Source organism: Hymenobacter terrenus (assembly GCF_000972495.1).
GTDB classification, from domain to species: Bacteria; Bacteroidota; Bacteroidia; order Cytophagales; family Hymenobacteraceae; genus Hymenobacter; species Hymenobacter terrenus.
The window spans coordinates 1-111309 of record NZ_LATM01000006.1 but is presented as its reverse complement, the minus strand read 5'-3'; the positions used below and the strand labels follow the sequence as shown (position 1 = coordinate 111309).

The window sequence follows — 111309 nt, the reverse complement described above, 5'->3', positions numbered from 1 at the left end:
AGGACGCCTTGCAGCACTTGGAGCGCGTAGCCGCCCCCGCCGACCGCAAACAGCCCCTGCATCACCTCGCGCTCCAGCTCATGGACCGCGAAAACTAACCCTCCGTGTTCAATCCCATTCTCATCCTCATCGGCCTCACCGTCGCCATCTCCGCCTACGCCTGGTCCAACGACCAGCTCATGGAATCCTGGATACTCCGGCCCTACTACATGGCCCGCGACCGGAGCCAGTTGTACCGCTTCCTCACGTCCGGTTTTCTGCACGCCGATTGGGGCCACCTGCTCTTCAACATGATTGCCTTTTATTCCTTCGGAGGCCTCGTGCTCGACGTGCTGTGCAACGGTACCGGCGCGCCCGGCCTCGATGGTTTCGACGCCACCGGCGGCATCTGGCGCTTCCTGCTGCTGTACCTGGGCGGCATCATCGTGTCCGACATTCCCACTTATTTCCGGCACCGCGACGACCGCAACTACGGCAGCCTGGGCGCCTCGGGCGGCGTGGCGTCGGTGCTGTTCGCCGGCGTCATCTTTGCCCCACTCAATAAAATCTACCTGATGTTTATCCCCGTGGGCATCCCCGGTTTCATCTTCGGTTTCCTGTACCTGCTCTATTCTTACTACCAGGGCCGCCGACGGGGCGATAACATCAACCACGACGCCCATTTCTACGGCGCGCTCTACGGTGTGGTCGTCACGCTGGTTTTCATGCCAGCCGCCGCATTAGAATTCGTGCGGCAAATAAGCTCGTTCCTGCAATCATTTGTTTGATAAATAGCAGTTTATGCGTTGCAAATAGGTCCGGTATATCTATTTAGGGGAGTGTACGTAAGAGGAAACCAAGTTTATCTTTCACTTGCCTCCCTCATTATGCATCCTCTTCGTCATGTTGCTTCCCGGCTGCCTCTCGCGGCGCTGTTACCTCCTTTGATGCTCCTGGCTTCGTCGTGTAGGCGCTACAAAAGCAACGGTAGCCTTTCTTTCATCGGGGTTCTTTACCTCATTCTAGCCATCGCCGCCGTCATCAGCCTATTGAAACAAGACTGGGACATCACTAAAAAACTCATCTGGGGCGTCGTCATTTGGGTCTTCCCCGTGGCCGGTTCCATCATCTACTTCTTGTTCTCCGGGCGCAAATAGCCTCACTCACCAAATCGCGACCAACAGAAAGCCCCGACCAAAATTTGGTCGGGGCTTTCTGTTGGTAATTGGAAATGGCCTTGCTTAGCCGTGGCCGTGGGTGGCGTACGGCTACTCGAGCAGGCGCTTCTTTTCCAGCCGTGCCACGCCGCGCAGTAGCTCGCCGCTGTTCGTGATTTGTGTCATCTGCCAGTGGTCGCCCAGGCGGCGCATCTTCACTTCTATCACCATCGTGGTGTCGTATCTCGGCTGGGTAACCTCAAGCCCTACGAAAGCGTTGTCGCCCTCCTCCCGGGTGTACTTGACGCCTTTAAACTCGCTGTCATGGCTCACGACTTTATTGGCCAGCCCAGTCAGGGAAACGTTCACCAGCCGCTTGGGGGCCGCCGCTGCCGCTGCTTCCAGTGAGCCCGTTTCTACATAGCGCTGCACTTCCTGATGCGCCGCTTTGGCCAAGGTTGGCTTCAGCAGGCGCATGGCCCCGCCCATCAATAGGCTGCCGCCCGGCATGAGGGAAGTAAGTATCGAGCCCTGCTGTGTCACATCATCTACCAGGTGGGTCGTTACGCTATTCACATCAACATACTTTTCGAAGGTGGCCATATCGTGTGCCTGCACGGCGGCGGCAGCCGAGACCAGCGCTCCGCTCGGCCCGTGTTTCAGACTCCGATAGTAGTAGTATCCCCCAGCTCCCAGCGCTAGCAGCAGTACAAACAATAATAATTTCTTCATGAGGTCGTAGGCAATTATGATGAGCCGCAAAAATACCCAAACCCACGGCGATAGAAGCAGGCGAAACCCATTCAGGCTAGCAATGCCAGTCAGTGGGTAGTGGATTTCCCCAAGCGAATACGCAGCGCCCCTTTTCCTCTGAAATCCTCTTCGACTCACCCCCACAGCCACCATGCCATTAATGCGGAAATGCACGGCGCCCTCGCTTGTCTTGCACTGTTTCCCGCGCTGTTCATGCACCAAAGGCAGGCGCTGTTATTTCTGCCGAAAGCCAAGCACTCACCATAGCTGCCTGCTCACACCTTCCAGCAAACCGACTCCTGCGCGGCGCTTCAGCCTCTATCAAATGCCACGCGCATTCATATTATAGAAAGTGTGACCATGCTCGCTTAACAAGCCTCCATAGCATGCCCATGAGCCTCCACCAACTACACGACGGCTCGCACCTGCCGAGCCGTCAATAAGCAACTTCTACTAACTGCATGGAGGGAGTAATCCTGACGAAGAGCCGTCTTCGTTCCGCCATCCTTGGTGCGGTACTGCCTGCCCTACGCCAGACTGTGGTACTCCGACCAAAGTATTCTTCATTTCACTGTAGCGTTTGTACTCAATGCGACACAGCAAAGAAGCTCACTGCTTGATGTCCTAGCATTACATCATGTTACAAATCAATGCTGTTACACACAAATGATACAGTTGTTTCGTGTAAATTGATACACTGTGTGTTCTTGTAACACCCACCTGATACGCATTACAATGTAAATTATTGCCTACACAAATTTGTTTAGGTTGAACATTTGTGACATATTTGCATCAGCGTTACGGAACACACTACATATGCCACATCAAGGCGAAATCCTGCAAGAAGCTATCAAAAACAGTGGTATTTCCATTACGCGCATCGTGGAAGAGTTGGGTGTTACACGTCCAACCATCTATCGTAAATTCAAGGAAGAGACCATTGATTACAACTTCGTAAAAAAAATAGGAGACATTATTAACCACGATTTCTCGAACGATTTTACAGCTTTACAACAATCGTCTCTTTCGTTTGTAACACATTCGGTAAAAACATCTGTTACAAATAGTGTTGCACCCCGTGTAACATCAACTCAAAGCATTGATTCTGATGCATCGAAGCAACTTTTAATACTCCAGGCGAAGTACATAGCGCTTCTAGAGGCCTACAATGAGCTTCTGCTAAAAGTGTATGGCCCGAAGTAACAAAAATGTTCCACGTGAAACATTTTTGTTCTGAGAGCCGACAGGGTGGCCTGTGTAACACTGCCCTATAAATGCAGGCAAGATGAGGATGAGGCGTAAGACAGACCTTGTGTGCTGCTGACAGAAGAGCCGAATAAGGCAATCAGAAAGTCGGCGAGAAGGAGAGTTGTCAGTCAAGCCAAGCTAGGACCTGTCTGCAAAGGCACGTTTCCCAAGTGCCGTGATGCATTATGCAGCGGGAGTAGTGCCTATTAACAGCCGGAAGAAGGGCGGAATTCGGGGAATAGAAAATACACCAGCAACCACAGGCCAAGCCAGCGATTAATTAAAACCATGTATCGCCTAGTGCCAAGGAAAGGTTCGGACCAAGGCTCCTGCGCAAAAGAAGCTGTAATGGAGTAGGGTAGGATCGAGCCACCAGAATTGCTGGTCAGCGTTGCTTTGAAATGATGACTTTTTGAATTCTGTTGAAGAGTTCAGCTCTCAAATGAATGGCTCAGTAGACGCCCTGAATAGCGAGTAAGTCTTCAACGTTCCGATAGCAGCGTAGCATTGCCGCACACAGACGGCCGCAGAGAGCAGCACGTGAGGAGCCCGGATATCGGTCGAGCTTAGCTAAAGGAAGATGACTTCCTTGATTACCGTTTCGCCAACCTCAGTATTGATGAGTTCGGCCACGCGAGTCTTGGCCATTAATAGCTCGTGCTTGAGTGGGGCAGAGGTGAGGCGAACAAAGAGCCGACCCTTGTTAACGTAGACTTCCTGGGTTTTCAGTGCCACTGCCTTTCCCATCACCCGCTCCCAACTCGATACTACTGTCACCTCATTGAGCTTGCCCTGGAGACGGTAGGCCCGCACCAAGGCCTCGAGGCCTTCTTTAAGAGAGATGTCACCGGAGCGAGAAGAGGGCTTTTTCATGGTATAAGCACACCAGAAAGAGAGGCCGAACCAGCCTCAGATTCTGGGCTACAAAGGTAGCGCTTGCTGGTATTTAAACGGGTGCCACGGTGCCGTCCTGCACCCGGAACCGAAGGATGGGAATGGAGACCCGCGCCAGTGCCTGATCGGTACGCTCAAGGTTAGTGTCGGTCAGGAATACTTGGCCGAAGGTCTCGTCGGCTACCAACTCCAACAAGCGGGCAATGCGTTTGTCATCGAGGCGGTCGAAGATGTCATCGAGGAGAAGTAGAGGCTTGTGCTGCTGCTTGGCGGCCAGCATTTCAAACTGTGCCAGTTTTAGGGCGATAGCGAAGGACTTCTGCTGGCCTTGTGATGCGTGACTTTTGACGGGTTGCTCATCCATTAAAAACACGAAGTCGTCGCGGTGCGAGCCCGTGGTGGTGCGTTGCAATACGAAGTCCCGGCGCTCATTGCTTCTCAGCAGTTGGGCAAAGTCGACGCCCAGCAGTTGGCTCTTATAGGTGAGCGTGACTAATTCCCGGCCATCGGCAAGCTGCCGGTAGTGACGCTGGAAGATGGGTACGTATTCGGCCAGGAAAGCCTCCCGCAAGGTTGTGAGCTGTTGCCCGATGGGCGCGAGTTGTTCATCAAGAGCGAGCAAGTAGTCACGGTCGAAGCCATGGGGGGTTGAGCGCTCGGTGCCTTGCTTCAGCACAGCGTTGCGCTGGCGTAGTAAAGCGTTGTAGGAAATGAGTAGCTCTAAAAACTCATGGTCGAGTTGGGCCATCAGGCTATCAAAATACTTGCGCCGGTCTTCACTGCCCTGGCGGATGAGGTCGGTATCGTAGGGAGAAATAAGGACGGCGGGATAGCGGCCAATATGGTCGGCCATCCGCTCGTAGGGCTGTTTGTTGTGGGTGAGTGTCTTTTTCTGACCCAAGCGCAAGCTAACTTGGATGGTTTCTGGTCCAGAAATTAAATCAGCTGAGAAAACCCCTTTAACTACAAAGAAATCAGCTCCTTGCTTAATACAAAGAGCGTCGGAAGAGCTTATCGCACTCTTTGTCAGCGATAAGTAGTGAATCGCATCCAGCAGATTAGTTTTGCCGCTGCCATTATCACCAATAAAACAGTTGAGGCCGGGAGATAAGCGGAGGGCAGCGTCGTCGTAATTCTTAAAAAAAAGAAGCTGGAGCGAGTCAAGGGTCATAAGGTATCGGTATTGCCAGCAGTTTTATGTAATTTCGCCCTCCCAACGCGAAAAACCTCAACGTGCTATGGCGGATACGAAAGTAAAAGCGGCTTCTAAAAAAACGACAGCATCTAATGGTGCCACTGCCGCCATTAAAGGAAAAGGCAAAGCCGCAACTACTGGCGGGCAGCCCGACCCTGTGCTGCCTGGCACCGACGCGCCCACCATGGCAGCTTCTGGTACCGATGTATCGAAGCGGGCTGAAGCCCCCTCAAATTTCCCCAAGGAGACTTACCTGCGCTGGTATGAGCAAATGCAGCTCATGCGCAAGTTTGAGGACAAGGCTGGCCAGCTATACGGCCAGCAAAAGATTAAAGGTTTCTGTCACCTCTACATCGGCCAGGAGGCTTGCGTAGCAGGGGCAGTATCAGCGCTGGAAGTCGGCGATAAATACATCACCGCTTATCGCGACCACGCCCACCCACTGGCTCTCGGCACCTCGCCCAATGCAGTGATGGCCGAACTATACGCAAAGGCTACTGGCTGCTCAAAAGGCAAGGGCGGTTCGATGCACATGTTTGATAAGTCAGTTGGCTTCATGGGTGGCCACGGCATCGTGGGTGGCCAGGTGCCTATGGGTGCTGGCATTGCCTTTGCCGAGAAATACAACAAGACCGGGAATCTGTGCATTTGCTATATGGGCGACGGCGCGGTGCGCCAGGGTGCCCTGCACGAAGCCTTCAACATGGCCATGCTGTGGAAGCTGCCAGTCATCTTCGTGATTGAAAACAACGGCTACGCCATGGGCACGTCAGTGGCCCGCACCTCGAACGTAACAGACCTCTATAAAATAGGTCTGAGCTACGACATGCCGTCGGAGCCAGTGAACGGCATGCGCGTGGAAGATGTTCATGAAGCTGTGGCCCGCGCCGCCGAGCGTGCTCGCAAAGGCGATGGCCCTACGCTGCTCGAATTCAAAACCTACCGCTACAAGGGCCACTCCATGAGCGACCCGGCTAAGTACCGTACCAAAGAAGAACTGGAAGACTACCGCCACCGCGATGCCATCGAGGGAGTGCGGCACACCATCCTTAGCAACAACATGGCCACGGAAGCAGACCTCGAAGCCATCGATGAGAAGATTAAAGCTCAGGTGAACGAGTCCGTGGAATTTGCCGAAACCTCGCCTTTCCCTACGCCTGATGAGCTATACAAGGACGTGTACGTGCAGGCTGATTATCCCTACATCCACGACTAACTGAAAATGGTCTCGGGCCCTTCGGCCTGCTTGCCGGCTCTGTTATTGAAATACTCTCTGTAATGTCGAAGATACCCTACACTGGCAAGAGCCAGCAGGCCCGCCAGGGGCAAGTTACCCAGAACGTGCCGGCCGACCCTTTGGCACCTGCCGAAAATTTGCCGCCCGAAAACCCGTTGCTGGAAGACCCGGATGCCCTCGCGGCCCGTTTGGCAGAGTCGGAGGATTTCGTGCGCAACAACCGCAACCTGCTACTGGGCATCCTGGCCGCCGTGGTGCTGGCGGTGGTAGGGGGCTTTGGCTTCTACACTTGGCGCAACCAGCAGGACACGAAAGCCCAGGCCAGTATGTTCCGCGCCGTGAACCACTGGGAAGCTGACTCGCTGAACAAGGCCGTAAAAGGTGATGGCAAAGCACCCGGCCTGACCACCGTAGCCAATGAGTATGGCAACACCAAAGCCGGTAACCTCGCCAACTTCTACGCCGGTGTGGCGGCGCTAAAGCAAGGGAAATACAAAGAAGCCCTCGACTACCTCGAAGATTTCAGCTCGGACGACTACCTCGTGCAAAGCCGCGCCTACGCGCTGATGGGTGACGCGCAGCTGGAACTCAACAAACACAAGGAAGCCGCCGACCTTTATGCCAAAGCCGCCGACCACAACGCCAATGAGTACTTTTCGCCCGGTTATCTGATGAAGGAAGCCACGGCTCGTGAATTGGCTAATGATACCGAAGGCGCCGTGAAAGCGTACGACCGCATCATCAACGAATACCCCGCAGCCCAGGAAGTAGCGGAAGCCCGCCAGTTCAAAGCCAAGCTGGAGAAATAAGAAAGAACTTATTGAACTGACTGCCGAAGTCAGTTTCACATACTTTGATTGCGCTTCCTCATTCTTGGGGGAGCGCAATTTTTTTAACTTCAAAGAGCAGAACCCTGCTCCGGCTTTTTAGTTGTTCATCGACAAAAGCGCAACGACCCCGGGCTGCACCTCAAGCAATCCGTGAAATTCAAAAATCGACCAAATCCACGCTATGGCTACTTCCCTGCAAAACCTGAGTGAATACGATCCCTCTACTTTCATTGATATCAGCGCAAAACGTTTCGGACTCGTGGTGGCCGAATGGAACCGCGAGATAACCGACGTGCTCAGCGCCGGTGCCTACGACACCTTGCTGAAGCACGGGGCCTCCGCCGAGAATATCTTCCGCAACACCGTGCCGGGCAGCTTTGAGCTTACCCTCGGGGCCCAGTTTCTGGCGCAGCACGATGAGATGGACGCCGTGATTTGCCTCGGAGTCGTTATTCAGGGCGAGACCAAACATGACGACTATATCTGCCACGCCGTGGCACAGGGCATTACCCAAGTAGGACTAAAGTTCAACAAGCCGGTAATTTTTGGGCTCGTTACCACCAATACCCTGGAGCAGGCTTGGGACCGGGCCGGCGGCAAGCACGGCAATAAGGGCGTGGAAGCTGCTGTGGCGGCTATCCAAATGCTGGGGTTTTAGCAAACCAAGGAAAAGCGGCGCTTAGGCCGTAACTTTGCACCCGCAAAAACAAGCGTGCAACGGCTTTAAATAGAGGTGGTGAAAGCTTTTGAATGCGGCCAAACCATCTAGTAGGCCGTGGCGTTGCCTGTTCGCTGTTCCGTGGCAATTTCTTAATACTGCTCCGCAGTCCTTTTTTACCCAATCAATGAACGAAGACAACATTCGCTATTCCCGGGAGGACTTGAATGAGTTTGACCAGATTATTCAGGAGAAACTGACGGCGGCCCGCAAGGAGTTGTCCTTCATTAAGGAGACCCTGAACCGCAGCAACGACACGGGAACTGACAACACGGCTTCATCGGCCAAGGTGCTGGAAGACGGTGCCGATACGGCTGAGAAGGAAAGCATGAACCAGTTGGCCTCCCGCCAGATGAAGTTTATTCAGCAGCTCGAAAACGCCCAGGTCCGCATCAAAAACGGCACCTATGGAGTGTGTATCGGCACGGGCAAGCTGATTCCGAAGGAACGCCTGCGCGCCGTGCCCCACACGCAGCATTCGATTGAGGCCAAAATGGCGCGGCGCGACTAGTCTGCGCATTGGCCCGAGGCCCGAACCTGCGGGCCGGCGCTGTGGCGGCCGGCTAGCAGGTTCGGGCTTTTGCTTTTAACTTGAGTGACTAATTTCTGCTCTCGCGCGCTTTGATCCGGCGGGAGCTAGTGTTTAATAATCAATAATCAGAATTTCATCGTACCGTAGCGATACGGCACATTACTTTTCTCCCCATGGGCAAGAAACATTTTTCAGAAGATAAGGCGGACCGTCGCGGCGGCCGTAATGCGGGCGGCCCAGGCGGCTTCGGCAGTGGCAAGAACGAGCGGCCGGGTACTGGTGGGGCCGCTGGTCGGGACCGGGGAGGATACGCCACCCGACCCGGAAATGGCCGGCCGGCTACGAATGGTGCTTTCGGGCGGCCGGCCACCAATGGGGCGTTCGGCGGGGAGCGCAGCTTTGGTGATGGCGAAAAGCGCCCTTACGGCACTGGTGCTGGCAATCGTGAAGGTGGCAGCGGCTTTGGCAACAAAGGGTTTGGTAATAAGGGCTTCGGCAATAAAGAATACGGCCAGCGCGACCAGGGCAGTTTCCGTCCCGGCGCTGACCGGGGCGACCGGCCCCGCGTAGGCAAGGAGCAGCGTACCGGCACGAGCTACGGCCGTAGTGCCGAGCGCCCGGAGCGAGGTGAACGCGGCGGTTTCGGCAACGACCGGGGCGAACAGCGTGACCCGGCTTCGACCAATAGCCGGCCCATCCGTCCATATCAGCCCAAAGAGAACTGGAGTGGGCAGCCTTACCGCCGCGAAGGTGAGAAAGCCGTGCCCCGCGGCCTGCCCGGTGAACGTAACCGCAAGTTTCAAAAGCAAAACCCCTACGAGCAGAACGAGGGCAGCGCATCTCGCAACAGCGGCGGTAGCTTTGGACGCAGCACGCCTCGCGAGCCGCAAGATTTCCAGCGCGGCGAAGAGCGTGGGCCCAACCGGCCCATTCGGTCGGCGCGGCCGTTTGAGGCAAATCCGCCACAGCCGCGGGAAGAGCGCGGCGAACGGCGCGACTTCGGGACGGAGCGGGAGCGGCCCGGCGACGCCGAGCGCCGCGGCGATGAAGCGGCATTTGGTCGAAAGTTCACCCCCGGCGCTTTTGGCAAGCGTGAGGATACCACCCATGCGGGCCGGTTTGGTGGCGCGGGTCGCAGTACCGGCGAGCGGCCTGGCAGCTACGAGAAGCGCGGTCCAAGTGAGCGCTGGGCACCCGCGCCCGGCAGCTTCGCCGAGCGCCGCGAGGCGCTGAAAGCTCAGGAGCGCAGCGTGCGCCGCTCGGGTACTGGCTACGGCAGCGCCGTGGACAAGCCTCGTCCGGCGCGCCCCGTGGTGCAGGAAAACCGCGCCGACAAGCCCCGCTACGGCGAGCGCCCCGGCGAGGCTCCCGACTACAAAAACCTCAAGCACTACGAAAACGACAAAAATCGCGGCAACAAGCGTCGGCGCGAAGAAGACGATGATTTTGGCACCGACGAGCTGCGCCTGAACCGTTACATCGCCAATGCGGGCATCTGCTCGCGCCGCGAGGCGGATGCGCTGATTGCCGCCGGCGAAATCCGGGTGAACGGTGAGGTAGTGACGGAGATGGGCTACAAAGTGCAGCCCACCGACACGGTGCAGTATGGCAAAACCAACCTCAATCGTGAGAAGTCGGTGTACGTGCTACTGAACAAGCCCAAGGATTTTATCACCACGACGGAGGACCCTGAAGGCCGTCGCACGGTGATGGACTTGGTGGCCAGTGCTTCGAAGGAGCGGATTTTTCCCGTGGGCCGGCTTGACCGGAATACCACCGGCCTGCTGCTGTTCACCAACGATGGCGAAGTGGCCCAGAAGCTGTCGCACCCCTCGCACAAGAACAAGAAAATCTACCAGGTTGAGCTAAGCCGGCCGCTGGCTGAGGACGACCTGCGCAAGATTGCAGAAGGCGTGGAGCTGGAAGACGGCAAAGCGGTAGTGGATGATGTGGCCGTTGTGGCCGGCAACCCGCACTTCGTGGGCATCGAAATCCACATTGGCCGGAACCGCATTGTGCGCCGCATCTTCGAGCACCTCAGCTACGAAGTGGTGGCCCTGGACCGCGTGCAGTACGCCGGGCTTACCAAGAAGGACCTGCCCCGTGGCAAGTGGCGCTTCCTGACTGAGCAAGAGGTCATTCGACTGAAGTATTTTCTATAAAAAGAGAGACGTAAAGCAGCAAGGACAGAGAATCGGCTTACAGCAGTCGCTCTCAGTTCCTGCTGCTTCACGCCTTATGGCTGCTTTAATAGAACATGCGTACGCTCGCCCTCGACATTGGGAATACGGCGGTGAAGGCGGGTTGCTTTGATGGCTCGGCTTTGCGGGAAATGGCAGCTGGCCTTACGGCGGTACAGGTGCAGGCAGTGGTGCGGCGCTGGGCGCCGGAGCACGTCGTTGTAGCGTCAGTAGCGGGGGATGCGGCCCTACAGGCCGAAGAGTTGCGAGAACTAGTGCCGGGCGAAATCCTGACATTTGCTCCTGCCAATACCGCCATTCCCTTACGCAATGCCTACGCCACGCCGCACACCTTGGGGGCCGACCGGCTGGCGGCGGCAGTAGGAGCGGCCGGGCTACGGCCAGGGCAGCACACGCTTATTGTAGATGCGGGTACGGCGTTGAAATGTGACCTAGTGACGGCCGACGGCACATACCATGGTGGCAGCATTGGGCCGGGACTGCACATGCGGCTGCGGGCGCTGCACACCTTCACGGGACGGCTGCCGCTGCTAGACCTGCCGGCCCCCGATGCAACGATTTCGCTCACGGGTGACTCCACTACGGGAAGCCTGCTGAGTGGCGTAGTGAACGGCACGGTGGCCGAAATCATGGGCTTTATTGCTCAGTATCAGGGGCACTATCCTGGCCTGGGCGTGTTACTCACGGGGGGCAATGCTGCTTTTCTAGCGGCCCGGCTCCCGGCTCGTATCTTTGTTGTGCCTGAGCTAGTGCTGCTCGGCCTAAATCGGATTTTAGTTTATCATGTTGACGAATAAAGAGATGACGCGTCTGGTGTTGGCGGGCATGGCAGTGTTAATGGCGGGGACCGCACAGGCACAGGGACTAGGTAACTCGCCATACTCGCGCAAAGGGTTGGGCGAATTCAACCCGAATACCGGCGGCGTACGCCAGATGGGCATGGGTGGAGTAGGGTTAGCGGCTCCTAATGCTGTTAACGTGAATGAACTAAACCCGGCTTTGCTTTACTACACAGGGCGTACCACGTTTGAAGCGGGCTACAACGGCCAGTACAAAACCATAAAAAACGCGACGGCTTCCAACAACAGTGGCAGTGCTACCCTTGGGTACTTTGCGCTATCGGTACCCTTGAGCACAAAATGGGGGGCAGCCATTGGCCTGAAGCCGCTCAGCTCTGTGGAATATGAATCGAATACGATTCAGAAAGTGAATAGTCCGTCGGCTGAGGCTAATGTACTAACTCAGCTTCGCGGCACTGGTGGTATATCAGAGGCCTACTTTGGGCAGGGCGTTCGGATCACGAAGGCGTTTACATTAGGATTTACGGCTTCCTACGTCTTTGGCGTAATCGACGAAACAGCAGGTACGAGTGTGCAAATCGTGAACAGTACCGAGCGGTTTATTAACTCTGTGGACCTCACACATACTCGCTATTCAGGCTTTGCCTTCCGGGCAGGCGCTCACTACCGGCAAAAAGTGGGCAAGGACTTGAACTTGAACCTGGGGGGAGTGTATAGCTTTGGGCACGACCTAAACGGCCAGCGCACGCAAACGAAAGAGCAGACGTACACTGATGACGGTACTCCCGCCGGCCCCTCGACGCCGATTAGTGATATCCGGGGCAGTACTTATGTGCCCAACCTCATACAGGGAGGCATCAGCCTCGACAACGACAAAAACTGGAGCGCCAACCTTGATGTGTCGCAACAGGAGTGGTCAAAATTCAACAGCTTCGGTACCGCAGACGCGCAACTGAGCAACACACTACGGGCTGGCTTGGGCGGCGAGCTCACACCAGACCCGACTTCCATCGACCATTATTTCAAGCGCGTAACTTACCGCGCCGGCCTGAATGTGGCCCAGATGCCGTATCAGCCGGGAGGCAAAACACTGTACGACCGGTCCGTGAGCTGGGGCTTTGCTTTCCCGCTGCCTACGGCCACACCACTAGAGGCCACTACCTTTAGCTTGGCCTTTACGTATGGTATACGTGGCAATACTGACATCCTCAATGCTGACCTTAAAACCAGCAACGTGCAGGAAAGCTACATCCGGGGCCAGTTAGGAATTACGCTTAACAACCGTTGGTTTATCAAGCGGCGTTTGCAGTAAGGCTAATCCGGTTGGTGGCATTTCATTCTTAAAGACCTCAACACCTTGGACGGACTCAGGCACGTAGCGAGAAGCGGTTCATTACTCGCCCTACTGGCTCTGGCTGGCTGTGAGAAACAAAAGGTCGCCGGGCCTCGGCTGGTTTATACCGGGCCGTTGATGGAGACGACTAACGTGCTGACGCTGGTCAGTGACTCGGCCAAGCTCAAGTTTCAGCTCACGGCACCATTAGAGCAGCAGTTTGAAAATGGTGACTTCATCTACCCCAAAGGTGTGATGGTCACATTTTATTCGGCTGATGGAAAGAAGACGGTTGTAAATACGCTGACAGCCAAATACGGCAAGTCAGATAAGGCCAAAAACCTCTACATCATGCGCGGCGATGTGCGGGTGGTAAACGTGCCGCAGGAACAGCGCCTGAATACCGAGGAGCTGTTCTTCGACAAGAACAAACAACTGATTTACACCGATTCGGCCATGTTTGTGAAGGTTACCACGCCCACGGAGTACCTCACCGGCTACGGGCTAACAGCTAACCAGGACTTTTCACGGTATAAGATTACCAGCCCTAGGGGAATTTTTGCGGCTCCGTCAACTACCCCAGTGCCCTAAAGCCGTTGTTCGGAAGGGTAGGAGTGATATCCGGTTAAGCTTGTGAGCTGCCCGCAGGCCGCAGTAAGCTGAGTCATTAGCTTGCATCTATTCCTTCTTCGAAAGAGAGATTTCAACAAGGCTGACTGACGTATTTCCTAACGCTACTCCCCATGACTTTCGACAAATCCCTGTTGCGTACTGTCCTTTTCGCCGTGGGCGTGGTGGCGCTGGTCATTGGTGTTTATCAGACGGTTCTGTTCAACGACTTAGCTGCTAACTATTGGATTTTCATGGTGTCGATGCTCTGCTGGATGCCCTTGCTGTACTGGCGGCAGCAGGAGCGAGTGGCAGCAAAAATTGCTGAGCAGGAAGCCAAACTGGCCCAGCAGGCGCGGGCAAAAACTCCGGCCAAATCAGCCAAAAAGCGCCGGTAGGGGAGGGCTGGCGGGCCAAGCTGCGGTTGAGCTTGCACGGGAGAGAAGACTGGGGAAGGAAGTTTAAGTAGCCAGTCGGAGACTTAAAATACGGTAAAGCTTTGAATACCGGCCAAATTCTGGTTATTTTGCGCCTCTTTTGACCACGCGCAACTTGTTGTCAGTTGCCGGTTGTTAGTTGTCGGATTGTTCTGAACTGCTGCTACCTATAAACTGACAATCCACAAACCAGCAACTGACAACTAACAACCTATAATGGCTTTAATTAACACGATTCGGGAAAAATCAGGCGTGGCAGTCGGCCTTGTGGCGGTCGGCATGCTGCTCTTTATTGTGGGCGGCGACCTGGTAGGGGGCAAAAACCGGCTCTTCAACCGCAACGACCAAGTACTGGGCGAAGTTGCCGGCGAGAAAGTAGAGCTGAACGACTACAACGCCGCGCTGGAGCAAGCCAAGCAGGCCTTTACGGCCCAACAGCAGCGCCAGCCCGACGATCAGGCTCTCGGCTACCTGCGCGACCAAGCGTGGAACCAGACCATCTACCGTATGGCCTTCAAGCCGGAGTGGGACAAATTGGGCCTGACCGTGTCGGACGACGAATTGGTGGACATGGTGCAGGGCGACAACATCAACCCCGGCATCAAGCAGGCCTTCACCGACAAGGCCACTGGCCAATTCGACAAAGCGCGGCTGATTGAGTACCTGAAAAACCTTGACAAGCTGCCTCCCGAAAACCAGGCCGCCTGGCACAATTTTGAAGCCAACCTGCCCGCCGAGCGCCTCGCCAATAAGTACAACGCCCTGCTTAAAAACTCGGTCTATGTAACTACGGCCGAAGCCAAGCGCTTCGACACATTCCAGAACAGCAAGGCTTCGGTAAAATACCTGTTTGTGCCCTACGGCAGCATTTCGGATTCGGTCGTGAAAGTGACCGACGCGCAATTACAAGCCTATCTCGACAAAAATAAGAGCCGCTACAAGGTGGAAGACGGCCGCTCGGTGGAGTACATCAGCGTGCCCGTGGTGGCTTCGAAAGAGGACAGCGCTGCGGTAAAAACGTCGATAGCGGAGTTGGCTACCCAATTCGCCTCAGCTCCGGTTGATTCGCTGTTCGTATCGGCCAATTCTGAGCAGCCCTATAATAAGGCCTTCCGCACTCCGGCCGACCTACCTGAGGAGTTGCGCAAGCAGCTGCCCCTGACACAGGGCAAAGTCTATGGACCGTACGCCGAAGCCGGCACCTACTCGCTGTACAAGGTGACGGGCACTGGCACGGGCAAGGAATCGGCCGCTCGCGCCAGCCACATTCTCATCAAAGCTGACGGCACCACGCCCGAAGCCAAAGCCGCCGCGAAAGCCAAGGCCCAGGACATCCTGAACAAAATCAAAGGTGGCGCTGACTTTGCCGCTTTGGCCCGGCAGTTCGGCACCGACGGCACCAAAGACCAAGGGGGCGACCTTGGCTGGTTCGGCCAGGGCCGCATGGTACCCGAGTTTGAAAAGGCTGTTTTTGGAGCGAAGGCTCCTGGCCTCTTGCCCAATGTGGTAGAAACTTCGTTCGGTTACCACGTCATTAAAATCACGGCCGCTCCCACCAAGCAAACGTATCAGGTATCGGAAGTGAAGAAGAACATCGCGCCCAGCGACGCCACCCGCGAAGCTGCCTACGCCAAGGCCCAGCAGTTGAAGGGTGAGGCCACCGATTTGGAAAGCTTCCGCAAGCTGACGACCAAAGACAAGACGCTGGTGAGGCAGGAAGCCAAAAACCTGGACCGCGGCGCTCGCAGCGTTAACAACCTGCAAAACGCTCGCGAACTGGTGCGTTGGGCCTTCGGCTTCAACCCGGACGGCTCCGAAACCAAAGTAGGCGACATCTCGGACGTGTACGAGATGGGTGACCAATACGTAGTGGCGGCCCTCACCGACGAGCGTGCCAAAGGCACGGCCACCGTAGAAAACCTGAGACCGGAGCTGTCGGCTCTGGTTCGCAACGAGGAGAAGGCCAAGCAAATCATTGCCAAGCTGCCCAAAGCCGGCACGCTGGAAGACATGGCGGCCAAGTACGGCTCCACCGCTCAAGTAGGCACGGCCGATGGCATCGTGTTGGGCCAGGGCAGCATTCCTAACATCGGGTTCGAGCCAATAGCTGTGGGCAAAGCCTTTGCCTTGAAACCCGGCCAGAAGTCGGGTGCCATTCAGGGCGAGCAGGGCGTGCTGGTGATAGAAGCCGTGAACGTAGCTACCCCGCCCGCCACCAACCCCAACCTAAAAGCTGTGCAGCAGCAGTTGGCGCAACAGCGCAGCCAGCAGCAGGATGGCAAGATTTACGAAGCCATCAAGGCCCACGCCAACGTGAAAGACAACCGCACGAAGTTTTTCTAAGGCTTCAACCCGCAAGTTTAAAAAGGGCCGTACCTTCGGGAGCGGCCCTTTTTCGTTTTTAGAGTCTTTGTAAAGCTTTGGCTAAGCATAATGCCTTCGTGCTCGACTGCCTAGCTTTGAACGAAGCCCGCAAGCTCCGGCGTTTAAGCGCTGAAACCTTGCCGGGCGGCGCTGGCCGCCGCTTTCCGAAACGATAATTGAACCTATGCGTCCGCATTCTTTCCTCGTAGCTGCTACTTTACTACTGGCCATTCCGGTCCAGGCGCAACCCCAGAAACCGTGGGCCCCAGTGAGCGGCACGGCGTTGGCCCAGGACTACGCCCGCCGGGGCGAGCACGAAAAAGTGGTGTTCCTATTCGAGAAGCTGTCTGTTGAGGAGCAGACCAGCCTGGCCGTATTTCCGGTGTACCTAACCTCTCTGCAAGTCTTAAAGCGACACAAGGACGCCGAGAAGCTGGCCAAGAAGGCCGTCAAGCTGCACCCGGAAGATGCTACTATGGGCGTGACACTGGGCAGTGTGTATGCAGCCTCTGGCGACGCCCCGGCTGCTGAAAAGCAGTGGCAGAAGGTAGTCAATCAGCTGGCCCCAGCGCAGGTGCAGCCAGTGGCGGCCGAATTTAGCCGCCGTGAGCTGCCGAAATGGGCCGAGCGTGCATACCTGCGCGGCCGGGCGCTGGCCAAAAACGATACTGAGTACGCGCCGCAGCTCATTCAGCTATATACTCAAAATCAGAATCAACCCCAGGTGTTGGTTGAAACACTGCGGCTGGTAGGGCAGGATGAAAAGCATCTGCCCTTCGTACGGAACATGTTGCAAAATGACCTGCACGAAGAAAAAGACTTTGATGCTCTAGAAAAATTGCTGCTCACCGCCACTCAGGACCACCCGGACCAAACAGCTTACAGCGAGCTGTTGCTGTGGCTGCAAATGCAGCGGCATGATTTCAGTGGGGCTCTGGTGCAGGCCCGGGCCCTGGACCGGCGGGGCCGGAGCGAAGGCAGCCGGGTGATGCTGTTGTCGGCCATCGCGCAGCAGAACAAAGACTACGAAAGCGCCATCGACGGCTACGCCTACGTGGCAAAAGAATACCGCGGCAGCTCCAATGGCAATGTGGCCCGGCAGCGACTGCTTCAGGCTCGGGAGGCGCAGGTGCGTGATACCTACCCAGTGGACGTGACCAAAGTGCGCGCCTTAGTGGGTGACTACGAGCAACTGCTAGCCGAGCTGGGCCGTACGCCCGATACGGCACCCGTGCTCCGCAACCTGGCTAACCTGTATGCCTTTCAACTGAATGACCGGCCCAAGGCCATGAGCCTGCTTCAGGAAGTGATTGACATGCCCCGCGCCAGCGAGGAAGTGGTAGATGAAGCCAAGGTGACCCAGGGCGACCTGTACCTGCTAAAAGGCGAGCCGTGGGAAGCCAGCTTACTCTACTCCCAAGTCGAGAAATCGCACAAAGACTCGCCGCTGGGCTACGAGGCCAAGTTACGCAACGCCCGGCTCAGCTACTACGCCGGGGATTTCAAGCTGGCCCAAAGCCACCTCGACATTCTAAAAGAGGCCACTACCCGCGAAATTGCTAACGACGCCATGCAGCTTTCGCTATTAATCCAGGACAACACCGTGGAAGACACGTTGGGCCTTGGCTTGCGGGCTTACGCAGCCGTGGAGCAGTTGGTGTTTCAGAACAAGCTGAGAGAGGCCATCACGGGCCTGGATGCGCTGCTGGAGAAATTTCCTGGCCACTCGCTCGCTGACGATACGTACTACCTCAAGGCCCAATTACTGCGGCGCACGGGCGACTTTCCCGGCGCCATTGCTACGCTTGAACGCATTACCGCCAATCCCAAATATGACGTGCTGAGCGACGACGCGCTGTTTTTGCTGGCCCGCATTCAGGAAGAAGATGTGAAGGACAAGGTGAAAGCCCAGGAACTATACAACCAGGCGATAACTAAATACCCCGGCAGCATCTACGTGGCCGAAGCCAGGAAGCGCTTTCGAAAACTACGTGGCGACGGTGTACAGTAGGATGAAGCCTTTGCTTCGTCGCGTCCGCGCCGCAAACAAAAAATGAGGTAAACCTTTTATTGATGGTGTCGACTTGGTCAACACCATTAGCGCTACTATCTCATGGTTGCTGATGCGGTGGGTTGTGCGGTGCCGGTCGTTCAATGTGGCGAAGCGAAGGTTTCGCCCTACTACCCAAAAAAGACAAACATCAGCGCCAGTGCTAGAATAAATACCACGTACATGAGCCCATCAGAGAGGATGTATTGGCGGTATCTGCGGTAGAATTCTCGTAACTTACTCATGGCATGCGGCCCTACGGGAACCGTGGTCCAAAGATAGGCTTGCGGGTGTGGGGAGGGGTTTGGTCGTACTTTTGGGGCCTTTTCTATTACGTATCCAATGTCTATATCCGCGAGTAAGCGCTGGAATTATATCCCCGGAGCAGACCCCCATAAGGCTCACAGCCTAACCGAGGCTTTATTCATTGTTCCTGAAGTAGCTGCCCTGCTGGTGCAGCGCGGTATCGATACGCCCGAGGCTGCCGCTGCCTTCTTCCACCCGGATTTGCGACAGCTGCCTAATCCGCTGCTGATGCGCGACATGGACCGCGCCGTAACTCGCCTTGCCCGTGCCCTTCATGATAGGGAAAAGGTGCTGATACTAGGTGACTATGATGTAGACGGCATTACTTCCGTGGCTACGGTGATGAGCTACCTTACGCCGCTGTTCGGCGTTGAGCGGCTCCGTGACTACATTCCCGACCGCTATACCGAGGGCTACGGCATCTCCGAAAAAGCCATTGACACGGCGGCTGATAATGGCTTCCAGCTCATCATTGCCCTCGACTGTGGTATTAAAGCCGTGGAGCAGGTGGCCTACGCCACCAGCCGGGGGGTTGACTTTATCATCTGTGACCATCACTTGCCTGGCGATGAGCTACCGGCTGCCGTAGCCGTGCTCGACCCCAAGCGCCCCGACTGCCAGTACCCCTACAAAGACCTGTCGGGCTGCGGCGTAGGCTTCAAGCTAATGCAGGCGCTGGGCGAACATTTGGACTTGCCTCAGGCGCCTCTGCACGACTTGCTGGACTTGGTAACGGTGAGCATTGCCGCTGATGTTGTACCCATTACTGGCGAAAACCGGATTCTGGCGGCCCACGGCCTGCGGCGTTTCAATGAAGATGCCCATCTGCTGCGACCTGGCTTGGCGGCTCTGCGCGAACTGGCTACCCTGCGCGAGGGAGCCTTGGGTATCAGTAGCCTGATATTTGGTTTCGCGCCACGCATTAATGCGGCCGGCCGTATGGGTGACGCCCGCCGCGCTGTGGCCATGTTACTGGCTCCCGACCAGCAGGAAGCTCGCTACACCGCCGAAGTGGTAGACCAAATGAACCAGCAACGTCGCGGTTCGGACCAGCACACCACGCAGGAAGCCCTGGATATGATTGCGGGCAGCCCCACGCTGCAAAACGCTCACGCTACGGTGCTCTACAAGGCCGATTGGCATCAGGGCGTGCTCGGTATCGTGGCTTCGCGTTGCCTCGACCAGTATTACCGGCCTACCGTCATCCTCACCCAGCGTGATGGCAAGGCCACTGGCTCGGCCCGCTCGGTGGCAGGGTTTGACGTGCATGAGGCACTAGAGGCTTGCGCCCCGCTACTTGACCAGTTTGGGGGCCACCGTGCCGCTGCCGGGCTCACCCTGAAAGTAGAAAACGTGCCCGCTTTCCAGCGCCGTTTCGAGGAGGTGGTGGCTGGCACCCTCACCACCGAACACTTGGTGCGGCCAGTGGAAGTGGCCGCTCTGATTCCGCTCAAGCGCATCACCGAGGACTTTTTTGCCGAGTTGCGCCGTATGGAGCCCTTTGGGCCCGGCAACCCCAACCCCGTGTTTGCCTCACAGCAACTGGTGGCCGTACCTCACAGTGCCCGCGTGGTGGGCCAAGGTCATCTCAAGCTCCGCCTAGCCTCGGCCGATATTCAGGGCCCCGCGGTGGATGCCATTGGGTTTGGTTTAGCCGAATATTTGCCGGAAATTGAGCAAGGGCAGCCCTTTAGTGCCTGTTACACAGTGGAAATGAATGAGTACCGCGGTCAGCGCAGCGTGCAGCTCCGCCTGCTGGATGTGCGCTGGGAGTAGGAGCCATGTGGCGTAGTGGTTTGTGCCAATACCAATTTGGCGGAACATGAACTCAGGACCGGAGGTATGACCTAGCCGGAACTGCTATTTCGTGTTCCGCCAAATTGCGAATAGGGTTCTTCGCTCGGCTAGCGGCTTATTACTCTGCCGCTGGGCGGGGCCCAAAGAAGTAGCTCTTGCTTCTTTTCTCCTTGCTGGTTGGAGCAGGGTAGGAGACGCGCATCACGTAATCGCCACGCACTAAGAGCCACTTAGCGGAAGGCGTCACGAAATCTGTGTATTGGGTTAAGGCAAGCCAAATGAGCCGATGACCCTCGTAGCGCTCTTTGAGGACTTTGCGGCCTTTGGCATCATAATACTGTACCTTCTCCAACTCGATGCCGTAGCGGCGCTTGACGACTTGCCGTTTGACCAAAAACAGTACGCTCGGAGCATTGTCGAAAATGGCCTTGTTAGGGCTGCCCGTGTAGCTGCGTACTCGCCGGTGCAGCCCGCCAAACGTACCTCGCGTCGCTTTGAAGTAGGTCAGTCGAGTGTCGGCCAAGGCGCGAACGTTGGCGGCTAGGTGCATCAGCGAATCGTAAGCGGCGTTGTAGCGAGCTGTTTGGGAAGACGTTTCGGGGCCGGAACCAGCAGAGGTGGCCACTTGCACTTGGCCCGGAGCTTGGGTTGTGGATGGCGCCTGAGCGGATGCGCCGCTACCCAGCAGTATCAGCCCCAACAGTCCGGTAGAGGGGAAAAGTAGTTTCATTAACATATGTGGCTATGAAAAAGCGCTGCAAGATAGCGGCCGGCCAGCTACAATTGGTGGCTCACGCGCCACACCCACCAGAGCAGCGGCAGTTGCAGGGGCAGCCGCCCCCAGGCCACCCAGCCCGGAATGCCTAATTGCTCATGAACCAGGGCCATGTAGACGTTGGCTGGAAAGACGGCTACCAGCAGTGCTAATAAGCCCCAGCCGGCGAAGTGCCGGGTGCGCCGCAGTAGCAGGCACAAACCGCCTAATATTTCAAATACTCCGCTTATGTATACCAGGGCCAATGGTTGCGGCAGTTGGGGAGGCATGATGGTCAAGTATGTGGCTGGGTGCACGAAATGCCAGATGCCGGCCAGTACAAATAGCAAAGCCAGCGCATAGCGGCTGAGAAGGCGAATAGTCATGCCAGTCGGTTGAAGGTGGGTCAAAGAACGAGGCTCTACTACCTAAACCGCTGCTCCAACTGTCGCTGCCGAATAGAGGCAGCGTATAACGGCTTTTCCTACCTGCTCACAAAAGAAGGATTGAGTAAAGCTTCGTCAATAAATCACGCAGCAAAAAATTACCGTGCTATACGAGACTTGGCCTTAAAACAAAACGCCCCGGACCATAAAGTCCGAGGCGTCTGGAAGGAAAAGGGCAGAAGCTCGGCCCTTATTTCACTAGCTTCAGCTGTTGCGAGCCACGGGCGGTGCTCAAGCGCAGCACGTACACGCCACTAGGTAGGTCCTCCGTGTCCAACTCGGCTTGTTGGTCGCTGGGGCGCAGTGTTAGCGTCTGGCTGCGTACCGAGCGGCCGAGGGCGTCGAACAGCTGCAAGGACGCCGGACTGGTGGGGGCGGCGGCTACCGTCACCAGCAGGCGCGGGCCAAAGGGCACGGGCTGGGCGCCGAACCACGCCGGGCCAGCCTGATTCCGGGCTGCCGTCACCACCCGCTCAGCTACGCTAACATTGGCTAGATAGAGGTTGTTGCCGTAGTCGTTCAGGCCTGCGAAGCGCAGCAGGATTGTTTGAGGCTGCCCGGGCGTGCCGGATACCAAAAAGGAGCTGAGGTCCACACTTTCCTGGCGCCACTGGGTAGCAGTGGTGGGCGCAAAGGCCGCGGGGCTGAACCCCGGCACCGTGGCCAGAGCCGTTCCGCGCTTCAGGTAGCCGGTAGGGCGAAACGTAGCTCCGCAGTCAGTGGAAATATCCACGCGTAGCCCGTCCTGAATCGCCGCGCTGTAGGCTTGGTGCGCTACAGCAAATGTCAGTTCTGGGCGAGTGCTACCGGCCAGATTTAGCGTTGGGGTTACGAGATAGTTCTCAGCGCCGCGCGTGGGATTTTCGTAGTTACTAACTATCGGCAGCCGCTGGGGAACGTTATCAGGCCCCATCACTAGGGGTGTGCTCAACTGCCAGGTAAACTGGGAACTAGGATTGGTCACCCGCCAGCCGGAAGGCGGAAACGAGGCCGCCGCGGCACGAAAATTCTCACTAAATGCTAGTGGCAAGCCATTAGTGACGGTAATAAGATTGGTGCGGGTAGCCGTGGCTGGCCCGTAGCTGTTCGTTGCCGTTAGGGTCACTGAGTACGTGCCGAGGTTGGCAAATTGTAGTTGCGGGTTTTTCGATGCCGCCGTGGTGCCGCCCACAAACGTGACGCCCGCGCTCGGGCTCACGCTCCATTGCCAGGTAGTGGGGTACGACTGGCTACTGTCGCTCAGCTGCACGATGCCGCCGGGGCACGCTGTACCGAAGCCTGGCGCAAAGGCCACTTGCGGCGGACCAGGACAGTCGCGGTCGCCCTGCGGCTGGTAGATGGCCCTTGTGCGACGTGACAATAAGCCTCCCGCCCCACGGGCACGCACCGCAAACCAGTACGCCGAGCCCGAACCCATGCCTGATAACACGACAAATGGCGTGGTCACAGTGGTGAGCGAGTCCATATACTGCGTGCCCAGCTTGTACACTGTGTAGCTGGTGGCTCCTGCCGCGGGCGTCCAGGTCAGCTTGCTCTCGGGCCCGCAACGATACTCCGAGCGGAAGTCAGTGGGCAGCGGAGCGATGGTAAACGCCGCCGGCGATTGGCTGCTGGCCGCGCCGCGCGTCACACGCACCCTTACTTGCCCCGAAGTCACGCCGGCGGGTACTACCCAGTCGGTGCTACGGGCTGTGCCGGGCAGGTTGGTAGCAATAGGTTGGTACGTGGTGCCATTATCGGTCGAATACTCTACCTCAAACGGTACCGAGCTGTCGGCGGCATCCCAGCGCAATACTTCAGTTTCGCCGGGCACGAAGCCTTCACCACCCAGCGGGTAAGTCAGCTCCACACCTTCATCAATGTAACTATAGGTAAGCCAGAAACCTTGGCGACCCTGGGGCACGTCCCGGCCGCTTACGGTAAAGCTGTAACCGCTAGGGGCGTTGGGAGTGTCAATAGTAATCTGCTCGGTGTTGTTGATGCTGTCGCGGCCGCGCACGGCCGCGGTATTCAGTTGAGCCACAGTGGGGCGGTGGTCCAGTATCCAAGGCTGAATGGGTGTGGGCGAAGTACCCGTACCCAGCGCCGTGCCCACCAAGTCGAGGTTGTTTACCAGAGCAGGGCGGGCATTGACTGCACCCTCGTAGTCGCTCCAGTGCAGCAGCACCCGCAGCTGGTGCTTGCCCGCGGCGGCCGGCACCGTGAAGGTGCGCGTTTCGCCCTGCGCGAGGGTGTCGCGGAAGTAGGTGCTGCCTTCTAGCACCCGCACGGCCCGCAGGGCGTTGATGCGCCCATAACCGAAACGGAAATCAGGGCCGGGGTTGCCTAGGTCTTCAGCTGTATTCATGAGCACAGCCTTGAGCAACGCACCGGGCGCTTCGGCTCCTGCGTTGAGGCTGCGGTAGGCGCCCACCAATTGAGCCGTCACGCCGACCACGCCGGGGCAGGCCATGCTCGTGCCCGAGATAGTGGCGTAGACGTTGCCGCCGTAAGTTGAGGTCACGTTGGTACCCACGGCGCAGACTTCAGGCTTAAGGCGGCCGTCATTAGCCGGACCGCGACTGCTGCTGCTGGCCAATGCATCGCGGTAGTCCACGTTGCCCACAGTCAACACATTTTTACCCATTTTATGGCCGCCCGTGATGTTACCCCAGCCCGCGCCCGCGCCATAGTTGAAGTTGGCCGTGCCCGAGTTGCCGGAGGAGAACACATGAACCAGAAAGGGCAGCTGTCGCATTTGCTGATCGACGCTGCGTGTGAAGCTGGTGTAGCCTGCGTTATTGCCGTCGCCGTAGCTGGAGTTCGTCACCCGCACGCGGCGGGCGGCGTTGGTGTAATTAGCCGGCGCCTGGTTGAGATTGTTGGGGTAGCTCTGGTAGAAGTTGAACGCGCCTGGGGCCTGCCCGCGGTTCCGCGGGTCCAGGTTACCGGCTCCCATAATGATGCCGGCCACATGGTCCCCGTGGTTGCCTAAGCTGGCAGAGGCGGTACTCACGTCCACGCGACCCTGAAAGTCAATGTGCGGACCAATGGCGCCATCGTCGCCGTGGCCCACGGTCACGCCGGCACCGATGTAGTGGCGGCCAGCGCCATAGTCGGTGGCCAGGGCGTTGGCACGATGGTCGGTGCGCCCCCGGAAGTTCTCCGGCTCGCCGGGCGGCGACACTGCTTCCACAGTGCTTGCCCAAGGCAGTTCCGTCAGGCGGCCCACGGCGGTTACGGGTAGCAGCACCCGGAGTTGATGGGCGAATTCATCGTGGCTTACCAGCCGGAAGTCGGCAGCTTGCAGGGCGGCCGCAGCAGTGGCTGGCGCCAAGGCCGGGTAATAGGTCAACACCACCTCTACTTGGTTGCTGGGGCGGCGGGCGTGTTCGGGCACACGGCCATGGGCCAGTTCCCCAGCTAGCTTCCACCGGCCAGGCATGGGTGCCATGCTGCGTAGGCCTATGCCCACCAATGCGCTGTGTGTCAGATCCGCGGGCAGGCTGGCAGTGTAGGCATTCAGCGGTAAGTAATCGAAGAGTAGCACACCGGCGCGGCGCAGTTGAGCTTTTTGTGCCTCAGTGGGTAGGTGCTCAAACTGCAGTACTCGGTAGACGCGGCCTTGCCAGGCATCAGCGGGGGCAGTAGCTGGCTCGCGGAGCCACGCAGCGCCGTTAGCAGGAAGTGTCACGTCGCCCACCGCTAGGCGTAGGGCATAAGGTTCGGCAGCGGGTAGCACCGGCTGGGCCCGGGTGCCGAAGGCTGACAAGCCCAGGGCAGCAACAAGTAACAGGGTGTAGGGTTTACACATAGAAGTGTGGAAATAAAGTTGGGAACCAAGCCCAAAAGATACGCATTTCTACACTTCACACGGCAACTGCGCGGCAGGAATACGCTGCGGTGCACCTTGCCGGCCCCGCGCCAGGGGTGTACTTTTGTGTTATTATTAAAATTTTCCCACCCAGTCTATGCAAACCGCCACTTCCACCAATATTTATCAGCTGACCGAAGAGCAGCTAGCCGTGCGCGATGCTGCCCGTGAATTTGCCCAGAGCGAACTATGGGCCGGCGTTATTGAGCGCGATGAGCACCAAAAGTTTCCCGCGGCGCAAATCAAGAAGATGGGCGAGCTGGGTTTTATGGGTATGATGGTGAGCCCCGAATACGGCGGCAGCGGTCTCGACACTGTGAGCTACGTACTGGCCATGGAGGAAATTTCCAAGGTCGATGCTTCGTGCTCGGTTATCATGTCGGTGAATAATTCGCTGGTCTGCTGGGGGCTGGAAAAGTATGGTACTGAAGAACAGAAGCAGAAATATCTGCCCCGTCTGTGCTCGGGCGAAATCATCGGCGCCTTCGCGCTGAGCGAGCCCGAAGCCGGATCTGACGCCACCAGCCAGCGTACCACTGCCGAAGACAAAGGCGACTATTATTTGCTGAACGGCACCAAAAACTGGATTACCAACGGGACCACCGCCTCGGTGTACCTCGTTATCGCCCAAACCAACCCAGAATTGAAGTCGCGCGGCATCAATGTGTTGATTGTCGACAAAGACACGCCCGGCTTCACCCAGGGTCCAAAGGAGAATAAGCTCGGCATCCGCGGCTCCGACACTTGCTCGCTGATGTTTACCGACGTGAAGGTGCCCAAAGAAAACCGCATCGGCGACGATGGCTTCGGCTTCAAGTTCGCCATGCAGGTGCTCGCTGGCGGTCGCATTGGTATTGCGGCGCAGGCATTGGGTATTGCTTCGGGCTCGCTGGAGCTTAGCCTCAAATATGCCAAGGAGCGTAAGGCGTTCGGCGTAGAAATTGCTAAGCATCAGGCTATTCAATTCAAACTGGCCGATATGGCTACTAACGTCGACGCTGCTCGGTTACTCTGCCTGCAAGCTGCCGCCGACAAAGACAATCACGTCGATTATGCCAAGTCTGGCGCCATGGCCAAGCTCTTTGCCTCGAAGGTGGCGATGGACGCTTCGGCGGAAGCGGTGCAGATTCACGGCGGCTATGGTTTTGTGAAGGAATACCATGTCGAACGCTTATATCGTGATGCTAAAATCACTCAGATTTATGAGGGGACTTCTGAAATTCAGAAAATTGTGATTTCGCGGGAAATCCTTAAATAGAAGGGAATTGCCTAAAATTCAGATTCATTGCACAAAACCCAGCCATTATTTGGCTGGGTTTTTAGTTTTTGTGAATTTCAATATGTTATATTGCATTGCGGTAGCCACTCACTTTCCCAAACCGCACCCTTCATAGCCCGTCTGGGTCACCCAAATTATGGAAGATTACAATAAAGTCATCGAGTCATTGGGGGTTCGCTACATCAAAGCGAAGAACCTGATACTACACCAACCCTTCACCGTCCGCAACTCCTACGACGTTGGCAACAATCTCATCTTGCTCCACAAGGGGCGCCTCACTTTCGGAGATGAGGAGACTGTTGTAGAAGAAGGAGAAATGCTCTTCATCCCCGGTGGCCGGCCTACCCGCGTGAGCTACGGAGAAGACCAGAAGAATCGCGTTATTACCAACGACGACCTAATTTCCAACAAGGATAAGTTCTTCACTTCGAACGACAACCTTGACCTGATTGGCGAGGCCAACGAAAGCCACAGCTTTGTGAGCTTCGAGGCCAAGGTGTTCGATTCGGTGAACTTCTTCGCCTCGCTCGACGTGCCGGCCTTCCTCATCAGCGGGCAGTCGAAGCTAGCCAATCTGGTGATTAAGGTGGTTGAAGAGAGCATTCAGGACCTGCCTGGCCGTGAGCGTCTTATCAATATCTATACCGAAAATATCGTGGTGGAAGTGGTGCGCTACGTGCTGCGCAACAACATGTTTGTAGAGCAGCTGGCTACCAACAGCACCTACTTCAAAGACCCGCGCCTGATTGACCTGTTCAACTACATTAAGGAGAACTTGGGCGGCGACCTCAGTAACAAGGTGCTGAGCGGCGTGGCCAACGTGAGCGAGGACTACGTGGGCCAGTACTTCAAGATGCTAACCAATATTAACCCGCAGGATTACATTGAGTACCAGCGGATGGAGCGCGCCGTGTTCCTGCTGCGTACCACCAAGAAAAGCATCCGCGACATCGGCAAAGAAGTAGGCTATAAAGACACCGCATATTTCTGCCGTCGTTTCAAGATGATGTTTGGCATCCCAGCCGGCAAGATGCGCCGCCGCGAGTCGGCGATGAATATCTAATTTTAAGAGTGCGGAGTGGCTATAAATAAGTCATTTCTACCCAATGATTAACAGAAAAGCCCCGCTTCGGACCGAAGCGGGGCTTTTCTGTTAATCATTGGTAACGCAGCCAGCTGGTTACTCAATGTTGCGGAAGCTGCTGTCGGAAGTGCGGCTGCCATAGTCGCCGGACGAAGACGAGGAGCCGCCGAAGCCGCTGCCCGAATTGTTATTAGCAGAGGAACTGCCGCCTAAGCCAGCGTTACTAGCGCTGCTATTGCCAGCGCCGTAGCTGCTGCCGCTGGCATAGCTCCCCGAAGCACCATAGGCACCACTGTTGCCGTAGGCCGAGCCGCTGTTGCCATAGGCGGAACCGCTATCGGAACGGCTGCTGCCTACGCTGGTGCGACGCGATGGGGCATCGGGCGACTGGTAGCCGTAGCCGGAACGGCTGTAGCGGCTGCTGCTCTGGCGGCTGTATTGCGACTCTGATTTGCCGGACTTGCCTTTGCGCAGGGCCAGCCAGCCCAGCCCAACGGCTAAAAGGGCTCCGCCCACTACTTTCTGGGTCGTGCTCAAATCGCCAACTCGGGTTGCAGCGCGCGAGCCCCACTGCTTCACGTTTTGGGGCAATTGATTTACGCTATTGAGTACGCCTGTGTCTTCAACCCATTTTTTGCTGCTATTAAGGACCGAATCGAGGAGCTTATTGCCCAGTTGACCTTCGCCTTGGTTATCTCCTTGGTTGTCGTTTTGTTGGTTGGTCTGGTCGTTGGCTTGCGTATCAGCGGCTCCAGTAGCGCCTTGGGCCCCAGCACCACCCCGAGCCTGGCCAGCGGCCGAACCCGATTTGCGGGAGTTGCCGGAAACCGTGGCATCATTACCGAGGCCCGTGCTACCCGTGGTAGTACCGGCATTTTGTACGCGGACGTCGTCGCCGGGCATAGGAGTACCCAATTGGTTTTCTTGATTATTCATGATAAGAGAGAGGAAGAATGAATGTGGAAAAGGAGAGTAAATAGATTCGTGGCCCACAGGCTACGGAGGCTTTTATTCGTAAGTAACCCAGCATTAGTTGCACTAATTAGCAATATTTTATACCTAAGCAATAGGCTGACCGCACTGAGTTAACGAGTAAAGCTCGTTGCTTCCTCTCCCAAAATTCTTTCTCTCATGTTTCAAGCTCCTGGTTTATCAAATCCTAATCACAAACGCCGCTTACGATATAATTTAGTAGCGAAGGCAAATCCTGCCCGGCATTGAGCCCACCAGCAGTTATGCTCTCGGAGCCTGCGCGGCTAACTAGGGCCTGCGGGCGTGCCGGGGCAAGGGCACCAGCACGTGGTCGGGGTTGGCGAGCACCACCCGGCGAGCTTCTTCACGGGCCTCGACTTCATACTTATTATAGTAGTAGCCCACGCGGGCCGACTCAACCAGATATTTCCACAGAAAGGGCAACAGGCCGTGCTCTCGATACTGGCGCAGGTGCACTTGTTCGTGAGCTACCCACTCGGCATCCGCGAGAAAGTCCTCGCGAGAGGTGCCACTAAGGTGTACGGTTTTGCCAATGACCATGGCAACACGCTGGCTACCAAGTACCATTCGGGCAATGCGGGCCAAGGGCGAGCGAGTCCAGGTTCGGATATTTTGCATACGGGACGAATATAGCACTATTTCGAAAGCATTGCCACGAGTGCTGTCGAAGTATGGTTGCAAGCAATAACACTATTTTTTGTAGATCAATTTATAATATATGAACAAAATTTGGCTTTTTTTAAGCAAAAGTGATGAGGTTATCAAATGTTTAATCTAGCTTTACCCATCGACCCTTTTTACAACCGATATAAATTACCGGATACAGTCTCTTTTTCTCACCTTTTCACTCGGCTTCGCAAAGCCTTGCCTATCGCCTAAGAAATTTACTAGCCCGGCTCTTTTTTCCTTCTAGGAACCCGGATTTTGCCCCAACACCTAACGACGGACAATGAAACACACCATTCTGTATTGCCTCGCCGCTGGCTCGCTAGCCCTCTCATTCTTCTTCGAACGCTCGCCCGATGCTTCGGCGACGGTCCGTGCCACTGCGGCACCGGCCGTGGCCGAAGCATCGCTGTTTCCGGACATGACGATGAATGAGCCTACTTCGGAATTTCTGAAAGCCGGTACTCCTGCCAATACACCGCCCGCCGGTACGCCTGTGGAAAAACCCGGGGCGCCCACGGCGGCCGAACTGGCTGCCTCTCGCGACTCGCTCACCTATCATTACTATGCCCAGACCTTGGGCTTACGCCTGGCCTTTGATGAAAACAAGGACCTACTGCGCACAGTAACTGACTGGATAGGCACGCCTTACCGCTACGGCAATAATTCGCGCCACGGCACCGACTGCTCAGGCTTCGTGACCCGTGTATTCCACGAAGTCTACGGCATCACCCTGAAGCGCTCCTCGCGCTCAATGTTCACCGCAACCAAGCACGTAGCCAAGGCCGAGATGAAAACCGGCGACTTGGTATTTTTCCGCCGGGGCCGGGGGCCGATCTACCACGTTGGTATCTATCTGAAAGATGGTAAGTTCGCGCACTCAGCTTGTAACGGTGGCGTAATGGTCAGCTCTTTGAAACAGCCCTATTACCACCGCAACTTTTACGCTGCGGGCCGTGTGCAGGCTGCGGAGGAAGCCACGGCAGCAGTAGAATAGACCTGCCAACTCGCATTAATTGACGCAAAAGCGCCCGTCCCGATAAGTGGCCGGGCGCTTTCTTGTTTTCTGAGCGCCATAGCTGCAAAAAGTTAAACAACCCAGATTCGGCGTAGCCGGGTAACTGTAATAGGTTGGTAAAAACAGGGCAGCGTAGGGTTACAGCCACGTAGCGGAAGCAGTCAGTTCTAGTATTTCTGCTACTGCTAAGCTGCTATTCTCCAACTTAAATTAAATAAGTGACTCAACATGCCCTGCTGCCGAGCACTTACTGCTGTAAGGCATGATAAGTGCGCTGCATGTCTCAGGATTAGCAGCGTTTGAATAGTACTAAACATCAGGTAATAAGTACTGATAGGTTCGACTGGTCAGTAGAGGAATAGCCGAGCTTGACGTGAAGTAATTTGTGCTGATGTGAGAAAAAAGGTAGCCCGGTCGTCAACTTTTGCGTACAGTCTTTTCCGAGGCCGAGCCTTCATTTTCTTTTACCTCCTCCTTTCAATACCTTCTTTATGGAAGCCAAAATCGAACAACAACTCGAAAACATACTACCCGAAGACCTCGCTCGTACCTTTGAGAGTGCCTACCACGTGTTTCAAGGGCAGCACGAGCATATGGACGACCTCCTCAAACATGGCGGCGTGCTGCTGCGCAAGGCTGCTCAGCGCTTCTCACCCACCCAGATGGTATTGGGCATTGCCGCGCTGGCAGCGGTAGCCGTGGTGCTCATCAACCGCGCCGGCGACGACGACCACGAAGGCGAAGCTCATGATGTGAGCAATCGGCAAGGCAAGCCTGAGCTCGGAGACAAAGACCAGAACAAAGACAAAAAATAAGCGAGAATTGAGTTAATAAAAAAGCGGCGGCTTCCTGAGAAGCCGCCGCTTTTTTGCGTGCAAGGGTTTCGGCTCAACGAATGTCGACTACTACTGGCACGGCCAGGCGCACAGCTACCGGTCGGCCGTTCTGGCGGCCAGGCTCGAAGCGCGGCAGGCGCAGGGTCGCCGCTAACACGGCCTCATCCATGGGGCCGCTGATGCTTTGGAGCATAACCGGGCGGGTCACGCGGCCGTCGGGCTCTACTACGAAGCTAACCTGGCCGTTGCCATTAGTTGCGAACTCTGGGTAACGAATCAGCTCTTGCAGCGCCGATTGCAGGGCCTTTGGACCGGTGCGGCCGGGCAAGCTGGGCATTTGCTCTACTTGACTATATACTTGGTTTTCAGGTACCGGGGGTGCCGTGCCGGCGGGTGGCGCTGGTGGCTGAAACCACACGTTGATAGCCTGATACATGGCTACGGGTTGGTCGTCGTAGCCGAGGGCAGGCTGCCAATGCGGCATATTCCGCACTAGGCGAAGGGCTTCCTCGTCGCAGCTGGTGCAGAGCGAGGTGAGGACTTCACTGGCGCCCACCCGGCCATCAGGTTTCAGCACAAAGCGGACGGTGACGCGACCCTGCAAGTCTCGCTGCCGGACTTCGGCGGGCGTCACTCGGTTCTTTTGCAGGTACTGCTCCAGGGCGGCGTCGCCGCCGGGAAACTGTGCCGGCCGGGCCACTTCGGTGGCTGCGAAAACGTGGCGGGGCGACAGGAACATCACCGGGATGGTGAGTAGTACTGCTGCGGGCTGGCCGTTGTAGCGGCCGGGCACGAGGCGTGGCATGCGCTGTACGGCGGCCAGCGCGGCAGCGTCGCAGGCAGGGCTAAGGCTCTGCGTTACGGTAGCTTGGCGCGCTACGCCGCTCACCCCAATCACCACGCGCACGAAAACGCGACCTTCTACGCGGCCCTCGCGCACTTCAACGGGCAACTGCACCTGCTTCTGGATAGCCTTCAATAAGGCTAGGTTGCCGCCGCCCTTGGGGAGGGCAGGCATTTGCTCCACGTAGCTGTATACCTGAGAGGTATCGGCGGAGTACTGGACGTAATACTGAGCTGCGACGGGATGAGCGGCTAGGGCCAAAAGCGGAAAAAAGAGCAGTTGGAAAAGCTGCTTGAAAGACGGGCAATGGGCCATATACGGTGACTCGATAATGCGGGGGGCCATGCCGCAAATTTACCGAAGCTTCCGGTTGCTAGAGGGATTTTGGAATCACTGCACAAGTTGTTCGTTGGCCCCTCTTCACGCTATGGGAGAGGGGACCGCTCCATAGGTCACGTGATGTTCCGCAGCCGCGCTAGCTGGGGGGCTCTCGGGGCAGGGAAGTATAGCACGTTGACCAAATTTCAGTAGCGGAATAAAATAGTGTCCTTGGGGTGATAGAGAACAGAATTAATCCTGGCTTACTTGCAGAAAAATTCCTTTACATAATTTGACTTATTAAACCGAGTCTTGGAATAAGGGTGGGTTTTGGCTGCTCTCCAGGTCTCGGCCGGCGTGGTACTTTTCCGGTTTGGATCCTCTTCCAAAGGGGCAGATTTACACGGTAAGCCCTACGCCTGGCAAGCCCTCACCTCGCGCTCCTACGGCTCCGACCACCGCCACCCGTTGCCTGCTGCTTGATAGGGCGGCGCGCGCCTACCTTTGTTAAAAAGCGTTAGGAAATTCATTTAGTGTTGTGCGCCCGCCGATGAATTACTGTTTCCATGACCCGCTCACCGAGGCCAACTTGGTGCTGAACGTCGGGGAGCCGCACTTGGAGCATAGTTTCTTCGCTGAAACGCGCAAGGCGGTGCTTACCGTGGTGTGGAACCGCGGGCCGGACCAGTATATCTGGCTCGACGGTGAACCGCAGCTTTTCCCGGCCGGCTGCTTCGCGCCGCTCACCATGAACCAAACCTTTCGGTTCGAGCGGGCGCGGGACGTGGTGAGCTGGCAGTTCGACAAGCCCCTGTACTGCATCGAGGACAACGACCGCGAGGTGTCGTGCGTCGGGTTTCTATTCTGGGGTCAGCGCGGCTTCCTGACCATCGCGGCCGACGCGGCCCAAAGTGAGGCCGTCGACTTACTGCTGCGGCTCTTCGTCAGCGAGTTCGAGGCCCGCGACCCCATCCAGGGCGAGATGCTGCGGGCCTTGCTCAAACGCTTGCTGCTGACCCTGAACCGCCTGGCGAAGGCGCAGAACCTGCACGCGGGCTTTCAGGATGCCGACCTCGACATCGTGCGGCGATTCAACGTGCTGGTGGAGAAAAACTTTCGTCGGCTGCACCAGGTGCAGGATTACGCCGAGCTGCTGCACAAGTCGCCCAAAACGCTGGCTAACCTCTTCGGGCAGTACAATAACCAAACCCCGCTGGCCGTCATCCATGCCCGGGTGGTGCTTGAAGCCAAGCGCCTGCTGCTCTACACCGATTCCTCGGTAAAAGAAATTGCCTACCAACTGGGCTTCGAGGATGTGTCGCACTTCAGCCGCTTATTTAAGAAAAGCCTGGGCCTGACCCCCGGCGAGCTGCGGGCTGCGCCCGCCCGGCACCTGCCCGGCTTCGGGCCGGCTTAAAGCCTGTGTCGGGAAAAATTGGCCGATAGTGGGGAAGAATCATCATTTCGGGGAGGGGGAGACGCCGGCCAACTTTGTGCCGTTAACTCGCCCTCGTTCCGCCATGCGCCCGCTCCCCCGCCCACCACTCCACTCGCTTTTCTCTAACCCGTGCTGCTCGCCCCAGCCCTGCTGGGAGGCGGCACCCTCCGCCATTACCTAACCGACCAACTCCATGAAATTAGTCGCCCGCCAACCCGCCCCCGATTTTAACGCGCAGGACGCCTACGGCAAGCCCGTGAGCCTGGCCGCGCTGCGCGGCCAGAAAGTCTGGCTCGCGTTTTACCGCACCGCCGGCTGCCCCGTGTGCAACGTGCGCTTTCACGAAGTAGAAAAAGAAAGTGCTTACCTCAAAAGCAAAGGCGTGGTGGCGCTGGCCGTGTACATGAGCCAAGCCCCGAACCTGCGCAAGTACCTGGCCGACCAGCCCGTGTACCCCACTGTGCTACCCGACCCGGAAGGCAGGCTATATAAGCTCTACGACACCGAAAGCTCGGTGGGCAAGCTCATGAGCGGCCTGCTCTTTCACGGGGGCCTGGGCCAAATGAACAAGGGCAAGAAGCTGCCCTTCAACGGGGCCACCGACGTCGGACCGAAAACGCTCATCGGGGCCGAGTTCCTGATTGACGAAGCGGGCCAGGTGGCGACGGCCTACTACGGCAAATACTCCGGTGACTTTTTGCCCCTGGCCGACGTGAAGGCGTTCGCGGCCCGTTAAGTCTCTTTTCACTGTTTCGTTAACTCTTGGAAACTCATGAAAAAATTGCTGTTGCTGCTTGCCTTCGCCATGCCCGCGCAGTTGCGGGCGCAAACCACCCGCTTCAACGTGGAAATCGACCCTTCCACTTACATCTTCAAAGGCTACTCGGGTAACCTGAGTTACCAGTTAAACGAGCGCTGGTTAATCGGGGCAGCCACGTTCTCGCTGGAATTTCCCAACGTGCTGGTCAAACTGGCGATTGACCCCGGCCCTGGCTCCACCACACTCAAGCTCAAGTCAGGCTACACGGCCTTTCTGCACCGCTCCTTGTCGGCTGACCGCTCGGCGTTTTTCGTCGGCCTGCAAACCGGTGTCTCGAACTTCAAGCTTTCTGATGACCGGGTAGCCGGGCAGACGCGCAAGTACACGGCGGGCCTGTTTATACCGCGCTTCGGCTACAAATACTACGTGGGTCAGTCTAATTTTTACCTCATGCCCTGGGCTGGCCTCACCTACGTGTATGTAGACGATAAAACGCAGCGTCTGGGCGGGCTGTCCTACGACGTGAAGCCCCTGCTGCCGTTCGGGGCCGTGCACCTGGGCTACTCGTTCTAGCCGCCGGCAAACAGCTACCGGGGGCCGCTGCCGCGTCCTGCCACCGGCGACGGTTCCCCTCATCGTTTCGGTTTTTTTCAAATCACCATTTCCTCTTCCACCCTTGCTGCATGAAACTCGCCAAAAAAATTCTCACCGTGCTCTTCGGCGTTATGATGATGGGGGCCGGGGTCGTGCATTTTACGAGCCCCGCGGCCTACGTGCCAATGGTGCCCAATTTTCTGCCTCAGAGCGCCGTTGTTTTCGCTTCCGGCGTAGTGGAAATCGTCGTTGGCCTCGGCACGCTGATTCCCCGCTTTCGTGCGGCGGCCACGCTCCTCATCCTCGTACTGATGCTGGCTTACCTGCCGCTGCACGTGCTCGATGTTTTCCGGGAGCACCCGGCCATCGGTAGTCATAAACTGGCCCTCATCCGGCTGCCTTTTCAGTTTGTCCTGATTGCCTGGGCTTGGTTTATCCACCAAAAAGACGCGCTCAAACCCGCCGCTACGGGGCGTTAAGCGCGCCCCGTGTTGCTGACTTAATTTGTTAGCCATTCCTGGCTGGAAGCGGCTACCACTACACCCCAACTTCGCCAGCCCCATGAAAAACGTTATTGCAATTATTGGAGCCGGCCCCGGCATCAGCCAGGCCGTGGCCCATCAGTTCGGCCGGCAAGGCTACGAGGTGGTGCTCGTAGCCCGGACCACCGACAAGCTGCAGGCTCTGGCGTCCGAGCTGGGCGCGGCGGGCATCGTCGCCACGCCGGTGGTGGCCGACATCAGCCAGCCCACCGAGCTGCGGACGGCTCTCGGCGGCCTCGGTGAACTGCGGGTGCTGCACTACAACGCCGCCGTGGCCCGCGCCACCGACGTGCTGGCCGAAACGGCGGAAGGCCTGGCCCAGGACTTCGCCGTGAACGTGGCGGGCCTGCTGACGGCTGTGCAAGCCGCCTTGCCCCAACTCGAAGCCAGCCAGGGCAGCGTACTGGTGACGGGCGGCGGCCTGGCCAAGTTTCCGCACCCGGCTTACGCCTCGCTGGCCATTGGCAAGGCCGGCGAAGCCAACCTGGCCGGCAGCCTCGCACAAGCCCTGGCTCCGAAAGGCATTTACGTGGGTGTGTTGCAAGTTAATGGCTTTGTCAACGAGGCCGACGCGGTGCACAACCCTGCTAACATTGCCCACCATTTTTGGGCCATGCATACGGACCGTGACCGGCTGGAACACGAGCTTTAGCAATACTAGGGGGTAGCACGAGATACTGTGATAAAAGGGTTGCCTATTGGGTAAGATTTCTGTATTTTTAATCTTCCTAAAGGAGCGCCTTCGAGTTCATCCTGTGTAGCCTTGGCCCGTTCATGTGGTCGGGGCTACTTCTTTTTCTGCCACGTGCGCGGGATGGTAATGCGGGTCAATGGGCTCAGGTGGTACGGGTTTTTCCGGTCCAGCTCGCCGGCCTGCTTGCGTTCGTTGGCCTTCTTCTAGCAGCGAGGCGGTAACGTTACGGTAAGCTATTTCAAAGCCCGTTTCCAAGATGTAAAGGCCGAAATTCAAACTTCGCTTCTCAAGCCTTAGCGTGCTATGTTTTCCGTTTTCTGAGAACATCCCTCACCGTCCCGATACCCGATACTACCTTAATCAAGAAGTCGGGCCTGTGGCTTATTTAGCAGCACATTATCACTGATTGGTCTGCTCCAGCTACTTTCCCTGCAAGGTCCATGCAGTAGCTACCCGCGGATTTGGCTCCTGTGCCGAGCGCAAAAACACCAGTTCATCGAGCTGACCAACGCGCCAGGTTTCCAGCAAGTTGTTGTAAAATGGCGAGCCCGGATTGCCGCTTTGCCCGCCGGGGTATACGCCGTAGGCCCGCACCTGGGGGCCCAGCGCCACCACCATGCGCCAACTCGGCCCATTTCGCTCCGAGGTGGCGTTCACGATGCCTGCGCCGCCGCCGCAGTCTACGTCCATATGGCCGAAGCCTTTGAGCTGAAGCAGGTGGAGCACGTCGGTGCCTTTCTGGCTGGCCCAACGCCACTTGGGCGAGAGCGGCCCGAACTTACGGGTGAGCGAATCGGTGGCGAAGCGCAGGCTCTGCAGTGCCAGCTGCGGCAAGGTTTCCCTGGCCGGGGTGCGGCGGTCGTCAATCCAGGGCGAGGCGGGCTCGTTCAGCAGCAGGTTGTTGGTGCGGTCGCGGGCGGGGTAGCGCATCTCCAGGCCCGTGCCTTTGGCGCTGAAATCGTCTTCCCAGAGGCGCCTTACCAGGTCGTTGTACCACAGGTTGAATACGCTGGGTCCGATGGCATCGGCAGTGTATTGGTAACGCCAACGGCGCATTTCGGCCAGTACCTGGCCTTCGGGGGAGTTGGCGGCAAGTGGGGTGGCTCCGACGGCTGGGTCGCTAACCAGAGCCAGCATTCGGGGCAGCATGAGCTGGGCGTTGAGGTCGAGTACGTCGTTTTGCAGTTGGCGCAGGCTGTCGGGTGTTACCTGGCTCATTGCATTGAGACGCTGGTTGATACGATGGCCGCGCTCGTAGTTGCTGTAGGTCCAGTTCAGGTAATAGGGGTAGTCGGGGCCGGCCGAAAATTGGTTGGCTGAGCTCACGAAGCCTCGGGCCGGATTCCGCACGTGCGGGTTTTGGGCCGCCGGAATCCAACCTTGCCAGTCGTAAGCTGGATCAGAGCCATCAAGGATGAACTTGCCTTGGTCGCGCCACTTCAGCGGGAAGCGGCCGTTGGGCCAGATGGCAATATCCTTCTCGTTATCAGCAAAAATGAAGTTCTGGGCCGGGGAGCCGTAGTTGGCCAGCGCGGCGGTATAGTCGGGGTAGGAGCGGGCCCGGTTCAATTGGTAGAAGGCCAGTACTTCGTTGGCGCCGTCGTGGGCCGTCCAGCGCATGGCGTGCGCGATGGGCGTCTGGGGCAGGAAAGGCTTCTCAGGTTTGTCGTACACCACCGGACCATGGTGAGTGTAGAGTACGGTATCAAGCCGGTCGGGCTGCCCGCGTACTTTGATGTGCTCCACTACGCGGCGCACTGGTTTCCAACGGCCGTCGTGCCAGTACTCGCGGCGCGTCTGGTCCCGGAACTTTAATTGGTAGAAGTCCAGGACGTCGGCGGCCACGTTGGTTACGCCCCAAGCCGTGTTTTCATTGAACCCGATGATGATGGTCGGCGCGCCGGGAATGGTGACGCCGTACACATTTACGCCTGGTGCGCTCAGTTGAATTTGGTACCAGATGCTGGGCAGGTTCAGCTGCAGGTGCGGGTCGTTAGCCAGCAGTGGGTAGCCCGAGGCCGACTTGGCCCCGCTCACCGCAAAATTGTTGGAACCTAGCTCGGCGTCGGGCTCGGTGTGCAGCTGGTTGGCGGTGTATGCTGCCTCGAAGGACTTGGGTACAGTCGGCACGGGCAGCGGCTTAAAATCGAGCGGGGTACCCACTGGCACGATGGGGTCTTCCCGCGTGGGGTAGTCCGGAAACAGGTCTTTGGTGATAGCCGCGCCGTATTTGCTCAGGATGTTGCTCATGCGCAAATCGTCGGTGCGGCCGCTCAGGTCCCAGGCCATTAACTTGAGTAGCAGGGCACATTTCAGCGGCTGCCAGGGCTCGGGCCGGTAGTCGAGCAGCTTATATTCGAAGGGAAGCGTGGCCGGAGTGAGCTGACTGATGTAAGCATTGACGCCAGCCGAATACGCCTCCAGCACCGTGCGGGTGGTGGGGTCGGCCATCATCACTTTCAAGGAGTTCGCGGCACCAAAAGGCAGGCCCATGCGCCGGAAAAACCGGTCGGTTTCCAGCCGGGCCGGGCCTACAATTTCGGCAAGCCGCCCAGCCGCCACGTAGGTTTGAAACTCCATCTGCCAAAGGCGGTCACGGGCCGTGAGGTAGCCTTGGGCAAGGTACAGGTCGTGGTCGTTCTGGGCGAAAACGTGCGGCACGCGACGGTCGTCATAGCGCACCGTCACGGGCTGTTGCAAGCCGGGCAAAGCTAACGTTTGCTGGGCGGGAAAGTCGCCTTTCGCTTCGCCATTTTGCCAGAAGCCGCGGTACGGGCTCAGCAGCTTGCCAAAAGGCGGCAGGTCGCCGTGCTTGGTGTCAAGGGTCCAGACGAGGGTAACGCTGATGGCCAGCGCCAGCAGTGCTTTTATCATTTAGCGAGTGTCATTTAACAGAGAACAGCCTTTGGAGCGAATGTCGGCAAGTAACAAAAATGCCGGCAACTGCCACCATCACCTACCCAGGCGACGCGCATGTTAAATGATAAATGCTAATCGTTAGGTAAAAACTACCGCAAAGCTACCTCGCGCACCAAGCCCCCAATACCTAGCAACATGAGCCGTTTTCGGATGGCTTCGGCTTCGGGGCGGTCGCTGAAATTGCCAACGAATACACGGCTGCGTTGCCGGCCATCAACTAGGTCGTGGGAGATTTCTACCTGCACATCTGGAATCAAAGATTTGATGCGGGCTTGCACAGCTTGTGCGTTGGCTGCATCAATGAAGGAGCCGGCTTGGATAAGGAAGCCTGCGGGGCAATCCACCGATTCCGCAGTCGTAATTACCTCGGCCGTGGTGGCCGTAGAAGCGGCGACGAGGGCGGGCGTTGCCGGAGCAGCCGCCGAATCGGTTGCGGCGGGCACCGCGTAGGTCGTAAAAGCAGCGTCAGGCTCGGGGTCGGCGGCATAAAGGGCCGCCAGGTTCTCGGGCGTGGTAGCCGGGCCCAGGGGGATATCGGCGGTTACTACTTCCGCCACTACTGTGGCCGCACCGCACTCCGTGATACCAAGCGGCCGGGCTGCGATTTCGGAAAGGTCAAGAATTCGCTGGTGCCGGAATGGGCCGCGGTCAGATACCCGTACCACGACCGACTTGCCATTTTTCACGTTCGTGACCCGCAGACGAGTGCCGAAGGGCAATGTTTTATGGGCGCAGGTGTATTTAAACCGGTTGTAGCGCTCGCCGCTGGTAGTGCGTCGTCCTTGGAAGTAACTGCCATACCAGGAAGCCCGGCCCCGCAACACGGTAGTAGCGGTGGTAGTAGCAGCTGCTTTTTTGGTGCCAGGGTTGGTGGCGTGCGCCGGAGCGCCCAGTAAAGTCAGCAGAGAAAAGAGCAGGCTGGAAAGGACGGGTACTGTAAGGCGACGAAATAAAATCATGCGATTCGCAGATGGTGAGCGAAACAAACATAGGCCTACCCCCGAAACCATTGCTAAAAATCTGCTCAGCTTACTAATCGAATCGACTCTGAAATTGTCTTTTTATAAGAAAACTTGCATTTAATTAATCTTTATGTTAGCCCGGAAAGTAGCCGTAAGGATGCTTCAAAGTATATTTTGCGGAACAAGGCTTGAGCTATTGCACAGGCACCAAAATTAGATTATGCGACGGGTATAAAATTCGGGCTTGCCCTCGCCAGCGCTCTTCGAAACCGGGTTGCAAAAGTCCCGAAATTTTCGTAATGCCTTAACCGATAGCTCCGCCGTGCGGCGGGCTTCGGGCCAGCACGGTTCAGGCCAACGGACGGGCCTCCGAAAAGGGCGATGCAGCATCGATTGCCGGGTCAGTGCTGCTCATGCTCAAAGGTGACAGCTAACCGCGCCAAGCTAGGCAAAACATGGCTATACTTGTAGCCTGTTAAACCCAACAATAACTCAGTTACATGAACGAGATTCTTACTAAAAACCAATTCTTTGTAAAAGAGCACGTGGGCATGTTCAAGGCGGCCAACAGCTACGACATCCTGGACCTGGAGTCGCAGCAGCCGCTGCTAGAGTGCCGGGAGCCCAACCTGGGCTTCTTCACCAAGATGTTCCGATTCACCAAGTACAAGACCCAAACTCCATTTGATATCGAGGTGAAGGATGGAGTAGGGCAGGGCGTGCTGCGCCTCACGCGCGGTGTTTCGCTGTTCCGGTCGACGGTGCAGGTGTTCGACGGCAGTCAAAGGCTGGTGGGCAAGTTTCGGCAGCGCATCCTCAGCCTGGGGGGCAAGCTGGACGTACTCGACCCCAACGACCAGGTTATTTGTACGATAGAAGGCAAGCTGACCAGCTTCGACTATAAGTTTGTGCGTGACGGTGAGCAGATTGCGCTGGTTACGAAAAAGTGGATGGGCCTGGGCAAGGAGTTATTCACCTCGGCCGATAACTACGTCATAAGCATCGAACCCACCGTAGCAGCCAACGACAGCATTCGGGCCATGATTGTGGCGGCGGCGTTGTGCATCGACATGGTGTTTGCCGAATAGTGGGCTGGTCGTGCGGGCGGCTACCTTTGCACCATGGATTTTGGCCGCCTGCCCGACCTACGCTACGTTAATTTTCAACTGCCGCCCGACCACGCCGAAACGGCTCGCGTGCTGGCCCGCGCCCGCTCCACGCAGCCGGTGCCCGTGGGGCTGCACGTGGGCTGCCCCATCTGGACCAATAAGGAGTGGCTCGGTACCTACTTCCCCGCCGGCATCAAGGAGCCTGATTACCTGCGTTATTATGCGCAACAATTCAATAGCATTGAGCTGAATACCACGCACTACCGCATTCCCGATGCGAGCACGGTACGGCGCTGGCGGGCGGCCGTGGGGGCAGAGTTCAAGTTTTGCCCTAAGCTGCCGCGCAGCATCAGCCACGAGCGGGAACTGTTTCAGGCCGATGATTTGGTGGTGCCGATGGCCCGCGCTTTCGAAGGCTTGGCTGATAATCTGGGCTGGGCATTTCTGCAACTGCCGCCGCATTTTGGGCCCGAGCACCTGCCGCGTCTGGAGCGGTTCCTGCTCGACTTTCCGGAAGCCGTGCCGCTGGCAGTGGAACTGCGCCACCCCCGTTGGTTTGCCGACCAGGGCCTGGCCGATGCGGTATTTGCCACCTTTGAAGCGCTAAACAAAACGCTGGTGATAACCGATGTGGCTGGCCGCCGCGATGTGCTACCTATGCGCCTAACCACGCCCGTGGCCTTTATCCGCTTCAACGGCCATGGCCTACACAGCACCGACTACCAGCGCGCCGATGCCTGGGCCGAGCGCCTGGCCGCCTGGGTTGCTCAGGGCGTACACGAAATCTACTTCTTCATCCACCAAAAAGATGTGCGCCATGCGCCGGTATTCGCCACGTATTTCCTGGAGAAAATGCGGGGGCTCACCGGCATTGTGGTACCGCCGCCATTCATCATTCCGCAGCCGGTCCAAGGCAATCTATTTGGGTAAGGCGAGACCGGTCTTGAAACCGCGCTACGATACCTGCACCTGAAGCAGAGGGCTGAGGACCCGCCACACGTTTTCGGCCAGAACTTTTTGGCCGGCTGCGTTGGGGTGCACGCCGTCGGGCAAGTTGAGGTCGCGCCGGCCCAATACCCCCTGTAGCAAGAAAGGCACGAAGGGCAGGCTGTTCTTTTCGGCCAGAATGCGGAACAGGGCCTTGAACTCTGTGGCATAGTGCCCCAGGCGATAAGCCCCGAGCGGGCCAAGGTCGAAGGGGAATTCGAGACCAGCGAGCACTACAGTAGCCTGCGGAAACTGCCGCTTCACTTCCGTGAGAATGTATTGGAGATTTTGAGAGGTTTCACGCACTGGGATGCCCCGAAGGCCGTCATTAGCACCCAGGGCCAGTACGAATACATCTACCGGCTGGCGGGCCAGTACCGTGGACAGGCGTTGCCGGCCCCCGGCGCTGGTTTCGCCGCTGATACCGTAATTGATGGCTTTACAAGGAAGCTGCTCGGCATCGAGCCGCGTTTGAATCAGAGCGGGAAAGCCTTCATTGGCACGCAGGCCGTAGCCGGCAGTGAGGCTGTCGCCGAAGAAAATGATGTTTTTCATGCGTTGAAATCAACAGCCACAGCGTGGTATTGGTGCCCCTGAAAAAAGAGTTTTCCCGCCGCTTTGGGTGGGAATCATACGGTGGAACTGCGGCGGCATTGCTCTGACATTTTAGTATTAAAATTAGGGCAATGAGAAGTTTATCCACTATGTCGTCATACTTTAGAACACATGGAATGACTTTGCCAAAATTTCAGCACGGCGCAGCGTGTGCTATCGACCATAGTGGCTGGTAGCAGTATATACAGACAATTTTAACCTAACACGGACCCATCAGCTTTCTTAATTTTCGCAACTATGCAGAAAAGACTAACTCTCATGACCAGTTTACTGCTCGCGGGCACCGGCGCGGCAGTGCAGGCCCAGGGCCTGACGGGTACCGTCACCGTCGGTGGCACTAGCCCCACTTATCCCACCCTGACTGCCGCTGCCACGGCGCTGCAAACCAACGGTGTAGGAGCGGGCGGCGTAACCGTTGCCATTCGGCCCGGCATCTATGCCGAACAGCTTACGCTCACGAATATCGCGGGCTCCTCGGCAGCCAACCGTATCCGCTTTGTGGGGCGGGGTGGCAATGTGACGCTGCGCCCCGTGGGCAGCAGTGCGACTACCGACGCCGCCGTAACCATCACGGCCTGCGACTACATCACGCTCGATTCGGTAAACGTAGCCGATGGCGGCACGACGGCAGCTGATCAAATTGAAATAGGGTATACCATCACCGGCATTGCCACCGTCCCCGGCTCTCCCCCTGACCCCAACGCTGGCATCAAGGGCTGTACCAATATCACGGTGAGCAACTGTGCTATTCGCCTGGGCGGCGGCTCGGCACCAGCTGCCGCGCCCGGTACGTGTGGGGTACAAATTGTATCGACAGCGACCGCCGCCAGCGGCGCTAATAACAACAATCGCATTCTGAACGTGCGGGTCGACAAGGCGGCGGTGGCTATTCGCTTGGCGGGGAGGGCCAACTTTTCTGGCCTGCCCACTTTCCCCGATTCGGGCAATGAAGTGAGTGGCTGCGTGCTGGGAGGTCAGACTTTTATTGGCCTTGACGGGGCTAGTGGGGTCGCTGCCGGCATTTCGGCCGCCGCCCAGCGCCGGATGCGACTGCTTGGCAATCGCATCGACAGCTTACAGATTCGCAATAGCAACCCTGCAGTTCCCATAAGTGTTGCCGGCATCAGCCTTGACAATTCCAGCGGGCGCATCGAAAATAATCGCATCAACTACGTGCGCTATGCGGGCTTGGGTGGTTCGCAGGCGCAAGGCATTCGGGGGAGCGTCATTGCGGGCGATACGTTGAGGGTATTTAACAACTTTATCGGCGGTATTCAGCGCGTGAATTTCGCGGCTGCCACTGGGAGCACTACTCTATACGCCTCGGGTATCTGGCTGTTCAAGCAGTCTGGGGGCGGTGGGCTGACGCAGGCGTTCCACAATACCATCGTGCTGCCCGCAACTGCGGTGCCCGTTGCCTACAGTTCGGCGGCTTTTTACCTAAGCGGCGGTAGTGGCGGTGCCTTTCCGGCCGAGTTGCGCAATAACATTCTTATCAACCGACTCAGCACCAGCGTGGCCACCCAAAGTGCCTTCGCGGTAGTAGACGGCAATACCGTCCGTGGCAGCCTAACCAGCAACTATAACCTGCTTCTGGCCCCTGGTACTAACGGAGCCATCGGCCAAACCGGCCGTGAGCTAAGCGGTACGCCTGTTACTTCTCCCACGCTGACCAACTGGCAAACCAACTCCACTTACGACGCCAACTCCATCAGCAAGGCAGTGACATTCGTTAGCGAAGCAAGTGGCGACCTGCACCTTGCTGGTACTTCGGTCGGCGACCGGGACCTGGCTAGCCCACCGCTGGCCGCCGTGCCCCGCGATATCGATGGGGTGCTCCGCAGCACGACCGCCACCTACCGGGGCGCCGATGAGGCCGCGCTACCCTTGCGCACCCTGACTGCGCAGGCGGCACTTTTGCGCCTACAGGCTTATCCTAACCCCACCAGCAACAGCCTGACGCTGGGCTACCAGCAGGCGGTGGCCGGTGCTACGCGCATCACGGTGCTGGATGCTATGGGACGCCCGGTGCGCTTCTTCACGACCGCCGGCCAGGTAGCCGGGGCACAGCAGCAGCAGCTAAATCTGGGTGATTTGTCGGCCGGGGTGTACTTCGTGCAAGTTGCCGTGCCTGTGGCCAGTGGCACGCTGGAGGCCGCCGCAGTTCGTGTAAGTGTACTGCGCTGATAACCTAAAGGCTATTCTCAAAAAGGAAGCCCGCCGAACAATCTGTTCGGCGGGCTTCCTTTTTGAGAATGGCGCGGGCGCGCTGGGGTACGCATTACCTCAGCCTTAGCTCAGCTTTGGAAAAGGCGATGAGGCCCCTCGCAGCTGCTCATGCTGGCGTGGTTGTTTGGGGTCAGGCTATTCCACTACTTCCAGTACCGTGCGAAACGAGACGTACTGACCAGCGAAACGGGCTTCCATATCGGCGCGGAGGGCGGGGGCACACAGGCGCTGGTATTCGTCCAGCTGCTCCACGCTAAGGCAGTAGTATTGGGCGGCGTAGGTGATGCCGTCGTTTTCCTCATTGAGGAGGCGGCAGAGCTGGCTTTTGAGGAAGAAGCCGGTTTCCATTACCTCGGGCATGTGGGTGGAGCGCATGTAGTCCAGCCACTGGTCGGCCACGGCGGGCTCGATGCTGCTGGTGACGTTGTAGAGAATCATAAGCAAATGGATGAAGGGCGAAAGAGTGAATAGGTGAAGGAGCGAAAAAGTGCGGAGGTCGGCAAATTCATTCACCCATCCACCCATTGCCTCACACGCGCATCGTGTCAAACTGAAAATTGGTAATACGGGCCTGAATGTCTTTGGGTGAAAGCTTTTCGGTAGCGGCGGCTTGGGCCAGGGCGGGCAATTCGGCGTCGCCGGCCAAGCGTAAACTCAGAATTTGGCTTAGGGAGAGCTGCTTTTCCAGCGAGGCAAAGCGCTGGCCACTCAGCTCGAAGTACCGCTGGCGGACTTCGAGGCGGCAAATCCGGTCTTGCAGTTGCAGGGCGTAGTGCTGGCGCAGCAGTAAGAGCACTCCCACGCCGATAACTGCCAGCGCCGCGATGCTGAACCATAGTCGGGCTATCTGGTCATCGTCGCCGGCTACTTTGGTGTAGCGGAGCACAGTGTAGCCGGCCATGAGCAAGGCCAGGGGCAGCAGCACGAAATGGTGCCAAGAATAGAATTGAACGGTATTTTTGGTAGGCGTAGCCATGAGGTGAAAGAGCGAAGAATAAAGTGAAAGTACAGCAGTAGGAGCGGAATTGGGCAATAAAAAACTCCGACCAGAGCCGGAGCATTTCATTAGGTAATACGCAAAGCGGCCTATTTCATTTCCTTGGCTCGCCGCTTTTCGGTCTTGGCTTGTTCGCGGGCGGCGCGCTCCTGCTTTTTTGCTTCCTTGGCAGCCTGGCGTTGCTGCTTGAGCTGTTCCTTTTGGGCCTTTTCCTGATTGCGCTGCTCTTCCAGCTGCCTCTTCAGGTCACTTTGCTGGCTATCCGATTGCTTGAGCTGGTCCTTCGTGTTGCTCACGGCTTGGTCGCTGGCTTTGGCTTGCTGCTTTTGGGCTTCGTAGGTTGCTTTGGCTTCGTCGGCGCGCATCTTCTGCTGCTCGGGCGTGAGCGCGGCGGCTGGGGTGGGCGTGGGGGCTGGAGTCGTTTGGGCAGAGGCGGCGTTAGCGGCAGTGAGAGCGGCCAGTAGAATGGCGCCGAAAAGAAGCTTTTTCATGGTAGAATTGGGCAGTCAACTGCCGATTGGTTGACTCCTTCAACGAAGCTCGCAGCCAGAGGTTGGCTGAATAATTAAATGCGTAGTATATTTATTCTGTGTAATTTAAGTCTTTGCCATAACTCTCGGGTAGGGTGCTTACAGCCCAAAATGCCACTAGTAGCGACACGCCACCGAGTACCGCCGCGCCCGGCACGAAGCCCAGGGCACCGCTCAAATACTTAAAGGCGGGGACCAAACCTACTACGGCCCCTCGGGCGAAGTTGGGCGCAGTGGTGGCCACGGTGGCCCGTAGGTTGGTACCAAATTGCTCGGCCGCCACCGTCACAAACAATGCCCAGAAACCCACCGAGATGCCCAGCACGAAGCAGACGCCATAGAACACGGCGGGCGAGGCGCCTTTAATCGCAAAAAGGTAGACGGCTACGAGCGTCGCGCAAAAGGCTAGGAAGACTTTCAGGGCCTTGTTGCGGCTGTGCCACAGCTGGCTGAGCGCCCCACTGAAAAAATCGCCAAACACCAGCCCGAAGTAGCACCAGAACACGGCCAGCCCCGCCGTGACTTCGCCCGTGAGGCCTAATTCGCGCCCAAATTCCGGCGCCAGCGTCACCAGAATGCCCACCACGAACCACAGCGGCACCCCAATCAGCAGCACGCGCAGGTACTTACCCAGCCGCACCGGGTTGGTAAATAAGCTCAGGAAATCGCCGCGCGACACGTTGGTCTGGGCCTGTACCTGCTGAAACATGCCCGACTCGAACACGCTTACCCGCAACAGCAGCAGCGCCAGGCCCAGCCCGCCGCCCACGAAGTAGGCATTGCGCCAGCCCAGTTGCTCGCCCACCCAATAGCCCAGCATGGCGCCGCTCACGCCCACGGTAGCTACTATCATGGTGCCGTAGCCGCGCTTTTCCCTGGGCAGGCTCTCGCTCACGAGCGTAATACCCGCGCCCAGCTCCCCCGCCAGGCCGATGCCGGCAATGAGCCGCAGCCAGGCGTATTGGTCGATGGTTTGTACGAAGCCATTGGCAAGATTAGCCAGCGAATACAGCAGAATGGAGCCAAACAGCACCGATAGCCGCCCCCGCTTATCGCCCAAAACGCCCCACAGAATGCCGCCTAGCAGCATGCCGCCCATCTGCATGTTGATGAGAAAGAGGCCTTGGTTCGTGACCTCGGCCTTGTCGATGATGCCCAACTCGTTCAGGCTTTTCACCCGGACAATGCTGAACAGAATCAGGTCGTAGATGTCGACGAAGTAGCCCAGCGCCGCCACAATAACAGCAGCGGAGAACAGGCGGGCGGGCTGAACCACGGATTCAGTAGCTTTTTCGGATTGGTCAGATTTCTGGGGCGCTTGCATGGCGAAAAGTAGCGCCAAATACCGATTCAACGACTAGCTGCCGGCTGCCAATTCTTTGTCCCTTATCTGGCCACGGTCAGCCGTGCCGTTCTCAGAATCCGGGAAATTCGACCAAACCTGTGGTTCAGATAGTGCAGCCGCTGTGGCAGCCGCCGGGAAGCTGGCCGTCTTCTACCTGTACGGTGCTGTGATGAATGTGAAACTCCGCCTCCAGCCCCTTGGCCAGCTGGGCCAGCCAGGCGGCATCGGCGCCGCCGGGGCGCACGAGGTGGGCGGTAAGCGCGGTGTCGTGGTCGCCGCTGCTCAGGCTCCAGATGTGCAGGTCGTGCACGCTTACTACGTCGGGCTGTTGCAGTAGAAAGCTGCGTACGGTTGCCAGGTCGATGCCTTCGGGCACGGCTTGCAGGCCCAGGCGCACGGTATCGCGGAGCAGGCTCCACGAGCTGACGGCAATCATGGCGAGGATGCCGAAGCTGATGAGGGGGTCGAGCCAGGTCCAGCCGGTCCACATCACCAGCCCGCCGCCGAGTACCACGCCCGCGCTCACCAACGCATCGGTTAGCATGTGCAGGTACGCGCCGCGCACGTTCACGTCGCTCTTTTGCCCGGCGCGAAAAAGCCAGGCTGTGAAGCCGTTGATAGCAATGCCAATGCCTGCCAGGGTCATCACCAGCCAGCCGTCGACCGGCGTTGGGTGGCGCAAGTGGTCGATGGTTTCCCACAGAATGAAGCCCAGCGCGGCGTAGAGCAACGCCGCATTCAGCAGCGCCGCCTGAATGGTGGCGCCCTTGTAGCCATAGGTGTAGCGCGCTGTGGAGCGCCGCCCGGCCAGCCAGGCCGCGCCCCAGGCCAGGCCCAGGCTGAGCACGTCGCTCAGGTTGTGGCCGGCATCGGCCAGCAGCGCGGCCGAATTTGCGGTGAGCCCACCAATGGTTTCGGCAATAACGAAGGCTAAGTTGAGCGCAATGCCAGTGGCGAAAGCCGCGCTGAAGGCGCCCCCGGCCGGCGGCGTGGCGTGGACGTGGCCGGCATGGCCGTGCGAATGGTGGTGGTCGTGGGGCATGGCGTTGGGGCAGGATGCTGCGCGAAGAACGTACGCAACGCGCATTCGGTGCCGTTTGTGCCGTCCGGTACGGTGGGGCCCTCCCGTTTATTTGCGCGTGAGCACCTCGTCAATCAGGCCGTATTCCTGGGCCTCATCGGCGCGCATCCAATAGTCGCGGTCCGAGTCGTCGTGGATTTGCTGGTAGGTTTTGCCCGAGCGTTCGGCATAAATAGTATACAGCTCCTGGCGCAGCTTCACGACCTCACGAGCCGTGATTTCGATGTCGGCCGACGGGCCCTGCACGCCGCCCGAGGGCTGGTGAATCATGACGCGGGCGTGCGGCAGGGCCGAGCGTTTGCCAATCGCGCCGCCGGTCAGCAAGAAAGCGCCCATCGACGCGGCCAGGCCCGTGCAAATGGTTGCCACATCGGGCCCTACGTACTGCATGGTGTCATACATGCCGAAGCCGGCGTACACCGAGCCGCCCGGCGAGTTGATGTACAGCAGAATATCCTTGCGGGAATCGGCCGATTCCAGAAACAGCAGCTGGGCGTTGATGATGTTGGCAATGTGGTCGTCCACGGCCTGGCCGAGGAAGATAATACGGTCCATGATGAGACGGGAAAACACGTCGATTTCGGCGAAGCGAGTGGGGCGTTCCTCAATCACCGAGCGGGTCATGTTGTGCACGTAGGGCCGGGTAATGCCTTCGACGTGGCTGATGTATTGGTCTACGCCCAGGCCGTTGAGGCCTTGGCCTTTCACGGCAAACTTGCGAAACTCTTGTTTATTCAGCATGGGAAAATGGTGGTAATAGTCTGAAAAAGAATGATGAAAATTGGGCACAACAAGCCCAGCCGGGCCCGAAAGGCACAGAGAAAACAGGCCCGCAAAGTCGAATTAGCGCGGTTGCCCAGTAGCGCGAACTTTGTAGTTCGCGTCCCCGAACGATGGCCAAACGATTTGAACGGCGCGGGGCCGCGAACTACAAAGTTCGCGCTACTACTCGCCGTATAGGGATGCCGAAACCGCGCTAGGTGGCGGCTGGGCGTTGGGGTGCCCACAAAGTCCGCAGCCAGGCCGTGAGCTGTTGCGGCCAGCCGCCCCCACGACGCGGCTGCGACCCGTAGAGCTTGGTATGAATGGCCACTAATTCGCGCCGCAGCTGCTGCCGGCCCGCCAGGCGCAGGCCCTGGTACAGGCGCTGCTGAGTTGCGGCATCGGCTTCGAGGTCACCATCGAGCAGCAGGCGCAGGTTCCACTCGTCGGCCGGGAGGGCGGCGGGGCCGTTGAGCAATTGTTGCTCAATCAGAAGCAGGCGGTCGAGTTCGGGACGCATGGCTTAGTAGTCAATGGTTTCGGCAGACACTACGGCCCGCACCGCTTGGCGGAGCCGCTCCAGGCACTTGAACTTTTGGACCGTGGCCGAGCGCACGCTGCGGTAGTGGTGCGCGGTGGCAATCTGGGTGAGGGGCTGCTGGAAGTAGTAGAAAGCCAGCAGAATGCTTTTGCATTTCTCGCCCAGCTGCGCCACGTAGTCGAGTACCGCAAAGCCAGATTCTTCCGGAGCCAGCTCTTCCGCGGCGGCCGGCTCCAAACCATCGGGCAGTGCCTCGTGCGGGAGGCGTGCGCGGCGGCGCTGCTCGTGGTGCCACAGGTTGCGGCCGATGCCCACCAGGTAGGTGCTGGCCGAGGCCGTGAGCACCAGCGTGCCGCCCACGGCCTGCTCATAGAGGATGACGAGGGCATCGTGAAACACATCCTGCGCGTCTTGCAAGGTGCCGCCGTGGCCGCCTACGTAGCGGCGCACCGCCGGAAATGCCCGCTGGTACAGTCGCGTCAGCGCCTGTTCGCGGTTGGCAAGCAAGGACTCGCGGAGGGCGCCCGCGGGCGTGGGTTGAACGAGCTGGGGTGGGAGCGAAGAAGTCATCGGAGCAGCCATGGTACTAATTAATCCAGTTCGGCCCCAAGTATCACCTTCGGTTGACGAAAAAAAAGAAGCGACCCGCCTATTGGTCGGTATTCGGCCCCTGCCCAAGCCTGGTGGACTTGTACGGGCCGGGCCAGGCAATAGCATAAACGGCGTCGCTCGCGTGCCCACCCCGCTCCAACAGCACCCTGGTAGCCAGCAGAATATGCCGATGTGGGGCCTACCGCCGCCTGATTTGCCGATTGCCACCGCCCGGCCCCATCGGCCCTTGTTGTCGGGCTAGTGAGCAAGGGCAACTCCCGCCAGCAGCCCTCCGTTAGCCCCTCGTTCTCCACCGCCCATCTTGCGGAGTTTGCCGCTAGTCATCCGAACACCGCTGATACTCATCTGAAAGCTATCGATAATCGTCTGAAGACCACCGACACTTACCTGAATCCTGCCGATAGTCTATTGAAAACTACCGACACTCGTTTGAAGGCTGCCGATGGTCGTTTGAAGTGTACCGATACTAGTCTGGGAACTACCGATGGTCGTTTGGGGGCTGCCGATGGTCGTCTGGGGGGCCTGGAGGCAGCAGCGGCAGGCTCAAACAGACCAACTGCGCTGCCCTAGCGAGCTACTCCCAAAGAAGTAGGAGGGACAACCTGGCCCAAGTAGCCGACAGCCCCCGCAGGACGACCCCCGGCCCATGAATGCCGCCCCTCTGGAGCCTGAAAAATAGCTGCATAACGCATTTTCTACCACTATATCGTCCCTCCGGGACTATCGTTTAACCCATCGCAACTCAAACTAGCTGGCTTCCCGAAGCTGAGGCTGCCGTCGGGGCCAGCGGCCGCGCCCTCTTTCAACTCGGTGAAAACGCCGTTGGCCCCGAAGCCACTGCCCGCACATGCGTTGTGAGTAAATAGCAAAAGCCGGATGGCGCCACAAAGCACCATCCGGCTTTCACCGGGTCAATAGGCAGAATGAGCCTATTTGCTTGCGGTTTTGAGCAGCGCGGCGTGCTCTTGCTCAATTTTTTTGTGGTCGTCCACCAGCTTCTGGTGCTCCTGCTGCATCTGCTGGTCCTCGGTTTTCATGGCGTCGTGGTCGATGCGCATCTGCGCGTCGTCGATGCTGCCGGATTTGTGCTTCTGCTCCAGCTCGGTGTGGCGCGCCAGGATGCCGGTGTGCTGCACCACCACTTCCTGGTGGCGCGCCAGCAGGGCCGTATGGCGGGTTTCGAGGTCTTTATAAGCGGGCTTTTGGTCGATGCCGGCCGTTTTGGCGGCGGCCTGGGCCTGCTGGTGGTCGGCTTCCATCACCGAGTCGGCAGCTTCCATGGTGCGGTGGTCAGCTTCCATTTTCTGGTGGTCGGTCACCAGCTGGTCGTGGACCGGGCCATTGCCGGGCGGTGTAGTAGCGCCCTCGGCGCGGGAGCCGTCGGGCGTGGTCGCCACCACGCCATCAGCTTTTTTATCGGTGCCCGACTGGCAGCTGGCAGCCAATGCTACCACGGTGAGGCCGGCCAGCAGCCGGGTCGCGGAGGACCGCAGAATGATGTTCATAAAGTTGTTTTCAAAAGGGTCAAAGAATTAAATAAAGAATCAGGCCAGCACACTGTCGCGCAAAATCAACTCATTATTGAGTGCCGCGGCGGCGCGGGTGCCACTGGCCGCCGCCAGAATAGCCTGCTGAAACGGCCCCGTCATGTCCCCCACGGCGTACACGCCGGGCACGCTGGTCAGGCCGGTTTCGTTCACCTGCACATACATGCCGTCGGGCGTAAAGTCGCAGCCGAGCTGGGCCGCCAAGTCGCTCCGCTGCCGCTGAATGGGCCGCAGGAAAATGGCATCGACGGGCAGGCGGCTACCATCCCGAAACGCAATAGCCCGCAGGCATTTGATACTGCCATCAATTGCCGCCACGGGCGTTTCGAGCACGGCAATGTTCAGATGGGCGAGGTGCTCGTACTGGGCGGCGGTCAGGTTGGCTGGGCCGTCGGTGCACAGAGTCAGCTGAGGGCTCCACTGGTGCAGGAGCACGGCTTGCTGGTAGCCGGCCTCGCCCTGGCCGTACACGGCCACCTGATTGTAGCGGTTTTCCCAACCGTGGCAGTACGGGCAGTGATAGGCACCGCGGCCCCATAGCTCGCTGAGGCCCGGCACGGGCGGCAGCTCGTCGGTCACGCCGGTGGCCAGCACCAGGGCTGGGGCTGTCACCTTCGCGCCACTGCCCAGCGTCAGCACGAGGCCATTGCTGCTGAGCCGGGCCTGGGAGGCCTCGTCCGCGTGAATCTCCACGGCGTAGGGCCGCAGCTGCTCGCGGCCAATACGCAGCACTTCGCCCGGCGAAGAGCCGTCGCGGGTGAAAAAGCTGTGCGAGTTGAAGGCGACGGCGTTGCGGGCCGGGCCCCCGTCGAGTACGAGCACACGGCGGCGGGCCCGGCCTAGCACCAGGGCCGCACTCAGGCCCGCGTTGCTGGCCCCCACAATCATCATGTCGTAGGAGGCTTGGGTGGGAAAAGGAGATTTACGCATTGGGAAAGGAGGTTAGTAAGCTGTTTTTAGATGGGATACTTGCCTTGCAATGCTATCAGGATTCCGCACGCCAACCGCTCGGCATGCGGAACCCGTTAGCATTGCAAGGCAAGTACCCGGCGGGTAGAGCCAGGGCGTGGTTTACTGCACCTTCACCGGGAAAGTCACTTCCACGTCCGTGTCGCCGGGGGCAAAGGTGCCATCTTTTGCGCCAGGTTGGTGGCGCAGGGTGATTTTAAGTGAGCCCGTGCCGGCCGAATTCGTCACCACTTGGGTAGTAATGCCTACCGGCAGGTTCTTCGAATCACGGTCAGTGGATGTGATTTCAAGCAAGTTGGCAAGAGTAGGCGCGTAGAAGAACAGGTGGTCGTCTTTCTCCTCAAGAATTTCTTCTGTAATGTTTGCCGGCGGGGTCTTCGTTTCGTCGAGCACGGCTATAGTGCCAGTGTAGGTCGTGTTCGGCTTAAGGGTGAGGGTGCCGATGGTGGGATCATTGCCGCCAGTGCCATCGGTGTCGCGCCAGGTTACGGTGGTCGCGCTGCCACCGCCGGTAGTAGGCGTCAGTACGTAGCTCACCGTCGTGATTTGCTCATTCTCCTCGTCGGGGATAGGGTCGTCCTTGTCATCCTTGCACGCGGAGAAGATGAGAGGAGTTGCCAGCAACAGCGTTGCCAGGCGGAAACGGGAATGGAAACGGAACATGAAAGGTGGGGTTAAAAATGAAAAAAGGAATGAGTTAAACAGTGAAAACTTATTTTTTGGAGTTGCCAAAAGCCAGCGGCATCCGTAGACGCAGCGTCACATTCTGGCCCATTTCGTCCAGGAAATAGCGGTAGCGGTTCAGGTAGTCGCGGTAGCGCGTGTCGAGCAGGTTGGTGCCGGTAAGGCTGATTTCCAGCGGGGTGTGGGCGCCTAGCCGCAGGGTGCCCCCTACCTCGGCCCCCAGTAGCCAGTAGCCGGGGGGCGGGTCCTGGTAGTCGCGCTCCTCGTTGTCGCGCGGCACCCGGGTTTGGCGGCGCACGGCCTGGCCCCCCAGCTGCGCGTAGAAGCCGCTCAGGCGGCGCGGCGCGGTCCCAGCCTCTTGGGCCGGCACCTCGTAGCGCAACCAGCCTTCCAGCCGGTCAGCCGGCGCCAGAATCAGGTAGTCGTTCAGGCGCAGGTCGCGCTCCACTACCGTGGCCGCCTTCATCCCCAGCGTGAGCGGACCCGCCACGCGGTAAGCCACCAGCAAGTCGACTCCCCGGAAGCGGGCATCGGTTTGCTGGTAGCGGTACGACGGAAACAGCCCCCGAATGTCGAGCACGGGCGCCACCGGCGTTTGGTAGATGTAGTTGTCGATGTTGGTCTGATACACGGTCAGCTCACCATTGAGGCGGGGGTGGTCGTGCCAGCTCATACTGAAGGCGGCCGAGCGGGCCGTTTCCGGCCCCAGAGTAGGAGCGCCAGCCGGCCGCGTGATGTCATAGCCTTCCTCATAAATACCATTGTGCACACCTTGGCTGGCGCGCTCGTTGGCTGCCGGGGCCCGCCGGAGCAGGCTCACATCGGCGCGCAGCGTCACGTGCGGCCCCAGCTCCCGCACCAGCCCCAGCGAGGCCGCCGGCGTGGTGAAGGCGAAGCTCTCGCGTACCACATCAAAGGCCCCACTCACGCGGGTGGGCCGGCGGGTATCAAGCTGGCGGCGGTCGAGGCGCAGGCCGGCTTCCAGCAGCCATGGGCCGGGGTGCCAGCGCCCAATGGCGTAGGCCCCGCCCGTCAGGTTGGTGTAGTACGGGATGAAGAAGCGGCTGCCCGGCCGGTAGGTATTGTCCTGCGACGTGCCACTCAGGCCCAGCTCGCCCCCAAAATTGCCGGGTAGGCTGGGCTCCCAGTGTAGGTCGGCAGTGGTGGTTTGGTTGCGGTAGTCCAGCTCGGGCAGATTCTTATTGGCTACGTTCTGGTTGCGGGGGCGGAACTTGTCGTACTCGCCGCGCCGGTCGGCTTGCTGGGCCAGCGTCAGACTCAGCCGCCCACCCCAGCCATTTAATCGGTAAAACCCGCTGAGCTTGAACAGCGTGTGCTGAATCTGCTGGTAAGGCCGTTCGAGCCGATACGTGAACGAAGCGGGCAGCGGTGCCGGCGATGAGTCGCGGGCCACCCGGTTCCAGTTTTCAGGAACCGGATAAAGCCCCAGCTGCGCGTTGTACTGGCTCACGAAGGCCTCCACGCCCCAGCGCTCCCGCTGCCAGCCCACCGCTGCCGAGTAGTTGTATTCGGCCAGCGCCGAGGAGCTTATCCGGTAATCGGGGGTGCGGGTGAGGCCGGCGCGGCGCACCGTGCCTTGGGCCCGCCACGCCAGGCCGGGCAGCCGCCTGGGTGCACCCTGCACCGTGGCCGACACCGCGCCCAGCCCGTTGTTGGTAGCGCCCACTGCATGCAAGTCCGCCGTCACGCCTGCCGAGTCGGGCAGGGCCGCCGGCTGCGCCAGCACCACCCCGCCAATGGCGTCGGCCCCGTAGCGGACTCCCGCCGCGCCCTTCACTACGGTCAGCTGCGAGGCAACAAAAGGGTCGATTTCCGGGCCGTGGTCCTGACCCCACTGCTGGCCTTCCTGCCGCACCCCGTTGTTGAGCAATGCCACCCGGTTGGAGTGCAGGCCGTGAATCATCGGCTTGAATACATTAGGTCCGGTCTGAATGGCCGACACGCCGCTCACTTTCAGCAGCGCTTCGCCTAGGCTTTGGCCACGGGTGGCGGCCAGGGCGCCACCCGTCAGGGCTGCCGTAGCCTGAGTGGGGGCCGGCGTAGGCGCCTGCCCACGAACCACGGCCCCGCCCAGTTCCACGGCATCGGGGTGCAACTGAAAGTTGCGTACTACGGCCGTAGTCACCCGCACTTCGGCGCTCTCAGATTGGTAGCCCACAAAACTCACTTCCAAGTGATAAGTGCCGGCGCACACGTGAAAGTGGTAGTTGCCCGCCAGGTCGGTAGTGCTCACCTCTCCCGTTTCGAGCAGGCGCGCCGTGGCGCCGGGCAGTATCGTGCCCGCCTCGTGGTCGACCACACGGCCCGCCAATGCCAGGGTGCAACTAACCGGCGCGGTTTGCGCCCGGCCTGGCAGGGCCAGCAGCCCTATCAGCGCCACACCAAGCCACAACGCAATGCGACCTGGCAGGCAGGAGATAATTCCCATGGAAAAGAAAGGAGCGCCGCGCAACGGCGGCATAAGCGCAAGCTTGCCCCCAGACCGCGGCGCAGTCAGGGCAGAGCGTAGCTTAAATCATGAGAAAGCCGGGGTGCCGCTTAGGCAGCCGGCGGCCCGCGCAACTGGGCCGGGCATCGCGCAATCCAAGGCGCCGTGGCCACGGTAGCCACCAGCGTGGTTGCAAAGCAAGGCCGGGTTACCGGAGCCGGAACCACCATGGGTGCGCTCAGCAAAAAAGGCACGTCGTAGACATTCTCTACCTGGCAATGCTTGTGCTGAGTGCTAACCAACGCCTTGCCCTTGTGCCGGAAGGCCGGTGCGTGCGCCGGCTCTTCGGTGGTGTGCTCGTGGGCATGCATGGCCAGAACCCATGCCTCCGGCAGCAGCGTCCGCGTAAAGCAGAGCAGTAGCAGCAGGGCGATATGGGAACGCAGGGCATACATAGTGCAAAGATGGGACGAAAACGATAAAAGATACGCAGACACTATAAATGCCGAGCGGCGAGTAAACTTTTATCTTTAACCTTTTGTAGGACAATCCAAACGATGTGCATCCCTCGTACGCCGTATTGGCGTTCATATACTAAACGTATCGCCTTCGTTATTCTTCGTGATAATCACCACCATTCCTGACCTTTCGCTGCAGTACGACGAAGCCCTGGCCTTGTTGCGGGTGGAATGGGCGTCGGGGCAGGATATGCGCACGTTTCGGGCCAGCACCGAGCAGATGATGCAGCTTATTCATCGGCTGGCGGTGCGGCACGTGCTTCTCGATATGAACAGCGTGCCCGACATTTCGGTGTACGACCAAGTGTGGCTGGGCACGAATTTGCCACTTGCGGTAGTGAATATTCCATTGGAACGAATGGTGCTGGTTATCAACCGGCGGCGGGTTCATAATCAATTAGCTATCGACTCGCTTATTGCGCTGTTGCGTCCTTCTATCAAGTTCGACATTCAGTTTTTTTCGGCGCCCGTCCCCGGCATGCACTGGCTCAGCGACTATTCGAACGAGCTGCCGGCCCTGCTGGCGGAATGGGATTCGCTGCATGGCCCCTCGCACTCCGCGCCGGGCGGCGTGTCGGAGCCCCGGCCTTTTTACCGGCCCCGCCGGTAAGCTGCGGAGTTAGCTGCGCTGCCCGGCGCTGGCTTTGCAATTCCGCTGTCAATCTGACAGCATCCCCTCCTTGGAACGTCGTTTGAAAGCCGCTCGGTGAGTGGCCCGGTGCCCCGTGCCCGGCCATTCCGTCTGAATCGCATTCATCCGTCCCTCCATTTATTGCCATGCAAGAAACCGGTTCCATCTCCATCCACACCGAGAACATCTTTCCGATTATCAAGAAGTTCTTGTATTCCGACCACGAGATTTTCCTGCGGGAATTGGTCAGCAACGCCGTTGATGCCACCCAAAAGCTGAAAAGCCTGGCCCAGCTGGGTGAGTTCAAAGGCGAGCTGGGCGAGCTGAAAGTGCGCGTGACCGTGGACAAGGAAGCCCGCAAAATCACGATATCTGACCACGGCCTGGGCATGACGGCCGAGGAAATCAAGAAGTACATTAACCAGATTGCCTTTTCCGGCGCCACTGAGTTTGTGGAGCAGTATAAGGACAAAGATGCGGCCACGAAAGACCAGATTATCGGACAGTTCGGCCTCGGTTTTTACTCGGCCTTTATGGTGGCTGAACAGGTAGAAATTTGGTCGAAATCCTACAAGGACGATACCCTGACGGCCCACTGGACCTGCGACGGCAGTACCGAGTTCAGTCTCGAAGAAACAGAGGGTGAGCACGCCAAAGCCGAGCGTGGCACCGACGTGGTGCTGCATGTTGCGGCCGATTCCGACGAATTTCTGGAAGAGGCTCGTCTGCGTACCATCCTCACCAAGTACTGCAAGTTCTTGCCCATCCCGATTGAGTTCGAGGGCAAGCTCATCAACGACACCACCCCCATCTGGACCAAGCAACCGAGTGAGCTGACCGATGAGGACTACACCAAGTTCTACCAGGAGTTGTACCCCTTCAGCGAGGCACCGCTGTTCTGGATTCATCTGAATGTAGACTATCCTTTTAACCTGACGGGCATTCTGTACTTCCCCAAGGTGAAGGACGAGCTGCAGTTCCAGCGCAATAAGATTCAGCTGTATTCGCGCCAGGTCTTCATCACTGATGAAGTGAAGGACGTGGTACCCGAGTTCCTGATGCTGCTGCACGGCGTGATTGACTCGCCGGACATCCCACTGAACGTGTCGCGCAGCTTCCTGCAGGCCGACGCGGCGGTGCGCAAAATCAACACCTACATCACCAAGAAGGTCGCTGATAAGCTCAGCAGCCTTTTCAAGCAAGACCGGACCGGCTACGAGGAAAAGTGGAACGACATCGGCCTGTTTGTGAAGTACGGTATGCTCTCGGATGAGAAGTTCTACGAGAAAGCCAAGGACTTCGTGCTGCTGAAGAACGTGGATAAAAAGCTGTTCACCATCAACGAGTATACGGAGAACATCCAGGCCAACCAGCAGGACAAAGACGGCAACACCGTGGTGCTTTACACCAACGACGCTGAGGCGCAGCACAGCTTCGTGGCAGCTGCGCAGGAGCGCGGCTACGACGTGCTGAACTTCGACCAAGTTCTCGACCCGCACTTTGTGGGTCAGCTGGAGCAGAAGCTGGAGAAAACCAGCTTCAAGCGCGTCGATGCTGACACGCTGAGCAAGCTCATTGAGAAGGATACCACTACCGAAAGCGTGCTGAGCGAGGACGACCAGAAGAAGCTGGAGGAAACCTTCAAAACAGCCATTGCCAACGACACCATGCACGTGAAAGTGGCCGCCCTCTCGCCCCAGGATGCGCCAGTAGTTATCACCCAAAATGAGTTCATGCGCCGTATGAAGGACATGCAGCGCACCGGTGGCGGGGGCGGCATGCAAATGTTCGGCGCCTTCCCCGAATCGTACGATGTGACGGTGAACGCCAATCACCCGCTGACGCAGAAGGTACTGGCCGATGGCGGCGAGAAACTGGCTAAGCAAGCGTTTGATTTGGCGCTGCTGGCCCAGGGCATGCTGAAAGGCGAAGCCCTGACTGCCTTCGTGAAGCGCAGCACCGAATTACTGTAAAACGCAGTCTGCGCTGCGCCAATCGTTGCCCGATAACCGTTGGTGCAGCGCAGGCGATTGACGCAGCAAAGACTGCGTCCCACACAAAAAAGCCCCGCTCGCGAGCGGAGCTTTTTTCATTACAAGACCAGCTGCGCGTTACTTTACGTTCCGCGCCACCACGAACATTCTATCCCCAAAACGCCCGGTTAGCTTATTCAAATAATACGTTGGATACTGCCCGGCCAGTTTGCCTACCTTTTCCACCACGCTGCCGCCCAGGCGAATGTTCTTAGGGGGCTTCACTGGGTTTAACAGTTCCACTAGTTCGAAACCCTGCTTTTTCAGCATTTTGGTGATGGTGGCAGGTGTGAACTCGAAGAGGTGATAAGGCGGAATGTCCATCTTGCGCTCCTTGCCCAGCACGCCATAAGCGGCAAAGCCCAGGCGCACGGTGGGCAGGTTGAGCGTGGCTGGCAGAGCCAGCACTAGTAGCCCACCCGGCTCCAGGATGCGGTGGAACTTAGCCAGCGTGGCCGATGGCGAAAGTAGGTGCTCCAGCACGTCGCCCATGTAAGCGAGGTCGAACTGATTTTCGTGGAAGTCCTCAGTGGTTTCGATATTGCCGGTTACCACGGGCAGGTGCAGCTCGCGGCGGGCAAAGTCGGCGGCGTGCTCGGATATTTCCAGGCCGTGGCTTTCCCAGCCCAGTGCTTCGAGGCTTTTGAGGGTGTAGCCGGGGCCGCAGCCCACTTCCAGGTAGCGGAATTTGCGGCCGGGGTATTTCGCCAGAATATAGTCGGTGAACTTGTCGGGCCGGAGTTGGTTTAAGACTTCCTGCTTCTGGCCCTCTTCGATGAAGACGACCTCCTGCTGGGTCCGGTCGTAGTTGGGGCGCTCGGTGAAATAATCCTTACCGTAGAGCCGTTCCAGCTGTGTGGGAGTAGGCTGAGGGTCGAGAAACATCAGGTCGCAGCGGCGGCACTGGGTGCCTTGCAGCTTTTGCCCTTCAAATTCGTAGTAAAAAGGCAGCTTTTTAAATTCGGTGCTGCCGCACAAGTCGCAGGTACGCATGGCTGTAACGCGAACATTGACTACGCCGACCTTCGGTTGTAGTTCACGTTGCGGCACGTGTAAATTCGTACAACAGCGCGAGGACGCGAACCGCAAAGTTCGCGCTACCGCGCCTAATTATTCTCCGGCGAATCGTCGGACCTCTTTATGCTTGACGTTCTCGTTATCGGAGCTGGCCCCGTGGGCCTCGCCTGCGCCCTCGAAACCCAACGCCACGGCCTAATTACGGCCGTCGTGGAAAAGGGGGCGTTGGTCAATTCCATTGTCGGCTACCCCACCAACATGGAGTTTTTCTCCACGCCGGAGCTCCTGGAAATCGGCGGTTACCCCTTCCCGACCAGCCACTACAAGCCCCTGCGGGAAGACGCGCTCGACTACTACCAGCGCGTGGCGCGTGATGAAAAGCTGACCCTGCGACTCTACGAAAAGGTGCTGAAGCTTGATGGTGAGCAGGGTAACTTCACGGTCACGACCGATAAAGGCGAAATCCAGACCCGCAACGTCATCGTCGCCACTGGCTTCTACGACCTGCCCAACCCACTCAACGTGCCCGGCGAAGACCTGCCCCACGTGAAGCACTATTACAAAGAGCCTTACGAACACGTAGCCCAACACGTCATCGTTATCGGGGCCAAAAACTCTTCAGCTAAAGCGGCTTTACAACTCACCCGCGCCGGAGCCAAGGTCACGCTAATCGTGCGCGGGCCCGTCGTCAGCGACTCCGTGAAGTATTGGATTCGCCCCGACCTCGTCAACCGCATTGCCGAGGGCCGCATTAAAGCCTACTTCAACACCACTGTCACCGCTATTTTCCCAGAGGCCGTGGAGGTGCTCACGCCCGATGGCCCGCTCACCATTCCCACCAATTTCGTGTATGCCCTCACCGGCTATCACCCCGATGAGGCCCTGCTCGGCCGCCTTGGCGTCGAACCCGACCCCGCCGATGAAGCCCGCGCTCCGCTCTTCGACCCGGCTACCCATGAAACCACCCGCCCCGGCTTATTCGTGGCCGGCACCGTGTGCGGCGGCCGCGCCACCAGCCGCTGGTTTATCGAGAACGGCCGGCATCACGCGCAGCTCATTGCGGCTCATTTGGGGGCGGTTATCTCTAATTATGATTTCCGCGCATAGTTTGGTTCAAACTGGCTTAAGCGTGTTGTCAATTAATACTGATTGGAAGCTTTATATCATTTAGGAGGATGAACATATTTTTAAATTTAACGGTAAAAACTTTAAAACTGTGAGCCGATAGCAGTAAGCCACTAGAGTCTAATCTTAATCTTATTTTCCTTCTCAAAGGCCTTTGTTTTGTGAGTTGAAGCCTAATCTTTATCTTCTTCACACATGAAATTACCTCGTATTTTACTTGTCCATTGTTTGGCGGGATGTCTCTTACTACTTAGTGGCTGCACCAAAGATGCGGAACAGCCCATTCCACGTACTAACCAAGTTGGGGAAAACATTGAGTCACTTAAGCAGGAGTTCTTAACAAAGGGTTATGACCGTCAGCTTGTTATTCCATCGAAGAGCCAGGCAAAATCTTACTGGACCCCGCGCTAGAACCAATCTTCCCAAAGAATTGCCTCAGATTCTGCTACATACGTCTGGGTCCCATTGGAGGATCCCACAATAATGTGGGTCGGTGTCAAGAAGTATCTGCTCGTCAAGCGGACCGGCAGCCGACTGTATTTTAGCGAGGCTACCTACTTCTTTAAGAATAAAGAAAATATTGCCTGGGTGCCGGCCAACGCTCGCGCCTTCTTTGCTGCGTTCACGAGGACACTGTTGATAAAGAACCTAGCTACGGGGAAGGGTTACCCTTTTGTCTATAAGAACGGTGTCAGACAACAGGGCCAAGCTGTGCAAGCAAGTAGGTCTTCTTCAACTGATAAGACGAACAACCGCACCAGCTCGTGTTACAACATGGTTACTTGTTGTTGGACTGGTGAGTGCCGGCTGGACGGGGTGGGAGGAGCCGTAATCGGAACCATAACAACTGGGATTGATCATTGCCAATATCCAACTGAGGATAATTCAAATTGTTCTCTTATTGTATGGAAGTCATCAACCTCAAGCAGTCACCCCTACTGTGTTTCCGACCCCAATGATCCTAACGACCCTGGCAATTCAGGTAACCCAGGTAACCCCAATAATCCTAACGACCCTGGAAATTCTGGCTCGACGACAGCCTTAGCGACAGCGTTAGAAAGCAACAACGCAGCTCTTTTCGGCCCCTGCCCTGGTTTGAATAGCTCTTGGGGGCCATTGATTAACTATGTTCCGCCATTCGCTGCAATAAATCGCCTCAGCAATCTGAATGCACAGGAGAAACAACATGTTTTCGGTAATGCGATACCTCCCGGACCGATACCATATGACCCGACTTGGCAAATGCAATCGCTACAGAACGCTGGTGGGCTTGCAATTAACTCGGATGACTTCTCGGTGGTAATGACCGAACTCCCCATCGCTAATGGCAACCGGTTGACGTTGGAGCAATTTCAGGAATACATTAGAATTAATTTTAATGATTTTATCGAACCAGGACAACCACAATTTACGCCTCATCCTGCCCTTTCTGGTGAAGCTACGAACTGGCAGAATCATGCCATTGGCACAATAATAAGTATTAGCATATTACCGGACCCTGGTTCAGTAATTTTAAGTGACTACACGCCTGACCATTGGACTTTCAGCACTATTCGGGACCCTTTTAACAATGCACATCCGGTAAGCGGAAATAGAACTTTCGGAGTTTTAGAAAGACCGGGCATGTGGACCACAAGCCTTTTAGGATTGCCGTATTATCAACCTACAAGGTATCTGTTTTATATAAGGGGCGCGGACCGAATAAGTTATCGTCCTTTTGAGTTTTTTGGAAGTTTGCCTAATGGCTCTACGCAACCTGCGAATGCGTTTCAATTTACGCAAGGGGATAACCTCTGGGAAGGTGTTATGCAAAGAGTCGCAGCTTTTGGGAATAGCCACACTACTCCAACAGGCACTGACAGAGCCACTGTATTTGCCTCCATCAAGAACAGACCCTATTGGGCAAACGTATTGGTAGCTTTACAAAATAATCAGCCGCTAAGCGGCGTACCATGCCCGTAATCAGTCATGCTATGAGGGAAACACTCAAAAGGATAAGCATATTGTTGGTCAGTGTGTCAGCGGCGGCTTGGTTGCGTATGTTTGACCAAAGTCTGTCCATGCAATACTGGGCAAATCTTGTTGGAAAACCCATTATGCTTTGGGTCGCTGGTTTAGTGATTATGCCAGTATTTGAGTTCTTTTACTCATGGCCGGCGCACTTATTTATAGCTGGGGTTCATTCATTAATTTGCCGTCTCAAATGCAATGATAAACCTAATCTTTTGCAATCCGTTGGATTAGGAGCCATGCTGGGCGCTACTGGGTTTCTGCTTATGGCCACGGCAAACAGAGATTGGATAATGCGGACAGCTGAACATAACTCAAAGCTGTTTATAATTTACACGGCAACTGGGGTTTGTTACGGTTGGGCATACTTTCTGTTCATTACAAATCCAAAACGAAACCAAAATTCACGAAATGCACATTTTGCTAAAGAGTAAACGCTATTACTAGTGGTGGGAGCACAAAACCTTATCGGCACATGCCAATCCTTGAAGGCAGGTATGCCCCAAGCAGAAGATAGATGCAATAGTTAAGCTTGCTTATCCCGCAAAAAGAGCGCCTTCCCACAGGAGAAGGCGCTCTTTTGCAGCCACGGAAGTAGGGTTTCTTATTGTGGAAAAGCTACTCCGCGGTAGTTGGTTGGGTCGACGCGTGGGACATTAGCGCCGTAGTAAGCGTTGATAACACGGAGGAATTCGTTAGCCACCACAGCATAACCACGGGGGGTGGGGTGAATCCCGTCGAGGCTAAATAAGTTGCCAGAGGCAAACGCCGCCGTGTTGGGCACTCCGTTGGTTACTAAGCCCTGTTGAGAAATAGAGGAGAAGAGCGCGTTCATATCGACGAAAGCCACCTTATTCTGGCGAGCGGTTTTGGCGATGATGCTATTAAGTTGCGTGGTGCGGGTGACAACCTCGTTTTGCTCAATTGGGTCGAGCACATATTGAGTGGGAATCGGAGCTGTGGGACTTGCCCCCACGCCTGGATTTTCCGCAATAAACCCTTGGGCAGTTAAGGTCAACAAGTCGGTTGCCGTGGCAACGCGTACCGCAGTGGCTGTGGAGGTTGCCGAAGTACGAGCCTGTATGTAAATATTGGTAATGGCTGGGTTGACGGCGCGGTATCCTGCCAGGACAGCGGCCACCGTCACGGTGTTGAAGTAAGGAATTGCCGTGACATTGGGAATATTCGCCAATACGCCTTTCACCGTACCACCTTTGGAAATAGTCGTCACAATGTTGCGGTAGCCTCGCCCAAAGCTGGTCGTGTCCGTCATGCCGCTGAAGGGGTTTGTCGCTACGGCCAATGCGCCGTTGGTAGCGTAGGTCAATACGTCATTGTTGCCTATCCAGCAGGTGAAAAACGTAGCGTTTTTCTGCCCGATATAGGTTACGTAGTCTTTCGTACCGCGGTCAGCCGCGGGTAAGATGCGGTGGTAATACTGGTTTAGGTTACCGTAAATGCGCGCCGCTCCTCGAATCAAAGCATCAGCGGGCGTTCCTGTCGATGCAGCAGTTTGGTCAGCACTAAGTACTGAAATGCCAGGTACCCCCAGGTTGTCAGGTTGCGTACCTGTGTAGGGTTCTAGTTCGGGTTGTGCGGAGCCTGCGGGTGGGCTTGGAAGGCGGCTACCCGTGTAGGCTACTTGTTCGCCCAGAAAGTTATTGCCACCGGGAGGCGGTCCCGGCGTAGGTTGTACGGGAGCGAGTGCTCCATTCACCAGCAAAAGCTTAATGTATCCCGAGCCGTCCTTGCGAGCTGCCGAAAAGCTGGGTTGCACAAAGCTGGCCGGTCCCTTGCCAGTGGTAGCAAATTGCTGAGCGAGAATAGCCGGGTACGATGTAGCTTGGGCTTCATTATAAAGGCCCCCATCTGAAAAGCCTGCCGTAAGTGAATTTCCAACAGCCACATAGCTGGAAAAATCAACTGACCCGGCGGACGCCGAAGGCTCTTCAATTTCGGGCTGGCAGCTGACAAGCGCAAGACCCAAAACCGCCAAAAAAGGCGCGGAACGTTTGAAAAATAGGTTCATACAAACGAGATACTAGCGGGTGGGAATTAAAAGTTGTAGCGCACCCCGATGCCGGGAATGCTGATGTTGGTGCGGTAGGTGCCAGCCACGCGGTCAGTGGTACCGTTGTTGAGCAGGTCGTCTTCGGTTTGCGTCCGTTTCAGGAATGCCTGGAACATGAAGGACGCGTCCACGCCGAAGTTCTCGGTGATGTTGTAGCCTACGCCCGCCGTGGCGATGATGCGGTCGTTATCCGGGGTTTCGGGCGTCACGTAGCCGTTCTTCACCGGCGTCACGTCGTAGGCACCGCCCAGGCGCAGGGCCAGCTTGTCGTTTACTTTGTATTGGCCGCCCAGGCGGAAAGTGAGCGCGTCCTGGTACGAGCGTTTCGACTCCGAGAACGTGCTCGTTCCTACCTGAGCCGGCTGGCCGTCCTTGGTGAAATCGAAGCGCAGGGAGCGGTACTCACTCCATTGGGTGAAGTTCACGTCGAGGCCGATGGTCAGTTTTTCGTTGGGCGTGATGCCAATGCCGAGGTTAACGGTGGCCGGTAGCGGCAAGGAGGCGTCGAACTTGTTACCGACGAAACGCGACTGCAGAGCGGGGGTGGGGTTTACCACCGTCACGTCGCCGTCTTCCACCTTCGCGTTAATTTTGGAGCGGTAGCTGATGCCCAGACTGAGCTTGTCGGAGGGCTTGAAGAAAATACCGGCGTTGACGCCAAAGCCGGGCTTGGTCTTGCCGTCCAACTCAATCTGTCCTTCGGCCGACGGCAGCGAAATGGCCCGCTGCAGGTTCACCGAACCCGAAGCCAGTATCATCAGGCCAGCGCCCACGCTCAGCTGGTCAGTGATGGCGTAGCTCACGGTGGGCTGCACGTAGATGGCGCGCAGGCTGATTTCAGAGAGTGCAAACCGGCCTTCCCATCCCTTCTCATACTTCAGCGTCGAGCCATACGGCGTGTACACGGCTATGCCCGCGCGGAACTTGCTGTCTTTGGGGCCAAAGCTGGCGTACACGTTGAATGGAGTGACGGTCGAGTTTTCCAGCTCTCGTTGGGGGCCGCCCGATGTCGACCGAAAAGCTACCCGGGCAAACGCGGCGCTTACGCCCACTTGCACGCCGTTCTGGCGCAGCATGGCCATGGCGCCGGGGTTCAGAAATTGAGCGGCCTGTTCCATGGAAAGGCCCACGCCCACGCCGCCCATGCCAATGCTTTGTTGGCTGGGCAGGTATACCTGGAATCCGCCCGCTGTGGCGCTCGACACGCCTGCTAGGACTGCGCCGCCCGCAAGGAGTAGTTTCTTTACCGTCATAATAAAAGAAGAAATGTAGGTGGGTGAGATAGTAATAGGCTAAAAGTAACGGAAAAAACGAGTCAATTGGTAGTTAAGCCGAATATTCAGGCCTCAGAAAGCGTTTGTTAGCGCACTCTGGTCGCTTCGTCCAAGGCCGTACCTTTGCCCACATGATTCTTCGCGCCGACCATCTCATCAAAAAATACAAAGCCCGCACCGTCGTCAACGACATGTCGGTGACCGTGGAGCAGGGCGAAATTGTAGGCCTGCTCGGGCCCAACGGCGCCGGCAAAACCACCTGCTTCTACATGATGGTGGGCATGGTGAAACCCAACGCCGGCCGCATCTTTCTCGACACCACGGAGATAACCAACATGCCCATCTACCAGCGGGCCCGGCTGGGCGTGGGCTACCTGGCCCAGGAAGCCAGCGTGTTCCGCGACCTTAGCGTGGAGGAAAATATCATGGCCGTGCTCGAAATGACCAGCCTGAAAAAAGACGCCCGCCACGCCAAAGTAGAAGAACTACTAAATGAGTTCAGCCTGACCCATGTGCGCAAAAACCTGGGCAAGGTGCTGAGCGGTGGCGAGCGCCGCCGCACCGAAATAGCCCGCGCTCTGGCCGTCGACCCCAAGTTCGTGCTGCTCGACGAGCCCTTTGCCGGTGTCGACCCTATCGCGACCGAAGAAATTCAGGGCATTGTTTCCAAGCTTAAGCACCGCAATATTGGTGTGCTCATCACTGACCATGATGTAAATGCCACCCTCAACATTGTGGACCGGGCCTATCTGCTCTTTGAGGGCAAGCTGCTCAAAGCTGGTACCGCCGAAGAACTTGCCAGCGACGAAACCGTACGCCGCGTATACTTGGGTAAAAACTTCGAGTTGAAGCGCACCGTGTGAGCCAACAAGAACGACCAGCTCCCCCGCCTTATTAAGGAGGGAATGTTTCTGCGCAGTGGAAACGAGGATGGTTGGACTCGTTAAACGGCACCGGAGCGATTCGACCGCGAGTCGTTCCCATACTATTTATCATTCTAACCAGTCCCGTTAGCCTGTGGCTCAACCTTTCCTTGACAAGGAGGGAAGTTTGCTGTTCTTTCGCCCCGTAATGCTCCCCGCCGCCTAGCCTATGCTTGACCAGCTACTCGCCACTGCCGTTCAATGGGGCAGCTTGCCCCGCCTGGCGCGTATTCGTCAGCAGCCGCATGAGGCGCAGGCACGGCTATTGCGCCAGTTGTTGCGTCGGGCGCAAGCCACCGAATGGGGCCGGCGCTACGGTTTCAGGGAGAACCCGACGCCGGCGGAGTTTGCCCGCCGCGTGCCCGTGAGTACTTACGAGCAGTTGTATCCGGAACTGGAAAAAGTGCTGCGCGGCCAGCCCGACGTGCTCTGGCCCGGCAGGCCGCGCTGGTTTGCCAAAAGCAGCGGCACTACCAATGCCCGGAGCAAGTACATCCCCGTCACGTCGGAGGCGCTACACGACTGCCACTACCGTGCTGGCCGCGACATGCTGGCCCTGAGCACTCTTTTTTACCCGCAAGAACGGCTGCTGGCAGGTAAAACACTGTCGTTGGGTGGCGCACACACAGCCAACCCGTTTCGGCCGCAGGAGCTGGCTTCCCGCACCGGCGACGTGTCGGCCATCATCATGCAGCAGTTGCCGTGGTGGGCTGAGCAAATGCGGACGCCGCCACTGGAATTAGCCCTGCTGGACGAGTGGGAGGAGAAGATTGAGCGCATTGCCGCGCACGTTCTCACGCAGGACGTGCGTACCCTGGCCGGGGTACCAACTTGGATGGTGGTGCTGCTGCGCCGCGTGGTAGCCCTGGCCGGTGCCGACGACATCACCCAGGTATGGCCGCACCTGCGCCTGTTTCTGCACGGCGCGGTGGCTTTTGGGCCCTACCGGGAGCTGTTTCGCCAACTGATTCCGGACCCGCGCATGCGCTACCTCGAAATCTACAGCGCCTCAGAAGGGTACTTTGCCCTGCAGGACCAGCCCGATAGCGAAGACCTGCTGCTGCTGCTGGACCATGGCATTTACTACGAGTTTCTGCCGGCCGACCAGTGGGCCGTGGCGGACCCGCGCCCCGTGCCGCTGGCCGAGGTAGAGCTGCATCGGCCGTATGCACTGGTTATCAGTACCAACGCGGGGCTGTGGCGCTACGTGGTGGGCGATACCGTGCGCTTCACTTCTTTGGCGCCCTACCGGGTACGCATCACCGGGCGGACCAAACACTTCCTCAATGCCTTCGGGGAGGAAGTTGTCATCGAAAATGCCGAGGTCGCCGTGGCCGCCGCCAGTCAAGCCACTGGAGTAGCCGTGCGCGACTTCACCGCCGCCCCGGTTTGGTTCGCGGTGGACAGTGCTGCGTCGCGCGGTGGGCACGAATGGGTGGTGGAATTCACCTCGGCCATTGCGCACCCCGACCTGGAGCAGTTTGGCGCCGTGCTGGATGCCACGCTCTGCGAAGTGAACTCTGATTATGCCGCCAAGCGCCATCGCAGCCTCGCCCTGGCCCCGCCCCGGCTGCGGGCCGTGCCCGCTGGCACTTTCGAGGCTTGGCTGGCGGGGCAGGGCAAGCTGGGTGGCCAGCATAAGGTGCCGCGCTTGCTCAACTCCCGGGAGGTGTTGGAAGCCGTGCTCACAACCGCGGCCGAAGCAGCCACTGCCCGTCCCTAACACGTTGCTCGTAAGGGCCCAAGTAGAGTTCGCTCGGTGGAAAGCAGCCTTTAGCAAGCAAAACTGCTTTTTGACCGAAAAAAATGGCACTCGATCGAAGAAAGTTCAGTAATATTACTGTAACATTCTTCCCTATGTTCAATACTGCAATGGCTCCTTCAACTCCGAAATCGGTGTACCAGCGTCCATACAAGTCCCGCAATCAGCGCCGGGAGGCGGATCGCCGCAAATACGACGAGGCCAACGACCAGAAGTTCCTATGGCGAGTAGCCGGGACCATTGGCCTCCTGCTGATGGTTGCGGTGGTCTTCGCCGTTAAAGGAATGGCGAACTAGCCCGGCGGCTCGGGCCCGCTACAGTGCTATAGAAATGTTGCTGGTAATGCTGCCCCCTTCCTGCGGGCGGTCACGAACACGGACTTATTCGTCCATGATGCCGCCGAGCAGCCCGCCGAAGACACCGCCACTTTCTTTGCGGGCATTGCCACCATTGGGCGCCAGCGCCTGAATAAGCTTTTTGACAGGCATAGACTGTAGCCACACGCGGCCGGTGCCGCGCAAGGTGGCCAGCAGCAGCCCCTCACCCCCAAAAATCATGGACTTCAGGCCGCCGGCGCGGGCCACGCTGAAATCAATGCCGGGCTCGAAGGCTACCACGCAGCCGGTATCAACGCGCAGCAGCTCGTTATTGAGTCTTTTTTCGATGATGGTGCCGCCAGCGTGTACGAAGGCCTTGCCATCGCCGGTGAGCTTTTGGAGGATGAAGCCCTCGCCACCGAACAGGCCGGACCCGAATTTCTGGTTGAAGTGCAGGCTGATTTTGGTGCCCCGCGCCGCGGCCAGGAAGCCGTCTTTCTGCACGATGAGGCCAGTGGGTAGTTCCCTCAAATCGATGGGAATGATGGTGCCGGGGTAGGGAGCTGAGAAGGCTACCCGGCTTTTACCATAGCTGCCGCGGTGGGTGAAATGCGTGATGAACAGCGACTCGCCGGTAATCAGGCGAGTGCCAGCCGAGAACAGCTTGCCCATCAGGCCCTGGTCGGGCTCGGAACCGTCGCCCATCTTGGTTTCGAAGGCGATGCCCTCTTCCATGTACACCATAGCGCCGGCCTCGGCGATGACAGTTTCGTTCGGGTCAAGCTCAACTTCTAAAACCTGGATGTCGGTGCCGAGAATGCGGTAGTCAACGTCGTGCGAATTCATGGGGGCGCTGGATAAGGCGGTTGGTGCGGCCAAAGGTAAAAAAGGCGGAAACATTCCCAAGCGTATTCGCTATATACCGCTCGGCGAGGAACAATATTTTCATTGCACAATGTTGGGTAAACAGTCCTGACAGGGACTGTAATTTGGCCTAACCGTCTCGTGCTATGGGTTTTCCTCGACTTGTTTTGCTAACCGTTTGTGCCCTGTGGCTCGGGGCCTGCGCTGGCTCCCGTAACCGCTCCGACCAGAACGGCCTGGCCAAGGGCCGCTGGCGTACCTACTATGATGGCTCTAAAAAAGAAGCTTTCACCAAGGGCCAGTACCGCCACGGCCGCCCGGTGGGCACGTTCAAATACTACGCCCCAACCGGCGCGCTCGACCATTCGGAGAATTACGGCCGCGACGGCTTTTGCGAGGTAACCTATTGGTACCCCAACGGCCGGGTGGCTCGCCGGGGCAAGGCCCAATGGTTGACCGGCAAAAAAGGCGCCCGCTTCTACTGGTTTGGGCCCTGGACGAGCTACGACCAGAGCGGCCAGATTACCGCCATCCAAACCTACACCGATGGTAGCCTGACCCGCGTGGAAACGTACGACGCCGGGCGGCTCACCAAAGTAGAAACCTACGAGCAGGGCCGGCTAACGGGCGCCTCCTCCACTTTGTAGCGGCCGCGGGGCTGGCGTAAGGGGTTACTCGTCGGCGGGTAGGTCGGCGCGGGTTTCGGCGGCAGCGGCATCGGGGTCGAGGGCCGCTTTTTTGCGTTTGGCCTCGCGGCTGGTGCGCTTCATGAAGTCCTCTTCGCTCTCTTCGGGCTCGGGGGCGTGCTCGGCGTCGGCGATGGGGAACTCCTCGTCCTCGACTTCATCGGGGCTGGGCTTTTCGCCAAACTGCCCGGCGCGGTCGACCAGCTTTTTGTCGCGCACGTGGCGGCCCAGGAACTGGTTGATTTGCTCGATGCTGTAGTTGGAGGTGATTTCACCCAGTGGATTCACCCCAATCTCAAACCCCTCCAACTCCTTGTGGACGCGGGCTTTCTTATCAGGGTCGGGCTTGGTTTTGGGCTTAACGGGTTTCTTGGCCATGACAGGGAGAGGGTTGGTGCGGGTACGGGAACTGCTTTGCTCTACGCGAATTAACGCGGGTTGGTGGTGCAGGGCCGGCCTATGGAAACAAAAAACAGGGGGGCGGCAGGTTCGGGTCGAAAACAAAAGTTGACTAGAGTAGGTGATATTGGCGCGGGCCCAGCCATTAAGTAGCCCCAAACGTGAGAAGCCATGCCCGAAATCTGCCCCGATTCTGCTCTTAATATCGCCAGTCTGTCGCTGGGTCAGCGGGTGGCCTATGAGTCGTTGTACCGGCTAGTGCTGCCGTCGATTACGCGTTACGTGTGCCAGAACAGCGGCAGCCCAGCCGATGCGGAAGACATATTCCAGGAGACGCTGCTGGTACTGGCCCGTCGGGTAGCCGAGCCGGGCTTTCAGCTCACGTCGTCGCTGAAAACCTACGTTTTTGCCATCGCCAAAAACACTTGGCAGAACCAGCTCCGCCGTCGCCGCGACTCGCCCACCGATGATTTCAGCGGGTTTGAGCACCTCGCCGACCCAGCGCCGGAAGATGCGCCCGAGGAGCGGGTAACCCGCTGGATGAATCGTGTGACGCCCTTCTGCCGGATGGTGCTGCGGGCCCTGTTCTACGAGAATGAGCAGCTGAACCAGCTGATGGAGCGGGTAGGCTGGAAGAACATGCACACCGCCGCCAACCAGAAATATAAGTGCTTGCAACAGGTGCGGAAGGTAGCCGCCGCCTGATAAGTAGGGGGCCTAAATAAAAAAGAAGGCGGCAGGTGATTGGGGCAAGGTCGCGGCCATTAAGGGTCGTAACCACCAACCCTTCTAACCATCATGCCCAAGCTAACCACCGTGCCTGCGCCTGCGCCGGCATTTTCCACCAACGATGTCAACGGCAGGCCCGTGCGCCTGGCCGACTACCAGGGCCAGCGCGTGTTGCTGACCTTTCAACGCAACGTGGGTTGCCCGGTGTGCAACCTGCGGTTTCACGAGCTTAGCCAGAATGCCACCACTTTTCAGGAGCGCGGGCTGGTGGTGCTGGCCGTCTATGAGTCGTCGGCGGCGCAGATACAGCAGTACCTAGACGAGCAGCCAGTGTACCCAATCCTGATTCCCAACCCCAACCAAAGCCTGTACCAGCTCTACGGGGTGGAGCGGTCGATGGGCAAGCTGCTCAAGGGAATCCTGCTGCATGGCGGCTTCAGTAAGATAAAAGCCAGCAAGGCCCTGACAGCCAAATTACCCAAGCAGGACGGTAATGCCGACCGCGTAGGTGCCGATTTCCTTATTGACGAGCAGGGGCGCATCGTGCGGGCGCACTACGCCGCCTACGTTGGCGACGACCTGCCCGTATCGGAAATCATCGCCTTTCTGAAGTAGGCCGGTACCTGAGCAAGCCAAAGAATAAGAAAGTCCCCGGCCAAGCTTGACCAGGGACTTTCTTGTTGATGACATGATACTGGTTTGGCGGCTTCGCACCGGGGAGTTGACAGGCCGGGCAGTATAGCCTAGCGCGGTTTTAGGGTAAGTGTGCAACGAGCCGTAGCGCGAACTACAACATTCGCGCTACGGGACACCTACTCCGAAACCGCGCTAGCCGAGCCTGGCCACGGCAGCCCGCAGGCGCGCGGTTACTTCGCCGCTACCCAAGATGGCCAAGGTTTCGAACAAGTCCGGACCGGCGGCGGCGCCCGTCACGGCCACGCGCAGGGCCTGCAATACCTGGCCCGGCTTCATACCCTGGGCCTCTACGGTTTGATTGAAAATGCTTTTCAATACCTCGGCATTGGCGCTGGGCTCCGAGTCGGCGGGCAGGTCGTCGGCGTAAGCAGTTAGGGTGGCACTCACCTGCGCGTTCCACTTCTTGCTCACCACGGCCTCGTCGTACTCCGTTGGGGCCTGGAAGAAGTATTTGGCCTCCTGCCAGAAGTCCTGCGGAAAGCTCACCCGTTCCTTCATCACGCCCACAATCTGCTCGGCTTTAGCTTGGTCGCAGGCGATGTTGTGCTCCGCCAGGGCCGTGAGCAGGTAGGGCGCCAGTTCAGCATTGGACTTGGCGCGCAGGTAGTGCTCGTTGAACCACTTCACCTTGTTCTGGTCGAACTTGGCCGGCGACTTACTCACCCGCTCAATCGAGAAGGCCTGAACCAGCTCGTCCATCGAGAAAATCTCCTGCTGCGAGCCGGGGTTCCAGCCCAGGAAAGCTAGGAAGTTTACCAACGCCTCGGGCAGGTAGCCGTCTTCACGGTAGCCGCGGCTCAGGGTGGGCTCGCCGGTTTCGATGTCGATGCCGCGCCATTCGAGCGGGAACACCGGGAAGCCAAGGCGGTCGCCGTCGCGCTTGCTGAGCTTGCCGGTGCCGTCGGGCTTCAGCAGCAGGGGCAGGTGGGCAAACTGCGGCATGGTCTTTTCCCAGCCCAGGTAGCGGTAGAGCAGCACGTGCAGCGGCGCCGAGGGCAGCCACTCCTCGCCTCGAATCACGTGGGATATTTCCATCAGGTGGTCGTCCACGATGTTGGCCAGGTGATAGGTAGGCATGCCGTCCGACTTCATCAGCACCTTGTCGTCAATGGCCGAGGAGTGCACCACCACCCAGCCTCGAATCAGGTCCTGGAAGCGGACTTCTTCTTTGCGAGGTACTTTCAGGCGAATAACGTACTGCGCGCCACTGTCGAGCAGGGTCTTTACTTCATCCTCGGGCAGAGTGAGGGAGTTGCGCATCTGGGCGCGGGTGATAGAGTTGTACTGCGGGTTGGGCACCTTAGCCGCTTGCAGGCGGGCGCGCATGGCGTCGAGCTCCTCGGGGGTGTCGAAGGCGTAGTAGGCGTGGCCGTCGGCGATGAGCTGGTCGGCGTACTGCTTGTACATAGGCTTGCGCTCACTCTGCTTGTAGGGCGCGTGGGGGCCGCCCACGCCGACGCCTTCGTCAATGACGATACCACACCAGGCCAGGGCTTCCAGGATGTACTCCTCGGCGCCGGGCACGAAGCGGTTTTGGTCGGTATCCTCAATGCGGAGCAGCATCTTGCCGCCCAGCTTGCGGGCCAGCAAATAGTTATACAGCGCCGTGCGCACGCCGCCAATGTGCAGCGGTCCGGTGGGGGAAGGCGCGAATCGCACCCGAACTTCTCTCTCAGTCATAACCAATAAAAAGCGCGCCCCGGTGTTCGGAACGCGCCGCAAAGGTAGTCAGTAGCACCACGCCCACGCCAGCCCCCACGTGGCGCGGCGCCTTCACTCCGCGGGCCGGAAGTTCTGCTAATAATTAGTCATTTCGGCGCGGATACGCGGAGCGAAGGCTCCGCGCCACAGTTGTTCATTCGCCCCAGGGGTATAAGTCGGGTGGTCCCTTTTCTTGAGGGTGAATGGCCAGCGGATTGGGGTGGTCTAGCTGAAACGGACAGCGAGAAGCCTTAACTTCCGCTGCCCATGAACGAAAAACTGAATCCTGGTGGGTTGCCCACCATCCGCAAAAAATACACGCCCGCCTTTAAGGCCGAGTGCGTGCGCCAGGTGGCGGCCGGGACCCGACAAACGGACGTGGCCCGGGCCCAAGGCATTTCGCCGGCCTTGCTTGGCCGTTGGCAGCGCCAGGCGCTAGAACAGGCCGTGCCCAGCAGCGCGGAGCGCGACGAAATCAAACGGCTACGCGCCGAACTCAAGCGCGTGGAAATGGAGCGCGATATTTTAAAAAAAGTCGTGACCATCTTTTCCCAGCTCCCCCAGTCATGAGCCGCTATGCGGCCAGTCGCCTTCCACGGCAATAAACTGATAGCCCTTCTCCTTAATCAGCCGCTTGCTCAAGGCCGTGCGCCATGTGTAATATTCGTGGGTGCCGTGCGAAGCTTCGCCCAGCAGCACTACGCGGGCATCACCGATAGCTGCCAGCAAAGGGTCAAAGTCAGCCGCAGTACGCAGAGGATAGGCAGGAAGCAAAGTAGCCATCACTAAAACGAAATCCGTTTACTGTAGCGCGGAGCCTTCGCTCCGCGACCCAGGAGGCTTCACTAAGCCATTGGCCGTGAGCAAACCAGCCAACGAAGCCAGCTGATTTGCCCGCCACCAGTGCTTAGGTGTTCAGTACTTCGCCACCGTTGGGGTGAATGGCCTGGCCGGTGATATAGGAAGCATCCTCCGAGGCGAGAAATACGAAAGCCGGCGCTACTTCCGAGGGTTGCCCCGGCCGCTTCATAGTTGTGTCCTGTCCAAAAGAAGCTACCTTCTCGGCCGGGAAGCTGGCCGGGATGAGCGGCGTCCAGATGGGTCCCGGCGCTACACTATTGGCCCGGATTTTCTTCTCGGCCAGCTGCTGCGAGATAGAGCGAATGTAGGCCGTGATGGCGCCCTTCGTTGCCGTGTAATCCACCAGTTGCTGGTTGCCGCGGTAGGCGTTGACGGAAGACGTGGCAATGATGGAGTCGCCTTCGTGCAGGTGTTGGAGGGCTGCCTTCACTACCCGTACCATCGCGAAGAAGTTGACTTGGAAGGTGTCCTCAAACTGCTCCATCGGCAGCTCTGCTACGTCGGTGCTCACAAACTGCTCGGCGGCATTGCTCACCACAATGTTGAGGCGGCCCAGCTCCCGCACGGTTTGCTCCACAATCTGCTCGCAGAAATCTGGGTCGCGTAGGTCACCGGCGATGGTCAGGCAGCGGCGGCCTTCGCCTTCCACCAGTTGGCGAGTAGCGTAGGCGTCTTCCTCTTCCTCGGGCTTATAGGTGATGGCCACGTCGGCGCCTTCGCGGGCATAATGCACGGCTATTGCGCGGCCAATACCGGAGTCGCCGCCCGTGATGAGGGCCACTTTGTCTTGCAGCTTGCCGCTGCCCCGGTAATTGGGGCGGATATACTCTGGCTGTGGCGTCATTTCTTCTTCGAGGCCGGGCTGTTGGCCTTGCTGCTGAGGAGGCAGGGACGTGGGTTTGCTTTCCATTGGGGTAGTGCTTGGTTCTGATTCGTGAACGCGCCTCCCACTACGTGCGGGAGGCGCTGATTCAGACTACGCCCCTGGCTAGGAGTTGGTTAAAGCCGAGCTTGCTAATAAACTCGGCTCTATGAGTCCACCCAACCTAACTTCCTTAAAGCAGCACACAGAATACCAGCCAGTACCGAGAACTACGGCCGACACTCCCAAATAATTGCGCTAATTGCAGCTCGCGGCCCTGCGCCCTAGGTTACTCCCGGTTCTTAAACCCCAGCCAGAGCACTAGCCCTAGCAGCGTGATTCCACCCCGAATACCCCAAGCCACACTGGGTCCCCACTGGTCAATCCACGTCAGAAAAACGTAGTGAATATTGGGGTTGATAAATGGCAACACCAGCGAAATAAGCCCAATAATGAGCAAGCCGAGTCCAAGTTCTTTCATGAATTAGGAATAGAGTACAGTTCTCATTTTAGCCTGCTGTCCCAGCAATAGTTACCCGGCACTGGCAAGCTGATACTACCTCTCACCCACGGCAATGCAGGAGATTTCCACCTCCACATCGCGCGGCAGCCGGCTTACCTCGACCGTTTCGCGGGCCGGCGCCGTGGCATCTTCAAAATACGACCCGTACACTTGGTTAATAGTGGCGAAATTGCCGAGGTCTTTCACGAAAATGCTGCATTTTACCACGTCCGTGAGCGTGAGGCCCGCCGCCGCCAGCACCGCGGTCAGATTACGCAGCACTTGGTGGGTTTGAGCGGCCACGTCGCCGGGTACCAATTGCCCGCCCGCATCCAACGGTATCTGCCCCGAAACGTACACGGTGTTGCCCGCCCGCACGGCCTGCGAGTAAGGACCAATGGGAGCCGGAGCCTGATCGGTGAGAATAATTTGATTAGCCATGAGCTGAACTAGAAATTTATAAGTTGAGGCCCCAAAGTAACAACCGAAATCAGCCTGGCAACTGCCAAAAATGCTCCCTGCCAGCAAACAAAAAGAGCCGGTCCGTTTGGGCCGGCTCTTCTAGCAAATCTTCAGCAAACGCTGATAGCTGACAACGAGCGACTAGGTCTTATTCGACCGTTACCGACTTAGCCAAGTTGCGGGGTTGGTCCACGTTACAGCCGCGCAGTACGGCAATGTGGTAGCTCAGCAGTTGTAGAGGTATCACCGATACCAGTGGCATCAGGATTTCGCTGGTGTGGGGCACTTCAATCACGAATTCGGCCATGGCCGGAATCACCGTATCGCCCTCGCTCACGACCGCGATGATGCGCCCCTTGCGGGCTTTCACCTCCTGAATATTGCTCACCACCTTTTCATACGAGCTGTCGCGGGTGGCAATCACCACTATCGGCATGTTCTCGTCAATCAGAGCGATAGGGCCGTGCTTCATCTCCGCAGCCGGGTAGCCCTCAGCGTGGATATAGCTGATTTCCTTGAGCTTCAATGCTCCCTCCAGCGCCACGGGGAAGTTGTAGCCCCGTCCCAGATACAGGAAGTTAGAAGCATCCTTGAAGATTTCGGCAATGGCCTGGATTTCGATATCAAGCTCCAGAGCCTTGGTCACCTTAGCCGGAATCGTGTCTAGCTCCACCATCAGCTCGCGTAGCTTGGTATCGGAAATGGTGCCGCGCTTCTGCCCCATAATCATGGCCAGCAACGTCAGCACAGTTACCTGAGCCGTAAAAGCTTTGGTCGAGGCCACTCCAATTTCCGGGCCGGCGTGAGTATAGGCGCCGGCGTCAGTGGCGCGGGCAATACTACTGCCTACCACGTTACAAATGCCGAAGATAGTGGCTCCCTTACTCTTAGCTAACTCAATGGCGGCCAGCGTATCGGCCGTCTCCCCACTTTGTGAAATGGCAATTACAATATCACGCTCCGTAATGATAGGGTTGCGGTAGCGGAACTCCGAGGCGTATTCCACTTCCACCGGAATGCGGGCCAAGTCCTCAATCAGATACTCAGCCACCAAGCCGGCGTGCCACGAGGTGCCGCAGGCTACGATAATGATGCGCTGAGCATTCACAAACTTCTGCTCGTAGGCCCGGATGCCGCCCATATTCAGGTGGCTGCCGCCTAGCTCCAGGCGCCCGCGCATGGAGTCCAGGATGGAGCGCGGCTGCTCAAAAATCTCTTTCAGCATGAAGTGCTCGAAGCCACCTTTCTCGATGCTGTCCAACTCCATTTCCAGCTTCTGGATGTAGGGCGTTTGGCTTACATCTTCCCGGGTGCGAATCTCCAACTGCCCATCGCGGATAACTACTACTTCGTAGTCATTCACATACACCACTTCGTTGGTATACTCAATAATCGGCGTGGCATCCGAAGCAATGAAGAACTCGCCTTCGCCAATGCCAATCACCATCGGCGAGCCTTTGCGGGCAGCAATGAGTTGGTTGGGAGCATCTTTGCTGAGCACCACGATGGCATAAGCACCTACCACTTCGTGCAGGGCCAGGCGCACGGCTTCTTCTAGGGTGCAGACGTTTTGTTTCTGAATCTCTTCAATTAGATTAACGAACACTTCTGTGTCCGTATCAGATTGGAACACATGTCCCTGCTTCTCTAAGTGCGTTTTCAGTGCCGCGTAGTTCTCAATAATACCATTGTGGATAATGGCAATGCGCTCTGAGGTCGAGTAGTGCGGGTGGGCATTCTCATCATTAGGCTCGCCGTGCGTGGCCCAGCGCGTGTGGCCCATGCCTACTTTGGCGTGCGTATCTTTTTTCGCAATAAACGTCTCTAGGTCACTGACTTTACCTTTCTTTTTATAAACGTTCAACTCGCCATTTAGCAGCGCTACTCCGGCGGAATCGTAGCCGCGGTATTCGAGGCGACGCAAACCTTTGAGGATAATAGGACAGGCCTCACGATGGCCCAGGTAAGCAACAATGCCGCACATGGCAAGAAGGGTTAAGTATTTAAGGAAATAAAATAAGAGTCAGCTCACTGACGGTAAAGACACTACCGTTTGGAATAGTACACGCGCAAACTAACCTGGGCAGCGTCGAGGGCGGCACGGTTCAGTGATAGGGAGGAGGAGAAGCGGGTATTCGGCACCAATACGAGAGAAGCAGGGTTGCCGTCGAGCTTATTGGTTAGATAAGCTTGCAAGTAACTGGTAATCAATAAATTATAGAATGGCTGTGTCGATGCCACATCTTGCAGGCCGGCCGTAGCAGGACGGTTGTTGGTCAGCGGATCGGTGCCATCAGCTTGCACTACTCGGTCAACCGGAAGGAAATTAATCGTCCGTTTCAACACGCTGTTGTTAGCGTCTACTTCCACAGCGTAAATAAGGCTGGGGTTTGAAAAGAGAGCGTTGCTAAAGGGCTTCACCGGTACCCGGATTTCGGCGCGGTTAATTGTAAGTCCGGCTGCCGCTAGCTGCTGCAGTTGCTCTAGACCTTTGAAGGTCACGCGAGTGCCAAGCCCTGTGCCCTCCTGCAAGTAGCTGGCACCATTCAGCAAATCATAGGGCACGGCCTTCGTGACATCACTCAGCGGGCTGAGCGGCGTGCTGGTCAGGTCGTTTTTTATTTGGGTAAAATAGCGGGGGTCATTGCTCGTGTTTCCGTTTCCGCCACTGAATACCGGGCCGAAAAAGACGGAATACGAATGCCACTTCCGTTGTAGCGCGGGTGTAGAAGCCCCATTATTGTGGAAAAAGAAAGCCAGCCGCGCGTTGTACGAACGCCCAAAGCTGAGAATGCTACTCGAGTAGCCAGCGCTGGGCTCAAGGGCCACGCCTTTCAGCTCCGCGTCGAGTTGAGCCTGCGTGAAGCTGCTCCCGCGCAGGGCGGTGTTGAAGATACGCTCGAAGAAGGGCGACGGAACGGCTGGGGCAGGTGTAAACGGTGCCACTACCGCGGCAGTGCGCTGCATCACTAGGCGAATGGTTGGGTCGGCTACTGCGGTTTTCGTATCTGGCGTTGTGCTCGTATCCGTCACTATCTGCACCGTACGGTCGAGGCGGCTGGCGATGTTTCGGCCTAGCGGTGTAGAGGTATTCGTGGCCGGCGCCGGCGAGGTGCTATTGTATCCTTGTCGCTCATCCAGTGGCGCTTGCAGGCTGAATACATCGAACCGGACGGGCGTGGAGGAACTGCCGTTCACCTTATCAAATCCCATTACAATCGCGACCGAATCCAGGATTGGAGCCGTGAATTTTGAGGGAAGGGAGTCGTTAGAGCTGCCAACCACCACGTTGAGGTAGGCACGAGCTTCGGTGGTGCCCGCAATATTATCGGCCAAGCGACCTACTAGGTAGTGGTCCGTTTTGAGGGTTTGCACCGGGCTTAGGCGCACGGTGGCTACATCCAAGGAAAAGTCCTGATATTGAGTGCTGATAGCTGTGGTGTCGGGCAGGTCTACATTCAGGTCGGTGCCTTTGTCGCAACCGGCCAAAGTGAGAGCAGCCAGAGCGGCCAGGGGAGCACAACGGCTAGTTAGCCAATTCATTGTAAAGCGCTAGGTAAGAAGAGTGCAGGTTTTCGTCGGTGGCTACCTGACTGAGCCGGTTGTGAAGGGCGTATTCATGAAACATGCCATTCATATTTTCGCTGAAATCCTCGTCGGACCGCACCACGGTGTCGGCGTATTCCATGCCCATTTTGATGAACCCGCTGAAATCGGCCGATTTCAGCGAAGCCAGCATCTGGTCATCGATGTCGAGCATCTTGGCCTTTTCGAGAATATTACCTTCAAATTTGTCGGCAAATTCGTTGTTATAAATTGAAAAAACCGATTTGGCATCCTTAAACACCGGGTCCTTTTTGTAAGTCGTTTTCAGATAGAGCGGAATCAAACCCGTCATCCAATCGGAGCAGTGTACGATATTGGGCGACCAGCCCAGCTTCTTTACCGTTTCGAGTACACCTTTGCAAAAAAAGATGGCGCGCTCATCATTATCAGCGTAAAACTTATCGTTTTTGTCGACCAAAGCCGACTTGCGATGAAAATAATCTTCGTTATCGATGAAATAAACTTGCAACTTTGCCGTCGGAATCGAAGCTACTTTGATGACCAAAGGCTTTTCATCGTCGCCCACGGCAATATTGATACCCGAAAGGCGCACTACTTCGTGCAACCGATTTTTGCGCTCATTGATAATACCAAAACGCGGCACGAAAATTCGAATTTCGCAGCCCATTTCCTGCATGCTGGCGGGGAGCCGACGCAGCATTTCAGCCACTTTGGTGGTCTGGAGAAACGGGTCAATTTCGGTGGCCGCGTAGAGGATGCGTAGCTTCGACATAGGGGATTATAGAAGGAGAATGGAACAGGGCCATACTATGGGTGCACAAAATTAAACAATTTTGAGCGGAAATTCAATAAAAGCTACCTCGAGGGCCGTTCCAATTGCCTTCCTCCTCTATGCAGATACTAACCACCGCCGCTGGGTTGCAAGCTTACACCGAACAAGCCCGTCGGGCGGGCCACCGTGTGGGCCTCGTACCCACCATGGGAGCCTTGCACGCCGGCCATCTTCAACTGGTGCAGGCGGCCCGCGCCGAATGTAACGAAGTGGTGACCACCATTTTTGTCAATCCCACGCAATTCAATAATGCCGAGGATTTTCGACTGTATCCTCGCGTGCCGGAGGCCGATGCGGAGTTGCTGGGGCCAGCCGGCTGCACGGCACTATTCGTACCGTCGGTGGAGGAAATATATCCCCAGCCTGCGGTGCTTCGGTTCGACTTTGGTGCCTTGGAGCGGGTAATGGAAGGGGCCCACCGACCTGGCCATTTCAATGGCGTGGCCACCGTGGTGAGTAAAATTTTTCACATGGCGCGTCCGCACCGAGCGTACTTTGGGCAGAAGGACTGGCAGCAGGTAGCCATTATTCGCCAATTGGTCGCCGATTTGTCGTTTGATCTGGAAATAGTGGCTTGCCCCACCATTCGCGAGGCCGACGGGCTAGCCATGTCGTCGCGCAACCGTCGGCTCGACGCGGCCGCCCGGGCCGCCGCGCCGCTCTTGTATCAGGTCTTGGTGGCGGCAGCAGCGCAGGTGCGGCAGGGTGTGTCGCCCGCGCAGGTGCAGGCCGAGGCCGAGGCTACTTTGGCACGCGAGCCGCTCCTGACGCCTGAGTATGTGGAGGTGGCCGACGCCCAAACTCTCCAGCCGCTGGTAGAATACCAGCCGGGCCGGGCCGTGGTGCTGTGCCTGGCGGCTCATCTGGGTGGCGTGAGGCTGATTGACAACGTGGTAGTAGACGCGTGAGCCAACGAGGACGCGCGGTTTACCTTTGTCCACTTATTTGTTGTCCATTTAGGGTCACCCTTGTTGCTTTGAAAGCCTTCCTTACTATTCTAAAATACGTGTTGCTGCTGAGTATTTCGGCGGCGCTGATGTGGTACGCGGTACGTGGGCAGGACTTGTCGCGCATTGGTCACTACATCGCCACGGCCAACTATTTCTGGCTCTCCCTCACGCTTACGCTGTCGGTGCTGGGCTACTTGAGCCGGGCTTATCGGTGGCAGATGCAGCTCAATGCTTCGCAAACCCCGGCTGCGTATTGGCCGGTGTACCATGCTATGATGGTGGGCTATTTGGCTAACCTTGTGCTGCCCCGCATGGGTGAAGTTATCCGTTGCTCGGTGCTGCGGCGCACGAGCAGCGTGCCAGTGCAGGTAGCGCTGGGCACGGTGGTCACGGAGCGGGTAATTGATGTGCTGGTGCTTTTAAGCTTGCTGGGTACCATCCTGCTATTGGACTTCAATACGTTCTGGTCCTTCGTAACCAAACAGTTGCTGGGGAGTAACTACGACACGCTGGCTCGCAACCGGACGCCGCTGCTCGTTGCCGCCATCATCGGGGCGGTGCTGTTGCTCACGGCGGGCTACGCACTGATTCGCAATCTGGAGCGGCTGCGGCAAAATGTCTTTTTCAACAAGGCCGTGCTCTTTGTGAAGGGTCTGCTGGCGGGCGCCTTCAGCGTGCTGAAGATGGAGCGGAAGGGAGTATTTCTGTTGCACACGGTATTTACCTGGACCGTGTACTACCTGATGGACTACTTGGCCTTCTTCTGCTTTCCCGAAACCTATACCCTCGACATGCGGGCGGGACTGGCGGTGCTAACCTTCGGGGCATTTGGCATGGCGGCGCCGGTGGCGGGGGGCATCGGGCCATTCCATGTGATGGTGCAGGGCATTCTGCTGGTGTATGGAGTGAGCAAGGAGGCCGGTATTGCTTACGCGCTGGTCGTTCATGGCGCCCAAACGCTGCTGGTGGTGGTGATGGGTGGCATCAGCTTCGTAGCAGTGGCGGCAGCCGACAAAGGCAGTGTGCTAACCGAAGCAGAAGCGCTGGTAGACGAGCCGCTGACGACAGAGTAGAGAGTAGAATTAGGAACACAAGGCGGAAAGTCGAGGCTTGAACAAGCAGGCCAAGTTTAACCTGGCTTCTCTGCCTGGCGTATCATTCAGCATTCAACCCTTATTATTCAATACCTCGGCATGTGGACGAAGGACAAAATAAAGACTCGCGAGCAGCTGACTGCTACGCTGGCTGAGTGGCGGGTGCAGGGACGCAAAGTGGTGTTTACCAATGGGTGTTTCGACTTGCTGCATTTGGGCCACGTTGATTACCTGGAGCAAGCCCGGCACTTGGGCGACGCCTTGGTGGTGGGCCTGAATACCGATGCTTCGGTGAGTTCCCTTAAGCCGGGGCGGCCCATTCAGGATGAGGTGGCGCGGGGCCGCATCCTGGCCTCGTTAGCGTTTGTGGATGCGGTGGTGCTCTTTGGCGAACCCACGCCATTGGCTCTAATCGAAATGGTGCAACCTGACGTATTGGTGAAAGGCGACGACTATGCAATCGACGGAATTGTGGGCCATGAATTGGTGTTAAACAGGGGCGGGCAAGTACGGACGGTGCCCTTAGTGCCGGGCTACAGCACGTCGCGCATTGTCGAGCGCATTTTGCAGACAACGTAACCATTCTTCACTTTTTTAGCCATGTATCTCCTTCTTATTCTGCTCATGCTGGTTAGCATGGGTATTCAGTGGCGGTTGCGCAGCAAGTTCAGAGAGTATGCCCAGGTGGGTCTCCGGGCCAACCTGACCGGCGCTCAAGTTGCCGAGCTTATGTTGGCCGACCACGGCATCACTGACGTGCGCATCATTAGCACCGATGGTCAGCTTACAGACCACTATAACCCAACCGATAAAACCGTGAACCTGAGCGAGGGTGTGTATGCCGAGCGCAGTGCCGCATCGGCAGCCATCGCAGCGCACGAGTGCGGCCACGCGGTGCAGCACGCTACGGCGTACTCCATGCTGCAGTTTCGTTCGGCGATGGTGCCGGCCCTCGGGGCCGTGTCGCGCTGGATGCCGTGGATTCTGCTGGCCGGGGTGCTGATGGTTAACCGCTCGCCAATTCCGCTGGGCGTCGGCATTGCCCTGTTCTCACTCACAACGCTCTTTTCGTTCGTCACGTTGCCTGTGGAATTCGACGCTTCCCGCCGGGCCCTGGCCTGGATGGATAAGCGAGGCGTGGTGACCGTGCAGGAGCACGCCATGGCCAAAGATGCACTCTGGTGGGCAGCCATGACCTATGTGGTGGCGGCCATCAGTTCGCTAGCCACGCTGCTCTATTACGTCAGCATCTTTATGAGTGGAAGCCGGCGAAATTAATTGAGCTAACCCTCTAAATGCGACAAGCCGCCGCTCTGTTTGAGTGGCGGCTTTTTTGTGTTCAGGCAGGAAGAAATAGTAATGATGTATAGTATCAAACGCGAGTTGATTAGTGAGTTGCGCGCTGAAAATCAATCATTAATTGTAGTTGATCTGATAGTCATTCCTCTATTATACGCTTGGGTTTTGGAGGCATCGTAGTAATTAACATTGTTAATTTTTGATAAGTCCAAAGTAATTCCTATTTTGCTTCATCCTTTCCACTCAGTGCTTGTAGCTGGTCCTCTTCAGAGGGTAGTCTGGAGGCTAGTTCACATTGCTTCTTTCTGCCAATGCGATGAAAGTTTCTACCCCAACGGCCTTGGTAGCGGCCGCGCCCACCCTACTCCGGCAAGGGCTGGTGGCTACTCTCCGCGAACAGTGGCCCCAGTTGCTGCTGACCATCACCGCCGATACTACCCAAATAGTGGAACTGGTAGCTCAACGGAATTTTGGACTGCTGGTGCTCGATGATGCCCTGCCAGGCAGAGCGTTAATCGGCCTACTCGATGAACTGCACCAGGTGAGGCCCACGCAACGAATCCTGCTGCTGACAGACCAGCGCCCGTCGGCCCAGCCCACTAGCCCGCTGCCCTGGCCCGATACTGAGTTGCGGCTGCCCCGGTACGTGCCGCCGCCCACGCTGGCGGCCGTGCTGGCACCGTGGCTGGATGCCGATGCCCCAAACCAGGCGCGGCCGGCCGTGCCCCGCGCCGTGCCCGACCCCTTTAGTGCTCGCGAGCTGCAGATATTACGTTTGGTGGTGGATGACCAGTGCAACCAGGAAATTGCTGAGCGCTTGTGTCTAAGCGTGCGCACCGTGGAAAGCCACCGCCGCACCCTGCTTCACAAGGCCGGTACGCGCACCGTGGTGGGCTTGGCCGCTCGCGCCGTGCGCGAAGGCTGGGTGGCCTGAAAAGTTCAGTGCTGGCACTGATGCGAAAACAGCAGTCGAAAACGAGCTTTGCTTCTGGGCCAGTGCTTGTTGAAGAGCGCCCATCTTCTTTGCTTCCCCAACCTTTTTTCTGTTTTCTGCGATGGCCACCACCGGACAAGACCTCCTCGAACTAGCCGAAACGCGCCTTGGTGAAAAGTACGTCAATGTGCTCGTGCCAAAAGACAACCCCAACTGGCATGGTCCCTGGGACTGCGCCGAGTTTGCGTCGTGGGTGGTGTACCAGAAGGTGAACGAGCTTTACGGCTGCGTGAACAACAACGGCAATCCCGCCACTACCGAGTCCTATTCCGGGGCCTGGGTCAACGATGCTTCCAACGGCACGCTGCTGGTTGTCAACCAGGCTACGGCCAATATTACACCGGGCATCATTCTGATACGGCGGCCACCGCTGCCCGGCCGGATGGGCCACGTGGCCATCACCGATGGCAAGGGTGGCACCGTAGAAGCGGCCGGGGCAGGTCTGGGCGTACGACGCGGCAAGGTGGAAGGTCGGGTATGGCACTTTTGCGTGCAGATTCCGGAGGTGACCTACGCGGCTACGGGCGCCGTGGTGCCTCCCAAGCCGCTGCCGTTCCTGCTGACGCTGGAAGAGCCCAACATCAAAAGCGCCTTGGTGGGCAAAGTGCAGCGTGCGCTAAAAGCAGCCGGCTTCGACCCCGGCACTATTGACAATGAGTACGGTCCCCATACAGTGGCGGCAGTTATTGCTTTCCAGAAGTTGAATCGGCTGGTCGCGGATGGTGACGTGGGGCCACTGACCGCCAAGAAGCTGGGGGTAGCCTGGCCGGCAGGGTAGGGCGGACGTCGGGTGATGGTGGGGCATCCGGAAATGCGTTGGTATCCTTAGTGGCCGGAGCCTTTGCGGAATGAAGAGCCGGCGAGTTGATAGCTCTCGGAGTACAGGGTAGCCACAGCATAATATGCAACTGCCCTCGATGCTAATTCGAGAACCCGAGGTGCCATCGGCCCAATGGTGCTAGCGGTAGTATGTCGGACTTGTTCCTGTGCGAGTCTTGCAGCCGAAAGCTCAGTATTAATCCTATCAGCCTTCTCTTATGGATAAGACTAATATTAATGCGCTCCTCATCACTGGCCTGTTTGCCCTGCTGGGCACGGTAGCGGGCGGCATCGTGAAAGGGTATTGGGACGACGACCTGGCTCAGCGTAAGTTTTATTCCGACATGGTGCTCAAGGCGCTGGAGTCGCCCGATGCTAATGCCCGCCTGCAAACGTTGCGGATGCTTACCCAGACTCGCTTGCTCGACAATGAGAAGATTATGCACGGGGTGGAGGAGTACATCAAGACCAATGCCACGACTCCGCTCAACATTCCCCAGGTAGTGCCGGATGCCGCGGCCGCCACGCTGGAAGCACCATTCAGCCCCAATGCCCGCATCTACTTGCTAACCGGCAACGTTAAAAAAGTGGACTCCCTGGCCGCACTGCGCGTTCCGCTGGAAAAGGCAGGTTTTCCCATCATTGACGCCCGGTATCTGACCGATGCCGGGCGGCCCGCAGCAGCCGAAATCCGCTATTTTTTCGTCGCCGACCGTCGTCAGGCTGAGCACCTGGCCGAGTTCTGCCGCATCCGGCTCGACCAAAAAGATCTGGCCGCCAAGCTCTACCGCGACACCCGCGTGAGCCCCGGCTACCTGGAAATTTGGACCGGCCGCTGATAGTTTGCTTCACTCACTCTTCCTCCTTTCCATCATGCCCACCGTTCAAATTGACACCACCAAGCCACTGGCAGTGGTGCTAACCTTTCATTCGCCTCACGCAGTAGCCTACCGCCTGTGGTATAAGCACCCCGATGATGCCAAGTACACCATTCTCGCAACGGGCACCGACAGCGAACCGAGCAATCCATCGAAGCACACCCACATGGTGAATGCCCTGCCATCGGGCAGCGAGCTGGTCTATTTGGCTTGGTTGAGCGGTAATGGTAATACTCCTTATCGCATCGAGATTACCTTAGTGCAAAATGGTCTTCCGCTGCCAGGGGGCACTTTTGTGGAGGAAGGCTCCACCGATGCCGAAGGCTTTGCCCAGGAAAAGAACACCATAAGCTTAGCAGGATGAAGAGGCTGATGACACGCGCTATCAAGAGAGCTACTGCTTTGCTCACCTTGTTGCTCACTTTGGGGGCAACCTTGGCGGCCCAGGCCCAGGAGACTGCGCAAAAGCAGGAAAAGCTGGCACCTTACGCCATTCCGGAAATGCCGGCCCTCACCTTCGTGGGCGCCGCCAACAACGTGGCCCGCCCCGTTACGCCGCGGGCCCTGGCTACCGAACTGGTAAACGGTGTCGATTCGGCCGGGCGCGTGAAGCAAGGGGTGGCGGTGGCCATCGCCCCCTACGCGCTGGCGGGTGGCAGCGTGAACCTCGACGAGTACCAGAAGAACTGGCTGAAGTATGTGCTGTATAACGCGCAGGTTTCGCTTGGTACGGTCCGGACTGCGGGCAACGCCAATACCACGGACCTGGGAACCGGCCTCCGCCTAACGCTAATCGATAGGAGCGACCCCATGCACGACTCGGCTTATACCAGACAAGTGCGCGCTATTCTGGCAAAAGGCCTGCCCACCGACCCCAATGACGCGGATATAGCCTTTGCGGTAGTGAAACAAAAGGTGATAGACTACCGCAAAAAATGGCGAGAAGATAATTGGAACCGGGCCGGCTTATCCATTGCCGCTGCCAGCGGGTGGCGATTGAATGAATCCAGGCTCTTGCCCCGAGCCGACGGCCGCTGGCTGGGATGGAGTGCCTGGGCCACCGGCGCTCTGCCATTGGCCGGAAAGGCGGGCCAGCTGCTGGGTCAGCTGCGCTATACCGGCCAACGGCAGATTTCCGCATCCGACGGAACAACCCAGACCGACAATCAGCTGCTCTATGGTCTGCGGGCCATATTCGGGTCCGCCACGGTTAACTTCTTCGCGGAGATTGCCGGCACGAGCCGCAGCAACCCATTGCCAAACGTGCCAAAGTCGGGGTCCGAATGGGCGGGAGGAGTGGAGTTTCGGGCTACGGAAGGCGTTTGGATAGCAACGAGCCTGGGCCGCCAGCTGCCGAACAATGATGGCAAAGCCGGAACAGCGCTACTATTCGCCGGCTTGCGCTGGGACATTGCCAACGCCGCACGGATGAATTTCACCAAGCCCTGACATTCGGCCCTGAGCTAGCCACTTCCACGGCAAAGGGTAGTTGAGAGAAGAGGCTCGGCGCGCGTAGCAATATCTTGCCGGTTCAAGCCGGCTACCTGCCCTCCGGTCAGCAATACCTCTTACCTGCCAATGCCTGATTCTCTTATGCCCACCTGGGGCCAAGCCACCCTGTTTCGCCTTGGCACCGACCACACTTTCTCGGTCTCGTCTACTTCCGATGGTGATACCTGCCACCTGGAATTTGGCCGGGAGCTGGTCTGCGAATTGCGTCCCCACGGGGAGGAACTGGAAAACCACTGGCGCTTTGGCGTGCATCAGCTGCTGGAGGTGCCCGTCCCGGCCACGATGCACTACGCCCTACGGATGTTTGTATACAAGCCGACGGGAGCTACCGTGACGGTAGAGCTCAAGACCTCCCAGGCAACCGAGATATACCGGTTCCCGGAAGAAATGGTGGCCGAGGGCGAGTACCAGTTGGTGAGAACCGCGCCGCTGGTGCTGGTACACGGGGGCCACCCGGCGTGGCTTGAGGTGCGGGCGCGCCGGGTGGCCGGCGCCGGTCAGGTACTAGTGACTCTTGACGCGCTGGCGCTGACGGTCAGCTAGCGGGGGTGTACCACCGTCCCCTAATAATTGAAATCCCGGGGTTCTCCGGCCAGCTCCCGGCCGCGTAGGATGTCTTCTTCGAGGTAGGGCATAATGGCGCACCGCTTGGCGGGGTCTTCTTCGGGCTTCTGGTCGTCGTGATAGGCCCGGTACTGGTCGGGGGCGGCGGGCAGCAGGCCAGTCTGAATGCGGAACTCGTAGTCGTCGAACACCGTGGGCAGAGCGGCGAGCAGCAACTCGCGGTGCAGGTGGGCAGCGGCGGCCAGAATGCCCTGCCGCCAGTCGGGGTGGGCGGGTACGGGCCAGGGGCCGCGGGCATCGCCAAGCAGCTGGATGTTCTGGTTGGTCAGGTCCAGCACCCGATTGTAGCTCTCGTTGAACACGCAGAGCATGGCCCGGTGGTAGGTCAGCAGCGTTTCGGGGTCGGCATCGAAGCGGCGGGTGAATTCGGCAAAGTGCCAGTCGTCTTCCGTCAGGAATCTGTCGGGGGCATCATCAAAAGAGTCCGGCGCCGTGCCGAATTCCATGAGGCGGGGCCGTGGGTCGGGCGCCGTGGGAGGGGTTGACAGGTTGGTCGCGTGCTGTTCCTCGCTAGCTAGCTCCATGTAGTAGTCCTGACGCTCGCCCCGACGATTGGAGTGGGTCTGGAAAGGGTAGCCGGCCGGGGCTCCGGTGTGGGCATCGTAGTAGGCAAACCAAGCCGGGTAGTCCTGGTATTCGGTCCAGTTGTCGTCTTCAGTAGGGGCGGGAGCATTGGGCTGTTGCCGGGCCCATTCGGCGTGCATGGAGTCGTAGTCTTGCCAGTCGCTAGCGGCGCGATGGTTGCTTTGAGAGTGGCCAAACTCCTGGCAGGCGTCGCTGGCGAGCCAGGCCAGGTATAGCTCGTACTCGGCGCGCGTGATGGGCGGCAGAAACGGGCAGCGGTAGATGAAGGCGGCGCGCTGCCATTGCGCAAACTGCTGGTAGGTCTGAATGCCGGGCAGGGTAATTTCGCCGGCCCGCCAGCGCACCTGCAAATCAAACAGTTTCTTGCGCTGCACGTCGAACAGCCGGTCGTAGCCCTCCTCCTGGTATTCGATAACTTGGTGTAGTCGAAATTTCACCATGTTGGGGCCCCGGTCCAGGCACTGCACCTTGTGGCGGGCATAGTGTTGAATGAAGGCTTCCACGCTGGCGGGCGTGTAGCCCGCAAAGTATGCCTGGTAACGCGGGTCGGTGCGCAGGGTATGCTCGGTGGCCAGACGGACGGCGTCTAGCTCGGCTTCCCGGGCCAGGGCCTGGCGGTCGAAATCGGGAGAGGACATGAGGATAGAAAACGAGGTGCGACGTTAGAAATGGAAGTCCTGGGGCTCGCCGGCCACCTCCCGGCCCTTGAGAATTTGCTCCCGGTATAGCTCGCGGTTCTGTCGCAGCAGCTTTGCGGTGTGTGGGTCGGCCGGGTAGGGCGAGGGGTGGGGCGTACCGGCGCGCTCACGGGCCTCGTAAGCTGCATAGGCCTCGCCCAACGCGGTGGCCAGGCGCTCCTTGCGCCAGTTCAGCCAGGTGTTGTGCAGGGCTACGCGCCAGTCCGGGTGGGCAGCGATGGGCAGGCGCTCAGGAATTTCGCACAGCACGCGGCCGGCCTCCCGGCCCTGCCCGTCCAGCGCGTCCTGGATGTCGTCCTCATCAGCGTCGTCGTCGTCAACATCAGGCGAGCGCACCGGCGCAATGTCCGGCTCGTGCATCAGGGCTTCGTGAAAGCGCAGCAGCTCGGCCGGCTCTAGCTGCCGCATGAGCGTATCGGTAAGGGCCCCGAAGTTCTGGTAATCGAGCGGGCGCAGTGGTGGCGGGGCGCCGGGGTCCGCCGTAGGGGTGGCGGGTAGTTCGTCGGCCAAAGAATCGGCCGGGTCTTCGTCGTCTTCGTCCGGTGCGTAGGGGTCGGGGAGCTTGCCCGTCTGGCCCGCGTACTGGTAGTAAGCTTCCTTGCTGCCCCGGAGGTCGGGGAGGTACAGTACTAGGTTAGGGGGGCCCGCCAGGTTGTCACAGTGCGCGTACCAGTCGGGGTAATCCAGGAAAAAATCGTCGAGCATCGCGGCCAGCCCCCCTAGCCCTTTGGGCGTCTGGTGCACGGCATCGCGGTTCACCTGGGCGGGGTCCTGCCCCTCGGCTTGCAGCAGTAGGTAGCGGCGGCAGCGCTCGTAGTTCTGCCAGTCGCGGGGGCGGGTGAAGTCGTCGTCGGCATCGGTGCAGGCATCGCTGCGCAGGTAGGCGAGGTAGCCCTCGACTTCGCCCGCCGTGATGGGCGGTACCAGCGGGCAGGCCTCAATGCGGTTGCCCCAGGCCTCGAAGTCGTCGGTTAGCGCCACCTGGTCGGCAGGCAGGGTTACTTCTTCGGCCCGCCAGCGGCATTGCAGCTCAAACAGCTTGCGCTGCTGAATTTCCCACAGCCGCTCGGTGGCTTCCTGCACCAGGGCAGCCTGCTCTTTCTGGGCTATCTGCCAGAAAGTATGGCCATCGACCAGGGCGCTGGCCCGCTCGTCGGCGTAGCGCTCAAGAAACCGTCGGCTGTCATCTCCCTGAAACTGGCTCAGCCACTCCGCCACGGCGGGGTTGTCCTCGTAAAGGGCCAGGGTTTCCGCGCGGTGGCGAATCAGGTCGAGGTGGCGCTGAGCGCTACGGGAAACAGGGGCGGAGTCACTCATGGTAGAAGCACTGAAATACAACCCCAAGCTACACTTTATAGCGGACTTTTCACCCACCCCCAAACGGGCCTACCTGCGGAGCGGCTGCCAAAAAGAGTTCCAGTCGCGCCGTAGTGCGAGCGCGCGCAGCGTCGGGGCTGAAGCAGCCCCGCGCTCCCACCCGCTTTTTCAGCACGGCCCGCGCTGCGGCCTGGTGCCGCACCCATTCCATACTGCCGCACCTTCCGCCCGGCAAGAAAGCGGTCCAACCCACCTTGCGCAAGCCTCAACTACCCTCGCCGAACCTTCAACTCACCAAGTTGGAGCCTCAACTACTCCCGCCGAACCTTCAACCCGCCGTGCCGAACACTCAACTACCCGTGCCGAAGGTTCGGCGAGGGTAGTTTGGGCTCCAACTACCCCCGCCGAATCTTCAACTACCCTCGCCGAACCTTCGGCGGGGGGGATGACAAGCTCAACCCAGCTGCCATGGCGGCGGCCCTTGCCTGCGGCCCCGGTCGCGCCCCGCGGCGGCTACCGGCTCCCCCTCCGGCAGAAACCCACGCGCCCGACCTGTGGCGCGGGTTTGCTAGCTTGCGCGACCACCGCGCCTTTTTGCTCCTTTTCAAATGAATCTTTCCGCCTTTGGCGTCCGTCTCTTCCTGGGCTGCGCCGCCAGCGCCAGCCTGCTAGCTCTCCCCACCATGGCCCAGAACACGACCCCCAGCTCCATCCTCGCCGACTCGAACGTACCACAGCTAGTGGCGCGGCAATTCAAATTCACCGAAGGCCCGGCCGTAGACCGGGCCGGCAATGTCTTCTTCACCGACCAGCCCAACGACAAAATCTGGAAGTACGACACCGAGGGCAAGCTGAGCGTTTTTCTGGAAAAATCCGGCCGCTCCAACGGCCTGTATTTCGACCAACAGGGCAACCTCTTAGCCTGCGCCGATGAGCAGAACCAGCTCTGGTCCATCGCGCCGGACGGCAACGTCACCATTTTGCTGAAAGACGTGCAGGGCCACCGCCTCAACGGCCCCAACGACCTCTGGGCGCATCCCGGCAGTGGCGGTATCTACTTCACCGACCCCTACTACCAGCGCGACTACTGGACCCGCCAGGCACCCGACCCCAACCTCGGCGGCCAGAAGCTGTACTACCTCCCCAAAGGCCAGGCCCAAGCCGTCGTGGCCGACGACCAGCTGCAAAAGCCCAACGGCATCATCGGCACCCCCGATGGCCAGCTGCTCTACGTCGCCGACATCGGAGCCAAGAAAACCTACCGCTACCAGATTGCCCCCGATGGCCAGCTCACCAACCGGCAGCTCTTCGTCGCCCAGGGCTCCGACGGCATGACGCTCGACAGCGAAGGCAACGTGTACCTCACCGGCGAGGGCGTCACCGTTTACAGTGCCGCGGGCCAGAAAATCCAGCACATCGACGTACCCGCCAAGTGGACCGGCAACGTCTGTTTCGGCGGCAAGGACCGGAAAACCTTGTTCATCACCGCCTCCGATGCGGTGTTCGTGCTGCCCATGCGGGTGCACGGCGTGCAGTAGCACCAAGGGCCGCCGGAAGCATATCCGGCGGCCCTTTTCGATGGCAAGAACCCACGCTTATCCCAGCTTCTTGTACCGCACGCGCTTCGGCTCCACGTCGCCTAGGCGCTTGCGCTTGGCTTCCTCGTAATCGGTAAAGTTGCCCTCGAACCACACCACTTCCGAGTCGCCCTCGAAGGCCAGGATGTGCGTGGCCAGCCGGTCGAGAAACCACCGGTCGTGGCTGATGATGACGGCGCAGCCGGCGAAATTCTCCAGCGCGTCTTCCAGCGCCCGAATGGCGTTTACGTCCAGGTCGTTGGTGGGCTCGTCGAGCAGCAGCAGGTTGGCGCCCTGCTTCAGCGTCATGGCCAGGTGCACGCGGTTTTTCTCTCCGCCGCTCAGCATGGCCACCTTCTTCTCCTGGTCGCCCCCGCCGAAGTTGAACTTGCTCACGTAGGCCCGCGAGTTCACCGGCCGTCCGGCTAGCAGCATCGTTTCGGTGCCACCCGTGATGGTGTCGAACACCGACTTGCTGGGGTCCAGCGTGTCGTGCTGCTGGTCGATGTAGGCCGTCTGCACCGTGGGGCCCACTTCAAACGTGCCCGCGTCGGGCTTCAGCTGGTCGGTGATGAGGCGGAACAGCGTGGTCTTACCCGCCCCGTTTGGCCCGATGATGCCCACAATGCCACCCTGCGGCAGCGAGAAGCTTAGGTTCTCAAACAGCAGCTTGTCGCCAAAAGCTTTTCGTAGGCCCTCGGCCTCAATCACCTGCGCGCCCAGGCGCGGCCCGTCGGGGATGAATAGCTCCAGCTTCTGCTCCTTGTCCTTAGCTTCCTCGCTGGCCAGCTTATCGTAGTTGGCCAGGCGGGCCTTGCCTTTCGACTGCCGCGCTTTCGGCGACATGCGCACCCATTCCAGCTCGCGCTGTAGTGTTTTCATGCGCTTGCTTTCCGTGTTCTCTTCCTGTGCCAGGCGCTGGGTTTTCTGCTCTAGCCACGAGCTGTAGTTGCCCTTCCACGGAATGCCCGAGCCGCGGTCCAGCTCCAGAATCCAGCCGGCCACGTTGTCGAGGAAGTACCGGTCGTGAGTCACGGCGATGACCGTGCCTTTGTACTGCTGCAAGTGCTGCTCCAGCCACAGCACACTCTCCGCGTCGAGGTGGTTGGTCGGTTCGTCCAGCAACAGCACGTCGGGCTCTTGCAGCAGCAGGCGGCACAGCGCCACGCGGCGCTTCTCCCCGCCCGAAAGGTTGCCGATAATGGCCTCCTGCGGGGGCGTGCGCAGGGCATCCATGGCGCGCTCCAGCTTCGAATCCAGGTTCCAGGCGTCGAGTTGGTCGAGCCTTTCCTGCACTTTGCCCTGACGGTCGAGTAGCTTGTCGAAGTCGGCGTCCTCGGCCCCGAAGGCTTCATTAATTTCATCGAACTCTTTCAGCAGGGCCACCGTTTCGGCCACGCCTTCTTCTACTACCTCGCGCACGGTTTTGGTGGGGTCAAGCTGGGGCTCTTGTTCCAGATAACCCACCGAATAACCGGGCGAAAACACTACTTCGCCTTGAAACTGCTTGTCGACACCGGCAATAATTTTCAGCAAGCTCGACTTGCCCGAGCCGTTGAGGCCAAGCACGCCAATTTTGGCGCCGTAGAAAAACGAGAGGTAGATGTTCTTGAGAACTTGCTTCTGGGGTGGGTAAATTTTACTCACGCCGGCCATGCTGAAGATGATGGTCTGGTCGCTCATGTTAGAAGGGTGCTGATGGAATAATGGTGCTGATTTGAAATAAACTGCTGCGGAGAGCAGGAAACCGGAGTACGCGTCTTCTTTTTCTGTCACTGCCGCTGGAGTGTAGCAAAGAACGGCAAGGCGCCCTTGTGAATCCACTTCTTGGGTTCCGCGCCGTCCGATTGTGTATCGACACATTAGCACATCAACCTTACCAATACGTTAATTCATCACCTTTTTACCGTAAACTTGTAGTCCCTTCCCGGTCCGCGTTTCAGCCACAGACCCATAATTCTACCCATTTACCCAGTTACCCACGTATTCTACACTCCTACCCACGAGTTTAACATTTGTATGGAATCAACCGACCACTTGCTGGCCGAAGCCAAGCGCTACGGGTACGTGGACGCCGGCGGCGTGTGGCTGCGCCCCGTGCTCGACCAACCCGCCCGCCAGATAGGCCTGGTCAAAAAAACGGAGGACGAAGCGCTTCTCTATTTCAGGCAGCGCTTTGAGGCGTTGCGTGCTAAAGTCGACGACCTCCTGACCCGAATGGAAGCGAGCGAAAATAAAGGCTCGTATCTGGTGAAAGCGCTGCACATCAAAGGATTGTTGCGGACCTACGAGGGCCTCGGCGACTTTGAGGAGTTGGACCGGCGCCTCACCGAATTCGAAGAGTCGATGGCCGTGACCGTGGCGCAGAACCGGGAGAAAAACCTGGCGGCCAAGCTCAGCTTTATTCGCGAAGCCGAGGAACTGAGCAATAGCCTGGAGTGGATATCGGCCAGCGAAAAGGTGAAGGACCTGCGCCAGGGCTGGCTAAAAACCGGCCCCGTCGATAAAAACATGACCGACGAGCTGGAAAGCCGTTTCCAGGCGGCCATTCAACGGTTCTTCGACCGCCGTAAAGCCTTCCAGGCCGATAAAAAAGCCATGAGCTCGCGTGTGCAAACCCGCTACCGCGAACTCATCCAGCAGGCCGAAAACCTGAAAAATTCCGACCAGTTCGAAACCACCTCACGCCAACTTAAGCAATTGCAGCAAGCTTGGCGCGAAGTGAATGGCAGCTTGCCTAAAAAGCAAGCCTCGGAGCTGTGGACCCGTTTCCGCGCCGCCAATAACCACTTTTTCGAACGACTAAAGGCTCACATCGCTGCGCAACAAACCAGTGGTGCCCCTGCCTCAGCCGAAGTGTTGCTGGCCCGCAAGCGCGCCCTCGCCGAGCGTGCCGAGGCCCTGATGGCCGTTCCCCCACAGGAAGCCATTCACCAAGCCAAGGCGCTGCAAGCCGAGTGGAAGCAAGTTGGTACCGTGCGCGGCGAAGAATCCGACCGCATCTGGCAACGGTTTATGGTGGCTTGCGACAAGATTTTCGAACTAAGCGCGCTCGAATACCACCTGCGCAAGCGGGTAGACCCGGCTTCCGTGCCCACCAGTTCGGCCGAGCGGGCCCGTTTCCGGGCCGTCACCCTGCGCGAGTTGCTCAAGGATGACCATCAGGAACTGGAAGTACTGCGCGATAATCTTGACAAGCTCAGCCCCAGTGTTGCCAATGATTCCTTTCGCCAGATGCTCCAAACAAAAATCCGCTCATTCGAACGAAAGATTCGCACCAAAAACGATTTGATTGCCTTATTTAGCCAACAAGCTCAGGCCGCGAGCTAAACTTTGGTCATTGTTTTGCGTTGTCGATTTCAACACGCTTCTAGCTTGACATTTGAAGGGAAACAATTACCTTCGCCAACCTTTTTTTATCCTCCTCCTTATGTACTGGACACTCGAACTTGCTTCCTACTTGGAAGATGCTCCCTGGCCCGCCACCAAAGACGAACTGATTGACTTTTCTATCCGCTCGGGTGCGCCCATGGAAGTGGTTGAGAACTTACAAGCGCTGGAAGACGACGGCCAGCCCTACGAAAACATTGAGGAAGTGTGGCCTGACTACCCGACCAAGGAGGACTTCATGTTCAACGAGGACGAATATTAATAGCACTCAATTAGTTAGCGATTCAAATTATCGGTAGCTAATTAAGCGCTAAGCTCTAGAAAGCAAAAAATGGTTGCGGGCCAGCACCTTTCCGGGGTGACCCGCAACCATTTTTTGCTTTCTAGGGCTTAAACCCGCATTTCAGGTGGTAGAAGAAAAATCTTGCCTGCACCTTGGGTTGCGGGCGCCAGTTATTACCGTGTTCAGGTAGCTAATCCTGTAGTAAGGTTGAGCCTTTTAGTTGTTGGATACGTTGGTAAGTGAAGAAGGTAATCAGCCAGAGCACCAGGTACATCGGAGCAACCAGCAGGTCGGGTAAAATAAGATGCTTGGCTGTGGTCAGGAGAAATACTGCTCCCACCAGGTTGAAAAAGAAGCCGGCATAAGCCCATTCAAGTAGCCGTTTGTTGGCGACAAACAGCAGTACCAGCACCCCAATGATTTTGAGAGGCGCCAGCAGATACAATAGCCGTTGCGTGACGCCGAGCGCGTCCATCGACCGCAGGACGACTTGCGAGCCGAGCAGTTCGCTCGTTGCCGCACCAAGCATCCCAACGCAAAAGAGGTATTTTGCTATCGGATGAATTCGTAGCCAGTTCATGGTCTGGAATGAGTTGAAATGTCTACTTACAAGCTCATATCAAACACCAGCCGCCCCCTTACCTGCCCCGCTTCAATGCGCTGGTGTGCCTCGGCCGCTCTGCTCAAGGGTAGCCGCTCATCGATAATGGGCTTGATTTGGTGCGTAGCTAATAGCTCAAATAAGTGGGCCACGTCGGCCGCGAACCAGTCCCAATGGTCAACAATCCCCGCGTTGATGGCATACGACTGGAAAGAGCGGCCGTCCGGAAAGGCATTGAGTACCGCGGCGGTTTCGCCAATCAGCGAAAACATGAACAGCACCATTTCGGCCGGTGCGGCTCCCAATTTCGCTATCTCGGCTGCCGGACCAACTGCGCCGTAGGTCACGACGGTGCCGTGGGCGTTGAGCAAATTATACGAACCGACAAAGTTGGCTAAGCTCACGCTGTCAAATATTGCGTCGTAGCCCTGGGGTGCTTGCTGCCGCAGTTGCGCCCAAAAGTCAGCGGTGCGATGGTCGATGGCGGTGGCACCATTCGCCCGCAACAGGTCCAGCTTACCAGCCGAGGCCGTGGCTACCACCTCTGCTCCCGCTTGCCGGGCTAGCTGCACCAGCGCCGTGCCAACAGCTCCCGCCCCACTATGAACCAGAACACACTGACCAGCCTGCACCTTAGCCACCCGATGAAGCATCTGGTAGGCCGTTACGTAGGATAAAATCATACTGGTTGCTTCGGCCGGGTCGAGTTCGTCTGGTACGGGCAAAAGGCGGCTGGCGGGTTGGCAGACAAAGTCAGCGTTGCCCCCAATTTGGGTGAGCGCGGCCACCCGCTGACCGATCGCCCAATCGTGAACATCCGTGCCGAGCTCATCAATAACGCCGACAGCATCGTAGCCTAAGCCGAAGGGCGGCTTGACGGACAGATAAGGATAAAGGCCTCGGCGAATGATGGTATCGGTGAAAACAGCACTCGAAGCTTCCACTCTGATTCTGACCTCTCCCGGAAGAGGTTGAGGCAGAGCGGTTTCATCGACTACGCGGATGACATCGGGGCCGCCATATTCGGAAATAATGACTCGGCGATTTTTCATAAAAAGAGTTTTGTAAGGTGAACGGACTAATGAGGCCTGGAAAGGAGCACCTTTGTTTAGCCGACCTTTGGAGCGAGCGACGTAGTGGCTTCCAATGGTAAGCAAATGTAGAACGCGCTTTTCGCTTACTAAAATATAACGCTAACTAAAACAAGACGCCCTGCATGGCTGCTCCTTCGCCCGATAAGTCTTCTGACCTTCTGCTGGACATATTTGATTTCTTCTCCGAGCGGTGGGTGCTTTTCGCTATCAGTAGCCTGATGGGAGGGCCGCGTAATTTCAATGACCTGGGCCGCGACTGTGGGGGCGCAAGCGGTAAGGTGCTGATTCAAAAGCTAGAAAAGATGGAACGACTGGGTATTGTCGAACGTAGCGTGCTTTCGGTCATCCCGCCCCGCACACGCTATACCCTGCAGCCCGCCGGTTTGGCTTTGCGGCCGACTATCGAAGCGTTAGACCACTGGGCGCGCACTCACTTGCCCGCTCCCTTGAATTGGGAAGTCAATCAGTCGGAGCAGGCCGTGGATGAGTCGAGAAGTCCTATTCAGCTTCTTCAGCAAAAGTGGGTGCTGCGGATTGTGCACGCGCTGCTGAAAACTGGGGGCAGTGGCTATAATAAGTTGAGCCGCCTAGTCGGCGTCAATGTCACCACGTTGGGCCACCGGCTGCGAGAAATGGAAGAAGCCGCCATCATCAGTAAAACCGTAGTGAAAGTCCAACCGCTTCAGTATTGGTACGAACTGACTGCTTCAGGCGCCGCGCTAAAGGAAGTTATCAACGCCGTCGAGGTGTGGGTGGATGACTATCAAAAAGCAAGGCCCGGCAGTACTCCGCCGGCTGATTCTTGACGCTGGAGTGCCGAAGACCGAAAGCCTAACCGGGTTAGCGCCTTCAAGAAGAATTTGCCGCGTGACCTGTGCCTTACCTACTCCTACACTCAGCGCTGGCCCGGCTTGCCGCGTAGCACCTGCCCGATGGATTGCATGAAAGGCCACGGCGTCACGGAGTTCATAATTTGCAGATTGTCAGCCCATGTTGTGCTTTCATCTAGAAACCGAAAAATGCGTTCCACCGGATTGCGCTCGAATAGCTCCCGAAAAATATCCCGCGTGCTTTCGCCACGTCGCTGCATAATATCGAGCAGTAGCGTGTCGAACATGCGAAATTGCCACTTATCCCCGGTTGGGTCGGCGGGTGGGTGGCCGGTTGAAGCCAGCGCCGCTACCAGCCGCGCCGAATGCCGCTGAATGCGTTTGAAGGCATACCCCGTACTGGGTTTGGCCCGCCCACCGCGCGTGCCGAGATTGATGATGTGAGTTCCATCGCGGGCCGGCAGGGGGTGGTCTGTCATGGGAATAGCACCAAGTTCCTCGACCACGATGCGGTAGTTTTTTACCTTCAACGTCGTTTCCAAATACTCGCGGATAGCCGCTTCGTATTCTGCCTTATGCAAGGGCTGGGCTGAAAACAGCGTGTATTCCACCAAGGCCTTGCGTGGCGTAAAGGGCAGCACGTAGATAAAGCGCGCCTCGTGCTGCTGAGCGCCTCGGAAGTCCATAAACTCCACTATAGCGGGATTGAATACATCGGTCTCGGTTTCCACCTCCCAGCCCACAAAATGCTGCAAGAGGTAGCGGTATTTCTGTGGTTGTTTCAGTTGCACCAGGTCCGGCGGGCGGCTGTCGAAGGCGTAGCTGGCCGTAAACTCGCCATCGCTGCTGCGCACCTGTACCCCGTCGGCCGTATTCAATATGCTTGCCACGGTACCGCGCACGAAAGTGAACTGTGGGTTATCAGCTAGCGCCCGCCGCACAAAACGGTAATAATCCAGCCCGTTAATCGTCTTGTAACGATAGCAGCCAAGGTCAAAAACCCGCTCGAAGCCCGGACTGCGAAAGGCAATGGCGCGCCATTCGTGCGCTACGATGGCATCGAACGGGCTTGGTTCATCGGTCCAGAACGACCAAGTACGGTCGTTGCGGTCTTTGGCTTCGGGCTCGATAAGCAGCACCCGTTTACCAGCCAAGCGGGGCTCCCGTGCGATATGGTAAGCCAGACTCAGCCCCGCTGCCCCGCCGCCCACAATAAGGTAGTCGGTCTGAATCATGGACTTATTAGATTGAGCAGATTCCACGGATTTTGAATAGAGGCGACTAAAGCACTCAGAAAAGTAGCGAAGCTACCTATAAGAAAAGCCGCTCCCGAAGAAGCGGCTTTCCAAAGAAACTGTTTCACGAAGTTCGGATAATCCGAGGAGTCAGTAGAAGCTGACTGAATTCGTGATTAGAAATTTGGCGACAACAGGTACTTGTGGTAGAAGTCGTCGATAATCTTAACTGCCTCACTGGCATCATCCACAATCTGCACTAGGTTCAGGTCTTCAGCCGAGATGTTGTGCTCCTCGTGCAGCATCACGTCGTTAATCCATTGAAACAGGCCAGTCCAATATGCCGAGCCTACCAGCACGATGGGAAAGCGGCTGATTTTCTTGGTTTGAATCAGCGTCATTGCTTCGAACAACTCGTCCAGCGTACCGAAGCCGCCGGGCATGCCCACAAACGCCTGGGCATATTTAACGAACATCACCTTCCGCACGAAGAAGTAGTCGAAGTTGATGCACTTATCCTGGTCGATGTAGATGTTGTGCGTCTGCTCAAAAGGCAGTTCAATGTTGAGTCCCACCGACTTACCACCTTCGGCACGGGCGCCCTTGTTGCCGGCTTCCATGATGCCGGGGCCACCACCCGTGATAACCCCATAGCCGTGGCGCACCAGTTTCGAGGCAATTTCCTCGGCCATCTGGTAATAAGGATTCTCGGGCTTGGTGCGGGCCGAACCAAAGATGCTGACGCAGGGCCCGATTTTGGACATCTTCTCGAAGCCCTCCACAAACTCGGCCATCACCTTGAAAATCTGCCAGCTATCGGCAATTTTGATTTCGTTCCAGTCCTTATCTACGAAAGCTTTACGCAGGCGCTGCTCATCTTCCAGGGCCATGGCGGGTTGGCCTCCAACCTGCTGCCGCATCTCCGTGATAGAAGTCAGCTTGTCGTCATTGACGTTGGGCTGCTTAATGGTTTTGCCACTGCCGGCGTTTAGCTGGTCATCAGAAGCTTTGGTTTTGCTGTTCTTTGGTTTTTTAAGCGTAGACATAAGTACAATAGGAATTTCTTCCAAAACAAAATCGCCCCAGAAATGGGGCGACTTAAAAGTAGGGCATCAAAGTTACCAAATTGTTACCATAAAACCGTCATTATGGTGCTACACTATTCTGTTGTAGCGCTTTTACTGCGTGAAAAGCAACAACTATGTAACTAACCCGATACAACCTTACACCAGTTCCCGCAACGCCATTTCGAATGCTTGCTGGGCAATGCCGGTAGCGTGGGACTGTTGAGCCCGCGTACGCTCCAGCGCCGCTCCAATGATGCGCGAAGTATCGGCAAAAATAGCTTGGTCGGTGATTTCAGCTCCGGTTTCCATGAGATAGGCAAACACGCGGGCCATGCCGCAATTGGCAATGAAATCGGGAATGACGGCCGTGTGCTGGTCAGCGAATTCACCGGTAGGACCGAAGAATATTTCCGGGTCGGCGAAGGGTACATTGGCCCCGCAGCTTATCACTTGCAGGCCGCCAGCCAGCAATTGCTCCACCTGACCCCGCGCCACGAGGCGGGAAGAGGCCGCTGGAATAAAGATATCGGCTCCCACAGACCAAATCTTCTCGTTCACTTCAGCGAACGAAAGCAAGTTGGGCGCCGTTAGCGAATTACCTTGGCGAGCCAGCAATAGCGCGCGAATTTCTTCCAGGCCAAATCCTTCGGTACTCAACAGCCCACCGGCCCGGTCGATAATACCTACAATACGCACACCCTGGCCAGCTAAATAGTAGGCCGCGGCGGCACCCACGTTGCCCCAGCCTTGGATAATGGCGCGCTGTCTCCGCACGTCAGTGCCTGGCCAGAGGCGGTAGTAGTGGCGTACTGCCTCGGCCACGCCGTAGCCGGTAATGAGGTCAGCCACCGTGTACTTACGGGCCAGATTGGGCGAGAAAGTGGCATCCTCCACCACTTTTATTACCCCCTGCCGGAGCTGCCCCAGTTTCTGAATTTTTTGGGGTTCAGTAGCGTGATAATGACCATTTACCACTCCCTCCTGGGGGTGCCACAAGCCGTACTCTTCAGTAATAGGTATAACCTCATGTATCTCATCCACGTTAAGGTCACCACCGGTGCCGTAGTAATTCTTTAGTAGAGGAAACACGGCCCGGTACCATCTCTCTAATACGCCACGCTTGCGCGGGTCTTGCGGGTCGAAATTGATACCGGACTTAGCTCCGCCAATTGCAGGCCCTGACACCGTGAATTTCACCTCCATGGTTTTAGCCAAACTTTCTACTTCACGCTTATCCAGTCCCTTGCGCATGCGCGTGCCTCCCCCGGCCGCACCCCCTCGTAGGGAATTGATTACCACCCATCCTTCAGCTTCAGTCTCTGAATCCTTCCACTCGAAGATAATTTCCGGGCGTTTATTTTCAAATTTGGTCAGCAGATCAAGCATTGGGCGGAGATAGATGGAATTAGGCTGGTAACAAAAGCAGAATCCCAAAGGTAGAGATTAAACGTAGAGTACCCAGAAGCCAAAATTGTATTCCAAAGAGAAGCAAAATTTAGAAATACCTAAGTATTGTAGGGATAATTAAAATATTTGTCCCTATTTTGCACCCTCTTTAGGAACTACCTAAGGAGCAATGATGTATTGCACTTATTCTACTCTTCCATTTACATTCACTTTTTATCGACTTCATGAAACCATTGCATTCGCGTGTAGAAGCGCAACAGTTGGACCGTGCCGCGGCTATGCTCAAGGTTCTCTCCCACCCAAAGCGGTTGGCTATTGTTGACCTGCTAGGCAAAACAAAAGGCAAAGACAGCCAAATGTCCGTTACGGACATCTACCAAGCCCTCGATCTACCCCAAGCCATTGCTTCGCAACACCTCATCACCCTCAAAGACCGGGGCGTGTTGAAATCGAGCAAAATTGGCACAAAGATTTATTACTCACTCGCTGTTCCCCAATTACTCAAGGTAATTGATACTTTGGAGGACTACTCGGGCAAGCTCTAATTAAATTTCCCAAAAGAAGGCTGTTTCGCAGGAGGCAGCCTTTTTTACGCTTATTGTGGTGTGCTGAACGTGGCATGCAAAGCCAGCACCTGGGGCAGGAGCGGCTGTGCCTCGTCGTTGGTTAGCACATAGTCGGCCCGACTCATTTTCTCCTTCTCGCTCATTTGCTTGGCCATAATGGCCTGCACATCGGCCGCGGAGCGGTGCGGGTCGCGCCGCAGCACCCGGGCTTGGCGTACTGGCAGTGGCGCAAACACGGTGATAATTCGGTCGAGCTGCTTATAGGAGCCGGCTTCAAAAAGCAAAGCGGCTTCTTTAAGAATATACGGGTAGCCAGCGTGCTGCTGGGCCATGGCCCAACGCTCGAAGTCGCGCCCCACGTGGGGATGCACTAGTGCATTGAGCCGGGCTAAAAGCGCTGGGTTCTGAAATACGGTGCCGGCTAATACCGAACGATTCAGCCGGCCGGCCGGGTCATAAGTATCGGAGCCGAAAGCGGCACTTAGTTGCTGGCGGAGCTCTGTATCGTTTTCCATCACCCACCGGGCCCGGGTATCAGCGTCGTAAGTGGGCACGCCCAACGCCTGAAACAAACGGCTAACAATGCTCTTGCCCGAGCCAATTCCGCCGGTGATGCCAATGCGCAACATAAAATTAACGCTTCGTTGAGGAAGAATGATGGCGGCCGTCCGCGTTTGGTAGTAGGGAATGCGTCAACCGGTGCATCCGCACTTTGGATACGGAGCAGCGCACCTGAAAAGGTGTTTCTATGGTGACTTCTATCTCACTGGCAGCGCTGCCGGAAATGCGGGGCAGTACAACGGGATAAGGGTTAGGAAATGTGCTTATTAAGCTGGCCGGCCCGCGGAAAGTGACAACTGCTGGCTCAAATATAGCCGCGTAAGAGCGGCCTGAATCCGGGGGCAGGGCCAGGGGCAGCCGGCGACTAGTGTAGCGGTCGAAAGTGAGGCGCAGGGTATCGCCGGCCCATTCGTTTACCTGCACACCTTCCAGCGCATTTTGCAGGCCGCGCCGCCACACGTTGGCTGGCAGGTAGCGGGTGCCAGGTAAGGGCACGGGGCGCAGATCGGCGGGGCGGGTGCCCCACCCCATATTGGCCTGCAACAGGCGCCAGCCCTGGCCCGTAACGGTTACTGGCAGCGCCTTCGGCAGTGGCCGCAGAGGCACATAGTGCACCGAGTCATAGTGCCACGCCAAAGGGAAATTAAGACGGGTTGTGTAAGTTTTGCTGAGGGCATTCATTTGCCAGAACAAACCTGCGGCGAGTAGGCATGCCGTCACGGCCCGGTAAAAACTGGGTTCTTTGCCGGCGAAGGGACGCACAAACCAGCGCACCAGCCGGCCCGCCCGGTTCAGCGGCCCATTCATACCTAGGTAGTAGCGACGTTTTCAGTACTCGAATTCGTCTTATTGCCAACTTCGCGGGCAATAGCGGAGCGGTCGAAGCGCAGTTTGGTGCCCCGGTCAACCTCCACCACCACAGTGTCTTCGGTGAGGTCGACCACCAGCCCATGCAGCCCACCAATAGTGACAATTCGCGACCCTTTGGTCAGCGACTGCCGGAATGCCTTTGCGTCGGCTGCCCGCTTCTGCTGAGGCCGAATCATAAAGAAATACACCACTACAGCAATAGCTACTGGAAACAGTAGTTGCGTGAATTCTTTGCCGCCAGAAGCCTGCAACAGTAAGGTCAAAAACATGGCAATGAGATGAGTTGCTTATAGAGGATTGGCGCCTTTGGCGCTCGCCTCCAGTACGTTGCCCTTAATAAGGATGGTCGTAATATTGGGCTGAGTATTAGCCCGTACTGACACCTGTTTGTTGATGATGCCAACCTTGCCGCGGCTGTCAAACTGCACTTCCATAGTTCCCTTGGCACCAGGCGCCACAGGCTCTTTGGTCCAGCTGGGTGTAGTGCAGCCACAGGAGGCGGTCGCATCGGCAATTAGCAGCGGCGACTTACCGGTATTGGTGAAGGTGAATATGTGCTTCACCTTCGTATCCGGCTGAATATCACCAAAGTCAAATTCTGACTCGGTGAAAGTCATGATAGGAGCATTGGGGTTGGGCGCTTCGTTCTCGCTGACCACATTGGGGTTGTCAACGGTCGGGTTGGCCGTGGCGTCGGAGGCCGCTGTAGCGGCCGCGTTCATGCCTTCGGTGCCTACTTCCACAGTTTTATCGCGGTTGCAGGCTGTGAGCAACAAAGCAGCGGCAAGAATAATATGATACTTCATGGCGGTGGTAAGAAGCGTGACATGGCACGCTTCGGCATTGAGCAAAATCGAATATCAGGAAAAACAAACAGTGGTCAGCCGCACAACGTGTCCTAATCGGCTCACATTGCAGCTAGCACAACCTGTAAAACACGCCAAAGCGCAGTGTTACAGCTTAGCAATAATGTGCTGGGCAAACTCGCTGGTGCTAGCTTTGCCACCGAGGTCGCCGGTGCATTCTTCTTGGTGCAGGAGAGTGACCTCTAGCGCTTTTTCAATCTGGTCGGCTTTGGCATGTTCGCCCAGGTAGTGCAACATCATCAGTGCCGAGCGGAGCAGGGCAGTAGGATTAGCTTTGCCTTGTCCGGCGATGTCGGGGGCAGAGCCGTGCACAGCCTCGAACACGGCCATGTTGTCGCCGATGTTGGCCCCGGCGACTACTCCCAGGCCGCCCACAAGGCCCGCGCACAGGTCGGAGAGGATGTCACCAAACAGGTTGGTTGTCACCACCACATCGAACTGCTCGGGTCTGTTCACAAGCTGCATGCACATATTGTCGATGATTTTATCCTCGAAGACAATCTGCGGAAATTCGGTCGCGGCTTCTTTGCAGGCGTTGAGCATCAGCGTGCCCGCCATCTTTAGAATGTTGGCTTTGTGGGCCAGCGTCACCTTTTTACGACCGTGCTTGGCTGCATATGCGAAGGCGGCCCTGCAGATTTTACGCGAGCCTTCCACCGTAATGCGGTTGAAAGAGTCGGCAATACCCAACCGCTCATCAAACACTTCCAGGCCCGAATACAGGCCCTCGGTGTTTTCGCGGAAAAGCACCAAATCAATACCCTCGTAGCGGGTTTTGATACCCGCCGTGGTTTTGCTGGGCCGTACGTTCTGGTATAGGTCGTACTTCTGGCGCAGCGTGACATTGATGCTACGAAAACCCTTACCCACCGGCGTGGTAATCGGCCCTTTTAAAGCCACCTTATTCTTCTCCAATGATTTGAGTAGCGACGTCGGAATCAGCTCGCCCGATTGGTCGAACGTGGTCTGACCGGCGTTCTGCTCTTCCCACTGCACGGGTACCTGTGCTGCAGCAAAAATATCGGTAACGGCTTTGGTAATTTCGGGGCCTATGCCGTCGCCAGGAATAAGAGTTACGAGATGCATCTGGTTAATGTGCTGATGTGAGAGTGTGAAAACGGGAAGCCGTAATAAGAACAGATGAGCTGATGAATGGGGGCGGGACAATTTCCGCCCGAGCCAATTCTCTCATCTTTAGCAGCTCCCATCTTCACATTAATTTAAACGCCTTTACGGGAGTTAATTTGATTAATGAGCTGGTCAACATCGCCCAACAATTGCTCGGCTTTGGATTTAGCATCGGAAATGACGCGTTGGCCTTCGCTTTTAGCGGACGAGGGCCCAGCGGCGGCTTCGCGGCTGGTGACAAGGCTGTCGGTAAGGTCAGCAAGCACAGAGCGGTATTTCTCCAGCTGATAGCTGAGCCAGGAGCGGACTTCGGTACCGGGTTCGGGGGCATAGAGCAAGCCAAGAGCAGCGCCGGTGAGGGCGCCGCCCGCGAAGCACAAGATGCCGGTGGTGGTTTTGCTAGCCATGGGTCGTATAAGTTGAGAGGAGGAAAATGAAGATTCGAGCGAGAGTACGAAGAAACGCGACTGTAGATACAAAGGTGGTTAGAGCAACCCGATGTGTAGCTACGAGTCGCGCGTTCCTTCGCGGCTCATCGGCACTCTACTGGTTATCCAGCAGCCCGCGGCCCGATTTACGAATGTCGCCACTGGCTGCCAAATCCTGCGCCAGCTTATCCAGAATGCCGTTTACAAACTGCTTGCTCTTGGGAGTACTATAGAGCTTACTGATTTCAATGTATTCGTTGATAGTGACTTTCACCGGAATGCCGCGGAATAGCTGCATTTCGGTGAGCGCCATTTTGAGGATGATTTTGTCGAGTAGCGCCACCCGCTCCACGTCCCAATTCTGCACCGAGCCGGCGATGAGCTTCTCCATCTTGTCATCTTCAACCAACGTCTGATTATATAAGGTTTCCGCAAACTCGCGGTCGTCGACCCAGTTAGCTGACAGGTTCATCAGCTCCTGCTTTTCGTCGGCGGCGAAGGGCAGCATTTTCAGCGTCTTCAGCACTAGGTTGCGCACGATAGGGCGGTTTTCCTCCCAGTTCAAATCGGCGGCTTCAAGTTGGCGCGGTAAAGCTTCGCCCTTGAAAACGTAGTCTTTGTAGAGGTGGCGCAGAATTTCCAGGTCCGTATCGTAGTCCATTTCGGCTTCGTCGGTGGGCTTGCCGGCCAAGTAGGCCCGCAGCGTCTCATCAGCCTTCATTTCTTCCCAGGCGGCGCGTAGGGCTTGGGTTTCCTCAGCACCATCCCAAGCTAATTTGCGGCGGATGGTCAGGGCCTGTAGCTGCTCATTGGCTATCAGCTTGGCAATGGCGGCGTTGCGGTGCAGGCGCTCAGCATTCAACGCATCCTCGCGCGGACCCAAGCGGCGGCGCTCCTCGCGGCTTTGTTCCTCCTCAATCACGCCCAGTAGGGCATCGGGCAAGTTCAGCAGGTGCAGGTACTGGTCGTGAATGCTCTCGGCGCCTACCAGCAGTTGCCCACCAAAGAAAGCGCCGTCCTTTTTCACTTGCGCTTGGAAGAAGCTGATAGCATCAGCCAGGGCCGCATCTACCGCTTTATCGTCGGTTTTTTCGGGAGGGGTACCCGTGCGGTACCATTCGCGCAACTGAGCTTCGCCCAGCTTGCGCTGGCCTTCCAGCAGGCGCCGGTCGGGGGCCTCTTTGGCCGTTAGGTCGGGCTCGAAAGCAGCCGCGATGCGGTCCTGAGCCAGCAATAAATCGGCTCCTACCGCTTGGTGGTAGGAGTAGAGCGACTGCATGACTTTGATACGGAGGAGGCGGCGGTTGAGCATTGGGTTGAATTATGAATTATGAGTTATGAATTATGAGCTGTATAAATTACGAGTTGGGAATAGCTCTCTCAACCCGTAATTCATGACCCATAATTCATAATTCCATTTTAGTAAGTCGACTTTACCCGGCCCACGTTGGCGATGCGTTCCTTGGCTTGGCGGATAGCGGCGGCCTGGGGATGCGTACCTTCTTCTTCGGCTCTCGCCAAAACTTGGAGGGTGAAATCGTAGATTTTTTCGGTTTGGGTGAGGGCGCCTTGGCGGCTGGTACCGACAACTTCGGAGTAGACGTTGATCAGGCCACCGGCATTGATGAGGAAGTCGGGGGCGTAGACGATGCCGCGGCGCACGAGTTCGGGGCCGTGCTGGTTCTCGTTTTTGAGCTGGTTGTTGGCGCAGCCGGCCACGACCTGGCACTTGAGCCGGGGAATGGTCTCGTCGTTGAGCGTGGCGCCGAGCGCGCAGGGGGAGTAGATGTCCAAGTCCTGGTCGTAGATGTCTTCCAGGCCCACGGCCGTGGCCCCGAAGCGGTTGGCCGCGTCCAGGGCGCGGTCTTCGTAGTAGTCGCTGACGAAGAGCTGGGCG

The 111309-nt window shown here is 57.7% G+C and carries 113 protein-coding genes (1 of these 113 only partly in view); 59 read left to right on the top strand and 54 right to left on the bottom strand.

Annotation, left to right across the window (positions count from 1 at the left end; translation table 11 throughout):
• From WX88_RS10820 to WX88_RS10810, 3 genes are all read left to right on the top strand, one after another.
• On the top strand, positions 1–98 hold the 3' portion of the coding sequence (locus WX88_RS10820) for a polyprenyl synthetase family protein (RefSeq protein ID WP_046244384.1). The gene continues 874 nt to the left of window position 1, outside the view; only the last 98 of its 972 coding nucleotides appear in the window; the start codon falls outside the window, past its left edge; its stop codon occupies positions 96–98.
• 6 nt (positions 99–104) lie between these two features.
• Positions 105–767, top strand: a complete 663-nt coding sequence (locus WX88_RS10815; RefSeq protein WP_231590671.1) for a rhomboid family intramembrane serine protease — start codon at positions 105–107, stop codon at positions 765–767.
• Positions 768–866: 99 nt separating this feature from the next.
• Positions 867–1136, top strand: a complete 270-nt coding sequence (locus WX88_RS10810) for a PLD nuclease N-terminal domain-containing protein (protein WP_082115971.1) — start codon at positions 867–869, stop codon at positions 1134–1136.
• A gap of 111 nt (positions 1137–1247) precedes the next feature.
• Here WX88_RS10810 and WX88_RS10805 read toward each other — a convergent pair whose 3' ends face one another.
• Positions 1248–1868 (bottom strand): hypothetical protein, encoded by a 621-nt coding sequence (locus WX88_RS10805; RefSeq protein WP_156176066.1) that lies wholly within the window; start codon positions 1866–1868, stop codon positions 1248–1250.
• A gap of 837 nt (positions 1869–2705) precedes the next feature.
• On the opposite strand from WX88_RS10805, the gene WX88_RS10800 reads away from it, so the two are divergent.
• Complete coding sequence (locus tag WX88_RS10800) at positions 2706–3092, top strand: helix-turn-helix domain-containing protein (protein WP_046244381.1); 387 nt, start codon at positions 2706–2708, stop codon at positions 3090–3092.
• A gap of 615 nt (positions 3093–3707) precedes the next feature.
• Here WX88_RS10800 and WX88_RS10795 read toward each other — a convergent pair.
• Both WX88_RS10795 and recF read right to left on the bottom strand, forming a co-directional pair.
• Complete coding sequence (locus WX88_RS10795) at positions 3708–4010, bottom strand: DUF721 domain-containing protein (RefSeq protein WP_046244380.1); 303 nt, start codon at positions 4008–4010, stop codon at positions 3708–3710.
• A 73-nt stretch (positions 4011–4083) separates the two neighbouring features.
• Complete coding sequence (gene recF / locus WX88_RS10790) at positions 4084–5202, bottom strand: DNA replication/repair protein RecF (protein WP_046244379.1); 1119 nt, start codon at positions 5200–5202, stop codon at positions 4084–4086.
• 208 nt (positions 5203–5410) lie between these two features.
• Between recF and pdhA the strand changes: the two genes are divergently transcribed.
• From pdhA to recJ, 12 genes are all read left to right on the top strand, one after another.
• Positions 5411–6442, top strand: a complete 1032-nt coding sequence (gene pdhA / locus WX88_RS10785) for a pyruvate dehydrogenase (acetyl-transferring) E1 component subunit alpha (RefSeq protein ID WP_046244466.1) — start codon at positions 5411–5413, stop codon at positions 6440–6442.
• Between the two features lie 62 nt (positions 6443–6504).
• Positions 6505–7272 carry a tetratricopeptide repeat protein gene (locus tag WX88_RS10780; RefSeq protein ID WP_156176065.1) on the top strand — a complete coding sequence of 256 codons (768 nt, stop codon included), beginning with the start codon at positions 6505–6507 and terminating at the stop codon, positions 7270–7272.
• A 202-nt stretch (positions 7273–7474) separates the two neighbouring features.
• Positions 7475–7951 (top strand): 6,7-dimethyl-8-ribityllumazine synthase, encoded by a 477-nt coding sequence (gene ribH / locus WX88_RS10775; protein ID WP_046244378.1) that lies wholly within the window; start codon positions 7475–7477, stop codon positions 7949–7951.
• A 187-nt stretch (positions 7952–8138) separates the two neighbouring features.
• Positions 8139–8522, top strand: a complete 384-nt coding sequence (locus tag WX88_RS10770; protein ID WP_046244377.1) for a TraR/DksA family transcriptional regulator — start codon at positions 8139–8141, stop codon at positions 8520–8522.
• A 194-nt stretch (positions 8523–8716) separates the two neighbouring features.
• Complete coding sequence (locus WX88_RS27495; RefSeq protein WP_082115970.1) at positions 8717–10705, top strand: pseudouridine synthase; 1989 nt, start codon at positions 8717–8719, stop codon at positions 10703–10705.
• 95 nt (positions 10706–10800) lie between these two features.
• Entirely contained in the window at positions 10801–11541 is a 741-nt protein-coding gene (locus WX88_RS10760; RefSeq protein ID WP_046244376.1) for a type III pantothenate kinase, read from the top strand.
• Positions 11528–12856 (top strand): hypothetical protein, encoded by a 1329-nt coding sequence (locus WX88_RS10755; RefSeq protein ID WP_156176064.1) that lies wholly within the window; start codon positions 11528–11530, stop codon positions 12854–12856. Before WX88_RS10760 ends, WX88_RS10755 begins: the two co-directional genes overlap by 14 nt.
• A gap of 159 nt (positions 12857–13015) precedes the next feature.
• The gene (gene lptC, locus WX88_RS10750) at positions 13016–13468 is read left to right on the top strand and encodes an LPS export ABC transporter periplasmic protein LptC (RefSeq protein WP_052732574.1); all 453 of its coding nucleotides are present in this window, start codon (positions 13016–13018) and stop codon (positions 13466–13468) included.
• A 152-nt stretch (positions 13469–13620) separates the two neighbouring features.
• On the top strand, positions 13621–13884 hold the full coding sequence (locus WX88_RS10745) for a hypothetical protein (protein WP_046244374.1): 264 nt from the start codon (positions 13621–13623) through the stop codon (positions 13882–13884).
• Between the two features lie 255 nt (positions 13885–14139).
• Complete coding sequence (locus tag WX88_RS10740) at positions 14140–16266, top strand: peptidylprolyl isomerase (protein WP_046244373.1); 2127 nt, start codon at positions 14140–14142, stop codon at positions 16264–16266.
• Between the two features lie 205 nt (positions 16267–16471).
• Positions 16472–18298: a tetratricopeptide repeat protein gene (locus tag WX88_RS10735; protein ID WP_052732573.1), complete on the top strand. Its 1827-nt coding sequence runs from the start codon at positions 16472–16474 to the stop codon at positions 18296–18298.
• 381 nt (positions 18299–18679) lie between these two features.
• Entirely contained in the window at positions 18680–20419 is a 1740-nt protein-coding gene (gene recJ, locus WX88_RS10730; RefSeq protein ID WP_046244372.1) for a single-stranded-DNA-specific exonuclease RecJ, read from the top strand.
• Positions 20420–20558: 139 nt separating this feature from the next.
• Here recJ and WX88_RS10725 read toward each other — a convergent pair whose 3' ends face one another.
• The 3 genes from WX88_RS10725 to WX88_RS27490 form a co-directional block, all read right to left on the bottom strand.
• The gene (locus WX88_RS10725) at positions 20559–21170 is read right to left on the bottom strand and encodes a hypothetical protein (RefSeq protein WP_156176063.1); all 612 of its coding nucleotides are present in this window, start codon (positions 21168–21170) and stop codon (positions 20559–20561) included.
• A gap of 47 nt (positions 21171–21217) precedes the next feature.
• Positions 21218–21580 carry a DoxX family protein gene (locus WX88_RS10720; protein ID WP_046244370.1) on the bottom strand — a complete coding sequence of 121 codons (363 nt, stop codon included), beginning with the start codon at positions 21578–21580 and terminating at the stop codon, positions 21218–21220.
• A gap of 250 nt (positions 21581–21830) precedes the next feature.
• Complete coding sequence (locus tag WX88_RS27490; protein WP_052732572.1) at positions 21831–25433, bottom strand: S8 family serine peptidase; 3603 nt, start codon at positions 25431–25433, stop codon at positions 21831–21833.
• A gap of 157 nt (positions 25434–25590) precedes the next feature.
• On the opposite strand from WX88_RS27490, the gene WX88_RS10710 reads away from it, so the two are divergent.
• Both WX88_RS10710 and WX88_RS10705 read left to right on the top strand, forming a co-directional pair.
• Positions 25591–26751, top strand: a complete 1161-nt coding sequence (locus WX88_RS10710) for an acyl-CoA dehydrogenase (RefSeq protein ID WP_046244369.1) — start codon at positions 25591–25593, stop codon at positions 26749–26751.
• 157 nt (positions 26752–26908) lie between these two features.
• On the top strand, positions 26909–27835 hold the full coding sequence (locus WX88_RS10705) for an AraC family transcriptional regulator (protein WP_046244368.1): 927 nt from the start codon (positions 26909–26911) through the stop codon (positions 27833–27835).
• Positions 27836–27952: 117 nt separating this feature from the next.
• Here the strand turns inward: WX88_RS10705 and WX88_RS10700 are convergent, their stop codons facing one another.
• Positions 27953–28792: a hypothetical protein gene (locus WX88_RS10700; protein WP_046244367.1), complete on the bottom strand. Its 840-nt coding sequence runs from the start codon at positions 28790–28792 to the stop codon at positions 27953–27955.
• Positions 28793–29116: 324 nt separating this feature from the next.
• On the bottom strand, positions 29117–29467 hold the full coding sequence (locus tag WX88_RS10695; RefSeq protein WP_046244366.1) for a hypothetical protein: 351 nt from the start codon (positions 29465–29467) through the stop codon (positions 29117–29119).
• A gap of 331 nt (positions 29468–29798) precedes the next feature.
• Between WX88_RS10695 and WX88_RS10690 the strand changes: the two genes are divergently transcribed.
• Together WX88_RS10690 and WX88_RS10685 are read left to right on the top strand one after the other, a co-directional pair.
• Positions 29799–30512, top strand: coding sequence for a C40 family peptidase (locus WX88_RS10690; RefSeq protein ID WP_052732571.1), 714 nt, complete (start codon positions 29799–29801; stop codon positions 30510–30512).
• A gap of 512 nt (positions 30513–31024) precedes the next feature.
• Positions 31025–31348 carry a hypothetical protein gene (locus WX88_RS10685; protein ID WP_046244365.1) on the top strand — a complete coding sequence of 108 codons (324 nt, stop codon included), beginning with the start codon at positions 31025–31027 and terminating at the stop codon, positions 31346–31348.
• Between the two features lie 73 nt (positions 31349–31421).
• Here WX88_RS10685 and WX88_RS10680 read toward each other — a convergent pair whose 3' ends face one another.
• Positions 31422–32474, bottom strand: coding sequence for a TonB family protein (locus WX88_RS10680; protein ID WP_197076746.1), 1053 nt, complete (start codon positions 32472–32474; stop codon positions 31422–31424).
• Positions 32475–33081: 607 nt separating this feature from the next.
• Between WX88_RS10680 and WX88_RS10675 the strand changes: the two genes are divergently transcribed.
• The 5 genes from WX88_RS10675 (at position 33082) to WX88_RS10655 (ending at position 36517) form a co-directional block, all read left to right on the top strand.
• A complete protein-coding gene (locus tag WX88_RS10675) occupies positions 33082–33948 on the top strand; it encodes an AraC family transcriptional regulator (RefSeq protein WP_046244363.1) in 867 nt (288 codons plus the stop codon).
• Positions 33949–34162: 214 nt separating this feature from the next.
• On the top strand, positions 34163–34705 hold the full coding sequence (locus tag WX88_RS10670) for a peroxiredoxin family protein (RefSeq protein ID WP_046244362.1): 543 nt from the start codon (positions 34163–34165) through the stop codon (positions 34703–34705).
• 36 nt (positions 34706–34741) lie between these two features.
• Entirely contained in the window at positions 34742–35302 is a 561-nt protein-coding gene (locus WX88_RS10665) for a hypothetical protein (protein WP_046244361.1), read from the top strand.
• Positions 35303–35412: 110 nt separating this feature from the next.
• Positions 35413–35802 (top strand): DoxX family protein, encoded by a 390-nt coding sequence (locus WX88_RS10660; protein WP_046244360.1) that lies wholly within the window; start codon positions 35413–35415, stop codon positions 35800–35802.
• An 82-nt stretch (positions 35803–35884) separates the two neighbouring features.
• Positions 35885–36517, top strand: a complete 633-nt coding sequence (locus WX88_RS10655) for an SDR family NAD(P)-dependent oxidoreductase (protein ID WP_046244359.1) — start codon at positions 35885–35887, stop codon at positions 36515–36517.
• Positions 36518–36979: 462 nt separating this feature from the next.
• Here WX88_RS10655 and WX88_RS10650 read toward each other — a convergent pair whose 3' ends face one another.
• Positions 36980–39433: a penicillin acylase family protein gene (locus WX88_RS10650; RefSeq protein ID WP_046244358.1), complete on the bottom strand. Its 2454-nt coding sequence runs from the start codon at positions 39431–39433 to the stop codon at positions 36980–36982.
• Between the two features lie 134 nt (positions 39434–39567).
• Positions 39568–40437, bottom strand: coding sequence for a septal ring lytic transglycosylase RlpA family protein (locus tag WX88_RS30795; protein ID WP_052732570.1), 870 nt, complete (start codon positions 40435–40437; stop codon positions 39568–39570).
• A gap of 503 nt (positions 40438–40940) precedes the next feature.
• Here WX88_RS30795 and WX88_RS10640 point away from each other — a divergent pair.
• A complete protein-coding gene (locus WX88_RS10640; protein WP_046244357.1) occupies positions 40941–41528 on the top strand; it encodes a phospholipid scramblase-related protein in 588 nt (195 codons plus the stop codon).
• Positions 41529–41561: 33 nt separating this feature from the next.
• The gene (locus tag WX88_RS10635) at positions 41562–42479 is read left to right on the top strand and encodes a DUF72 domain-containing protein (RefSeq protein WP_046244356.1); all 918 of its coding nucleotides are present in this window, start codon (positions 41562–41564) and stop codon (positions 42477–42479) included.
• Positions 42480–42503: 24 nt separating this feature from the next.
• Here WX88_RS10635 and WX88_RS10630 read toward each other — a convergent pair whose 3' ends face one another.
• The gene (locus WX88_RS10630) at positions 42504–43091 is read right to left on the bottom strand and encodes an arylesterase (RefSeq protein ID WP_046244355.1); all 588 of its coding nucleotides are present in this window, start codon (positions 43089–43091) and stop codon (positions 42504–42506) included.
• Positions 43092–43388: 297 nt separating this feature from the next.
• Here WX88_RS10630 and WX88_RS10625 point away from each other — a divergent pair, with 297 nt between their 5' ends.
• Positions 43389–45338, top strand: a complete 1950-nt coding sequence (locus WX88_RS10625) for a T9SS type A sorting domain-containing protein (RefSeq protein WP_082115968.1) — start codon at positions 43389–43391, stop codon at positions 45336–45338.
• A 177-nt stretch (positions 45339–45515) separates the two neighbouring features.
• On the opposite strand, the gene WX88_RS10620 is transcribed toward WX88_RS10625, so the two are convergent.
• The 8 genes from WX88_RS10620 to WX88_RS10585 form a co-directional block, all read right to left on the bottom strand.
• A complete protein-coding gene (locus WX88_RS10620) occupies positions 45516–45818 on the bottom strand; it encodes a DUF4286 family protein (RefSeq protein ID WP_046244458.1) in 303 nt (100 codons plus the stop codon).
• A gap of 91 nt (positions 45819–45909) precedes the next feature.
• Positions 45910–46356: a DUF6526 family protein gene (locus WX88_RS10615; RefSeq protein WP_046244353.1), complete on the bottom strand. Its 447-nt coding sequence runs from the start codon at positions 46354–46356 to the stop codon at positions 45910–45912.
• A 110-nt stretch (positions 46357–46466) separates the two neighbouring features.
• Positions 46467–46868 (bottom strand): hypothetical protein, encoded by a 402-nt coding sequence (locus WX88_RS10610; protein WP_046244352.1) that lies wholly within the window; start codon positions 46866–46868, stop codon positions 46467–46469.
• Positions 46869–46959: 91 nt separating this feature from the next.
• Positions 46960–48231, bottom strand: a complete 1272-nt coding sequence (locus tag WX88_RS10605; RefSeq protein WP_082115967.1) for an MFS transporter — start codon at positions 48229–48231, stop codon at positions 46960–46962.
• Between the two features lie 124 nt (positions 48232–48355).
• The gene (locus tag WX88_RS10600) at positions 48356–49294 is read right to left on the bottom strand and encodes a cation diffusion facilitator family transporter (RefSeq protein ID WP_046244351.1); all 939 of its coding nucleotides are present in this window, start codon (positions 49292–49294) and stop codon (positions 48356–48358) included.
• A gap of 87 nt (positions 49295–49381) precedes the next feature.
• Positions 49382–50074, bottom strand: a complete 693-nt coding sequence (locus tag WX88_RS10595) for a ClpP family protease (RefSeq protein ID WP_046244350.1) — start codon at positions 50072–50074, stop codon at positions 49382–49384.
• Positions 50075–50309: 235 nt separating this feature from the next.
• Positions 50310–50615 (bottom strand): hypothetical protein, encoded by a 306-nt coding sequence (locus WX88_RS10590; protein WP_052732569.1) that lies wholly within the window; start codon positions 50613–50615, stop codon positions 50310–50312.
• Between the two features lie 3 nt (positions 50616–50618).
• The gene (locus WX88_RS10585) at positions 50619–51206 is read right to left on the bottom strand and encodes an RNA polymerase sigma factor (protein ID WP_046244349.1); all 588 of its coding nucleotides are present in this window, start codon (positions 51204–51206) and stop codon (positions 50619–50621) included.
• 10 nt (positions 51207–51216) lie between these two features.
• On the opposite strand from WX88_RS10585, the gene WX88_RS30790 reads away from it, so the two are divergent.
• Together WX88_RS30790 and WX88_RS29985 are read left to right on the top strand one after the other, a co-directional pair.
• A complete protein-coding gene (locus tag WX88_RS30790; RefSeq protein WP_197076745.1) occupies positions 51217–51489 on the top strand; it encodes a hypothetical protein in 273 nt (90 codons plus the stop codon).
• Positions 51489–51818 (top strand): hypothetical protein, encoded by a 330-nt coding sequence (locus tag WX88_RS29985; protein WP_156176062.1) that lies wholly within the window; start codon positions 51489–51491, stop codon positions 51816–51818. The genes WX88_RS30790 and WX88_RS29985 overlap by 1 nt, the downstream gene beginning before the upstream one ends.
• A 359-nt stretch (positions 51819–52177) precedes the next feature.
• On the opposite strand, the gene WX88_RS10575 is transcribed toward WX88_RS29985, so the two are convergent.
• From WX88_RS10575 to WX88_RS10555, 5 genes are all read right to left on the bottom strand, one after another.
• Entirely contained in the window at positions 52178–52753 is a 576-nt protein-coding gene (locus WX88_RS10575) for a hypothetical protein (protein ID WP_046244347.1), read from the bottom strand.
• Between the two features lie 39 nt (positions 52754–52792).
• Positions 52793–53725: an NAD(P)/FAD-dependent oxidoreductase gene (locus WX88_RS10570; protein ID WP_046244346.1), complete on the bottom strand. Its 933-nt coding sequence runs from the start codon at positions 53723–53725 to the stop codon at positions 52793–52795.
• 141 nt (positions 53726–53866) lie between these two features.
• On the bottom strand, positions 53867–54427 hold the full coding sequence (locus WX88_RS10565) for a hypothetical protein (RefSeq protein WP_046244345.1): 561 nt from the start codon (positions 54425–54427) through the stop codon (positions 53867–53869).
• A gap of 49 nt (positions 54428–54476) precedes the next feature.
• Positions 54477–56897: a TonB-dependent receptor gene (locus WX88_RS10560; RefSeq protein WP_046244344.1), complete on the bottom strand. Its 2421-nt coding sequence runs from the start codon at positions 56895–56897 to the stop codon at positions 54477–54479.
• A 110-nt stretch (positions 56898–57007) separates the two neighbouring features.
• The gene (locus WX88_RS10555) at positions 57008–57352 is read right to left on the bottom strand and encodes a hypothetical protein (RefSeq protein ID WP_046244343.1); all 345 of its coding nucleotides are present in this window, start codon (positions 57350–57352) and stop codon (positions 57008–57010) included.
• Between the two features lie 166 nt (positions 57353–57518).
• Here WX88_RS10555 and WX88_RS10550 point away from each other — a divergent pair, with 166 nt between their 5' ends.
• Positions 57519–58025 (top strand): hypothetical protein, encoded by a 507-nt coding sequence (locus WX88_RS10550; RefSeq protein WP_046244342.1) that lies wholly within the window; start codon positions 57519–57521, stop codon positions 58023–58025.
• Between the two features lie 167 nt (positions 58026–58192).
• Positions 58193–60019 carry a molecular chaperone HtpG gene (gene htpG, locus WX88_RS10545; protein ID WP_046244341.1) on the top strand — a complete coding sequence of 609 codons (1827 nt, stop codon included), beginning with the start codon at positions 58193–58195 and terminating at the stop codon, positions 60017–60019.
• Positions 60020–60157: 138 nt separating this feature from the next.
• Here the strand turns inward: htpG and WX88_RS10540 are convergent, their stop codons facing one another.
• Positions 60158–61072 (bottom strand): class I SAM-dependent methyltransferase, encoded by a 915-nt coding sequence (locus tag WX88_RS10540; protein WP_046244340.1) that lies wholly within the window; start codon positions 61070–61072, stop codon positions 60158–60160.
• Positions 61073–61219: 147 nt separating this feature from the next.
• Here WX88_RS10540 and WX88_RS10535 point away from each other — a divergent pair, with 147 nt between their 5' ends.
• From WX88_RS10535 to WX88_RS10530, 4 genes are all read left to right on the top strand, one after another.
• Positions 61220–62203, top strand: a complete 984-nt coding sequence (locus WX88_RS10535; protein ID WP_046244339.1) for a YpdA family putative bacillithiol disulfide reductase — start codon at positions 61220–61222, stop codon at positions 62201–62203.
• Positions 62204–62416: 213 nt separating this feature from the next.
• On the top strand, positions 62417–62632 hold the full coding sequence (locus WX88_RS30785; RefSeq protein ID WP_197076744.1) for a hypothetical protein: 216 nt from the start codon (positions 62417–62419) through the stop codon (positions 62630–62632).
• A 72-nt stretch (positions 62633–62704) separates the two neighbouring features.
• Complete coding sequence (locus WX88_RS29980) at positions 62705–64183, top strand: hypothetical protein (RefSeq protein ID WP_156176061.1); 1479 nt, start codon at positions 62705–62707, stop codon at positions 64181–64183.
• A gap of 11 nt (positions 64184–64194) precedes the next feature.
• Positions 64195–64665: a hypothetical protein gene (locus tag WX88_RS10530; protein ID WP_156176060.1), complete on the top strand. Its 471-nt coding sequence runs from the start codon at positions 64195–64197 to the stop codon at positions 64663–64665.
• Between the two features lie 170 nt (positions 64666–64835).
• Here the strand turns inward: WX88_RS10530 and WX88_RS10525 are convergent, their stop codons facing one another.
• A complete protein-coding gene (locus WX88_RS10525) occupies positions 64836–66260 on the bottom strand; it encodes an SGNH/GDSL hydrolase family protein (RefSeq protein ID WP_046244337.1) in 1425 nt (474 codons plus the stop codon).
• A 26-nt stretch (positions 66261–66286) separates the two neighbouring features.
• Positions 66287–67555 carry an OmpP1/FadL family transporter gene (locus WX88_RS10520; RefSeq protein WP_046244336.1) on the bottom strand — a complete coding sequence of 423 codons (1269 nt, stop codon included), beginning with the start codon at positions 67553–67555 and terminating at the stop codon, positions 66287–66289.
• A gap of 152 nt (positions 67556–67707) precedes the next feature.
• Here WX88_RS10520 and lptB point away from each other — a divergent pair, with 152 nt between their 5' ends.
• The 3 genes from lptB (at position 67708) to WX88_RS10505 (ending at position 70557) form a co-directional block, all read left to right on the top strand.
• Positions 67708–68439: an LPS export ABC transporter ATP-binding protein gene (lptB, locus tag WX88_RS10515; protein WP_046244335.1), complete on the top strand. Its 732-nt coding sequence runs from the start codon at positions 67708–67710 to the stop codon at positions 68437–68439.
• A 229-nt stretch (positions 68440–68668) separates the two neighbouring features.
• Positions 68669–70222 (top strand): GH3 auxin-responsive promoter family protein, encoded by a 1554-nt coding sequence (locus WX88_RS10510; protein ID WP_046244334.1) that lies wholly within the window; start codon positions 68669–68671, stop codon positions 70220–70222.
• A 134-nt stretch (positions 70223–70356) separates the two neighbouring features.
• Positions 70357–70557 carry a hypothetical protein gene (locus WX88_RS10505; protein ID WP_197076742.1) on the top strand — a complete coding sequence of 67 codons (201 nt, stop codon included), beginning with the start codon at positions 70357–70359 and terminating at the stop codon, positions 70555–70557.
• Positions 70558–70641: 84 nt separating this feature from the next.
• On the opposite strand, the gene WX88_RS10500 is transcribed toward WX88_RS10505, so the two are convergent.
• On the bottom strand, positions 70642–71424 hold the full coding sequence (locus WX88_RS10500; protein ID WP_046244332.1) for a TIGR00266 family protein: 783 nt from the start codon (positions 71422–71424) through the stop codon (positions 70642–70644).
• Between the two features lie 164 nt (positions 71425–71588).
• Between WX88_RS10500 and WX88_RS10495 the strand changes: the two genes are divergently transcribed.
• Positions 71589–72089: a toxin-antitoxin system YwqK family antitoxin gene (locus WX88_RS10495; protein WP_046244331.1), complete on the top strand. Its 501-nt coding sequence runs from the start codon at positions 71589–71591 to the stop codon at positions 72087–72089.
• A gap of 24 nt (positions 72090–72113) precedes the next feature.
• On the opposite strand, the gene WX88_RS28725 is transcribed toward WX88_RS10495, so the two are convergent.
• Complete coding sequence (locus WX88_RS28725) at positions 72114–72506, bottom strand: hypothetical protein (protein ID WP_046244330.1); 393 nt, start codon at positions 72504–72506, stop codon at positions 72114–72116.
• Positions 72507–72698: 192 nt separating this feature from the next.
• Between WX88_RS28725 and WX88_RS27475 the strand changes: the two genes are divergently transcribed.
• Positions 72699–73232: an RNA polymerase sigma factor gene (locus WX88_RS27475; protein ID WP_052732568.1), complete on the top strand. Its 534-nt coding sequence runs from the start codon at positions 72699–72701 to the stop codon at positions 73230–73232.
• A gap of 93 nt (positions 73233–73325) precedes the next feature.
• Complete coding sequence (locus WX88_RS10480) at positions 73326–73871, top strand: redoxin domain-containing protein (protein WP_046244329.1); 546 nt, start codon at positions 73326–73328, stop codon at positions 73869–73871.
• Between the two features lie 213 nt (positions 73872–74084).
• Here WX88_RS10480 and gltX read toward each other — a convergent pair whose 3' ends face one another.
• Entirely contained in the window at positions 74085–75632 is a 1548-nt protein-coding gene (gltX, locus tag WX88_RS10475; protein ID WP_046244328.1) for a glutamate--tRNA ligase, read from the bottom strand.
• Positions 75633–75920: 288 nt separating this feature from the next.
• Between gltX and WX88_RS10470 the strand changes: the two genes are divergently transcribed.
• A complete protein-coding gene (locus WX88_RS10470; RefSeq protein ID WP_046244327.1) occupies positions 75921–76223 on the top strand; it encodes a transposase in 303 nt (100 codons plus the stop codon).
• On the opposite strand, the gene WX88_RS10465 is transcribed toward WX88_RS10470, so the two are convergent.
• The 7 genes from WX88_RS10465 to WX88_RS10435 form a co-directional block, all read right to left on the bottom strand.
• The gene (locus WX88_RS10465; protein ID WP_046244326.1) at positions 76218–76436 is read right to left on the bottom strand and encodes a hypothetical protein; all 219 of its coding nucleotides are present in this window, start codon (positions 76434–76436) and stop codon (positions 76218–76220) included. The two genes, WX88_RS10470 and WX88_RS10465, sit on opposite strands and share 6 nt — an antisense overlap.
• 124 nt (positions 76437–76560) lie before the next feature.
• On the bottom strand, positions 76561–77424 hold the full coding sequence (locus WX88_RS10460; protein ID WP_046244325.1) for an SDR family oxidoreductase: 864 nt from the start codon (positions 77422–77424) through the stop codon (positions 76561–76563).
• Between the two features lie 241 nt (positions 77425–77665).
• Positions 77666–77857 carry a hypothetical protein gene (locus tag WX88_RS10455; protein WP_046244324.1) on the bottom strand — a complete coding sequence of 64 codons (192 nt, stop codon included), beginning with the start codon at positions 77855–77857 and terminating at the stop codon, positions 77666–77668.
• A 75-nt stretch (positions 77858–77932) separates the two neighbouring features.
• The gene (locus WX88_RS10450) at positions 77933–78319 is read right to left on the bottom strand and encodes a RidA family protein (protein WP_046244323.1); all 387 of its coding nucleotides are present in this window, start codon (positions 78317–78319) and stop codon (positions 77933–77935) included.
• A gap of 169 nt (positions 78320–78488) precedes the next feature.
• A complete protein-coding gene (gene glmS, locus WX88_RS10445; RefSeq protein ID WP_046244322.1) occupies positions 78489–80324 on the bottom strand; it encodes a glutamine--fructose-6-phosphate transaminase (isomerizing) in 1836 nt (611 codons plus the stop codon).
• 62 nt (positions 80325–80386) lie between these two features.
• Positions 80387–81883: a DUF4270 family protein gene (locus WX88_RS10440; protein ID WP_046244321.1), complete on the bottom strand. Its 1497-nt coding sequence runs from the start codon at positions 81881–81883 to the stop codon at positions 80387–80389.
• Entirely contained in the window at positions 81867–82679 is an 813-nt protein-coding gene (locus WX88_RS10435) for a glycogen/starch synthase (protein ID WP_046244320.1), read from the bottom strand. The genes WX88_RS10440 and WX88_RS10435 overlap by 17 nt, the downstream gene beginning before the upstream one ends.
• Positions 82680–82798: 119 nt before the next feature.
• On the opposite strand from WX88_RS10435, the gene panC reads away from it, so the two are divergent.
• The 10 genes from panC (at position 82799) to WX88_RS10385 (ending at position 90828) form a co-directional block, all read left to right on the top strand.
• Positions 82799–83647 carry a pantoate--beta-alanine ligase gene (panC, locus tag WX88_RS10430; protein ID WP_046244319.1) on the top strand — a complete coding sequence of 283 codons (849 nt, stop codon included), beginning with the start codon at positions 82799–82801 and terminating at the stop codon, positions 83645–83647.
• Between the two features lie 68 nt (positions 83648–83715).
• Positions 83716–84762 (top strand): lysylphosphatidylglycerol synthase transmembrane domain-containing protein, encoded by a 1047-nt coding sequence (locus WX88_RS10425; RefSeq protein ID WP_052732567.1) that lies wholly within the window; start codon positions 83716–83718, stop codon positions 84760–84762.
• Positions 84763–84882: 120 nt separating this feature from the next.
• Complete coding sequence (gene rfaE2 / locus WX88_RS10420; protein WP_046244318.1) at positions 84883–85362, top strand: D-glycero-beta-D-manno-heptose 1-phosphate adenylyltransferase; 480 nt, start codon at positions 84883–84885, stop codon at positions 85360–85362.
• A 21-nt stretch (positions 85363–85383) separates the two neighbouring features.
• A complete protein-coding gene (locus WX88_RS10415) occupies positions 85384–86061 on the top strand; it encodes a zinc metallopeptidase (protein WP_046244317.1) in 678 nt (225 codons plus the stop codon).
• A 337-nt stretch (positions 86062–86398) separates the two neighbouring features.
• Entirely contained in the window at positions 86399–87016 is a 618-nt protein-coding gene (locus tag WX88_RS27470) for a helix-turn-helix transcriptional regulator (RefSeq protein WP_052732566.1), read from the top strand.
• A 121-nt stretch (positions 87017–87137) separates the two neighbouring features.
• Positions 87138–87854 (top strand): peptidoglycan-binding domain-containing protein, encoded by a 717-nt coding sequence (locus WX88_RS30780; protein ID WP_052732565.1) that lies wholly within the window; start codon positions 87138–87140, stop codon positions 87852–87854.
• A gap of 259 nt (positions 87855–88113) precedes the next feature.
• Positions 88114–88734, top strand: coding sequence for a hypothetical protein (locus WX88_RS10400; RefSeq protein ID WP_046244316.1), 621 nt, complete (start codon positions 88114–88116; stop codon positions 88732–88734).
• A gap of 34 nt (positions 88735–88768) precedes the next feature.
• Positions 88769–89137, top strand: coding sequence for a hypothetical protein (locus tag WX88_RS10395; RefSeq protein WP_046244315.1), 369 nt, complete (start codon positions 88769–88771; stop codon positions 89135–89137).
• Between the two features lie 8 nt (positions 89138–89145).
• A complete protein-coding gene (locus WX88_RS10390) occupies positions 89146–90222 on the top strand; it encodes a hypothetical protein (protein ID WP_156176059.1) in 1077 nt (358 codons plus the stop codon).
• A 129-nt stretch (positions 90223–90351) separates the two neighbouring features.
• Positions 90352–90828, top strand: a complete 477-nt coding sequence (locus WX88_RS10385) for a hypothetical protein (protein ID WP_156176058.1) — start codon at positions 90352–90354, stop codon at positions 90826–90828.
• 20 nt (positions 90829–90848) lie between these two features.
• Here WX88_RS10385 and WX88_RS10380 read toward each other — a convergent pair whose 3' ends face one another.
• Both WX88_RS10380 and WX88_RS10375 read right to left on the bottom strand, forming a co-directional pair.
• On the bottom strand, positions 90849–92132 hold the full coding sequence (locus WX88_RS10380; protein WP_046244312.1) for a hypothetical protein: 1284 nt from the start codon (positions 92130–92132) through the stop codon (positions 90849–90851).
• Positions 92133–92156: 24 nt separating this feature from the next.
• Positions 92157–93509, bottom strand: coding sequence for a hypothetical protein (locus tag WX88_RS10375; protein ID WP_046244311.1), 1353 nt, complete (start codon positions 93507–93509; stop codon positions 92157–92159).
• 468 nt (positions 93510–93977) lie between these two features.
• On the opposite strand from WX88_RS10375, the gene WX88_RS30775 reads away from it, so the two are divergent.
• Both WX88_RS30775 and WX88_RS10365 read left to right on the top strand, forming a co-directional pair.
• Entirely contained in the window at positions 93978–94121 is a 144-nt protein-coding gene (locus tag WX88_RS30775; protein ID WP_197076740.1) for a hypothetical protein, read from the top strand.
• The gene (locus tag WX88_RS10365) at positions 94118–95047 is read left to right on the top strand and encodes an SMP-30/gluconolactonase/LRE family protein (RefSeq protein ID WP_052732564.1); all 930 of its coding nucleotides are present in this window, start codon (positions 94118–94120) and stop codon (positions 95045–95047) included. The genes WX88_RS30775 and WX88_RS10365 overlap by 4 nt, the downstream gene beginning before the upstream one ends.
• Before the next feature lie 57 nt (positions 95048–95104).
• On the opposite strand, the gene ettA is transcribed toward WX88_RS10365, so the two are convergent.
• Positions 95105–96769, bottom strand: a complete 1665-nt coding sequence (ettA, locus tag WX88_RS10360; RefSeq protein WP_046244309.1) for an energy-dependent translational throttle protein EttA — start codon at positions 96767–96769, stop codon at positions 95105–95107.
• A gap of 336 nt (positions 96770–97105) precedes the next feature.
• Here ettA and WX88_RS10355 point away from each other — a divergent pair, with 336 nt between their 5' ends.
• Both WX88_RS10355 and WX88_RS10350 read left to right on the top strand, forming a co-directional pair.
• Positions 97106–98416, top strand: coding sequence for a DUF349 domain-containing protein (locus WX88_RS10355; protein WP_046244308.1), 1311 nt, complete (start codon positions 97106–97108; stop codon positions 98414–98416).
• A gap of 100 nt (positions 98417–98516) precedes the next feature.
• Positions 98517–98738 (top strand): DUF2795 domain-containing protein, encoded by a 222-nt coding sequence (locus WX88_RS10350; protein ID WP_035561220.1) that lies wholly within the window; start codon positions 98517–98519, stop codon positions 98736–98738.
• 211 nt (positions 98739–98949) lie between these two features.
• Here the strand turns inward: WX88_RS10350 and WX88_RS27465 are convergent, their stop codons facing one another.
• Both WX88_RS27465 and WX88_RS10340 read right to left on the bottom strand, forming a co-directional pair.
• Entirely contained in the window at positions 98950–99339 is a 390-nt protein-coding gene (locus WX88_RS27465) for a DoxX family protein (RefSeq protein WP_082115965.1), read from the bottom strand.
• Between the two features lie 26 nt (positions 99340–99365).
• Positions 99366–100412, bottom strand: a complete 1047-nt coding sequence (locus WX88_RS10340) for a medium chain dehydrogenase/reductase family protein (protein WP_046244307.1) — start codon at positions 100410–100412, stop codon at positions 99366–99368.
• A gap of 164 nt (positions 100413–100576) precedes the next feature.
• Here WX88_RS10340 and WX88_RS29425 point away from each other — a divergent pair, with 164 nt between their 5' ends.
• Positions 100577–101260: a winged helix-turn-helix transcriptional regulator gene (locus WX88_RS29425; RefSeq protein WP_052732562.1), complete on the top strand. Its 684-nt coding sequence runs from the start codon at positions 100577–100579 to the stop codon at positions 101258–101260.
• An 89-nt stretch (positions 101261–101349) separates the two neighbouring features.
• Here the strand turns inward: WX88_RS29425 and WX88_RS10330 are convergent, their stop codons facing one another.
• From WX88_RS10330 to WX88_RS10320, 3 genes are all read right to left on the bottom strand, one after another.
• Positions 101350–102546, bottom strand: a complete 1197-nt coding sequence (locus WX88_RS10330) for a lycopene cyclase family protein (protein WP_156176057.1) — start codon at positions 102544–102546, stop codon at positions 101350–101352.
• Positions 102547–102695: 149 nt separating this feature from the next.
• Entirely contained in the window at positions 102696–103439 is a 744-nt protein-coding gene (locus WX88_RS10325; RefSeq protein ID WP_046244448.1) for an LOG family protein, read from the bottom strand.
• 303 nt (positions 103440–103742) lie between these two features.
• Complete coding sequence (locus WX88_RS10320; RefSeq protein WP_046244305.1) at positions 103743–104972, bottom strand: Glu/Leu/Phe/Val dehydrogenase dimerization domain-containing protein; 1230 nt, start codon at positions 104970–104972, stop codon at positions 103743–103745.
• 245 nt (positions 104973–105217) lie between these two features.
• On the opposite strand from WX88_RS10320, the gene WX88_RS10315 reads away from it, so the two are divergent.
• Positions 105218–105538 (top strand): ArsR/SmtB family transcription factor, encoded by a 321-nt coding sequence (locus WX88_RS10315; protein ID WP_046244304.1) that lies wholly within the window; start codon positions 105218–105220, stop codon positions 105536–105538.
• 50 nt (positions 105539–105588) lie between these two features.
• On the opposite strand, the gene coaE is transcribed toward WX88_RS10315, so the two are convergent.
• The 8 genes from coaE to WX88_RS10275 form a co-directional block, all read right to left on the bottom strand.
• Complete coding sequence (gene coaE / locus WX88_RS10310; RefSeq protein ID WP_046244303.1) at positions 105589–106188, bottom strand: dephospho-CoA kinase; 600 nt, start codon at positions 106186–106188, stop codon at positions 105589–105591.
• A gap of 4 nt (positions 106189–106192) precedes the next feature.
• Positions 106193–106927 carry a YbbR-like domain-containing protein gene (locus WX88_RS10305; RefSeq protein WP_046244302.1) on the bottom strand — a complete coding sequence of 245 codons (735 nt, stop codon included), beginning with the start codon at positions 106925–106927 and terminating at the stop codon, positions 106193–106195.
• A gap of 2 nt (positions 106928–106929) precedes the next feature.
• Positions 106930–107259, bottom strand: coding sequence for a preprotein translocase subunit YajC (yajC, locus tag WX88_RS10300; RefSeq protein WP_046244301.1), 330 nt, complete (start codon positions 107257–107259; stop codon positions 106930–106932).
• 18 nt (positions 107260–107277) lie between these two features.
• Complete coding sequence (locus WX88_RS10295) at positions 107278–107796, bottom strand: DUF1573 domain-containing protein (RefSeq protein WP_046244447.1); 519 nt, start codon at positions 107794–107796, stop codon at positions 107278–107280.
• Between the two features lie 147 nt (positions 107797–107943).
• Entirely contained in the window at positions 107944–108942 is a 999-nt protein-coding gene (locus WX88_RS10290) for an isocitrate/isopropylmalate dehydrogenase family protein (protein WP_046244300.1), read from the bottom strand.
• A 134-nt stretch (positions 108943–109076) separates the two neighbouring features.
• Positions 109077–109391 carry a YtxH domain-containing protein gene (locus WX88_RS10285; RefSeq protein WP_046244299.1) on the bottom strand — a complete coding sequence of 105 codons (315 nt, stop codon included), beginning with the start codon at positions 109389–109391 and terminating at the stop codon, positions 109077–109079.
• Between the two features lie 136 nt (positions 109392–109527).
• Positions 109528–110724 carry a transcription antitermination factor NusB gene (gene nusB / locus WX88_RS10280; RefSeq protein WP_046244298.1) on the bottom strand — a complete coding sequence of 399 codons (1197 nt, stop codon included), beginning with the start codon at positions 110722–110724 and terminating at the stop codon, positions 109528–109530.
• A 107-nt stretch (positions 110725–110831) separates the two neighbouring features.
• A partial coding sequence (locus tag WX88_RS10275) for a Glu/Leu/Phe/Val dehydrogenase family protein (RefSeq protein ID WP_046244297.1) occupies positions 110832–111309 on the bottom strand: 478 nt, incomplete at its 5' end.

What these genes read in the sequence shown, in the direction of transcription:
- WX88_RS10810 (WP_082115971.1), top strand. Translation starts at nt 867, where the DNA reads ATGCATCCTCTTCGTCATGTTGCTTCCCGGCTGCCTCTCGCGGCGCTG.
- WX88_RS10805 (WP_156176066.1), bottom strand. Translation starts at nt 1,868, where the DNA reads ATGAAGAAATTATTATTGTTTGTACTGCTGCTAGCGCTGGGAGCTGGG.
- WX88_RS10800 (WP_046244381.1), top strand. Translation starts at nt 2,706, where the DNA reads ATGCCACATCAAGGCGAAATCCTGCAAGAAGCTATCAAAAACAGTGGT.
- WX88_RS10795 (WP_046244380.1), bottom strand. Translation starts at nt 4,010, where the DNA reads ATGAAAAAGCCCTCTTCTCGCTCCGGTGACATCTCTCTTAAAGAAGGC.
- recF (WP_046244379.1), bottom strand. Translation starts at nt 5,202, where the DNA reads ATGACCCTTGACTCGCTCCAGCTTCTTTTTTTTAAGAATTACGACGAC.
- pdhA (WP_046244466.1), top strand. Translation starts at nt 5,411, where the DNA reads ATGGCAGCTTCTGGTACCGATGTATCGAAGCGGGCTGAAGCCCCCTCA.
- WX88_RS10780 (WP_156176065.1), top strand. Translation starts at nt 6,505, where the DNA reads ATGTCGAAGATACCCTACACTGGCAAGAGCCAGCAGGCCCGCCAGGGG.
- ribH (WP_046244378.1), top strand. Translation starts at nt 7,475, where the DNA reads ATGGCTACTTCCCTGCAAAACCTGAGTGAATACGATCCCTCTACTTTC.
- WX88_RS10770 (WP_046244377.1), top strand. Translation starts at nt 8,139, where the DNA reads ATGAACGAAGACAACATTCGCTATTCCCGGGAGGACTTGAATGAGTTT.
- WX88_RS27495 (WP_082115970.1), top strand. Translation starts at nt 8,717, where the DNA reads ATGGGCAAGAAACATTTTTCAGAAGATAAGGCGGACCGTCGCGGCGGC.
- WX88_RS10760 (WP_046244376.1), top strand. Translation starts at nt 10,801, where the DNA reads ATGCGTACGCTCGCCCTCGACATTGGGAATACGGCGGTGAAGGCGGGT.
- WX88_RS10755 (WP_156176064.1), top strand. Translation starts at nt 11,528, where the DNA reads ATGTTGACGAATAAAGAGATGACGCGTCTGGTGTTGGCGGGCATGGCA.
- lptC (WP_052732574.1), top strand. Translation starts at nt 13,016, where the DNA reads ATGGAGACGACTAACGTGCTGACGCTGGTCAGTGACTCGGCCAAGCTC.
- WX88_RS10745 (WP_046244374.1), top strand. Translation starts at nt 13,621, where the DNA reads ATGACTTTCGACAAATCCCTGTTGCGTACTGTCCTTTTCGCCGTGGGC.
- WX88_RS10740 (WP_046244373.1), top strand. Translation starts at nt 14,140, where the DNA reads ATGGCTTTAATTAACACGATTCGGGAAAAATCAGGCGTGGCAGTCGGC.
- WX88_RS10735 (WP_052732573.1), top strand. Translation starts at nt 16,472, where the DNA reads ATGCGTCCGCATTCTTTCCTCGTAGCTGCTACTTTACTACTGGCCATT.
- recJ (WP_046244372.1), top strand. Translation starts at nt 18,680, where the DNA reads ATGTCTATATCCGCGAGTAAGCGCTGGAATTATATCCCCGGAGCAGAC.
- WX88_RS10725 (WP_156176063.1), bottom strand. Translation starts at nt 21,170, where the DNA reads ATGAAACTACTTTTCCCCTCTACCGGACTGTTGGGGCTGATACTGCTG.
- WX88_RS10720 (WP_046244370.1), bottom strand. Translation starts at nt 21,580, where the DNA reads ATGACTATTCGCCTTCTCAGCCGCTATGCGCTGGCTTTGCTATTTGTA.
- WX88_RS27490 (WP_052732572.1), bottom strand. Translation starts at nt 25,433, where the DNA reads ATGTGTAAACCCTACACCCTGTTACTTGTTGCTGCCCTGGGCTTGTCA.
- WX88_RS10710 (WP_046244369.1), top strand. Translation starts at nt 25,591, where the DNA reads ATGCAAACCGCCACTTCCACCAATATTTATCAGCTGACCGAAGAGCAG.
- WX88_RS10705 (WP_046244368.1), top strand. Translation starts at nt 26,909, where the DNA reads ATGGAAGATTACAATAAAGTCATCGAGTCATTGGGGGTTCGCTACATC.
- WX88_RS10700 (WP_046244367.1), bottom strand. Translation starts at nt 28,792, where the DNA reads ATGAATAATCAAGAAAACCAATTGGGTACTCCTATGCCCGGCGACGAC.
- WX88_RS10695 (WP_046244366.1), bottom strand. Translation starts at nt 29,467, where the DNA reads ATGCAAAATATCCGAACCTGGACTCGCTCGCCCTTGGCCCGCATTGCC.
- WX88_RS10690 (WP_052732571.1), top strand. Translation starts at nt 29,799, where the DNA reads ATGAAACACACCATTCTGTATTGCCTCGCCGCTGGCTCGCTAGCCCTC.
- WX88_RS10685 (WP_046244365.1), top strand. Translation starts at nt 31,025, where the DNA reads ATGGAAGCCAAAATCGAACAACAACTCGAAAACATACTACCCGAAGAC.
- WX88_RS10675 (WP_046244363.1), top strand. Translation starts at nt 33,082, where the DNA reads ATGAATTACTGTTTCCATGACCCGCTCACCGAGGCCAACTTGGTGCTG.
- WX88_RS10670 (WP_046244362.1), top strand. Translation starts at nt 34,163, where the DNA reads ATGAAATTAGTCGCCCGCCAACCCGCCCCCGATTTTAACGCGCAGGAC.
- WX88_RS10665 (WP_046244361.1), top strand. Translation starts at nt 34,742, where the DNA reads ATGAAAAAATTGCTGTTGCTGCTTGCCTTCGCCATGCCCGCGCAGTTG.
- WX88_RS10660 (WP_046244360.1), top strand. Translation starts at nt 35,413, where the DNA reads ATGAAACTCGCCAAAAAAATTCTCACCGTGCTCTTCGGCGTTATGATG.
- WX88_RS10655 (WP_046244359.1), top strand. Translation starts at nt 35,885, where the DNA reads ATGAAAAACGTTATTGCAATTATTGGAGCCGGCCCCGGCATCAGCCAG.
- WX88_RS10650 (WP_046244358.1), bottom strand. Translation starts at nt 39,433, where the DNA reads ATGATAAAAGCACTGCTGGCGCTGGCCATCAGCGTTACCCTCGTCTGG.
- WX88_RS30795 (WP_052732570.1), bottom strand. Translation starts at nt 40,437, where the DNA reads ATGATTTTATTTCGTCGCCTTACAGTACCCGTCCTTTCCAGCCTGCTC.
- WX88_RS10640 (WP_046244357.1), top strand. Translation starts at nt 40,941, where the DNA reads ATGAACGAGATTCTTACTAAAAACCAATTCTTTGTAAAAGAGCACGTG.
- WX88_RS10635 (WP_046244356.1), top strand. Translation starts at nt 41,562, where the DNA reads ATGGATTTTGGCCGCCTGCCCGACCTACGCTACGTTAATTTTCAACTG.
- WX88_RS10630 (WP_046244355.1), bottom strand. Translation starts at nt 43,091, where the DNA reads ATGAAAAACATCATTTTCTTCGGCGACAGCCTCACTGCCGGCTACGGC.
- WX88_RS10625 (WP_082115968.1), top strand. Translation starts at nt 43,389, where the DNA reads ATGCAGAAAAGACTAACTCTCATGACCAGTTTACTGCTCGCGGGCACC.
- WX88_RS10620 (WP_046244458.1), bottom strand. Translation starts at nt 45,818, where the DNA reads ATGATTCTCTACAACGTCACCAGCAGCATCGAGCCCGCCGTGGCCGAC.
- WX88_RS10615 (WP_046244353.1), bottom strand. Translation starts at nt 46,356, where the DNA reads ATGGCTACGCCTACCAAAAATACCGTTCAATTCTATTCTTGGCACCAT.
- WX88_RS10610 (WP_046244352.1), bottom strand. Translation starts at nt 46,868, where the DNA reads ATGAAAAAGCTTCTTTTCGGCGCCATTCTACTGGCCGCTCTCACTGCC.
- WX88_RS10605 (WP_082115967.1), bottom strand. Translation starts at nt 48,231, where the DNA reads ATGCAAGCGCCCCAGAAATCTGACCAATCCGAAAAAGCTACTGAATCC.
- WX88_RS10600 (WP_046244351.1), bottom strand. Translation starts at nt 49,294, where the DNA reads ATGCCCCACGACCACCACCATTCGCACGGCCATGCCGGCCACGTCCAC.
- WX88_RS10595 (WP_046244350.1), bottom strand. Translation starts at nt 50,074, where the DNA reads ATGCTGAATAAACAAGAGTTTCGCAAGTTTGCCGTGAAAGGCCAAGGC.
- WX88_RS10590 (WP_052732569.1), bottom strand. Translation starts at nt 50,615, where the DNA reads ATGCGTCCCGAACTCGACCGCCTGCTTCTGATTGAGCAACAATTGCTC.
- WX88_RS10585 (WP_046244349.1), bottom strand. Translation starts at nt 51,206, where the DNA reads ATGACTTCTTCGCTCCCACCCCAGCTCGTTCAACCCACGCCCGCGGGC.
- WX88_RS30790 (WP_197076745.1), top strand. Translation starts at nt 51,217, where the DNA reads ATGGTACTAATTAATCCAGTTCGGCCCCAAGTATCACCTTCGGTTGAC.
- WX88_RS10575 (WP_046244347.1), bottom strand. Translation starts at nt 52,753, where the DNA reads ATGAACATCATTCTGCGGTCCTCCGCGACCCGGCTGCTGGCCGGCCTC.
- WX88_RS10570 (WP_046244346.1), bottom strand. Translation starts at nt 53,725, where the DNA reads ATGCGTAAATCTCCTTTTCCCACCCAAGCCTCCTACGACATGATGATT.
- WX88_RS10565 (WP_046244345.1), bottom strand. Translation starts at nt 54,427, where the DNA reads ATGTTCCGTTTCCATTCCCGTTTCCGCCTGGCAACGCTGTTGCTGGCA.
- WX88_RS10560 (WP_046244344.1), bottom strand. Translation starts at nt 56,897, where the DNA reads ATGGGAATTATCTCCTGCCTGCCAGGTCGCATTGCGTTGTGGCTTGGT.
- WX88_RS10555 (WP_046244343.1), bottom strand. Translation starts at nt 57,352, where the DNA reads ATGTATGCCCTGCGTTCCCATATCGCCCTGCTGCTACTGCTCTGCTTT.
- htpG (WP_046244341.1), top strand. Translation starts at nt 58,193, where the DNA reads ATGCAAGAAACCGGTTCCATCTCCATCCACACCGAGAACATCTTTCCG.
- WX88_RS10540 (WP_046244340.1), bottom strand. Translation starts at nt 61,072, where the DNA reads ATGCGTACCTGCGACTTGTGCGGCAGCACCGAATTTAAAAAGCTGCCT.
- WX88_RS10535 (WP_046244339.1), top strand. Translation starts at nt 61,220, where the DNA reads ATGCTTGACGTTCTCGTTATCGGAGCTGGCCCCGTGGGCCTCGCCTGC.
- WX88_RS30785 (WP_197076744.1), top strand. Translation starts at nt 62,417, where the DNA reads ATGAAATTACCTCGTATTTTACTTGTCCATTGTTTGGCGGGATGTCTC.
- WX88_RS29980 (WP_156176061.1), top strand. Translation starts at nt 62,705, where the DNA reads ATGTGGGTCGGTGTCAAGAAGTATCTGCTCGTCAAGCGGACCGGCAGC.
- WX88_RS10530 (WP_156176060.1), top strand. Translation starts at nt 64,195, where the DNA reads ATGAGGGAAACACTCAAAAGGATAAGCATATTGTTGGTCAGTGTGTCA.
- WX88_RS10525 (WP_046244337.1), bottom strand. Translation starts at nt 66,260, where the DNA reads ATGAACCTATTTTTCAAACGTTCCGCGCCTTTTTTGGCGGTTTTGGGT.
- WX88_RS10520 (WP_046244336.1), bottom strand. Translation starts at nt 67,555, where the DNA reads ATGACGGTAAAGAAACTACTCCTTGCGGGCGGCGCAGTCCTAGCAGGC.
- lptB (WP_046244335.1), top strand. Translation starts at nt 67,708, where the DNA reads ATGATTCTTCGCGCCGACCATCTCATCAAAAAATACAAAGCCCGCACC.
- WX88_RS10510 (WP_046244334.1), top strand. Translation starts at nt 68,669, where the DNA reads ATGCTTGACCAGCTACTCGCCACTGCCGTTCAATGGGGCAGCTTGCCC.
- WX88_RS10505 (WP_197076742.1), top strand. Translation starts at nt 70,357, where the DNA reads ATGTTCAATACTGCAATGGCTCCTTCAACTCCGAAATCGGTGTACCAG.
- WX88_RS10500 (WP_046244332.1), bottom strand. Translation starts at nt 71,424, where the DNA reads ATGAATTCGCACGACGTTGACTACCGCATTCTCGGCACCGACATCCAG.
- WX88_RS10495 (WP_046244331.1), top strand. Translation starts at nt 71,589, where the DNA reads ATGGGTTTTCCTCGACTTGTTTTGCTAACCGTTTGTGCCCTGTGGCTC.
- WX88_RS28725 (WP_046244330.1), bottom strand. Translation starts at nt 72,506, where the DNA reads ATGGCCAAGAAACCCGTTAAGCCCAAAACCAAGCCCGACCCTGATAAG.
- WX88_RS27475 (WP_052732568.1), top strand. Translation starts at nt 72,699, where the DNA reads ATGCCCGAAATCTGCCCCGATTCTGCTCTTAATATCGCCAGTCTGTCG.
- WX88_RS10480 (WP_046244329.1), top strand. Translation starts at nt 73,326, where the DNA reads ATGCCCAAGCTAACCACCGTGCCTGCGCCTGCGCCGGCATTTTCCACC.
- gltX (WP_046244328.1), bottom strand. Translation starts at nt 75,632, where the DNA reads ATGACTGAGAGAGAAGTTCGGGTGCGATTCGCGCCTTCCCCCACCGGA.
- WX88_RS10470 (WP_046244327.1), top strand. Translation starts at nt 75,921, where the DNA reads ATGAACGAAAAACTGAATCCTGGTGGGTTGCCCACCATCCGCAAAAAA.
- WX88_RS10465 (WP_046244326.1), bottom strand. Translation starts at nt 76,436, where the DNA reads ATGGCTACTTTGCTTCCTGCCTATCCTCTGCGTACTGCGGCTGACTTT.
- WX88_RS10460 (WP_046244325.1), bottom strand. Translation starts at nt 77,424, where the DNA reads ATGGAAAGCAAACCCACGTCCCTGCCTCCTCAGCAGCAAGGCCAACAG.
- WX88_RS10455 (WP_046244324.1), bottom strand. Translation starts at nt 77,857, where the DNA reads ATGAAAGAACTTGGACTCGGCTTGCTCATTATTGGGCTTATTTCGCTG.
- WX88_RS10450 (WP_046244323.1), bottom strand. Translation starts at nt 78,319, where the DNA reads ATGGCTAATCAAATTATTCTCACCGATCAGGCTCCGGCTCCCATTGGT.
- glmS (WP_046244322.1), bottom strand. Translation starts at nt 80,324, where the DNA reads ATGTGCGGCATTGTTGCTTACCTGGGCCATCGTGAGGCCTGTCCTATT.
- WX88_RS10440 (WP_046244321.1), bottom strand. Translation starts at nt 81,883, where the DNA reads ATGAATTGGCTAACTAGCCGTTGTGCTCCCCTGGCCGCTCTGGCTGCT.
- WX88_RS10435 (WP_046244320.1), bottom strand. Translation starts at nt 82,679, where the DNA reads ATGTCGAAGCTACGCATCCTCTACGCGGCCACCGAAATTGACCCGTTT.
- panC (WP_046244319.1), top strand. Translation starts at nt 82,799, where the DNA reads ATGCAGATACTAACCACCGCCGCTGGGTTGCAAGCTTACACCGAACAA.
- rfaE2 (WP_046244318.1), top strand. Translation starts at nt 84,883, where the DNA reads ATGTGGACGAAGGACAAAATAAAGACTCGCGAGCAGCTGACTGCTACG.
- WX88_RS10415 (WP_046244317.1), top strand. Translation starts at nt 85,384, where the DNA reads ATGTATCTCCTTCTTATTCTGCTCATGCTGGTTAGCATGGGTATTCAG.
- WX88_RS27470 (WP_052732566.1), top strand. Translation starts at nt 86,399, where the DNA reads ATGAAAGTTTCTACCCCAACGGCCTTGGTAGCGGCCGCGCCCACCCTA.
- WX88_RS30780 (WP_052732565.1), top strand. Translation starts at nt 87,138, where the DNA reads ATGGCCACCACCGGACAAGACCTCCTCGAACTAGCCGAAACGCGCCTT.
- WX88_RS10400 (WP_046244316.1), top strand. Translation starts at nt 88,114, where the DNA reads ATGGATAAGACTAATATTAATGCGCTCCTCATCACTGGCCTGTTTGCC.
- WX88_RS10395 (WP_046244315.1), top strand. Translation starts at nt 88,769, where the DNA reads ATGCCCACCGTTCAAATTGACACCACCAAGCCACTGGCAGTGGTGCTA.
- WX88_RS10390 (WP_156176059.1), top strand. Translation starts at nt 89,146, where the DNA reads ATGACACGCGCTATCAAGAGAGCTACTGCTTTGCTCACCTTGTTGCTC.
- WX88_RS10385 (WP_156176058.1), top strand. Translation starts at nt 90,352, where the DNA reads ATGCCTGATTCTCTTATGCCCACCTGGGGCCAAGCCACCCTGTTTCGC.
- WX88_RS10380 (WP_046244312.1), bottom strand. Translation starts at nt 92,132, where the DNA reads ATGTCCTCTCCCGATTTCGACCGCCAGGCCCTGGCCCGGGAAGCCGAG.
- WX88_RS10375 (WP_046244311.1), bottom strand. Translation starts at nt 93,509, where the DNA reads ATGAGTGACTCCGCCCCTGTTTCCCGTAGCGCTCAGCGCCACCTCGAC.
- WX88_RS30775 (WP_197076740.1), top strand. Translation starts at nt 93,978, where the DNA reads ATGGCGGCGGCCCTTGCCTGCGGCCCCGGTCGCGCCCCGCGGCGGCTA.
- WX88_RS10365 (WP_052732564.1), top strand. Translation starts at nt 94,118, where the DNA reads ATGAATCTTTCCGCCTTTGGCGTCCGTCTCTTCCTGGGCTGCGCCGCC.
- ettA (WP_046244309.1), bottom strand. Translation starts at nt 96,769, where the DNA reads ATGAGCGACCAGACCATCATCTTCAGCATGGCCGGCGTGAGTAAAATT.
- WX88_RS10355 (WP_046244308.1), top strand. Translation starts at nt 97,106, where the DNA reads ATGGAATCAACCGACCACTTGCTGGCCGAAGCCAAGCGCTACGGGTAC.
- WX88_RS10350 (WP_035561220.1), top strand. Translation starts at nt 98,517, where the DNA reads ATGTACTGGACACTCGAACTTGCTTCCTACTTGGAAGATGCTCCCTGG.
- WX88_RS27465 (WP_082115965.1), bottom strand. Translation starts at nt 99,339, where the DNA reads ATGAACTGGCTACGAATTCATCCGATAGCAAAATACCTCTTTTGCGTT.
- WX88_RS10340 (WP_046244307.1), bottom strand. Translation starts at nt 100,412, where the DNA reads ATGAAAAATCGCCGAGTCATTATTTCCGAATATGGCGGCCCCGATGTC.
- WX88_RS29425 (WP_052732562.1), top strand. Translation starts at nt 100,577, where the DNA reads ATGGCTGCTCCTTCGCCCGATAAGTCTTCTGACCTTCTGCTGGACATA.
- WX88_RS10325 (WP_046244448.1), bottom strand. Translation starts at nt 103,439, where the DNA reads ATGCGGCAGCAGGTTGGAGGCCAACCCGCCATGGCCCTGGAAGATGAG.
- WX88_RS10320 (WP_046244305.1), bottom strand. Translation starts at nt 104,972, where the DNA reads ATGCTTGATCTGCTGACCAAATTTGAAAATAAACGCCCGGAAATTATC.
- WX88_RS10315 (WP_046244304.1), top strand. Translation starts at nt 105,218, where the DNA reads ATGAAACCATTGCATTCGCGTGTAGAAGCGCAACAGTTGGACCGTGCC.
- coaE (WP_046244303.1), bottom strand. Translation starts at nt 106,188, where the DNA reads ATGTTGCGCATTGGCATCACCGGCGGAATTGGCTCGGGCAAGAGCATT.
- WX88_RS10305 (WP_046244302.1), bottom strand. Translation starts at nt 106,927, where the DNA reads ATGAATGGGCCGCTGAACCGGGCGGGCCGGCTGGTGCGCTGGTTTGTG.
- yajC (WP_046244301.1), bottom strand. Translation starts at nt 107,259, where the DNA reads ATGTTTTTGACCTTACTGTTGCAGGCTTCTGGCGGCAAAGAATTCACG.
- WX88_RS10295 (WP_046244447.1), bottom strand. Translation starts at nt 107,796, where the DNA reads ATGAAGTATCATATTATTCTTGCCGCTGCTTTGTTGCTCACAGCCTGC.
- WX88_RS10290 (WP_046244300.1), bottom strand. Translation starts at nt 108,942, where the DNA reads ATGCATCTCGTAACTCTTATTCCTGGCGACGGCATAGGCCCCGAAATT.
- WX88_RS10285 (WP_046244299.1), bottom strand. Translation starts at nt 109,391, where the DNA reads ATGGCTAGCAAAACCACCACCGGCATCTTGTGCTTCGCGGGCGGCGCC.
- nusB (WP_046244298.1), bottom strand. Translation starts at nt 110,724, where the DNA reads ATGCTCAACCGCCGCCTCCTCCGTATCAAAGTCATGCAGTCGCTCTAC.